The organism is Vibrio penaeicida (genome assembly GCF_019977755.1).
Lineage (GTDB): Bacteria > Pseudomonadota > Gammaproteobacteria > Enterobacterales > Vibrionaceae > Vibrio > Vibrio penaeicida.
In genome coordinates this window covers 288,357-401,492 of sequence record NZ_AP025144.1, presented here as the reverse complement: position 1 = coordinate 401,492, position 113,136 = coordinate 288,357, and the positions used below count along the sequence as shown (strand labels likewise).

Sequence of the window (113,136 nt, the reverse complement as noted above, 5' to 3'; positions counted from 1 at the left end):
AATGGCGATTGTGATTGACTTCATCAACACCCCACCCTTCGCGCGAGTAAAATAAGAACGAGAAAAGTTACGTTCCGAGCCTTCAATATCCTTCAACATTTTTAACGCAAGATCGGTAATGGGTGAGCCAACCTGGCGACCAGTATTTTCACCATTTGCGATTTTAATGGCAGACGTATTTAGATCTTCGAGTGAGTGCAATACGATTTCACAGTGTGCACCAATTAAACTGGCAAGCCCATCGACCACCGCTTCGTATGAGCGAAGGATAATTTTATCGTGCTCAGAAAATGGCTTCACATCTATGGATTCCATCTCAAGCAGCGAATCTGCATAAATCGCATCTGATGTATTCACGTTTACCTTACCTAGTGCATATTTATTTCAATTATTTGCTAGAAGTTTATCAGAAAATTTTAATCGGGCACGGATAACCATACTATCTAGTGACTTAGAGCAAACATTGCATTGATTTCCTAGATACAGACGAAAAAAAGAGCTCCGGAGAGCTCTTTTGGAATATGTAGACCAATGCTTACTGAGTTGCAGTTTCTGCTTTGTCGCCACCGTCGATTTCAAGCAATTCGACTTCAAATACCAGTGTCGAGTTCGCCGGAATAGTAGGAGTGTCTTGCTCACCGTAGGCTAGCTCTGGTGGGATAACAAACTTGTACTTAGAACCAACTTGCATTAGCTGAACACCTTCAGTCCAGCCAGGAATTACTCGATTTAGAGGGAACGTAGCAGGTTGATCGCGATCGTATGAGCTATCAAACTTAGTACCATCAATCAGAGTACCTGAGTAATGTACAACAACAGTATCTGTTTCTTTAGGTGAGTTGCCTTCCGCTGCGCTCAATACTTGGTAAAGAAGCCCAGATTCAGTAGCTGAAACGCCTTCTTGCTTAGAAAACTCTAAGCGGAAATCGTCGCCTTCTTTCTTAGCAGCAGCAGACTTCTCAGCCGCTTGTGCTTCCATTTTCTTAGCCACACGCTGATCCAACGACTCTAGAGCTGCACGAATTTCGTCTTCATTTAGCGCCGCTTTCTCACCAAAGACATCTTCGATACCTTGAAGCACAAGCTCTTTTTTCAGCTCGATACCAATTTCTTTAGGCTTTTCGATGCTTGTGTTTAGGTAGTTTGCAAACGATACACCAATTGCGTATGCCGCTTTTTCATCTTCGTTCTGGAATGCCACAGCTGGAGCAGCTTGTTCTACTTTTGCGGTTTCTTCTACTTTCGGCTCTTCTTTTACTTCTTCTTGACAGCCTACAGCCAGAGCAACTGTTGCAGCTAGCAGTGACGCTTTAAACAAAGGTTTCATCTAATTCTCCAAATTATAAGTGTTTGGCGGAGAGCCTCTCCGACATCCTTTAAATATCTTGCACAGTTTCGTGCAAAAAAGTTGTGGTATCAATATACTGGTTTCATGTCCACTGACACAAACCGGATTTCTACAGCGATGCGAACAGTTTCTCACTCTGTGGTTCTAACCATTGTCATTCTTTTGTTAAATGGGTGCTTTTTCACACAAAAAAATGACCAACGCTGGGTTATAGAACCATCTGGTACAACGAGCTTTGGTTTGAGCCGTGATGGACGCTTCGCTTTACTTTATTCAAAAGAACACCAATTGCTTCTATGGGATCTTGAAAATAACGAAGAGCTTGCCCAATTAGGCGCTCAAGATCCACAATCCAATACCGTCTCCCATATTCGAATTGCTGACAACGGACGCTTTGCCATTACCGCTACGCAACAGAATTTTGCAGTATGGGACCTCGGCTGGACACAAGCTCAAGGGCTTTGGTCTATCTCTGATGGCGTGATCCGCGATATCGATATTTCCAGTAATGGTGAACAAGTTCTACTGGGCTTATCAAATGGGAAGGCCATTTATGTGGACTTAGTCACTGGACGACGCCTTGAGTTCCTTGCTCATCGGGAAAAAGTTAATTCTGTGGCTCTCTCCCCAAATGGTCGGTTTGCACTATCTGGCGGAAACGACTACAACGCCTATCTATGGGACACCCAAACTGGGCTAGCACTTCATAAATTTGAGCACGATGCCCGAATCAACCGAGTTGCTCTTCAGCGCGACGGTAAACTTGCTTTTACGTCTGACGGGTCTAACGACGCGTTTGTCTGGGATTTATCTAACGGTGAGAGAGTATCCGAATTAAAAGCGTTCCAACGTCAACTGATATTCACATCGGCACGCTTTTCGAACGATGGTAAGCAGCTTGTTACTGGCACACCTGGAGGCCGAGTCATGCTGTGGGATACGCAAAGTGGCAAACGTCTTGATTATTGGGAAGTCGAACCACAAAAAGATGCTCGCCCTCCTCGCGCTGTCGTGTATGATGCGTCCTTCGATGAACAGCAACGAATTATTTCTGGCACGTCAGCAGGCATTGCTCAAGCGTGGCAGATTGAAACTGAGTAAACACCATGCCAAACGAGAAAGAACTGCAAAAACGTATTGAAGACTTAGAATGCCAACTTGCTTTTCAAGAGCAAACCATTGATGAGTTGAACGACGCGTTAAGTCAGCAGCAACTGCTGATTACAAAGATGCAGGATCAAATGAAATATGTGGTCGGCAAGGTAAAAAATATGGATTCATCCAACTTGGCGGACGCTTCTGAGGAAACGCCCCCACCGCATTACTGATCCTTTTGACACTGGAGCCTGGAAACTATACCTGGTTTACTCATCGGCAAAAATCTTAACGAGCAGCTCACCGTTAGTGTTAATACTAGCGCGGTACATACCGGAACTATTCATGCCGAAATGGATATCGCCATGCGAGTCCAACGCGATTAACCCTCCTTCCCCACCCATGGATTTCAGTTCGCCTTGAATGATCGTTTCGCACGCGACATGAACATCTTCTTTTAGGTATTTCATTCGGGCAGCAACGTCTGCCGCCACTGTTTTACGGATAAAGTATTCGCCCATCCCCGTTGTAGATACTGCAACATTGCCGTTCTCAGCAATAGTTCCACACCCTATCAACGCAGAGTCTCCCACTCGACCATACTTTTTATTTGTTACCCCGCCAGTACTGGTCGCTGCTGCTAAATTTCCTTGGCAATCCAACGCCACAGCGCCCACCGTGCCATATTTTTTATCGTCGGGATATTTCGATTCTGATAAAGCAAACAAACCTTTTTCTTTCATGGTTTTCAGTTGCTCGTAACGACGCTCAGTATAGAAATAGTCTTGCTCGGTATACTCATACCCATGCTCGAACGCGAATTCTTCTGCACCTTCCCCAATCAATAAGACATGATTGCTTTTTTTCATCACGTCACGAGCAAGAGCTATCGGGTTCTGGATATGACGTACTCCAGCAATCGCACCAGCTTCACTCTCTGCTCCATGCATCAAGGATGCATCCATTTCAACCATTTCACTGTTGGTGAGTACTGAGCCTCTTCCTGCGTTAAATAGTGGGCAGTCTTCCATAACTTTTACCGCTTCGACCACAGCATCAAGCGCGTCTCCTCCTTCAGACAGCACTTTGTGACCCGCCTTTACAGAGAGAGTCAATGCTTGCTGGAATTCAGCTCGCATTTCTGCCGTCATTTTGTCTCTTAAAATTGTTCCTGCACCACCATGTATTGCGATGGAAAAAGGCTTAGTCATTGTGCTTTCCTAAAATCAGATTTACAGCTTACCTAATTTCTCACAGCCCATAAAAAAACGCCAACTGAGTCATCAGTCGGCGCTCTCAATTTTGGCTACTTAAGGTTACTTAAAAACAAACCTTAAGAATTAGTGGGAACTACAGCTTCCGCCGCCACAGCAACCATCTTTCTCTTCGCCATGGTCGTGATCGTGGTCACCACCACAACATCCTTCTTCTTGATGGATATGTCCATGTTCGATTTCATCCGCTGTTGCTTCACGCGTTGCAATGACTTCGACTTCAAAAGTCAGAGACTGACCCGCCAACATGTGGTTACCATCAACAACGACTTCATCACCATCCACTTCAGTTACTTCAACAGGGATAGGACCTTGATCAGTATCTGCTAGAAAACGCATACCCACTTCAATCTCATCGACGCCTTGGAATACGTTTGCTGGTACGCGCTGTACCAGTGCATCATTGTGCTCACCGTAAGCATCTTCTGGAGAAACGTTCGCGGTAAACTTATCGCCTGCCACTTTGCCATCCAGCTCTTTCTCAAGACCTGTGATTAGGTTGTTGTGACCGTGAAGGTAGTCCAATGGCGCTTCGCTAGTTGACTCATCGACAACGACACCGTCTTCCGTTTTCACCTGGTATGCCAGACTAACAACCACGTTTTTTTCAATTTTCATGATGACTCCAAGGAGGTTTGAAATCCTGGGAGAAAGTCGATACCCAGGAAAAATATTGATTACCCCGCTATTATGGGGACGAAATATCAAAACACAATAAAAGCGCGGTTTTCTTTATTCGTACAGGCTCAATCTGGCTTAAAGATGCCAATCATGTCTTGTGCGGCGTGCTCGCTTTTTTCCACAGCTTCCGTGGTTCTTTGTTCAACATAGTCGCAGTCAACACATTCAACCACTTCCACACTGTTTTCTTCCCACCAGCGTAAGGTATCTTTTTCTTTACACTGCGGACATGCCGCACCAGCGATAAATCTTTTCTTCAGTTTCACGTTCACCTCTATTCCCAATTTTGGCGGGAATCATTTTCCATTTCACGTCCAAATATTTCTTCCAGTTCCTTACGAGCTTCTTTGGCTCGCATAGCCAACTCTTTATCTTCACTGTGCTCTGGAAGTAACTCTTCTAGCATCTTCATATCGAGCTTTTTGAAGTGCGATGTTGCGCGTTTCGCTTGATACGGGTGCATTCCAAGTTGAGTCAGTGTTTGACGACCTAAATCCAATGCCCCTAAGAAGGTCTCACGAGAAAACGCATCTACACCATGGTTCAACAGTTGATAAGCCTCCACTCGGCTACGAGCTCGTGCCAATACCTTCAAGTTAGGGAAATGGTGACGACACAAATCCACTATTTTCATCACTTCATCAGGTGAATCGGTACATACTACTATTGCTTCAGCCTTGGCAGCACCTGCCGCTCTCAATAACTCGAGTTGGGTCGCGTCACCATAGAACACCTTATACCCAAACTTTCTGAGAAGCTGAATCTGGCTTGCATCACTTTCTAATACGGTAATGCGGATCTTATTCGCATACATTAATCGTCCGACGACCTGACCAAAACGCCCGAACCCAGCGATGATTACCCTTGGCCTGCGATCAATCACATCCGACTTCATCCCATCACCGTCATTGATAGTACGTGCAAACCAACGCTTTTGAATCAGAAGTAATAAAGGCGTCGTTACCATCGAAATACTCACGACCACCAGCAAAAACGCAGCCAGCTCTGGGTCTAACAGGTTTTCTGCCTGCGCCGCGGTAAAAATAACAAAAGCAAATTCGCCGCCTTGGCTGAGTATCACAGCCATTGAACTTCGCGCTTTCGCACTGGTACCAAACAGTCGGCCTAACATGTAAAGCACACTGGCTTTAATTGAAATAAGTAAGACGACAGCAACCAGAACTTCAATCGGTTCAATAACCAGTAATCCAAGGTTTACGGCCATGCCCACAGCAATAAAAAACAATCCGAGTAGCAAGCCTTTAAATGGCTCAATAGCGATTTCTAATTCATGTCGGTACTCACTTTCAGCAAGTAGAACGCCCGCAAGGAAAGTACCAAGGGCCATCGATAAACCGAGTTGCTGCATGATTAAGGCAATACCCACAACCAAGAGCAGCGCTGTGGCAGTGAAAAGTTCACGTACACCCGTTAATACGATGTATCGAAAAGCCGGTCTCAATAGATAGTGACCTATCACTAACAGACCGACAATGCCGCCCAAAGTTTTCAGCGCATCCAACCAATCACCACCAGAGCCACCAGCCAAAATAGGGATGACGGCTAACATAGGAATAACGGCAATATCCTGAAACAGCAATACGGCAAAGCCAGACTGCCCGGTTTCGGTTCCTGTCCAACCTTGTTCTTCAATAACTCGCAGCGCTATCGCGGTTGAAGACAATGCCAGCCCCATCCCTATCACCAAACTACTCTGCCAAGACACGCCACCGTAATAGACTATCGATGAAATAACGGTTGTAGTAATAAGAACCTGTGCTCCCCCTAACCCTAAAATAGGTCGTCGCATTTGCCAGAGTTTGCTTGGGTTAAGTTCTAATCCAATCAGGAATAAAAGCAGCACCACCCCAAATTCAGCAAAGTGCAAAATAGCTTCTACATCACTGATAAGCCCCATTCCCCAAGGACCAATCGCAATTCCCGCGAGTAAATAGCCTAATACTGAACCGAGCCCCATGCGTTGTGCCAACGGAACAGCCACCACCGCGGCAGACAGGAAAATTGCGGTACTGGTGAGAATCTCATTCGTCGCAGCCATTCGTACTCCCATTCTCTAGAGGGTTTAACAGCCAGTGCCGGTATTGCTCAGCGTGTTGGTAACGCTCTCCATCCGTAGCGTTTCTCGCCCAGTAAAGCGTCAAAGGATCTATCCAATGCATTCTGCACAGTAATGCCGTTAGCTCGAACGGCTGCAAAATCTCTTCAAGTGGGTACTTGTTGTAACCACTCGCAGCAAACGCATTCTCTGCACCACCTGTTGTGATCACGCTTCGCCAGTATTTTCCGGCTAATGCGCAACCTTCACCAAACGCAAACCCTTTTCCAAGTACTCTGTCCATCCACTCTTTTAACAGTGCTGGGCAGGAATACATATAAAGAGGGTGCTGGAAAACAATGACATCATGATCGAGTAACAACTGGTGTTCGTGAGCAACATCTATAAAGAAGTCAGGGTAATGCGCATAGAGATCATGAATAGTCACGTGGTCTAACCCACGGATCTGTTTGATCATCACTTGGTTTGCGACAGAGTTATCTGGATCGGGGTGAACGTAAATCACCAAAATCTTAGGCAGCGATTGAGTTTTTTCTTGAATAACGGTCATGCTTTCTGACGTCTTCCCTTACGGCATGTTGTTGTTTTTCCGTAGTTCCATCATAACGTAAATAGTATAATGATCGACATTTATCATGAATCCCCATAGTATTCGAACCGTTAAATTCTCTTATTCGACACGAGCACTATGATTACCTTTTCTGACATCCAACTCCTTCGAGGTGGCAAACCTCTGCTAGATCAAGCCAGCGCGACCATTCACCCCGGAGACAAAGTCGGTTTGGTCGGAAAAAATGGCTGTGGTAAATCCACCTTATTTGCACTACTAAAAGACGAACTGTCTATTGATGCCGGCACCTTTCATAAGCCTAGTCAATGGGAGCTTGCTTGGGTAGCACAGGAAACACCTGCTCTTGAAAGAGAAGCTTTGGATTATGTCATTGATGGTGACAGAGAATTTCGAGATCTCGAAGCAAAACTGGACATCGCCGAGCAACAAGACAACGGAAATCTGGTTGCAGAACTTCACGGAAAAATTGAAGTTATAGGTGGATACGCCATTAAAGCACGTGCCGCTGAATTACTGGACGGCTTGGGTTTCAGCCAAGAACAAATGAGCTGGAGTCTTACGCAATTCTCCGGTGGGTGGCGAATGCGACTTAACCTTGCACAAGCGCTATTGTGCCGCTCTGATTTGTTGTTACTTGATGAACCGACCAACCACCTAGACTTAGATGCGGTAATGTGGCTTGAACGTTGGCTGCAAAATTACCCTGGTACCTTAATTTTAATCTCACACGATAGGGACTTTCTTGATCCTATTGTTGGTCGAATCATACACGTAGAAAATCAGCTTCTTAATGAGTACACCGGTAACTACTCATCGTTTGAAAATCAACGTGCGCAAAAGCTTATTTTGCAACAAGCCATGTTCCAGAAACAGCAAAAGCAAATGGCGCATATGCAGAGCTACATTGACCGGTTCCGTTACAAAGCTTCCAAAGCACGTCAGGCACAAAGCCGAATAAAAGCATTGGAGAAAATGGAAAAGGTATTACCTGCTCAGTTTGATAATCCATTCAATTTTGAATTTAGAGAGCCCGCTGCGTTACCTAATCCGATTTTAATGATGGACCAGGTCTCCGCCGGATACGATGACAACTTAATCCTCGAGAAAATTCGGCTTAATCTTGTACCGGGCAGCCGTATTGGTTTGCTTGGTCGAAATGGCGCTGGTAAATCAACGCTGATAAAACTGCTTTCAGGCGAACTGCAATCGCAATCGGGTGACTTTACTTATTCTCAAGGCGTAAAGATTGGTTACTTTGCGCAGCACCAACTTGAAACTCTGCACCCTGAAGAAACACCGCTTCAACACATGATGCAGATTGCACCTGACAAAAATGAACAGCAACTCCGAGATTACTTAGGCAGCTTTGGCTTCCAAGGAGATAAGGCTCTGGAAAAAGTCGCCCCGTTCTCCGGTGGTGAAAAAGCCCGTTTGGTATTGGCGTTAGTTGTGTGGCAAAAACCCAACCTTTTGTTACTTGATGAACCGACCAACCACCTTGATTTAGATATGCGCCAAGCACTCACCATGGCACTACAAACCTTTGAAGGCGCCATGGTAATAGTAAGCCACGATAGGTACTTACTGCGCGCAACCACCGATGATTTGTATTTGGTTCACGATCGCCAAGTTGCCCCTTTCGACGGTGACTTGAGCGACTACTACAAATGGCTGACAGAACAGCAAAAAGCAGAACGTAAAGAACTGCAAGCAGCCGCTCCAGAAAAAAGCACGGATAACAGTGCAGCAGCGCGTAAAGAGCAAAAGCGAAAAGAAGCGGAGTTTCGTAAACTGACTGCGCCAATTCGCAAAAACCTGACAAAGCTGGAACAAAAGATGGATAAACTCGGTCAAATTTTGTCAGATACCGAAACACAGCTTGGCGATACCGATCTGTATCAAGCGGAAAATAAAGCTAAGCTTAATGAAGTACTGGCGCAACAAGCCTCTGCAAAATCCGAGCTCGAAGACATAGAAATGGAGTGGATGGCAGAGCAGGAAGCCCTTGAGCAGATGGAACTGGAGATGAACTAGAATGCCCAAAGACACGCAATCAATGTCGCTCACTTTAGAACGTTTGTGGCAATTTAGCCTACAGTACTACAGTGTGCGTCAGGTTAAAGAAGCGTGTCTTACTCTTCAAAACCAGTACCAAGGAAATGTAAACCTTCTTTTATTGCTGAAATGGCTGGACGAGCAGAAGTTGGCTTTTGATAAAGAAGACTGGCACCTAGTACAAGATTGCCTGATTCGATCCGAGAACTTATTGGTAAATTACCGAGAACTGCGGCGTAAATCCAAGTCTCACCTGCCCGATACACTCTACCGAGAAACCTTGCAATTTGAATTGCTGCTGGAAAAACAGCAGCAATCTGATTTAGTTGATTGCCTCAATAACCTCAAACTGTCAGCAAACCATGGCGACTCTATGGTGAGTACATATTGCCAATACCTACAAGCCGATCACTTAATTTCATTTTTTGAAGATTCATCTTCTACGGGCTGAACCCCATAAGACGCCATCGCGTCGGCTACTTTCTCTTCCACACTTTGCTCTGGTTTTACCCAATAACTTGGTGCAATTACGGAAGAAATACTGGATATTTCAATGGTAATAATCCCTTTCAATGGGAAATTACCCGCCTTTTGAACCAGTGTTCGTTCGCTCTCCAAGACAGATTCCCCCCGCCAACGTGCGTATTTTCCTTTTCCAGTTAATTTAACGCCGCGCTGGCGAAAAATATCCAACATACAAACGCACACATTAGCGTTTTCCCTCAAATTCGTTACGGACTGAGGAGACGCAATATCTGCGATCAATAACGTATTTGAATCCACTAAATGGAAAATTTCTTTTGGTGAGACATTAGGTTGCCCTGATAAATCAGACGTTGATAGCCAGCAAAGAACGCTGTTTTTAGCAATATCATTCAAATCAAATTGCATAGGCTTCACCAAATAAACACAACACAACTAGCGGTAAGCAAACCCATAGTGACATTAAAACACTTCCACGCAGTGACACTCGACAGCCATCGTCGAATCAAAGTACCGAAACCCACCCACACTGATGACGTATGCAGCTGTACAAGCCAAAAAATCATTCCCATAGCCACTACAGACCACCAGAATTGATCACCCGAAAATGAAAAGGTCCCTACAGCGGTAAGTGACATGACCCAAGCTTTGGGGTTTAGATACTGGAACAGTGCTGCTTCAAACAGAGTCATTGGTCTTGAACTATCATCATCGCGACCTGTTGGTGGCGCTGCTGTGCCAATTCGCCATGCCAATAGCAGTAAATAAGCACTGGATGCCACTCTCAGTATTTGCTGTACTTCTGGGTAACGTTCGAATACGACACCAAGCCCTGCCGCGATCAAGATCATTTGAGTCAAAAGCCCAAAGCCAATTCCAACAAAGTGTGGCACCGTTCGGCGGTACCCAAAGTTAGCTCCCGAAGCCGTCAACATAACGTTATTAGGTCCCGGGGTTCCAGTCATCACGGTTGCAAACAATGCGACCGAGGTAAAAAACTGCCAATCCATAAATTTGCTCCTCTTCACATTGTATCGATACAATTTGGTATTTAAGTTGAATAATTAAAATTGTGTGCACATATTGACCATAACAATGGAATAATCTCAGTGCAAAAGGTTTATTGTCACCATGACAATTGAAACAATCATCGTCGATAAAACGCTATCCTCCCCTTTGTATCATCAAGTGGCGGATGCCATTGCTCTGCAAATAGAAGAAGGCATCATCCGTGCTAACGATAAACTGCCAACCCATAGGGCATTAGCGGATAAGTTAGGGGTTACAGTCGGTACCATTACGCGTGCCTATGCAGAAGCCGAAAGGCGCGGGTTGGTCGAAGCGCGCGTGGGTGCTGGTACCTATATTCAAGATAATTCGAAAGCCAGTTGGGTATTTGAAGAGAGTGTGGAAGAAGCCGAAGAGTGTAATTTTGGCTACAACATTCCCCCTTTACTGGATAGAGCCGGTATTTTGTCGGAAGCAATGAATTCTCTGTCTCGCAATAACGCAGCGTTGAATCAATTTATGCTGTACCAAAAACCTACAGGTATCGATTCACATCGCAAGATCGTAGCCAACTGGCTGAAAACCCAAGGGGTTCATGTGCAAGCTCAAAAGCTGTTGTTTAGTAGCGGAGCACAACACGCGATTCAGATGGTACTAAGCGCATTTACGCGAGCGGGAGATACCATTTTATGTGAGAAACTCACCTACCCAGGACTACTGAGTTTGGCGCGGCAAAACCAGTTGTCCTTAAAAGGCGTAGAAATGGATGAAGAAGGCATTACGCCTATCGCTTTAAAATCTGCATGCAAACAGAACCAGTCAGCGCGCTTTATCTACCTTACACCCACTCTGCAAAACCCAACCACCGCGACAATGAGTGTGGAGAGACGTAAAGCCATTCTTGACGTCTGTAAACAATACCAAGTCATTGCTATTGAAGACGACGTTAACGGTCTATTACCAAAACAAGCGCCCCCTCCTTTGGTTAACTCTATGCCAGAACAAGTTATCCATATTGGTGCTTTTTCTAAGTGTTTAGCACCGGGGCTGCGTGTAGGTTTCGTGCAGGCACCTGATCATTTGTATCAGCAATTGAGTATGACATTGCAAAACCATAGCTGGATGATCAGCCCACTGTTAACCGCATTAACATGCCAAATGATACAAACCAACCAAGCCGAACATGTCATAGACACCATACGTAAAGAAATGGATGTTAGGCTCGCGCTGGCAAAGCAATACCTTGGTTCGTTCGATATTAGCTACCAGAAAGATTGTTTCCATTTGTGGTTAACGCTTCCAGAGCAATGGCGATTAAGTGATTTCGTTCAACAAGCGGCTTCAAGGAAAGTCATTATCAAATCAGGGGAGCTTTTTGTCCCTCCAGGTGGTGCCGTTCCTCCAGCTATTCGTTTATCACTCAGTTCACCAGTTACTCATCAACAATTGGAACAAGGGCTTAACGTTCTGGCAGAATTACTTCACAGCAACCCTATTTCGGACTTTTCATTATGACCCCATTTAAACCTGCATTTGGGTTAGGCAATGCGCACGTTCAAACGTTAGTCTCACGCTTTATCCGACGTAAGCCGTTGTTTGAACCAATAAGAGAAAGGCTTGAACTACCCGATGGTGATTTTGTTGATCTGGCGTGGAGTGAAGTCCCTACATCCAACACCTCCAAACCCATATTTATTTTATTTCATGGTTTAGAAGGCAGTTTTGATAGCCCTTATGCCAATGGATTGATGCACGCATTTGCGAAAGAAGGGTGGTTAGCTGTAATGATGCATTTTCGTGGTTGCAGTGGTGAACCTAACCGACTTCCTCGAGCCTACCATTCGGGTGAAACAGAGGACGCTCGCTTTTTCATCGAACACCTAACGCAACGTTTTCCTCGGCAAGTAAAAGTAGCAGTAGGTGTCTCCTTAGGGGGGAATATGCTGGTCAACTACCTTGCAAAGTACACGGAAAACACCCTGCTTAATGCGGCATCGGTTGTGTCCGCTCCACTGGATTTATTGGCATGTTCTCAGCGCATTAATCGAGGCTTTTCCAAAGTGTATCAAAGCTACCTGCTTTCATCACTCAAAGAGAATGCCGTCGCTAAGCTGCCCTTAGTTCAGAAAGTCTTGCCCCTGACAGAAAGAGAAGTCAACGAGATTGATTCCATGTTTGATTTCGATGACGTCATTACCTCTCGCTTACATGGGTTTGAGGATGCACACCATTATTATCAAACCTGTTCTGGGCTTCCGATGCTCAAAAGAATTCGGATTCCAACGGACATCATTCATGCACAAGACGATCCTTTCATGACAGAAGCGGTGATTCCAACTACGCCTCTTCCCAAACACGTAAAGTACCACTTGCTCCCTAAAGGCGGGCATGTAGGATTTGTTAGTGGTCACCTCTTTAAGCCAACATTTTGGTTAGAAGAAGCATTACCAGAACGTTTTTCTCATTACTTAAAAGAGGAAGCCTGTAACGCGCAGAGTGCGATTAATGGTAAGATTGCGACGACATAAAATTTTGAGGTATTTATGATCGTCCCTTGGGAACAAATTGAGACTGATACACTCACGAATTTAATTAAAGAGTTCGTACTAAGAGAAGGTACTGATTACGGTGCCAGTGAAATCAGCCTAAATGAAAAAGTGGACCATGTGCGTGCTCAACTGCAAAGTGGTCAAGCGGTTGTCGTGTTTTCTGAGCTTCATGAAACGGTTGATATACAAGTACATCCCAGTCGCTGAAATCAAGCGTTGATTCAAGCTCCGATTCATTGAGTTCAAGTAAAAGTGCCCCCTAATGGGTGTTTCATTCGATTACGTGATTAGGGCAGTGTTTATTATTTATACCGCTTCCCCTACACTGATTCCCTATAACGATAACTAGAGACAAGGACAGTCATGTCAGCAAAACACCCTATCATTGCCGTTACAGGCTCGTCAGGCGCGGGAACCACCACCACTTCTGAAGCGTTTCGCAAGATGTTCAATATGATGAATGTCAAATCAGCGTTAGTCGAAGGAGATAGCTTTCACCGATTTACGCGCCCAGAGATGGACGTGGAAATTCGCAAAGCAAAAGAGCAAGGTCGACATATAAGCTATTTTGGTCCTCAAGCAAACGACTTCCCCGCATTGGAGCAGTTTTTCCGAACTTACGGTGAAAAAGGTTCGGGACAAGTTAGGCGTTATTTACACTCATTTGATGAAGCGGTACCTTACAACCAAATGCCCGGTACATTTACTCCGTGGCAACAACTGCCTGAAAACTCGGATGTTCTATTCTACGAGGGGTTACATGGCGGCGTAATGGATGGCGATGTCAATGTATCCCAACATGTTGATCTACTGATTGGCATGGTACCGATTGTAAACCTCGAATGGATCCAGAAGTTTGTGCGAGACACACGCGACAGAGGGCACTCTAAAGAAGCGGTTACAGACTCTATAGTGCGTTCGATGGACGACTATTTAAACTACATTACGCCACAATTTTCGCGTACACACATAAACTTTCAGCGTGTCCCTACTGTAGATACTTCTAATCCTCTTGCCGCAAAAGGCATCCCTAGTTTAGATGAAAGTTTTGTTGTCATCCGACTTCGCGGCATTAAAAACGTCGACTATCCATACCTACTGTCTATGATTCAAGGGTCATTCATGTCGCGTCATAACACGCTTGTTGTACCCGGCGGGAAGATGAGTTTTGCCATGGAACTGATCGTCCAACCGATACTTCAACAACTCATCGAAACCGGTAAAATCGGCTAGTGATAAAAAGAAAAGTATGCAAAGTTGCCATAGCGTGATCATGTGCACATTTTTGCTTAGATAAACCCAGCCGTGTACCGATCAAAGTCAAGAAATCGTTTCAGAAAAAGGATACTATTTCTAACCGAAACATATGATAGCTTGCAGCATCAACTATAACACCCTATTCTAAATGACCAGTTCAATCTGGCTCAGTCGATACGGAAAGCTGCTGAGCAAACCCTGCAGAGGAAGAAAGATATTATGGTTCTAGGTAAACCTCAAACCGATCCAACATTAGAGTGGTTCCTTTCACACTGTCATATTCACAAGTACCCTTCTAAGAGTACTCTGATTCATGCGGGTGAAAAGGCAGAGACCCTGTACTACATCGTGAAAGGTTCTGTTGCCGTGCTTATCAAGGATGAAGAAGGCAAAGAGATGATCTTGTCTTACCTCAACCAAGGCGATTTCATTGGTGAACTTGGTCTATTTGAAGAAGACCAAGAACGTACCGCTTGGGTACGTGCAAAAACACCATGTGAAGTAGCAGAAATTTCGTTTAAGAAGTTCCGTCAGTTAATTCAAGTTAACCCTGATATTCTGATGCGCCTTTCTTCTCAAATGGCTAACCGTCTTCAAACTACTAGCCAAAAAGTAGGCGATCTTGCTTTCCTAGACGTTACTGGCCGTATCGCTCAGACACTTCTGAACTTAGCGAAACAACCAGATGCGATGACGCACCCAGATGGCATGCAAATCAAGATTACACGCCAGGAAATTGGTCAGATTGTTGGCTGTTCACGTGAAACCGTTGGTCGTATCTTGAAGATGCTGGAAGAGCAAAACCTGATTTCAGCACACGGTAAAACTATCGTGGTATACGGAACGCGTTAATAAAGAAAGCGTTTCGATTAAGAATAAAAAAAACCACCAACATCGTTGGTGGTTTTTTATTTCTTTTGCTTATCTCTGATGAAGAGGGCAACAAGCTCTAAAGAGAGCGTTGCCTTACCGCTTCAAACAAGCAAATTCCAGAAGCTACTGAAACATTCAGGCTAGACACACTTCCAGCCATCGGGATCTTAATCAAGTCATCACACGTTTCACGCGTCAAACGTCGCATACCATCACCTTCTGCCCCCATAACAACCGCCAATGGACCAGAAAGCTTCGCTTGATAAATGTCGTGAGTGGCTTCACCTGCCGTCCCCACAAACCAAACACCTTGTTCTTGCAACGCGCGCATGGTTCGAGCGAGATTGGTGACTCGCACTAACGGTACCGTCTCTGCTGCGCCACATGCGACCTTACTTACCGTTGCCGTTAAAGGAGATGAACGATCCTTAGGAACGATAACAGCGGCAACACCAGCCGCATCGGCATTCCTTAAACAAGCACCCAGGTTATGTGGGTCTGTTACGCCATCTAATACCAATAAAAGCGGCTGTTCGTGTTGAGCTAAGATTCCATCTAAGTCATTTTCATTCCATTGCTTAGCGGGTTTAACACGTGCAATGATACCTTGATGGCTTGCACCACTGGCTTTGTCATCCAACGCTTTTCTGCCCATTTGCTGAATGGATACTCCAACATTTTGCAATTCATTCAGCAACGGCAGCAGTCGCTCGTCTTGACGACCTTTTAAAACGTATGCCTCAATAAAGCGCACCGGATCTTTTTCCAGCACCGCTTTTACGGCATGAATGCCATAAATAAATTCGTTACTCATTACCTGACCTGTTCAGATTATTTCTGTTTTCCCTGAGACTTTCGATTTTTCGCTCGGGACTTCTTCTTGCGCGCTTTTTCAGATTTACTCTTCTTTTTCGCAGAGGAAGGCTCTTTCGAACCATCGGGACGCTTAGTTGGTTCAACCATCGCTTTCGCTTTTGCACCCGGCTTTCTCGATTTTACTGTTGCCTTCTTTTTACTGTGCGCTTTTTTATCAGACTGCGCCGCACGCTTCTTGGCTGTTTTGCCTTTTCCGCGTAGCTTACGGCTTGTTTCGACCAATTCAAAGTCAATTTGACGATCGTCTAAATTCACCGACAACACTTTTACTTTTACAGCATCGCCTAAACGATAGATATTACCGAAGCTTTCACCAATAAGCCTTTGACCAATCGGATCAAATTGATAGTAATCATTTGCAAGGGAAGAGATATGCACAAGACCATCAATGTGAAGCTCAGTTAGACGTACAAAAAAACCAAAGCCCGTAACATTGGCAATCACGCCATCCAACTCTTCACCGACATGATCTTGCATGTATTCACATTTCAGCCAATCTGACACGTCACGCGTGGCATCATCAGCACGACGTTCGGTCATGGAGCACTGCTCACCATACACATCCATATCATCAAAGGAGTAATGGAAACCACCAGTTGGGGTCCAGCGATCGGTATTGCGACCTTCTTCCTTGGCAATCAGGTACTTAATAGCACGATGCAGTAACAGATCGGGGTAGCGACGAATAGGCGATGTAAAGTGCGCGTATCGTTTTAGTGCCAGTCCAAAGTGACCCGCATTGTCAGCATTGTAAACCGCTTGCTTCATTGAACGGAGCAGCATGGTTTGAATAAGCTCTTTATCCTGACGCTCACCGATTTGTTTCATCAGGCTGGCGTAATCTGTAGGAGAAGGTTCTAAGCCACCCGTTAGGTTAAGCCCAAGCTCACCAAGGAAATCTCGAAAACCTTGCAGGCGCTCTTCTCCAGGAGTTTCGTGGATACGATACAGCGAAGGCTCTTTTGCTTTTTCAACCAAAGATGCCGAGGCAATATTGGCTAAAATCATGCATTCTTCGATGATCTTATGCGCGTCATTCCGAACCACTGGCTCAATGCGATCAATCTTACGGTCCGGGTTGAAGATAAACTTAGCTTCTACTGTTTCAAATTCAATGGCGCCACGACTATCACGAGCTTGCTTCAGAACGCCATACATTTTATGAAGCTCTTCTAGATGCGAAACCAGTGGTTGGTAACGTTCGCGGAGTTCTTCATCTCCATCCAAGATAGCACCAACTTTGTTGTACGTTAGGCGAGCATGAGAATTCATGACGGCTTCGTAGTGCTTGTATCCAGATAACTTCCCTGAAGCAGAAATCGTCATTTCGCATACCATGCACAAACGATCAACTTGCGGGTTTAAGGAGCACAGCCCGTTAGACAGCACCTCAGGGAGCATAGGAACAACCTGCGACGGAAAATAAACGGAGTTACCTCGATTGATGGCTTCTTTATCCAGAGCTGTATTCGGTCGAACATAATAGCTCACATCTGCAATCGCCACCCAAAGACGCCAACCGCCGCTTCGCTTCGCTTCGCAGTAAACAGCATCATCGAAATCTCGAGCGTCCTCTCCATCTATAGTGACCAATGGCAATTCACGTAAATCGACTCGCCCTTTCTTTGCTTCTTCTGGGACGTGTTCCGTTAGGTCGGCAATTTGTTTGTCGACCTCTTCCGGCCAAACATCAGGAATTTGATGGGTCCGAATGGCAATTTGAGTTTCCATACCTGGTGCCATATTTTCACCAAGCACTTCCAATATTTTTCCTGTCATACCTCGAGAGCGGCTTGCACGGCTTGTAATTTCGATAACGACAACATTTCCCATCCGAGCTCTACAACGGTGCTCTTTAGGAATAAGGATATCTTGGCTGATTCGGGAATCATCAGGCACCACATACGAGTACTCGTGCTCCATAAAGTAACGCCCAACAATTTGGGTCTTGCGCTCTTCCAATATCCGAACAAGGCGCCCTTCTTTACGACCGCGCTTATCTGTCCCCGTCGGCTGTACCAATACGTAATCACCATGGATGATGGTTTTCATCTGATGATGAGGCAGCAAAATATCATTATCTCTTCCTTTGCTACCTTCTGGTCTTACCCATCCAAATCCGTCTTTGTGTCCAATCACATGCCCTTTAGCCAGCTCAAGTTTTTCTGGCAATACGTAACATTGACGGCGAGTAAATACCAACTGCCCATCACGCTCCATCGCACGTAAACGTCGACGAAGCCCTTCATACTGCTCTTCCCCTTTCAGCTCCAGTGCATCAAATAAATCGTTTCGATTCATCGGCACATTTGCCTGAGTCAGGAATTCAATAATGAACTCCCGGCTAGGAATCGGGTTTTCATATTTACCGGATTCGCGCTCAGCAAAAGGATCAATAGGAGTGTTTTGAGACATAAGCAGGCCTGCTATAGATTGGATAGATCTTAAGTATATCTAAATCTGACGGTTACCGACAGCGCACACCGCTTTCTCAGGAAATATATCGCCACGTACGAGCAATCCACTACAAGTCAGTTATCCGTCATATTGGTCAATTTGTGACAATTCAGCGGCACATATATTCAGCTAAACAAAAGTTAGGCAATATATAAACAAAGCAAATACCTGCTTGAAACTTTGTATGGTTCTTTTGTAAGATGCGCGACTCTCTTTGTTCGTCCAATAATATTTATGTCATTTTCTAAACTTCGCGAGAATCTTCGCTTTAACTCGCGGTGGATTTTTTGCCTCTTAATATTGAACGCTGTTTTATTATCAGCGATAGGCATCCCTTATGTAAGCTGGATGGATATTCCAGAAGGTAGCTGGCTATCCTACCCTTACATTTTTTCTACCCAAATTGGGCTGTTTGGCCTGATGGCGTTGCTGTGCTCGCTTCCTTCTCTAATACTAATCTGGCTGCCAACACGGCTCTTTAGATGCATAGCCGTGTTACCTTTCATCGTCACTGCAATACTGGTTGCTGTCGATACCCAGGTGTATAACCAATATCGCTTTCATCTAAATGGCTTTGTTTTTGAGTTGCTGATTCAAGGTGGAGACCAAATCATTGATGTGTCATGGTTTACTTTACTCGTTGGTGGGGTGGTCTCTTTTGGCCTGATCAACGCTATTATCATGACTATTGTCTTAGCAAACCGTTGGATCGAAACAAAGAAACGCTACTTGTTACTTGGAATTTCGGTTTGGTTTAGTTGCTTGGTATTCAGCCAATTTACTCATGCTTGGAAATACGCCAATTTCGATCAAGTGATACCGAGTTACAGCCATCACTGGCCGCTTTATTTACCATTAACCGCAAATGATTACCTTGAGGATAACGGCTGGGTAGAGCAACAAGCAGGACGCGATGCTCATACTAAAATTTCTCACCAGAAAGTAACAAACTTGAACTACCCGTTGAAACCCATTCGGCAAGCTGAAAACGCAAAAACACCCAATATCTTGATGATTGTATTGGATGCATGGCGTTTTGATGATGCCAATGTGCAGGTAACTCCAAATATTGAAAAGTTTGGCCAGCGAAGCTTAGTGTTTAAAGAACACCTTAGTGGTGGCAACTCGACCCAAATGGGGATATTCAGTTTATTCTATGGCATCCCCTCCACCTATTGGGATGCGGTTCGATCCAGCCAGCAGCAACCCGTGTTAATGGAGACCTTGCACTCACAGAATTACGAAATGTCCATCCACGGATCTGCGCCTTTACATAGCCCACCATTCGATCGCACGGTATTTGCTGGCGTTAAAGATTTAACCGTTACAACTCCAGGCAATACACCAGCAGAGCGCGATCGTAAAATCACGGACGACTTCTTACAGTTCTTGGAAAAACGCAATCCAAACAAGCCTTACTTTGGATTCATGTTTTACGATGCCGCACACGGGACTTCTTTTCCAGCAGAGATGGAGACCCCTTTTACGCCTTATTGGGATCGCGTCGATCACGTTAAATTAAACAATGACTTCGACCCAACAGAGTACCGTAACCGCTATAGAAACTCGCTGTACTACATCGACAAATTGGTCGGTGAAATATTGGACGAGTTGGAAGCATCAGGTGAATTGGAAAATACCATCATCGTTATTACGTCTGATCACGGTGAAGAATTTAACGATTACAAAAAGAACTATTGGGGACACGGCAGCAACTACGCTCCCGCTCAGGTTCATGTTCCGTTCTACTTATATCACCCTGAAAAAGAAGCCGATATTATTCACACCAGAACCAGTCACCTAGATGTAGCCCCAACATTAATGAAGCAGCCATTAAGCGTGTCGAACGATGTTCGTGATTATAGTGTTGGGGAAGATTTGTTCACCACGAACAGACAAGAAAACTGGGTTATTGTCGGCAGTTACATGGATTATGGAATTGTGGGTGGAAATGAAATTATCGTCAATCGACCGGGTGGCTATACGGAAATCACAGACCTAAAGCTCAACAAAAAATCTGAACGTACTATGCCAAACCGTGAATTGACAAAATTGCTTCAACAAATGTCTGTATATGCAAAGTAATTGCTAACGAAAACATCAGAAGCTAAAACGATAAAAAAAGCATAAGCGCACTGAGCCGTGCGCTTATCTTTTTAATAAAATGAGAAGCTCTGCGTTGTCACTCAACATATCGGCGATCGTACAATGGTCCAGTTCTGCTAAAAAAGCCAACTTTGCACGTGCCAGATGCGCTTTCAGTTTACACGCTGGCGTAATATGGCAAAAATCCGGTGCGCAGTTCACCACATCCAAAGGCTCAATGTCCCTTACCACATTTCCTATTACAATGGTTTCCGCTGGGCGACCTAAGCATATCCCACCATTTTTACCGCGAACCGTTTTCACGTAACCAAGCTGACCTAGCTTATTAATAATCTTAACCATATGATTTTTAGACACATCAAAAGTGTCACTGACCTTTTGGATGCTCGTCAATTCACCCGCAGGCAAAGAAGCCAGATATATCAAGGCGCGAATACCAAAATCGGTAAAGTTCGTAAGTTGCAAATCAATTTCCTCTTGTCTGAGTAAATTGTAAATCTTCCATTGACTAAAAGATATATTTTAGATACAACCTTAAACATGCATTATAAATACATGTTTAAACAGGAAGCCCAAATGCTCAAGCAATCAACCATAGATATCGTAAAATCCACAGCACCACTTTTAGCCCAAACGGGTCCAGCTTTAACCGCACATTTCTACAATAGAATGTTTACCCACAACCCTGAATTAAATGACATATTTAACTTAACTCACCAAGAAAATGGAGCGCAAAGAGAGGCGTTATTCAATGCTGTATATGGGTACGCGGCAAACATTGACAATATTGAAGTGCTTCTTCCTGTCGTTGAAAAAATAGCCCAGAAACACACAAGTTTTAATATCACTGAAGAGCAATACCAAATCGTTGGTAGCCACCTTCTGGCAACCATAGATGAGTTGTTCACACCTGGTCAGGAAGTTTTAGACGCTTGGGGAGAAGCTTACGGATTCTTAGCACAAGTATTTATCGATCGGGAGGAAACAATCTACTCTGAGACGGAAGCAAAAACAGGGGGATGGCGAGGTACCCGAGAGTTTGTACTAAAAGAGAAGCACAAAGAAAGTGCCGTCATAACCAGCTTTGTTTTTGAACCCGCAGATCAGCAACCAGTCGTTGATTTTATACCTGGGCAGTATGTAGGCATTTATTTAACACCAGAGCAATTTGAATACCAAGAAATCAGACAATACAGTTTGTCAGATGCACCAAATGGCAACAGCTATAGGATTTCGGTAAAGCGCGAATCAGAAGGTGTTGTTTCAAACTTTTTACACGATCACTTGAATGTTGGCGACACAGTTAAGCTGGCACCACCGTGTGGAGACTTTTTTTTCACCAGTGATCAGTTTACACCCGTCGCTCTCATTTCTGCGGGCGTTGGAGTCACTCCATTGCTATCAATGTTAGAAACGATAAAAAGTACTCATAAAGCCCCTATTCACTGGCTACATGCAGCAGAAAACCAAGTTCATCATGCATTCTCTAAACGTGTAAACGAGCTAGAAAAGTCCTATGAATTCGTTAACCAATTCAATTGGTATCGAGAACATAAAGGGGAAGAGGGAGTGAGATCGGGGTTAATGGCGCTGGAGCAAATCAAGGAACGTATTAACTGGCAAGAAACAGATTTCTATTTCTGTGGTCCTGTAGCCTTTATGCAGTTCGCGGCTAGCCAATTATTGGAGCTAGGCGTGTCAAAAGAGCGTATTCACTATGAGTGCTTCGGCCCTCATAAGGTACTGTAAGCCTTACTTGCAAAATCAACATGCCCGACACGTTGGGCATGTTGAGTCTACCAAAATGTGGAGCGTCGCTTAGCTCTCGCGATAATGTTTTCAGGCATACGTTGCTCTAGCCCTTGCCGCAACATCGAAATCCTTCTGTGCTGCCGTTTGTCTGGTGTCACCGAGTTATACAACCAACGATAGGCGTCTTCATAATCCAGAGGGCTGCCATAGTCTCGAAGCAAAAGCTCAGCCAAATGAATTCGAGCGTTAATGTTCCCCATGGATGCTGCTTCTCGAAGGTAAGGAATAGCACGCTCTTTATCTTGCTGAACCAAAGTCCCTCTAGAATAATACCGCCCTATTTGCTCTAGAGCCGCAGGTAAACCTTGGTGTGCAGCATTTTCCATATAGTAGAGACCTAACTCCACATCTTGATCAACACATACTCCCCAAGCCAGCATATCGCCATATAGAAATTCATAAGCCGGCAGGCTTATTCGAGTCGCACGAGCAACGATATCCTCTACAAGCTGGCAACTGTCGGCCTTCACTCGCTCGAGATGTTTGTTCTTTTCAATAAGATTGATCAGTTCAGCTTCGGAGTAAACTGGCACTGGTCCCCCAATGTGGCTATCTGCACTTGCAATGCCAACTCGGGAACACAATGCGAGTAACAACGAAGCCGTCACAGCTCGTAGTTTCATAATCGCACTCTTTATTCATACCGTGCTTTTGTATCGGCAATAACTGCTAACTCTTTAGACAAGTATTGCCGATCTTTGGCAATATTTTGCCAGAGAGCGAATAAAAAGTAATCGGAAAAGATATAAAAAATGCCAGCTTAAGTAAGCTGGCATTCTAAATTATCTAAAGTTCAGTTGGTTACGAGTTGAATGGGTGAACTTTGATGATAGTTTCATTGCGGTCAGGACCTGTAGAAACGATATCTACTGGTACACCTGTCAACTCTTCAATGCGCTTAATGTAGTCAAGAGCAGCTTGAGGAAGCGCATCGATTGACTTAGCACCGAAAGTGGTCTCAGACCAACCAGGCATAGTTTCGTAAATTGGCGTCGCTTCTTCAAATGATTCAGCAGCCATTGGTGAAACCTCTAGGATAGAGCCATCTTTCATCTTGTAACCAGTACAGATTTTCAGCTCTTCTAGACCGTCCAGTACGTCTAGCTTCGTTAAACAGAAACCAGAAATAGAGTTTATCTGAATTGCACGGCGCATAGCCACTGCATCAAACCAACCAGTACGGCGCAGGCGACCCGTTGTCGCACCAAACTCGTGACCTACATCACCTAGGTGTTTACCAACAGGGTCTTGCTTATCAAGACCATCATACAGTTCGGTAGGGAAAGGACCTGAACCTACACGCGTACAATATGCCTTAGTAATACCAAGGATATAACCGATGTGACGAGGACCAAAACCAGAACCTGCTGCAACACCACCTGCTGTCGTGTTAGACGACGTCACAAAAGGATAAGTACCGTGGTCAATATCCAGTAGCGTACCTTGAGCACCTTCAAACATGATCTTATCACCACGCTTACGAGCGGCATCAAGCTCATCAGTCACGTCGATAACCATAGACGTTAGAAGGTCAGCATAGCTCATCGCTTGCTCAAGCACTTCTTCGTAGCTTACTGGCTCAACTTTATAGAAGTTCGCTAACTGGAAATTATGGTATTCCATAACTTCTTTCAATTTCTCTGCAAATGCTTCTTTATCGAATAAATCACCCACGCGAAGACCGCGACGAGCGACTTTATCTTCGTAGGCAGGACCAATACCACGACCTGTTGTACCAATTGCTTTTTTACCAAGAGCGATTTCACGCGCTTGATCAAGAGCAATGTGGTAAGGAAGAATTAAAGGACAAGCTTCAGAAATGAAAAGACGCTCGCTCACTGGGATGCCACGCTCTTCAAGAGGTTTCATTTCTTTTAGAAGTGCTTCAGGTGATAGAACAACACCATTACCGATAACACATTTTACGTTATCGCGAAGAATACCTGATGGAATTAAATGAAGAACGGTTTTTTCACCGTCGATGACTAGAGTGTGACCTGCATTGTGACCGCCTTGGTAGCGAACCACGTATTTTGCATCTTCAGTTAAAAGGTCTACGATTTTACCTTTACCTTCGTCACCCCACTGGGTGCCTAGAACGACTACGTTATTTCCCATCTTTCCAAGTCTGATTGCTAGTTAAAAATGGATTCTAGCACCTTAAAATAAAAGATGCAGTCATTTTTTAGGCATAAAAGTGAAACACTTGCTTAACCTTATGTCCCAGAAGGAATAATAATCGAGCATTAGAATAATAATGGGCAAAAGCCCTTATATTTATAGAGAAAATCGTTGTATACCGAGCTCTGAAAGGCACCTAAGTAAATACGTAAGCGATGACCGCTCCAGCCACAACTAAACAACCGCCAATTCTTCTCAGCTGGTTATCTTCTTGATCGCTAAGCTGCTTGATCATATTACGCCACCCGTTAGGGGCAAGTAACGGACCAAGACCTTCAACAACGAGAACCAATCCAAGTGCAAGCCATAGGGAGTCTGACATAACGTATCTTCTTGATGTTGGGTTAATGGGTACAAAAAAGCCCCTTTCGGGGCTTTCTACATTTTATGTCCTAGCGCTACTTAGCTACTTGGCCTCTAGCGTCATTCATGTACTTGAAGAACTCACTGTTCGGGTCAAGCACAAGAATATCACTCTTACTGCTGAATGATTTCTCATACGCATTTAGAGAGCGAAGGAAACTAAAGAACTCAGGATCTTTACTGTATGAATCAGAGTAAATCTTAGCAGCTCTCGCATCAGCCTCACCTCGTGTGACTCGCGCAGTTCTGTCTGCTTCAGCCAGCACGGTCGCCACTTCAAGTTCCGCTTGAGCACGAATAACTTCGGCTTTTTCACGACCTTGAGAACGGTGTTTACGCGCTACAGATTCACGCTCAGCACGCATACGACGATAGATTGATTCACTGATCTCATCTGGTAAGTTGATTTTCTTCATACGGAAGTCAACCACTTCAATACCTAAATCGTTACTTGCGCTTACGCGAGTATCGTTAAGTACATCAGCCATGATCTTGTCACGCTCACCGTCAATCTCTAGAGCTTGTTTAGCCGCTTCAGATGCTAACTCTTCAGTGTTCAAATCTTCTGGGAGTACATCGACATTTCGAGGACCAGATACAATCTGCTTGATCTCACGAGCACCGATTTCAGAACGAAGAACATCCGTCACTTTACGCTCAAGTAGTGCTTGAGCCGTCAGTGAATCACCACCACCTGTTGCCAAGTAGTACTGACCAAAGTCGTCAATTCTCCACTTAACGTAAGAATCGATGATTACGTCTTTTTTCTCAGATGTTACAAAACGGTCAGCACGCCCATCCATCGTTTGAATACGTGCGTCAAGACGCTTTACGCGATCAAACAAAGGTAGTTTGAAGTGCAGACCAGGGTTGTAGATCTTAGAGATAATAACGGGTTCGCCGTTTTCATCTAGAACGTCTACGACTGTTTCTGTGCCGTTTTCTACAACAGTTTCTGTTTTCGTGTCTTTTTGTACTTCACCGAACCGGATAACAATACCCTTTTCGCCTTCAGGGATAACAAATACAGACATTAGGAACAGCGCAAGCGCTACAACGAGTACAGGGATCATTAATTTACGCATAATTAGTATCTCCCTTGACGTGAGCCGTTAGAGCGAGACTGCGTAGATGATGAGGTATCAGTACGCTCTGATTCCAATTCAATCTGATCATATGCAGATGTCGATTTCGCCTTACGTTTAGTATTTGAAGCCTCTGCTGCCTGACCTGTAATCTTATCGATTGGCAAGTACAGTAGGTTACCGCTAGACTCAGAATCAATCAGAACTTTAGATGTACTGGTGTACACCTCTTCCATTGTATCTAAGTACAAACGATCACGAGTTACATCAGGAGCCGCTTGGTATTCAGGTAATAACTTCTCAAATTGAGCGACCTGACCAAGTGCTTCGTTGATTGTACGTTCAGAATAACCCAAAGCTTCTTTCTTCAAACGTTCTGAACGACCAGTCGCTTTAGGTAAGATTTCATTCTTATAAGCTTCTGCTTCACGAACAAAACGCTCTTCATCTTCTCGAGCCGCAATCGCGTCATCAAACGCATCTTTTACCTGCTCAGGTGGACGCGCTGATTGGAAGTTCACATCCACAACCACAATACCCATATCGTAACCATCGATAATGCGATTTAATGTTTCTTGCGTGCTTTGACGAATTTGCTGACGGCCACTCGTAAGAATGCTATCCATCAGGGAATCACCAATTACCGCACGAAGCGCAGAATCAGTAGCCTGACGCAAGCTGTCATCGGCATTAGTTACTGTATATAGGTATTTGTATGGGTCAGAAACACGGTACTGAACACCCATTTCAACGGTTACAACGTTTTCATCTTTTGTAAGCATCAAGCCAGAAGCTCTTAGTGAGCGAATCGCTTGTACGTTAACCAGTTCATAAGAATCGATAAATTTAGGGTGCCACTTAAGACCAGGACCTTCAATACGGTCTTCTTTACCTAGGCGTAAAACAACAGAACGCTCTGCTTCGCCGACAGTGTAGAAACCAGACACTACCCAAATTACGATGGCAACAACTGCAATCAAACCTAAACCGATAGCACCACCGCCACCGATAGAAGCTCCGTTGCCTCCGCGCTTACCAAATTTTCCACCCAGTTTCTGACTCAGCTTATTAAACACTTCATCTAAATCTGGTGGACCTTGATCACGACCACGATTTTTATTACCCCAAGGGTCTTTATCGCGGCCATTATCGCCGTTGTTATTTCCAGGCTCATTCCACGCCATTAGAAAGCTCCATCATTTGATATGACGTTATACTGTAGCAGTCCTTTAAGTAACTATAAAGTCACCTAAAACTGCCCCTTCTCTTTTTTCTAGTCTAGACCAATCTACTTGTTGCATTCGGACGTCGATCAGTAAGTTACCTTCCTTATCATACGCCTCTTGTTGAATACTTTTCAATTGGAAGAATGTACTTCGAAATTTCCCCTGATATTGGGGCGGAATTCGGAGGTGATACTGCACCATTTGACTCGCCAACCGTTTGGTTAGAGCATCAAACAACAGTTTCAAGCCTTCGCCTTCCATTGCCGAAACCCAAACACGTTGAGGTATACCCTCTTCGTCATATTCAATTCTGGGTTTCTGACCTTCCATATTGTCAATCTTGTTCATGACGACAAGCATTGGCACCTCATGGGCATCAATCTCTTCTAGTACTTCATGAACAGCATGGATATTCTCACGAAAACGCTCGTCACTGGCATCGACAACATGTAACAAAATGTCAGCTTCTTGCGTTTCTTGTAATGTGGCTTTAAATGCAGCGACTAAGTCATGGGGAAGATGTCGGATAAATCCAACGGTATCCGCCAAAATAGCAACTCCCACATCGTCTAATTCAATCTTACGTAAAGTTGGGTCTAACGTAGCAAATAATTGATCCGCTGCGTAAACACCTGCTTCGGTGATCCGATTAAATAATGTCGATTTACCCGCATTGGTGTAACCGACCAAAGATAAGGTTGGGATTTCTGCACGATTACGAGCTCGGCGACCTTGCTCCCTTTGCTTCGCTACCTTATCAAGGCGTCGAAGAATGGCTTTTATACGATCACGCAATAAACGTCGGTCAGTTTCTAGCTGAGTTTCACCTGGTCCTCGAAGACCTATCCCACCTTTTTGTCGCTCCAAATGCGTCCAACCACGAATTAGGCGCGTCGAGAGATGGCGTAATTGAGCCAGTTCTACTTGCAGCTTACCTTCATGGGTTCGAGCGCGTTGAGCAAAGATATCTAAGATCAGACCGGTTCGGTCCAATACACGACACTTAAAGAGTTGTTCGAGGTTTCTTTCTTGGGCAGGAGAAAGGGAGTGGTTAAAGATCACGATTTCTGCTCCAGCGCTTAGCACTGCTTGAGCAATTTCCTGAGCTTTACCCTCCCCGACATAGTATTTAGGGTGTGGGGACTGACGACTGCCTGTGACAACTTGCAGAACTTCAACCCCTGCGGACTTCACTAGCATTTCACATTCTGCTAGATCATCCCATTCACCTTCTTGCGTGAAGTTGATATGAACAAGTACAGCCTGTTCACCGGCTTCATAACGGTCAAACAAGCACTCAACTCCTTACTAAAGTACTATTAATCTTCAGATTTCTCTTGTGGACGCTCAGAAGAACGTTCTGTGTTGCTGTGGTGCGTTACCGCACGAGCAGGTACCACAGTAGAGATCGCATGCTTGTAAACCATTTGGTTAACAGTGTTTTTCAACAAGATCACAAACTGATCAAAAGATTCGATCTGACCTTGAAGTTTAATACCGTTAACGAGGTAGATAGATACGGGTACACGCTCACGACGTAGCGCATTTAGAAATGGGTCTTGTAAAGACTGCCCCTTAGCCATTTTATTTTCCTTATTTGATTGTATTTTTAATTTTATTTAGCTATTCCGAGAGCTGTTTTTGCATTCGAGCTAAATGAAAAAGTGCGCAAAAACGATCACATTATACACAGTGAAGTCAATCAGATGCTATGGCATTTGACATAGTTTCTTGTGCATCTTCAATGTTTTCGCTATCTAACCAAGTTAAATCATTCCAGCTGCGCAGCCAGGTGATCTGTCGCTTGGCCAATTGACGGGTTGCACAGATTCCGCGAAAAACCGCCTCATCCAACGTACAATTCCCATCCAAATAGTCCCACATTTGCCTGTAACCAACACATCGAATCGAAGGTAGATCCGGATGAAGATCTTTTCTAGCGTATAACGCTTGAACTTCTTCTTCAAATCCAGCACTGATCATTTTTTCGAATCGAAGCTCGATACGGCGGTGGAGCTCTGCCCTTTCCTTGGGGGCTATCGCAAATTGCTTTACCCTAAATGGCAAGGGTTTACCTTGCTTTTTGGTCAGTTCAGTAAGAGTTTTACCTGAAATTTTGTAAACTTCCAATGCCCGTGACAATCTTTGTGGATCATTCGGGTGAATTCTCTTCGCTGATACAGGATCAATTTCTTTCAGTTTATCGTGCAACGCTGACCAACCTAAAGTCAACGCATCTTGCTCTATTTCTTGACGAATTGCAGGATCTGCCGCAGGCAAAGGCGATAGTCCTTCTAATAGAGCCTTGTAATACAGCATAGTTCCACCAACCAGCAGCGGAATTTTTCCTTTCGAAGCGATATCATGCATTTGTTCCAGTGCGTCTCGACGAAAATCCGCTGCGGAATACGATTCGCTAGGATCGAGAATATCGATCAGGCGGTGCGGTGCAAGCTCTTGCTCTCGCTCATCGGGTTTTGCCGTTCCAATATCCATGCCTCTATAGATCAAAGCGGAATCAACGCTAATGATCTCAACAGGGTATTTTTGTCTTAATCGTATTGCTACTTCGGTTTTACCCGACGCTGTCGGTCCCATCAAAAACAGGGCCAATGGAAGTTTATCTGTCATCACGAATTCATTGCTGCAATGGTTGATGCGAAGTCAATCGGCTGACAAAACACTGGATCATCGACAGGCAGTCGCCCGTCATTCAGGTTTTCAATATCCGAAATTAATTGTATGGCTTCCGATGTTGAGTAGGTTGCTTTAACCTGAGTGACTTCAGTCGCCAACCAATTAGAAACTAACTTCGCTTCAATCTCTTGGGTTTGGTTCTGCAGATACGATAACAGATCTGGTATCAAGAGTTGTAAGTTTTGCTGCCTGATAGGCTGTGGTACCGCCATTACCATGATACTGCGTGCATTTTTTTCGCGCAGCTGAATTCCAAGCCGTTGCAGCAAAGTATCAAATTGTGAAACCTGCTCTACCAAGTTCTTATCCAGTTTGATCGAAAGTGGCACAAGAAGAGGCTGAGCTTTTAAAGGCGCTTCACTCGCCGACAGTTGGCATTGAGTTCGGTGCCACTCTGCTCTCGGTAAGTTAACCAGCACACATTCCGGCTTCGCTTCCATCAACAAATATTGCTCACGAACAACCGTAAATGCTTTACCCAATACAAAGTGATCACGTTTCGTTTCTAGAGCATCTTGAGGTTTTGATGTACTTGCCTCTGTGTGCTCAATGGGCTTTGTATCTTCAGGAGTATTAAGTAGCTCTTTGTATGCTTTGACTTCCTGCCAACTTGGCGCTTCTTCTTTAAACTGCGGTTTGTTTTTACTGCCAACAGACCCGGAACTGTTTGGCGTTTTTGTTTGCTGCCATTCATTGTTTGTGGCTGATGAGCGGTTTGTAGGTGATGAGAAGCTTGTTGATGGCGAGACGTTTTTTTGATGATACTCGTTAATATCACTTGGTACAGCATCGGTAATTCGCTGAGTGGAAAGCGCTTCGTTGTAGGAAGCTGGCTCAGCTTTTCTTGGGTATGCCGGTGAACTCGCAATAGCTTCCATTACACGGTGTTGTTCTTCATTCGTCGTCGGTTGATGATATGCAGACGCACGTGCTTCTACAGGAGCAATAACTTCGCTTTGCGATAATGCATCACTCAATGCTTGGTAAATAAAGTCATGTACCAGCCTTGCTTGATGGAAACGTACTTCGTGTTTCGCAGGATGCACGTTCACATCAACTTGGTGTGGATCGAGTTCAATGAACAATACGTAGGTGGCATACTGATCGGGGCTTAAGCTGTTTTCATAGCTCTGGCGAATGGCATGATTGATCAGTTTATCTCTCATCATTCGTCCATTCACATAACAATATTGTAAGTCGCTTTGCTGACGAGCCCCTTCTGGAGTCGTGATCCAGCCATGCAATTTCAGCCCTTGGTGCTCCAACTCAATCTTCAACATGTGTCTGACAAATGCACCGCCACAAACCGCTGCGATACGCGCCTCTTCCTGCCGTTCGGTTTTTGCTGCGCGATACTGTCGAATCATTTTTCCGTTATGACGTAAATTGATGGTCACATCAAAACGGCTTAAGGCAATGCGCTTTAGCAATTCATCAATATGTGAGAATTCTGTTTTCTCAGTACGTAAGAATTTTCGGCGAGCAGGCGTGTTAAAAAACAAATCCAACACTTCAACGGAAGTACCAATCGGGTGTGCGGTTGGCTGGAGTTTTACCTCCATATCTCGACCTTCACTGTATGCAGACCATGCCTGATCTTGAGTTGCAGGTCGTGATGTCATCGTCAATCGAGCAACGGAGCTAATACTGGCCAGCGCCTCACCTCGAAACCCTAAGCTCATAATGGCTTCGAGGTCATCCAATGTATGGATCTTCGATGTAGCATGACGACTCAGCGCAAGTCCAAGCTCATCTTTAATGATGCCTTTGCCGTTATCTCGAACACGAATCAGCTTAGCGCCACCTTTATCAATATCGATATCTATACGAGTTGCGCCTGAATCTAAGCTATTTTCAACCAGTTCTTTTACAACAGACGCGGGTCTTTCGACCACTTCACCTGCGGCAATTTGGTTCGCTAATCGTGCAGGCAGTATCTTTATCGTCATTATTTGCTCGGGATGATCAAAATCTGTCCTACCGATAAGGTGTCAGATTTAAGGTTGTTCACTTTTTTGATTGCGGAAGTCGTTACGCCATATTGGGAAGCAATTTTGCCAAGATATTCACCTTTTCTCACTTTGTGTTTCACCACTGGCTTATCTTTCAATTTAACTTGAATTTTTAACTTCTGCCCTACTCTTAGCGTATTCGATTTCAACTTATTTTGCTGTTTAATACTCGCAACAGACACCTTATATTTACTCGCAATCTTACCTAGATACTCGCCCGGTTTGACTACATGCGTAATGACCTGTGTTTTCACAGACGGTGTAGTTGGGGCGTCACCTGAGATGAGCAATACTTGCCCAACAGAAATATTGGTGCTTTTTAGCTTATTCGTCGCGACAATGGCTTTTGTTGTCGTTCCGTATTTTTGTGCAATTCGCGACAGCGACTCTCCGCGTACCACTTTGTGTTTAATGGTTGCCCCTTTGTTCGCCAACCAAGTACCTTCCGGTGGGTTTGCTTCAAAGTAACTCACAATCGCTTTCGATAATGCTTTTGCCAGTTTGTTTTGATGCGAACGCTGGAACAACAGCTTTTCTTCTACCGGGTTAGACATAAAACCCGTTTCAACCAATACCGATGGGATATCCGGAGACTTCAAGACCGCTAGGCTTGCATGAACTGGCTCTTTCTTATGAAGGCGAGTTACTTTGCCCATTTCTTTCAGAATTTTGGTCGCGACCTTGTACCCTTCTTTTTGTGAGTGACTGAATTTGAGATCCAGCAAGGTCTGGCTGACGTTTCTGTCGTTATTAACCTTGGATAACACTTCACCCGCGCCACCTAAAAGTTCTGATTGTTCCTCGTGTTTTTCGACCCAACGAGCAATTTCACTATTGGCGCGACGAACATTGAGCACAAAAACAGAACCACCGCGTGGCTGTGGTGAACGGAAACTGTCGGCATGCACTGACACAAGAAGATGTGCTTTATTCTTCCGAGCGATCGAAGAGCGCTTGTTCAGGTTAACAAAGTAATCCCCTGTTCGAGTAAGAACGGCTCGTACTCCGCGGACTTGGTTTAATTCGCTGGCTAATTTCTTTGAAATGATGAGCGTGGCATGCTTTTCATATTTTTTTGTGGGACCAATAGAACCTGGATCTTCACCACCATGCCCTGGATCAATGGCAATAATCACGTCAGCATTGCCTAAAAATTGGGAAGCATCCTTACTCGGGGAAGGTTTAGAAGGAACAATTGGATTTGATGGCTGAGCTTTGACTGGTTTACTGACTTTACCGTGAGGCAAGTCAATCACAAGACGATGACCATACTGACCACCAGGTGTCGGTCTTAACTTGAATAAATTCGGGGTAGTTTTCTTCTTCAGTTCGAAGACTAAGCGATAAGTCCCTTTAGTCGGTGGGGTACTTTTTCGAATTTTCTTCAATACGGCTGAATCTTTCACATTGATGGGAAGTTTAGCCTTCACATTCGTCTGTTTAAGATCGACAACCAATCGCACTGGATTCGTTAGTGTAAAGTAGCTGTAATTGGCTTCACTGCTCAAATCAATGACGATACGAGTTTCTTCAGGTGAGGGCCAAACCCTCACTCCCTCAAGCGTATTCGCCGATACTTTGGCAGCAACCCCGAACAGAAAAAAGAAAGCAAACAGTAAAAACGCTCGAAATTGCTTATAAATCAACACGACTCCAAGTTCTTAAGCAAAGCATGACCATAATCCGTATTCGCTGTGACCGTAGCAACACGTTGAGTCTGGTCATATTTCAATTCAATATCCAAGTCAGGAGAAGGCAGAAGCCCTTCACCTTTTTCGGGCCACTCTACAAGGCAGATCGCATCAGGAGTAAAATAGTCACGAATACCCATAAATTCCAATTCTTCTGGGTCTGCCAGTCGATACAAGTCAAAATGATAAACTTGCCAATCTTTTAACTGGTAGGGCTCCACTAATGTATAAGTTGGGCTTTTAACATTACCAATATGCCCTAAAAACCGTATAAAGCCGCGGCTGAATGTCGTCTTGCCAGCACCCAGATCGCCATGCAAGTAAATAGTTGTTTGCTGGGTACATGCCTTCGCTATTCGCTGTCCAAATTCGACCGTCGCGTTTTCATCAATGAGGGAATATTGTTTCATGTTCATTTGTTGCATGTTCCAGTGCCGATCAACGACTATATAAAATTCAAAAGAAACGGAATAGTAAACCGTGTTGGTTTTGAGAGACAAGATCTTATCTGTTAAGAAACGATAAAAAATGCTCCATATGGCACCTCCTATCCTAGACTAGCCCTATTTATCTAAGCTCTGCTCTGGAAAGGTGTTCTTTTTACTTATAGGATCAGTTAGAATCGTCGCCCATTTTTCACGCTATTAGCATCATGGATTACTCCGAACTCGCCGTCAAAATTAAACAGTGGGCTATAGAACTTGGCTTCCAGAAAGTTGGCATTTGCGATGTCGACTTAAAAGAGCACGAGAAACCACTGCAAGACTGGCTGGATGCAGGATACCACGGAGAAATGGACTGGATGGCTCGACACGGTATGATGCGAGCTAGACCCGATGAGTTATTGCCTGGAACCGTTCGGGTGATCAGCGCTCGTATGAACTACCTTCCTCCAGATGCTCAATTTGCAAGTAACCTTAACGACACCACCCAAGGTTACATTAGCCGATACGCCCTTGGGCGGGATTATCACAAGTTAGTGCGCAATCAGCTTAAAAAGCTTGGACAACGTATAGAGCAAGAGGCGGGAAAATTTGGATACCGTCCATTTGTTGATTCGGCACCACTCTTAGAGCGCCCATTAGCTCAGAAAGCTGGATTAGGCTGGACAGGAAAACACTCACTTATATTAGATGAAGGCTCCGGTTCTTGGTTCTTTCTAGGTGAACTGTTGATTGATTTGCCTTTGCCTATTGATGAGCCATCTACCGATCAATGCGGAAGCTGCAAGGCATGCATAACCTCATGCCCAACGGGTGCCATCATAAGTGAAGGCGTAATCGACTCTCGACTTTGCATTTCGTATTTAACTATTGAGTTGAGTGGAAAAATCCCAGTAGAGCTTCGCGCTAAAATGGGTAACAGGATATACGGTTGTGACGATTGCCAATTGGTATGTCCATGGAACCGCGAAGCAGACATCACGGATCAATCCGACTTTTATCGACGCGATGCCTTTGGGTCTTCCGATCTGATTACTTTGATATCTTGGTCTGAACAAGAATTTTTGAAAAAGATGGAAGGCTCTGCGATTCGACGCATTGGTCACATTCAATGGATGAGAAATATTGCGGTCGCGATGGGAAATGCGCCCTTTTCTCAGGGTATCGTCTATGCTCTTCGTGAGCGAATTGGAATAGATGACAATTTAGATGAACACATCCAATGGGCAATCGACAGTCAAATGGCAAAAACACCCATCAAGGACAGGAAAAAAGAGCGCTTAATTAGGATAATCCAAAAGGGTCTACCCAGAGATGCATAGTAGCCTATGTAACTAACCACTTATAAAACGCCACCAAATTTATTTCCTGTAATTAAAAGTTCAAAATCTGAGACGGTATTTGTACCTATAATTTGATGTAATTCTCAAAAAGTGCTCTATGTGGAAAAAAGTGAATTTGGTAGCACAGATAGCTGGATAACGAAAAGTTAAACACAGACACAATAAATGACGAGGATCAAAAAAATATGAGTTAATGATCTTAACTCTTACATGTACTAAAAAACAAAAACACCCCTCATCGCTTGATATACAAAGGCTTACATGAGTTTCATCTTTAGCTGTGACGCCGAAAGTAAAAGAAAGATCCTTGCAAATCCTTTCAAAACTTCTTAATAAAACAATTTATCAACCAAGTTATCCACAGAATATAGATTGTGGATAAGTCTGTTAGCTAAATTGTAAACATGCGGCACGTTCCCCTATATACTTATCAAAAGCAGTGGAAAACTGAGCACCATTTATGGCGTTGACTAGCTGTAAATTGAAAACGAAAAAAAACACCCGACTGGGTGATTGTTTTGTTTCTTTCTGGGGTAATGCTTCACAGCATTGATAAAGAGCGGTTGATGCGTCTTCACATCATTCCCTTTCGGGAGAATCGTCACTAACAGTTTTAGTGAGAATTTTTACTTTCTAAACGCTTTTAGTTTCTAAACAAGTTAGTTTCCAAGCGGAAATTTGGAGCGATACACGAGGTTCTTGATCTTCAAGGAACTAGGCGTGACCTCAACCTTAGTAAGGTTGTATTTTTTCTTTGAAAAAATTGGAGCGACACACGAGGTTCGAACTCGTGACCTCAACCTTGGCAAGGTTGCGCTCTACCAGCTGAGCTAGTGTCGCATGATTCATCGCAGTAGCAATCAATCTGAATGTGGTTGCGGGGGCCGGATTTGAACCGACGACCTTCGGGTTATGAGCCCGACGAGCTACCAAGCTGCTCCACCCCGCGTCCGTATTGTAATCATCATTTAAAGCATGATGAGCGCTTATATTTCCCATAAGGGAAAGAATCTGGAGCGACACACGAGGTTCGAACTCGTGACCTCAACCTTGGCAAGGTTGCGCTCTACCAGCTGAGCTAGTGTCGCAGATCATCGTTAAGCACGATAAAAGCTTTTGTACTTTCTTGCTAGAAAGTGGAGCGACACACGAGGTTCGAACTCGTGACCTCAACCTTGGCAAGGTTGCGCTCTACCAGCTGAGCTAGTGTCGCATGATTCATCGCGTTAGCAATCAATCTAAATTTGGTTGCGGGGGCCGGATTTGAACCGACGACCTTCGGGTTATGAGCCCGACGAGCTACCAAGCTGCTCCACCCCGCGTCCGTATTGTAGTCATCATTCAAAGCATGATGAGCGCTTATATTTCCCAAAATGGGAAGGAATTTGGAGCGACACACGAGGTTCGAACTCGTGACCTCAACCTTGGCAAGGTTGCGCTCTACCAGCTGAGCTAGTGTCGCATGATTCATCGCAATAGCAATCAATCTAAATTTGGTTGCGGGGGCCGGATTTGAACCGACGACCTTCGGGTTATGAGCCCGACGAGCTACCAAGCTGCTCCACCCCGCGTCCGTATTGTAATCATCATTTAAAGCATGATGAAAGCTTTTCATTTCCAAACTAAGTGGAAATTGGAGCGACACACGAGGTTCGAACTCGTGACCTCAACCTTGGCAAGGTTGCGCTCTACCAGCTGAGCTAGTGTCGCATTCACAACGTTTCCGTCGTTTAGGGCTGCGAATTATAAGAGCATTTTCTTTTGATGCAAGCCCTTCATTCAAAAAAATCAAAAAAATTGTCAGTTTGATTGAAAAAGAAACAAAAGCCACTGTATTCGTTCATCCCTTAATCAATTCAATCATTAAGGTTGATCCTAAAAGACTCGAAATTCACAGATCCCCGTATTCTCCAACACCTCAGAAAGACAATACGGGAAGAATTGAGAAGTACTTAGATGCTAAATACTTGCTTGCGATAAAACTGAAGTTCAGCAATGGACTCACGAATATCATCCAAAGCAAGGTGGCTACCTGTTTTAGAAAATTGTGTTAGCACCTCTGGCTGCCAGCGACGTGTCAGTTCTTTAATGGTACTGACATCGATATATCGGTAGTGGAAGTATGCTTCAAGCTCTGGCATGAACTCATAAAGAAAACGGCGATCCTGCCCAACACTGTTGCCGCAGATTGGCGACTTACCTGCAGGTACCCATTTTTTTAAGAATTCTATGGTTTGATCGATGGCTTGCTGCTCTGTCACTGTACTTTGTTTAACACGAGCCACTAAGCCACTGCCCGTATGAGTGGTTGTGCACCATTCATCCATTTTCGCAAGCTCTTCTTCAGGTTGATGAATAGCGAGAACGGGTCCTTCAGCGAGAATATTGAGCTCACTATCGGTAACAATGGTAGCGATTTCAATGATCTTATGGGTTTCAGGGTCTAACCCTGTCATCTCGAGATCGATCCAAATTAAGTTTTGATCGCTGAACGACATAGATGAATTGCCTATTTTGTTGATAAAAGAGGTATCATACCCACCTATTTTGGAATTCCAACCAAAGAAGTTGATAATCCGTGGCAAAAAAGAAAAAGCTCACAAAAGGTCAAGTACGACGCGTTCGTCATAACCAAAAAAAGCGATTAACCCAAGAAGAAACCATCCAATGGGAAGAGTCTATGTTGGGATCAGCCAAGTCAGGGCTGGTCATCACTCGTTTTGGTCAACACGCCGACATTGAAGACAGTGAATCTGGAAGCGTTCATCGCTGCAATCTCAGACGTGGTATTGAAAGTTTAGTCTCTGGTGACAAAGTTATCTGGCGATCTGGTCATGAATCTATGGCAGGCATCGCGGGGGTGGTTGAAGCCGTCGAGCCGAGAACCTCCATTTTGACCCGTCCTGACTACTACGACGGCTTAAAACCTGTCGCTGCGAACATTGACCAAATGGTGATCGTATCCTCTGTATTACCTGAACTTTCTCTGAATATTATTGACCGCTACCTTGTTGCTTCCGAGACATTGAATATTGAACCTTTAATCGTCTTGAATAAAATTGACTTGCTTGACAGCGCGCAGCGCGAAACCTACAGCGAATGGTTAACGGCATACGAGAAAATTGGCTACAAAGTTCTGTTGGTCAGTAAGGAATCCGGAGAAGGGATCGAAGAACTGCAAGTCGAGCTTAAAGATAGAATTAACATCTTTGTGGGACAATCTGGTGTCGGAAAATCCAGCTTAGTCAACGCATTAATGCCAGAAGTTGATGCTGAAGAAGGCGCCGTATCGGAAAACTCGGGATTGGGGCAACACACAACGACCACCGCGAGACTGTACCATTTCCCTAAAGGGGGCGACCTTATCGATTCTCCGGGAGTTCGTGAATTCGGTCTTTGGCACTTAGAAGCAGAAGAAGTTACGGAAGCTTTTGTCGAATTTCGACCGTTCTTAGGCGGCTGCAAATTTCGCGATTGTAAACACAATGATGACCCTGGCTGTATTATTCGTGAAGCGGTCGAACGCGGAGAGATCAGCAGTGTTCGTTTTGAAAACTACCACCGCATTATTGAGAGCATGGGCGAGAACAAAGCCAACAGGCAGTACTCACGCAATAAAAAAGCTGATTTGTAATCATAAGACTCCCACTTGGCGATATTTGCCACAAATTTGTGGCAAATCGTAAACCCTTTTTGTAAAGAAGCTGACAACAGAAGTGAGATTCAGTAACATCTCGCGCCGACTTGTAGAACAAATTGGAATCAATTGTGTTAGATAAAATTAAAGTGAGTCTCCAGTACTGGATTCCACAACATGGATTAACGCGCCTTGTCGGTAAACTGGCGAGCGCAAAAGCAGGCAGCCTAACCACAGCCGTAATTCGTTGGTTTATCAAGCAATACAACGTCAACATGGACGAAGCTTTGCATTCGGATCCTGCTTATTTCAAAACTTTCAACGAGTTTTTCGTACGTGAGCTAAAAGAAGGGGCTCGCCCTCTTGCTGAAGGTGATTCCGTCATTTCGCACCCAGCCGATGCCTGTGTAAGCCAATTCGGTCCAATTGAAGACGGTCAGCTTATTCAAGCAAAAGGTCACAACTATTCGGCGCAAGAGTTGCTAGGTGGCAGTGAAGCCTTGGCTAGAGAGTTTGTTGATGGCGAATTTGCAACGCTTTATCTATCTCCACGTGACTACCACAGGGTACATATGCCTTGTGACGGCACACTGCGTAAAATGATTTATGTGCCAGGCGATTTGTTTTCAGTAAACCCATTAACAGCGGAAAACGTTCCTAACTTATTCGCTCGCAACGAACGTGTTGTTTGTATCTTCGATACTGAACTTGGTCCGATGGCACAAGTGCTGGTTGGCGCAACCATTGTTGGCAGCATCGAGCTAGTATGGTCAGGCACTGTCACTCCACCTCGTGGCAACACTGTTTATACTTGGGATTACCCAGCAGAAGGCAACAAATCTGTTGTACTGAAAAAAGGTGAGGAAATGGGTCGCTTTAAGCTTGGCTCAACCGTTATCAACCTATTCGCGAAAGACAGCATCAAGTTCGATGACAGTATGCAGCTAAACGCTCCGACGATGATGGGTACACCTTACGCGCATCAATCGAAAGACTAACTGCGCAGTATACTCAAATAAAGATACCCCGATGAAGGCAGGTGAAAACCTGCCTTTTTTGATAAAAAACAAACTTCTATTCAATAGCCACAAGCACCTTTCCAAATTACCGACACGATCTAAGTACACCACCGAATCTTAATTTATTCTGCCTCTAGATTAAGGCTTCAACGAGATAGATTATGGTAAAGAGCAACTCCTCGGTTTGGTTTAAACTCGCTTTCAGTTTCGCTATTCCCGTTATTGTCCTTCTTATTCCTACCGATTCCATTCCTATCGATAACCTGACGTTGGTACAACATCGTTTACTCACGATATTCTTGCTTGCAGCATTGCTTTGGGTTTTGGAGCCAGTCCCTGTTTTCGCAACTTCAATCCTCATCATTGCACTTCAACTCGTGATGATTTCGGATAAAGGGCTATATCCATTTCGAATCGCCCCCGAACATCATGAGTTAGGAGAACTTCTCACATATACCGATATTTTTAGTGCGTTCTCTTCACCCATTATCATTTTGTTTATGGGTGGATTTGCGCTCGCGATTGCCGCTGCCAAATACGATCTAGACAATAATTTAGCCCGAGTCCTCCTGAAACCTTTCGGCCACCAGCCTAGATTCATCATGTTAGGTCTTATGCTGATAACCGCTGTGTTTTCCATGTTTATGTCGAATACCGCAACGACAGTCATGATGCTCGCCCTACTTGGTCCGATTGTGGCTTCAGCGCCAAAAGGAGATACAGGCATCAAAGCCCTGGTGCTTTGCATTCCCATAGCTGCAAATACGGGAGGTATTGCCACACCGATAGGGACACCACCCAACGCTATCGCTTTACAGTATCTAACTGGTGAGCACAGTATTGATTTTCTATCTTGGATGATGATGGGGCTGCCTTTTGTCTTTATTCAACTGACCATCGCTTGGCTGCTTCTGCAAAAGCTTTTTCCTGCCTCGCAAAAAAGCATGACACTCAAACTCAGCGGTACTTTTAAGCGAGGTTGGCGAGCCATTACGGTTTACATCACCTTTGCACTCACCATTGTGTTGTGGATGACGACGAAACTTCATGGCATGAATACGTATGTGGTTTCCATCATTCCGCTCACGGTATTCACCCTCACAGGAATAATGGGAAAAGCAGAGCTCAAGCAAATCAATTGGGATGTGTTATGGCTGGTTGCAGGTGGCATAGCGATTGGTATCGGCTTGGATAAAACGGGGTTAGCTAGCGCTCTGGCTCATGCTATCGATTATGAATCGTTATCGCCAATTGCCGTCGTACTCACATTGTCTGTTGTGTGCTGGCTGATGGCCAACTTTATGTCGAATACCGCGACCGCTAACCTTTTGATGCCCATTGCTGCTGCGATTGGGGCATCGATGCCCTCACTAGCCAGCATAGGGGGTTTGCAATCACTGCTCGTCGTTGTGGCTTTTTCTGCATCCTTAGGCATGATTCTGCCAGTTTCTACACCACCGAATTCTCTTGCGTACTCCACAGGGCTAATAGACAGCAAAGATATGGCAAAAACTGGCGTTATCATGGGCGTAATTGGTCTTGGAATCGTATACTCTGCGATGTGGATATTTTACTGATCTGACGGAGCCCAAACATGATCATCATTGCCCATCGAGGTGCGCGAGCGACCCACCCTGAAAACACCTTGTCTGCTTTTCAAGCGGCCGTAGATAGTGGCGCACCTGCAATAGAACTGGATATCCACGAACACGATGGTGAACTTTGGGTCATCCACGACAAATGGCTTAATCGAACCACAAATGGCATAGGATTACTTAAGTGGTTTGACCGCGATTCATTAAGCAAACTAGATGCGGGCAATGGCGAGGAGATCCCAACATTAAAGCAGGTGCTCGCTCTTGTAAAAGGTCAATGTGCTTTGAATATTGAGCTTAAAGGTATCTCGGATCTCTCTTTACTCTATCATCATCTTGATCTCGCAACGGAGCAGTTCCAATTCTCGAATCACCAGTTAATCGTTTCTTCTTTTAACCATGACTGGCTTGCCGAAATACAGCGAACTAAGCCAAGCGTGCTCATTGGCGCTTTAACTAGCTCAAAGGGTCTCGATAAAGCTGAGTTTGCTGAAAACCTGAACGCAGTATCGATAAACATTAGCCTTGATGTGATGGATGAGGACTATGTCAAAGACGCGAAACAACGTGGGCTTTCTGTTTATGTTTATACCGTTAATCAACTTGAAGACTGGCAATGGCTGAATGAAATCGGAGTGGATGGCGTATTCTGTGATTGCCCAAATAAAGCAATAGAACACTTCCCACAACCCAAAGAATTTCACTGGAAATAAAGCTAGTTGTTGCCCAGTAATTCAGGCATAGTGAGTTTTTTATAACCACCTGTTCTTCAAACGCGATGTCATACGAATGGCTTGCTTTAGCGGCCGCTTTTCTCTGGGCAATTTCCAGCATTATCTCTGTTACACCCGCGAGACATTTAGGTTCCTTTTCCTACAGCCGGTGGCGGATGGGTTGTACTTCCATCATTCTCATTATTATGGCGCTATTTACCGGTGGTTGGGCAACCATAACCAGTGAACATATATTACCTATGGCATTGTCTGGGTTAGTGGGAATCTTCATTGGGGATACCGCTCTATTCGCGTGTATGAACCGCATGGGGCCAAGACAAGCAGGCTTACTTTTTTCTTGCCATGCCGTGTTTTCAGCCATTCTGGGGTACTGGATATTCAGCGAAACATTAAGCGGAACTGAACTATTCGGATCGGTACTGGTTTTTTCAGGTGTAATGGCCGCCATTTTCTTTGGAAAGAAAAAACAAGGTCAACACGAGTGGGAAGTGATACAAGGCAGCGTCGCCATTGGGCTCGCGTTAGGTTTGCTCGCGGCGATTTGTCAGGCTTTAGGTGGGGTCATTGCAAAACCCGTCATGCAGGGCAACATCGATCCCGTTGCTGCGTCAGCCATTCGAATGATTACCGCATTTCTTGCGCATTGTGCTTTTAGAATGACCGGAGCCAAACTGTCTCGCCCGATTAAACCCATCAATTTACGCGTCCTTTGGATATGCGCCATTAATGGTTTTTTGGCAATGGCGGTCGGCATGACACTGATTCTTTATGCCCTGCGAGACGGCAATGTCGGCATGGTCGCATTACTCTCTTCAACCACACCCATCATGGTATTGCCTTTACTGTGGGTTTACACGCGACAACGCCCAAACCCCTATGCTTGGATAGGCGCAATCTTAGCGGTAATAGGGACGGGGATTCTTATTACTTAACGGGTCCTTTAGCTAAAAACAAAACGCTATTGAGAACCATTTGCATTAAAAATATTTTAGGGATATATTGTCAAAGTCTGTGGAACGAGAGTACGACTCAATCCCGACCTTGAATCCTAAATACCTTTGGTAATGAGGTATCGAAGCTTCCTACTTCGAGAAACATTACTGCATCAACAAGTTAAGATACTTGTTTCAACGTAAGTGCTGCTTATCGAATTGTTGATGCCAAATACATTGTGATAAACAAAAACCACCGCTTAGGTGGTTTTTGTTTATTTGCACTCGCCCAGCCGCAATTATTGTTTTCTCTAGCCTGTACTCAAGCTCTTGGAAACGAGAAGGCAGTGACGCGATCAATATGCTCTTCTCCCAGTGCTAACATAACCAAACGGTCGATCCCCAGCGCAACACCAGCACACTGTGGCAACCCTGCTTTTAAGGCCTCGATTAGATGATAATCAATGGGCTGCTCGCTCAAACCCATGCCGATTCGCTGTTTATTGTCTTGTTCAAATCGCGATAACTGCTCGGAAGGATTATCCAGTTCATGGAACCCATTCGCGAGTTCAATCCCCTTGAAATAGACTTCAAATCGATCCGCTACTCTCGGGTCTTGCTGATTGATTTTTGCTAGCGCTGCTTGGGAGGCAGGAAAATCATACACAAACACTGGGGCATCCTGCCCTATCTTGTTTTCGACGCCAACGCTAAACAGAAGCTGTAATAACGTGTCTCTGTCTTCTTCTGATTGCGCAATATCGCTTAAGCCCAATTCGCCTGCTGCTCGCTTTAAGATGTCCATGGAATCTTCCAGTGGGCACACCCCTAACACCGACAAAAAAGCATTTTGATAGGTCATGCGAACCGCTTTCTCGCAAGCAAGGGTAAGTTGAAGTAGCTCATCCATTTCATCCATCAAATCATGATGATTAAATCCAATTCGATACCACTCCAACATAGTAAATTCGGGATTGTGAAATCGCCCGTTTTCTTCATTTCGAAACGACTTACAAATCTGATAGATCGAGCCACTGCCTGCGGCAAGCAGACGTTTCATGTGAAACTCAGGGCTGGTCATTAAATAGAGAGAACGCCCGTCAGCATAGTCTGGTCCCACAAATTGGGTTTGGAAGGTATGTAGGTGAATATCCGTTACCGTAGCGTGGCTCATCGCGGGAGTATCGACTTCCAATACATCGTTGCGTTGAAAAAACGTACGTATCTTTCCAATCAATTCCGCGCGTTGCTTCAACTGCGCAATATCAGCGGTCGGTTGCCAGTTCATGGTGGACATACAATCTCTCTTTGGGTGTTTAAGCGCCTTATTTTAGCCGTGCTCCTCTTTCTCTTCCAGCGGCGATTCTTCTTCCACCGCCATTAATGTTCACATTGGACGTCAGTGACTAAAATCACACATTTCAGAAATTTTATGCTCTTGTTTGCATTACCGAAGCAAAAACCTAAATGAATCAATTTTTCCGTATTGGAGCTCTTTTAATATACCTACAGGAATCAAGGTTTTTTAGGATTAATGGGTTCAACAGAATCCGGCAGGGACGGCTCGCTACACGTGCGCTGTCGTTTTTGCATTTGTCGTTACTAACCGGAGGTAACTGTGCAGACTATAACCACAGATATCGCAGTCATCGGCGCTGGCGGCGCTGGTCTTCGCACTGCAATCGCTGCTGCTGAAGCAAACCCAGAATTAGACATCGCTCTTATTTCTAAAGTCTACCCCATGCGCTCTCATACCGTTGCTGCTGAAGGGGGATCCGCAGCCGTTATCAAAGACGAAGACAGCCTCGACAACCACTTCAACGATACCGTTGGCGGTGGAGACTGGTTGTGTGAACAAGATGTGGTGGAATACTTCGTAGAAAACGCCACTCGCGAAATGATTCAAATGGAGCAATGGGGTTGCCCTTGGAGCCGCAAAGAAAACGGTGAAGTGAACGTTCGCCGATTTGGTGGCATGAAAGTGGAGCGCACTTGGTTTGCGGCAGATAAAACGGGCTTTCACATGCTCCACACTCTGTTCCAAACCTCGATGAAGTACTCCAACATTCATCGGTTTGATGAGTATTTTGTGGTCGACTTACTGGTCAACGATGGCGAAATTCAGGGTGTGATTGCCATTCATATGTCAGAGGGTGAACTCGTTGTCATCAAAGCCAAATCGGTGGTTTTAGCAACGGGGGGAGCTGGGCGCGTTTATCACTGTAATACCAATGGCGGCATTGTGACTGGCGATGGAATGGCGATGGCATACCGCCACGGTGTACCACTCCGTGATATGGAATTTGTGCAATACCATCCAACGGGGTTACCGGGAACCGGCATTTTGATGACCGAAGGTTGCCGTGGTGAAGGCGGTATTATCATCAATAAAAACGGCTACCGATATTTGCAAGATTACGGCATGGGGCCGGAAACGCCTGTTGGTCAGCCCAAAAACAAATACATGGAGCTAGGTCCAAGAGATAAAGTCTCCCAAGCTTTCTGGCACGAGCAACAAAAAGGCAACACCATTAAGCATCCTTTGGGAGATGTGGTTCACCTCGATCTTCGCCACCTTGGAGAAGCCTACCTGCAAGAGCGCTTGCCTTTCATTTGCGAACTGGCCAAAGCGTACGTGAATGTCGACCCAGCCAAAGAACCCATTCCAATAAGACCAACAGTGCATTACACCATGGGTGGTATAGAAACAGATAAAGGCTGTGAAACTCGCATTAAAGGTTTGTTTGCCGTCGGTGAATGCGCTTCAGTTGGGTTGCACGGCGCGAACAGGCTGGGTTCTAACTCTCTGGCTGAATTTGTGGTCTTCGGTCGAGTCGCAGGTGAAAACGCCGCGAAGCATACCGATGAATTCACTGGGTGGAACGACGACGCTATCGCTTCTCAAATCCAGGATGTAGAAGCTCGAATTCAAGCATTGATGAATCAGGAAGGGGATGAAAACTGGGCAGATATTCGCACAGAAATGGGTCATACCATGGAAGCGGGCTGCGGTATTTATCGTCAAGAAGATCTGATGCAAGCCACCATTGAAAAAATCACCGAGCTCAAAGCGCGATATAAGCGCATCAGCATTAAAGATAAAGGAAAGGTATTCAATACGGATTTGTTGTATGCCATTGAGGTCGGCTATGGGTTAGAAGTTGCGGAAGCCATGGTGCATTCAGCCATATTGCGCAAAGAATCCCGTGGGGCTCATCAACGTTTAGATGATGGCTATACCGATAGAGATGACAAGCAGTTCTTGAAGCATTCACTTGCTTTTTATCAGCCAGATTCTGCGCCCACCATCGATTACAGCGAAGTAAAAATCACCAAGTCACAGCCTAAGGCACGTTTATACGGAGAAGCCGCAGAAAAAGCCGCTGCCGCTGAAGCCGCCAAATCCGCAGAGGAGAAAGCATGATGTCAGCCACTCGTATTCAAAAAGTCGACATTCTGCGTTACGACCCTGAAAAAGACGTAGAGCCTCACTTCCAGACATTTGACGTCCCATTCGATGAAACCATGTCGGTACTCGATGCTTTAGGCTACGTGAAAGATCATTTGGACAAAGAGTTGTCTTACCGTTGGTCGTGTCGAATGGCGATTTGTGGCTCATGTGGGATCATGGTCAATGGGGTGCCCAAACTGGCTTGTAAAAGCTTCCTACGAGATTACCCCGACGGTGTGAAAATCGAGCCTTTGGCGAATTTCCCTATCGAAAAAGATCTGATAGTGGATATGACCCCATTCATCGAGCGTCTCGAAGCCATTAAACCCTACATTATCGGCAACGATCGTAAACCGGAAGATGGAACAAACATCCAAACTCCAGAGCAAATGGCGAAGTATAAGCAGTTTGCTGGCTGCATCAATTGCGGGCTCTGCTACGCGGCCTGCCCTCAATTTGGTCTTAACCCAGAATTCATGGGCCCTGCAGCATTAACACTGGCGCATCGCTACAACCTCGACAGTCGTGATCACGGTAAAGCAGAGCGTATGGGTTTGATAAACGGTCAGAATGGCGCGTGGGGCTGCACTTTTGTGGGCTACTGTTCCGATGTTTGCCCTAAAAATGTCGACCCAGCAGCAGCGGTAAACCAAGGCAAAGTAGCATCGTCTATGGATTTTGTTATCGCCATGCTGAAGCCACAAGATGAACAGGTAAAGGAGGCATAACCATGAGTAACCGCAAACCTTACGTTCGTGAAATCAAGCGTACGTGGTGGAAAGACCATCCCTTCTACCGATTCTATATGCTTCGTGAGGCAACAGTACTTCCGTTGGTGCTTTTTACTTTATTCCTCACTTTTGGTTTGGGTGCTTTAGTAAAAGGACCAGAAGCTTGGCAAAGCTGGCTAGCCTTCATGGCAAACCCGATTGTTGTTGCCATAAACGTCGTTGCGCTGGCAGGTAGCCTGCTCCATGCCCAGACGTTTTTCAGCATGATGCCGCAAGTGATGCCAATTCGCTTGAAAGGAAAACCCGTCGAGAAGAAGCTCATTGTAATAAGCCAATGGGCAGCAGTGGCTGTAATTTCTCTGGTTGTACTCATCGTGGTGTAAGGAGCATAAAATGAAACCTAATTATTCGGTAAACAAAACGCCTCAACGCTCCGACGAACCAATTTGGTGGGGGTTGTTTGGTGCAGGGGGAACGTGGTTTGCCATGATTACCCCTATTACTATCTTAATCCTCGGTGTGTTGGTTCCATTAGGGGTTATTGATGTACAAGCTCTCAGTTACGAGCGTGTTTCTGAGTTTGCGACCTCACTCATTGGTGCTCTATTCATCATTGGTACGCTTTCTTTACCTATGTGGCATGCGATGCATCGAATTCACCACGGAATGCACGATTTGAAATTCCATACTGGTGTTGTTGGGAAAATTGCGTGCTATGCATTTTCTGGTCTTATAACGGCATTTTCTATTGTATTTATCTTTATGATTTAAGCTGAAAAAGAAAGGGAGGTTAGCTCCCTTTCTTCTCCTACAGTAGAAGCTTCAATCACCTTGCTTACAAATATGTACAATTTTCACTCTGTAAATATGGCTGTTAACTCACTATAATCCCGCCGCTTGTCGCTTAAGACCCTCTATTGCTCATTTGTTCGAGGTCGAGACAACTCGTTCTCATTAGCAACACATTGAGCCAAATAAGAAATCATGGAAGAGCATAAATAAAGACTGGTTATTGCCAGAGCTTTGACACATTAACCATGACCGAAACAACCCTAACTTGGGATAAAAGGTTCTGGTTCTCATTGGAACCGAAGCACAACTCGCTTCATTTTAAATAGTAAGTGTAATGTTCAAACCATCTGTTTTTCTGACTGTAATATGTACTTGGTTGCTCTCTGGCTGCCAAATTGATCCTAATACCGTTAATCATGAATTGGGTCAGCCAGCGCTCACCAAAACTACCGTTCATGTTTACTCTGAGATTGATCACTGCCAAACAGTCGCTGATATCCCTAACTGCGATTTTAAGAAGGGTATTTATGTATTAGCTATCGACCCAACGGTTACGAAAGAGCAGCATCAACGCGTCGTTGATCAAGCTGAAAATTTTGTCCATTGGTCGAACCAAGATGTTCATAACCAATTCAATAATAAGACGATTGTTATCGGCATTTTGGCAAGCAATCCTACAAACACATCCGATCAAGATTCGTTTGCCGTCGCATTGGCATCCGCTACCCAGCAAGTGCACGCGATAGAGTGGATTTATACCCAGAATGGTGAAGATGAAACGTTGCGGCTTACGGCTTACCAAAAGCTCATGCAGATGTTTGACTATTATGTAGATGGAAATAGCCATACTTTGGTGGGCAGTGACCTCAACGATGCCTACCAAGATTTTAAAAACAAGTTGAACATCTACAAACAAACAGCAAAACAACAAAGCTTCGAGGCACTCCACCTCAATGAATGCCTGCATGGGAACGGACAACTCAACGCTGATCGTGCTCTTGGTACTCCAACGCCTTGCAAGAAAGACGGAACCATCCACGCTGGAGGCATCGTCAATCCATTGCATGAAAAAACACACAGCAACTTAAATGCCGGTGTTTTACTCGGGCTATTGTACGAATACAAAGTAGACTCAACTCGAAATGCAGGTGGTGGGGAGCTTATTGGCAGCCAAGGCTCCCCTTTTATCAATAAAGGCGACATCGCATCTGGGCTCTATCCGTCAGATGGTCCAAATATGTACTTAACATGGGCGAACCCAGCATTTAAACCCTTGAACGATTACTTAAATACGTACTTCTTCGTAAAAAAATAACGAGCATAGAATGTTTTTTTATTTAGTTACAAATAGTTACGTGTTTCTATTTCATTATCCATTAAATTGATATTAAATACTGTGAATATATAGATTAGAGCATTTCACCACGTGAATATTGGTATTAGTTTGAGTTACATAAAGTTCATTTTCCTCGTAGCTCTACTACTTCCATTTTCGTCTTGGTCGAAAACTACCTATGTATCTTCCGATACTATCCAGAGAACAGTAGAGCAAGCATTACTTCAAAATCTTCATCACTCAGACATGTGGCACTTATTACTTCATTCAAATGGGGAAAGTAGTGCCATAAACACTGAATCATTCTTTCTAGCACCCAATGGAAAGTATTCCCCACAAGAAGAATTAGAAGCAACAATTAGATTGTTTCACACAGATCCGACTTCTCAATGCAAGTTTCCCGCAAGAAAGCTGTACTTAATGTCTAACCTGGGACTGAAATCATTACCTGAAGTAGAATGCATTCATTATTCTAACTATTTAATGGAATTCAAAGCTGATTCAGTCAGTCTTGTGTACGCCTCTGGTTACCTCGGAAACCCAGCATCCATGTTTGGTCACGTAATGATCAAATTTAACAAACTGAAAAACAACAAGCTTTTAGATCATACTTTTAGTTATGGCGCTATAGTGCCTGATTCTGACAATAAACTTGAGTACATCTATAAAGGAATAACGGGTGGATACGATGGTCACTATGCCAATCAAATGTACCACCATCAGAATTTGCTTTATAACGAATCTGAGCTTCGTGACCTATGGGAATATGAGCTTAAACTTCCTAAGCAAGATGTTAACTTTCTACTAGCACATTTTTGGGAGTTGGAAGCAACAAAGAAAACATATTATTTCTTTACAGAAAATTGCGCTTACCAATTGGCAAAGCTGCTTGAAATGTTAATGGGTAGACCTTTACACAAAACCAATAAATTATGGGTTATGCCTTATGATGTGGTGAGCTTGCTTAACGATGATGATATAGAATCCATTACCTATCATGGTTCAAGGCAACAAGATCTTTACAATAAATACTTTCAACTAAACCAAAACCAAAAACAAACCGTTGAAATCATTATCGATGCTCAGCCAAACACAATTCCAGATCATCTAAAGCAATATGAAGATTATGCTGCTAAACAGATCATTGATACGTTGTTTGATTATTATGCTTTTATAGAGAGTAAAAATTCTGGTCTAACTCAACTACAAGAAGAGTCGAGAAAGCAGCTTTTAAGACAAAGATTTACCTTGAGTTCAGGTAACACAGATTGGGAAGAAGAAAATCCCTCGCCACCACACTCATCACAAGATACAGCACTTCTCCAAGTAAGTAGCGTATACACCCCCCCTCTTGGTTTTGCATCTGAGTTTAGGTTCAGAGCTAACTACTACGACTTTTTGAACGTCAATACAGCAAGGATCCCTTTCTCAGAGTTAGAAGTTTTCGATGTTCGGGTACGTTATTTACACTCAGAAAGTACATGGTCCATTAGGGAGCTCATTCTATTTAACATTACTAACCTTAATACTTCGAAAACAGGTTTACCGCTCGATAGCGGTATAGCATGGAGACTTTCCTCCGGATACAAAACGAATAGCTTAACTTGCCAGAGCTGCTCATCTTTTTATGTAGATGGATTTATAGGTAAGGCGAGGAGTCTGAATAATTATTTTGCTGCTTATACTGCTATTTCTGCAGATATAAGAAGCACAGACAAATTTGGGGGCTACATAAAAAGTGGTCCTGAAATCGGTGGGGTTTTCAATGTAACTCCCAACTGGGCGATGTCTTTAAAAGTAGGACATCACATATCCCTAAGCTCTATGGGCTCTTATGGCAATTACTTGGATTGGGAACATAGGTTCTTCAGTCACAAAAACTTTGATTTCCGAGCTCAAGTTAAGTATCAAGACTCATATGAGTACTCAGGGTCTCTTTCATTTTATTGGTAGATAAGTAACAACATGAAAAAAATCACAGTAACAGCATTAACTATTGCATCACTTTTCACTGGCAACGCAATGGCGGAAGACAGTATCAACCCTTGGACACATTGTGGTATTGGGGCGATGATCTTTAATGATAATGGTACAGCAGCCGCGATCTCAAACATAATCTGGGATCTAGGTACTACTGCGGTTTCATCTAAGATATCTTCGCAAGAGAGTTGCGAAGGCAAACGAGTAGAAGCGGCTATGTTTATTCAAGATAACTATGATCACATCATGGAAGAAACAAGCCAAGGTGAAGGTGAACACCTGAATGCAATGTTGGATATCCTAGAAGTAGAGAAAAACGCTCAAGCAAGCGTAATCTCGAAAGTGCGTGCTGAGATGGCAACTCAACTCGATGCTGCACCACAAGCTTACTACAATACAGTTGTAGCAAACATCTAAGACACCCTCTGATGTATTAATAAAAGGTCAGCAAACCGCTGATCTTTTATTATTCTATAAACGTCGATATCTCAGACAACGGCTTCTTATAGGTAGCGTGTTGAGGAATGGTAGCGCCTTCCTCAGGGTAGCCAGTTACGATCAGCATGTATGGGCGGTCGTTGCTATTATCTCGTCCGCATATTTTACTCAGGAAACTCATGGGTTTTGGGGTATGAGTAAGCGTACCCAACCCTGCGTTGTGCAAAGCTTGCAGTAAAAAACCTGTCGCAATACCAACCGACTCATGCACATAGTAGTTGGTTTGGTTTTCGTCGTTTTCCATTCCTCCGCGCTTTTGAGAAAAAACAGCAATTAGCCACGGTGCTTTTTCTAGGTAAGGCTTACTGGCGTTAGTCCCTAGTGGCTTAAGCGCATCAAGCCATTCTTGTCCCGCCCTTCCTTGATAAAAAGACTGTTCGAGCTCTTCTGCCGCTTGACGAATTTGAGCTTTCACGTCTGCGCTATTGATCGCCACAAAGTGCCAAGGTTGATGATTCGCTCCACTTGGCGCTGTTCCCGCCGCTTTAATGCAGCTTTCAATAATGGACTTGGGGACTGAACGGTCGGAGAACTGACGAATAGAGTGGCGTCGCTTGATGAGATTGTAGTTTTGATTCGCGCGTTTCGACATTTCTTCCACTGGGTATTCAATAAAATCATCCAGTGGCAATTGAGATTCTTCAGACATACGGCTTCCTTGCTTTTTTATTTATCGGGTTACTATAGCGACAAATAAAAGGCAGGAGCGTGCTCTGTATTTATGAGGGTGCGAGACTGAGAGCGTTATTCAATTTTTGCCACAATGAAACAAGAACGTACTCTAGGAGTTGAGACAAAAAATGCGCCACTAAGGCGCATTTTGGGGAATGATATTCAAATCGTCTTTTTAGCTTTTTGGGCATTCAAATGGACCAACATAACGCCATTCTTTGCTGCGGTTATGCTGAGAAACATTTGCAGGTGGTAATTTGCCTTTGCTCCAATGGTTCGCTTCGTATACATGCCCCATGAACACGACATTCTCACCACTATTGTAGTGATGGTTTTGGTTCCAGGTCTTAGCCAAGGTTTTCTTCACATCCAGTGCCCACGCACTTGAATTACTTGGTGTACCTGAATTTGTCCACCATTTCGCGCGGTATACTTTGTTATTGAACAGTACCTTATTGCCGCCAACGTAAGTACGCCCTTTTTTCCACGCAGGGTATTTCGCTTGTTCTGCTTTTGATGCGTTCAAACATTTATGAGCACTTTGAGATTCGAAAAATACCCAACCTTGAGTACTGCAAGCCCAAAGCTTTCCAGTGTTTGCATCAAATGCATTCTTTCCCGCATCAGATAAGTAGCGACATTCTTGCGCGTCAGGTTGACCTGCGGTGCTATCAAATGTCTGAAAAGCACTAGCTTGGCTAGAAAAGCCAAGAGTAAGCGTAAATAGGGTTGCGACTGCCTTGGTAGGTAAGTTCATCAGAGATCTCCTTTAAGTGTGACCTTGGTTCCAACTAAGCGCCGAGAATCATAAAGGATGATGATGCTGGTTCATATAAACTTAAGTTTATTTAATAAATATATTACTTAAATTATAAAAAAACCGCTCACATAGGAGCGGTTTCGTAACGGTTTGTATCAGGTTATCGTTATTTTACACGACCAACGTACTCGCCGTTACGCGTATCAACCTTAATAACTTCGCCGATAGCAATGAACAGAGGTACACGAACAACCGCACCTGTTACCAGTGTTGCTGGCTTACCACCTGTACCTTGAGTATCACCTTTCAGACCAGGATCTGTTTCAGTGACTTCAAGCTCTACAAAGTTTGGTGGTGTTACTGCAATTGGGTTACCGTTCCAAAGCGTAATCATACAAGTGTCGTTTTCTACCAACCACTTAGCGTTGTCACCCACCGCTTTCAGATCCGCTGCGATTTGCTCAAATGACTCGCTGTTCATGAAGTGGTAAAACTCACCGTCGTTGTATAGGTAGTCTAGATCGATGTCCATTACGTCTGCAACTTCAACTGTGTCACCAGACTTGAACGTCTTTTCCAAAACTTTACCGGAAAGCAGCTTACGGATTTTTACGCGGTTGAATGCTTGACCTTTACCCGGCTTAACATACTCGTTTTCGAGAATGACACACGGCTCATTATCAAGTATAATTTTAAGACCGCCTTTAAATTCATTCGTGCTAACAGTAGCCATTTTTTCCTCTTACCATCTTCGAGTTCAATTTAATGCCGCACATCATAACCCGAAAAGCTGTTTCTGTTGAGCAAAACTGGCTCAAACAATTAGCGAATGCGATCTCCGATCCCTACAAGTTGTTGCAAGCGGTTGAAATAGACCCTACCCCTTGGCAAAAAGGGTTAGCCGCACGCGAACTGTTTGCGATGCGCGTGCCACAAAGCTTTGTCAATCGAATGGAAAAGGGCAACCCTAACGATCCTTTACTCAAGCAAGTTCTGCCCTTAATGGAAGAATTTGAGGTTCATAAAGGCTATTCGGCCGACCCTCTGGAAGAGCAAGATAACGACCAACCGGGGTTGCTGCATAAATACAAATCTCGCGTATTGATGATCGTTAAGGGTGGCTGCGCCATCAACTGCCGTTACTGTTTTCGCCGTCATTTCCCTTATCAAGACAACAAAGGCTCTAAATCCGTTTGGGAGCAGAACTTGGCGTACATTGCCAAGCGCCCAGAGATCAATGAAGTCATTCTTTCTGGTGGCGACCCTCTTATGGCGAAGGACAGCGAGTTGGAATGGCTGGTCTCACGTATCGAAGCAATAGAGCACGTGAGAACACTCCGAATTCACTCTCGGCTCCCTGTCGTCATTCCTTCTCGTATTACCGATGAGCTATGTTACTTACTTAGGGGAAGTCGTTTGAATGTCGTGATGGTGACACACATTAATCACGCCAATGAGATCGATGCTGAGCTTTCAGCTTACCTTGCCAAGCTCAAACAAGCTGGCGTGACGTTATTGAACCAGAGTGTGTTGCTGCGTGGGGTTAACGATTCTTCAGAGGCACTTATAAAACTCAGTGAAGATCTGTTTGCATCCGGTGTCTTGCCTTACTACATCCATGTTCTGGATAAAGTTCAGGGCGCGGCGCACTTCTATGTTTCAGATAAACAAGCAAAAGCACTAATGGCCGAAGTCATTGAAGAAGTATCAGGGTATTTAGTACCCAAATTAACACGCGAGATCGGCGGTAGAAAAAGCAAAACGCCACTGGATTTACACTTGGAATAAAGCTCCTGACTAATCAGGAGCTTCAAATTCAAGTTTTAAATTGAGAAGTTCACAAACGGGAAACAAGGCAAAAACCCGTTGTCTGCGCAGTTTAGCAAGCCAATCTGTACACCTTCAATTTGCTTGGTTTTGTTGAACACACCAAGCTGTACGTTCGACTTCTCAGACAAGCTAACCAAGCCAACATCAGCCATGGTAAATCCTTCTGAGTAGTTAACAGCACTGAAGTTGACGCCTTTTACATCGTGAGTCACATTCACTACGCCTAAGTTGGCGCCTTTCGTCGTGCCCATATTCCAGTTAAACATCCCAAGAGACACCCCTTTCATCTCTTGGTTTACTTTTGATGCGCCAAAGAACATACCTAAATTTAAACCAGTCATCGTATCGGTCTCAGACATGCCTAACACTGACACATCAACACCTTTAACAGCACTCACTTTTCCGTGTAAAACAGACAAACGAACACCGCCAACTGCATCACTAGCTGGTGCATTAAAGCCATCCAGTGTAGAGAACATAGCTGCCGAATCTTGCGCCAAGGCATAAGGGGATACCATAGCCATCGATACAGCAATTACTGACATTTGTTTTTTCATTGATCACGTCTCCAAAGACTCAAAGGAACAGGAGCGCGAAATATAAGCGACTTATGCCTACCTTGCAATCTATTGATTACGACCTATTTAAACGTCAAATATAGCCATTTTCACGATCAATATTTGTTGTTTGTATAGAGACTAAAGAAATGAACAATAGTGTGTTATAGGGTGTTAACGTAGGTTATGTGCGGTTACGGGTAGATGGAATAAGGGGTTCGGCATGATTTGGCTGAACCCTTTTTAGTTTGAGAAGAAAATCTAGAAATGAGCAATAAATCTGAATCGTGGCTTTTTACCCTATCAAAGTGAGCACTGGTTGTTTTTGTTTGTTCGCTGTTTAAATCGAGTTTAAACATTTAAATCTAATCGCCTAAGTCCTTTGCAATGTGAACAACTTGCCCTACTACTTCAAATTGATATTGTTCTTCTTTAGGTATGTCTAAATCGCTGTAGAAGCTGTTGTCGCTAATCAGACGCCAAGTGCCTAACATGCTTTGGTAGCGCTTCACAAACAACTCATCGCCGTTTCTAAAGATGTATATGTGCCCATCTGATGGTTTCTTCCTTTCCATGTTTACTACAAGCGTATCGTTGTTGTGAATCGTTGGTTCCATGCTGTCGCCTTTTGCCCACACGATCGCTAAATCCTTTTCTTTAAAGCCCCTGTACTTCAACCACTTACGCCTAAATGCTAAATGCCTGGTTGGCTCTAGTTGGTCTGGGTTTAAAGAGCCGTGCCCTGCTGATACCTGAATTCTATAACCAGGTATTAATGCAAATTCTTCTGTGAAATCCTTATACAGCGATAGGTCGCTATAGCTTGGCTTTGGTTCCTGTGTGCCTTCGAGCGCTTCAGTACCAAGGCTTTGCTGTGTTTCTAATGGAAGAATGCTTATGTGGTATTCGTAACCTTTAGTGCCAACTCTTTTCCTTTTCAAATGGTCTCTATTTTTTAAAAGCCGCTCTAGTTCGTCTCTAGCTCTTCTCGTTGATGTTGGCATTTGAGGTAGTCCTGCTAACTCAGAAGCTATAAACCAAACTGTCCTTTGACTCTCATCACAAACGGACACTTTTTCCGATTCTATGCTTTTGGTGTCCGTTTCATCTAAGTCTATGTTTTCATTGTTCTTATTCATTTTAAATGCGTCCTTCGTAATTTAATCAAAAGGACACTATTAAAAAAATACTGTCCTTTGTGTTGACTCTTGGTGTCTCTTGGATCAATACTTGTGTTACTAAGTTAAGCAACGTACTGGAGTAACTAACATGAGTAACGAAACAGTCTCTCAAAAAAACATTCAAGAAGGAAGTGATTGGCACAGAGCTGACATTGTTGCTGCTCTTAAAAAGCGTGGGCTTTCTGTTCGTCAACTTTCTCGTGAAGCTGGCCTTGGTGAAAACACGCTGGCTAATGCACTTCGCTCACCATGGCCAAAGGGCGAAAGAATTATTGCTGAAGCTATAGGTATGACACCTGATCAACTTTGGCCTAGCCGTTACCGCTCACTTCGAGCTGCAAGCTAGGAGGTTTCATTATGTGGTTTATAGCAAGTGAACTAGCAGGTGTAGTTGGTTTTCCATCCACAGGTAGAAGAGCAAGAGATCTATTGAAGAAGCTTGCTATGTCTAATCCTGAGTTAGAAAGAAAAAGACAAGGGACAAAGGCGACTGAATACCACGTCAGCTTATTACCTGTCCCAACGCAAACAGCATTACTAAAGCAACAAGGCAAAGTTCAAATTGGCGATCAGGTTCTTGAGTTACCGAAAAAGAAAAGCGAGCAGTCGTATTGCCGTGAAGCGCTTTGGGCTCGTTGGAGTAAGAACAACAACGCTGCCAAAGAGAAAGCACAGCAAGCATTGCGCACCGTTCAAGCTGTCTTTGCACTTAAGAATAACGGCATCAAGTTGATGGACGCTTATCAATCGGTCTCTGAAGAATATGGCGTGGCACTTTCTACTTTGCGCCGTAGTTGCGCGAAGGTGAAAGGGATAGACGAATGTGATTGGGCTCCAGCTCTGCTGCCTAAAAACTTTGAATCATCCCAAACTCAAAAGCCGAATCAGTTTGCCTACATCACACCTGAAGCGTGGGAGTTTTTCAAAGCCGACTACTTGAGCCTAGAGCAACCTGCTATGTCGGTTTGTTATGAGCGCCTTATTGATACAGCCCCTTCGAAGGGTTGGAAAGTTCCAAGCCTAAAAAGCTTAGGACGCCGCCTTGAACATGAAGTGCCAGTACAACAACGCATCATGCTTCGTGAAGGTGAACACGCACTGCACCAAATGTTCCCACCGCAAGAACGTACCGTTGAAGGGCTTCACGCTCTGGAATGGATCAACGGAGATGGCTATCAACACAACGTGTTTGTGAAGTGGTTTAACGGTGAAATTCTTCGTCCTAAAACGTGGTTTTGGCAAGACATCTACAGCCGCAAAATTGTTGGTTGGCGTTGCGATATTAGTGAAAACACAGACAGCATTCGCCTTTCATTAATGGACGTTTGTGAAAAGTTCGGTGTGCCTAAAGAACTGACTTTGGATAACACCAGAGCAGCTGCAAACAAATGGATGACGGGCGGCGTTCCTAACCGTTACCGCTTCAAAGTAAAAGCAGACGATCCACTTGGCATCATCCCAATGATGAATATCAAGTTGCACTGGTCGAGCGTGATATTAGGCAAAGGTCACGGCCAAGCGAAACCGATTGAGCGTGCGTTTGGTGTGGGCGGCCTTGAAGAGTACATCGATAAACATCCACTTTGTCGTGGCGCTTATACAGGCCCGAACCCAATGGCAAAACCAGATAACTACGGAAGCAAAGCGATCGACGCGGAAGACTTTCTACAAGCCATTGCTAAAGGAGTGGAAATGTACAACGCGAAAGAGAACCGAAACACCGAAGTGTGCAAAGGGTTTATGAGCTTTAACCAAGCGTTCAATGCCAGCTATGAAACGGCAGCAATACGCAAAGCAACTACCGACCAATTGCAAATGATGATGCTTCAAGCCGAGGCAGTAAGAGTGTCTAAACACGGCACCATTTCACTGGACGCTGGCGGCAGTTTGAAAGGCCGTAAGAACCGCTATTACAGCGAGTCGATGATGAACCATGTTGGCCAAAAACTGGTTGCACGTTTCGACCCATTAAAGCTGCATGAATCTATCGAAGTTTACACCTTGAATGGGGTTCGAATTTGTACCGCTGAATGTCTTGATAAGACCGGATTTGGCGATACGCAAGCGGCAAGAGAGCACAAACGCAAACGCACACAATTTACCAAAGCGAACAAGATTGCTGCGCAAGCTCAAACAGAAATGGATGCACTGGAAGTGGCTGCAATGATGAAGCCGCTTGAAGAAGAAGTGCTACCTGAAAGCAAAGTGGTTGAACCATTCAGACCCGTATCGATTGGCAACACGGCGGCTAAGGCCATAGCGCTAGAAGATGAAGACGAAGACTACGAACAGAACTTCAGCCAAAGCGTTTCAAACCTGTTTGAACAGAAATTCAAAAACAAGCTTTAAACCCTATTTAAACCTTCCATAAATGGAGATTGATATGAGTACAAACGTAGTTGAACTAGGCAATGCAGAAGCGAAGCAAACCGACATATTAATGCGCATTCGTGCATTAACAGAATCGAAGGCTGTTTCAGCGTCTCAGATTGCAAAAGAGATCAGCGTATCACCTGCCACGCTAAGCCAAATCTTGAACGGTTCATACAAAGCCGACCCAACCAAGATGATTGAAAAACTGAACCAGTGGTTACGTATGAGAGAACAGCGTAATGCCACGCCAAGTAAAGACCCTGGCTTTGTGATGACACCAACGGCTAAGCAGCTGACCGACGACATGATGTATGCCCAAGTTACCGAATCTATCGTGGTTATTTTTGGGGCGTCTGGTGTGGGTAAATCAGAAGCGCTGCGCGAATACAAACGAAGCAACAACAACGTATGGATGATCACTTCAAGCCCAAGCCGTTCAAGCCTTACTGAGTGCCTATATGAACTGGCTATGGAACTAGGCATGGACGATGCGCCACGCCGTAAAGGCCCACTGTCTCGCGTTATCCGAAACCGCCTGATTGGTAGTGAAGGTTTGGTGGTGATTGATGAAGCGGATCACCTTGACTACCCAACACTGGAAGAGCTGCGAATTCTGCAAGAAGAAACGGGGGTTGGCATGGTGCTAGTGGGTAATAACAAGGTTTACACGCAGCTTACAGGTGGTCGCCGTAATGAAGATTTTGCGCGCTTGTTCTCTCGCATTGCGAAGAAGCGTGGCATCCACAAAACCAAGCAAGCAGACGTTCGTACCATTGCTGATGCATGGAACGTAAACGGCGAGTCTGAACGCGGGTTAATGCTGCAAATCAGTGAGCGCCCAGGTGGTCTTAGATTGCTAAGCAAAACACTCAAACTGGCGGCGATGTTTGCCAAAGGTCAAACCATTAGTGAGCAAGTGCTGCGCAAAGCGTTTGCTGAATTAGACACCAACGATTGAGGTGCCCGATGGAATCGTTACCACTTAACCAAGAGTACAGAGCAGCGTTCGAGAATGTGATTGTGCTGCTAAGAGCGGAAAGCGAGCGCGGGCTTTCACAGGAAGAACTCAAACAATTGGATGCGCATATTTCAGCGTGTCGTCTTTATGAAAATCAACGAGGAGCTAACCAATGATGCATCTAAATGAAAAGCGTCGCGCTGTGGCTAATGCCCTGTCTCGATTAGAAACGGCAGGAAGCTTGATCGTGAATGTAAGCACTGGCATTGCCATCCCTGTTATTACCATCGAGTTTCCACCTGTATGGCTTGTTAGTAAATCAAATGAAGTGCGTGAGCTGGCTTGCAAGAGGCTTCAAGTTTCACGCATCGCAAAGCTGAGTGGCTGCTTGATTCGATGGGTGGAAAGTGAGACCGACAACATTAACGCAGAGCAAATTACCCAGTACTTAAACCCATACGCACCAGAGCTTATTGCGGTGCAGCCTAAGAATTTTTAATAAGTGAGAAAAACAATGACTAATCAAACCCAACCACAAGACGGTTTCCGCTTTAACGGCCAAGGTCACCAAGTACCAGTAAGCCAAATCAAAGACGTTGATTTACTGCGTGATGATGTTGTTGCTGACATCGTACAAAAAGCGATTGCGACACAAGAAACCCTTGCGCTGTTTAAGAAAGAAGCCATGCAGAACGTCGCGGATTTTGTAGACCTAAGCTCTGCTGAATTTGATGTGAAATACGGCGGCACCAAAGGCAACGTTACGCTGCTTTCGTTTGATGGCAAATACAAGGTGCAACGCTCAATTGGAGAGCACCGCGTGTTCGATGAACGCATCCAAGCGGCTAAAGCAAAAATTGACGAATGCATTAACCGTTGGAATGAAAATTCAAGCGATGAAATTAAAGCCTTGGTTGATTTGTCTTTCCGAGTAAACAAGCAAGGTCACATCGATGTTAACCAAGTGCTTAGCCTTCGCCAGTTAAACATTACCGACCCTGATTGGTTAGAAGCGATGGACGCCATTGCAGACTCAATCAAGGTTATCGGTAAAACGCCTTACCTACGTATTTATGAACGCCAAGGTGATGGTCAGTACAAACAAATCGCCCTTGATATCGCCAAGCTATAGCGAGGTGTGCATGTTACTGGTCATCACACGATATGGAGAGATAAGCGTAAGTCGCCATGCTGTTGAGCGATGGCGACAACGTACGGGGCGCAGCCTGCCGCAACTTGTCGTAGCGTTATCGGAAGCTAAGCGCCCAACCAAGAACAGGCTACGAAGAATAATGAAGTGCGAATCAGGTTGGCAGCCAAAGCGAATTTTAGAAAGTGACTGCGCCTACTTCCTAATTCGAGACAACAACATTGTGACGGTTTATGAAAAACGACATGGAGGATATCAACATGGATACCACTAACCCACTGCAACGTTCTTTTACTACCGCGCACACTCGCAGCGCGATTGACCTAGAAATTGAAATGGCGGAAGCCTTAATTGAAAACGACGGCACTGCATTTCCAGATAGCACGTTTGAAGAAGGCTATATCGCAGCACTGAAGTTCATTTTAAATCAGTCAAGTTCGAACGTTCGTGAAGAGTACGAAGACATGATGGATGAACTCAATGGAAAAGACGAAAGCGAAGCGGCCTAACCAGTTAATCAAATACATCATGAAGTTTCGCCGCTGCTCTCAAATCGAAGCGAATTAAATCTATATCAAGCAATGAGAAGGAATATGAAGAATGAGTAAACCAATTACAAAAGAGATGTGGGAAAAGATTGAGGCGGAAATGGCCGGCGGTTGGGTTGATATTGCTTTTAGTTACAAAGGGCACGAAGTGAAGGTAACGCGTGTTCGTGAGTCTGAATCGAAAACGTGTTTACAAGTTTACATTGATGGGTTCATCAAAGGCGAGTGGGCAAGCTTTAGTGCAGGTAAAAACGGTATTAGCGACAAAGCCCCTAAAATATTGGCTGATGTTTGGTGCCAAAAAACCAAATCCATATACAGCACAAAAGAAAAAGCGGCACTAACCAAAATATATGGAAAGCGCAGAGTTAAAAAGGAATGTCAAGATTTGCATGATAAGTGGATTTTTTACGTTCCTCACTTCTCAAAAGCTTCTGTGCTGTGTCGTCAGTTTAAAAAGCTCGAAGGGTTGGAGCTTACCGAAGGCATGTGCCTTAAGGCATAAGCGAAACAAGCAAGGTTCGCCTTGCTTGTCTGCCTAGCGTGGTTGTTAGGCACTGATGAGCAGCCAGTACAACACAAAGCTATAGGAGGTTTTTATTATGTTTGGTGAATACACGCCACTAATGAAAGCAGGTTTATTACAACGCCGCTTAGCGAATGGTAAAGCCATACTCGATGCTGAACTAGGCTTGCAGAAATGGTGCCCGCACTGCCAAGAGTATTGGCCGCAAGACACCTTGTTCTGGTCGCCATGCAGAAGAAACCCCGATGGGTTGCAGAGTTGGTGCAAAGCTTGTCAGTTGGAATTCAAGAACGCCAAGCGCAAAGCGGCTTAGGAGAGAAAATGAAGTTTTCATTACCAGATTTAAACAGAAGTCATGATGTAGTTTTAGCTGCAAGGTTAATGCAGGACCTTTACAGTAGCCATTATTCCGCAAATGAACCATGCCGCCTCGTCCTTGCACGCTTCCCTGAGTTAACACCAGAGCAAGTAATGTGTTTATGGGTTGGTGTTAATATGGCTGAGTGCTCTATTCAAGAACGCGAAGGTATTAATTTGGTTGAGGTCGTAAATGTCTAACTTACTAGCTTAGGAGGAAATATGTGTGATTATCAAGGCTATGATTTTGGGGCTCATTATCTAGATTCAACTTGCATTGATGGATACCTATGGGATCTAGATAGTGGTGGTCGAGACGATAATGGAGATTCTTATTTAGACAATGGCGGTGACATGCCTTGCCCTGCTTGTAACCCTAAGTCATGGGTTAAGTATCAGGCAGATGAATATGAGGTGGATGGATACGAGTCATTTAATCATCCACTGACCACGAAGATGGTAAAGAATGTGATGGCAAAATTACCATCAAACAAAAGACGAATGGCTATGCGGTATTGGAGAGCTGGTCGAACATGTGCAATCAACGAAGCTAAAAAACAGGGGTAAGTCAAAATGTCTAACTTACTCAAACTTGTCCAAATCGCTAAACGTGATCTTGCCATGGAAGATGATTCTTATCGTGACGTTCTTGAGCAATGCACAGGCAAGCGAAGTGCCAAAGGCTTGAACGACATTCAACTAACCAAAGTGTTAGACAGAATGAAGGCGCTAGGCTTTAAACCAAAGCGCAAGCCACAAGAAAGAGCGCCAGAAGTGGCAAAGATTCGTGCGATTTGGCGCACCATGCACAAGCAAGGGTTTATTCGTAATGCGAACGACGTTGCCATTGATGCTTATGTTAAGCGCATGACTACTGCATCAAATGGACGTGGCATTGAAAAGGCGGTTTGGCTTAAGTCAGCTCAAGCGGCTGAAGTGTTGGAAGCTTTAAAGAAATGGCACTATCGATTAATGGCCGAGGTGATCACTAAAAGTGGTGGTCGCATTCCATCGAACAACGATTGCACAGGCCCAGCTGGTTACGAACTATTAGCTGAACATTATGCGAGTAACTACTACAAAACTGGTTAACGTGTCCCACCAGTAAACACTGCCATATACTACAAACACCTCGCCAAGCGGGGTGTTTTTATATTCATATTATGTGAAGGTATGCCATGTGGATGGGAGGCAGTGATGAGCATCGATAACCAAGATTTGTTTGGCTACAAGAATGTAAGCCTAGAAGAAGTTGAAAAATTAGCAGACGATGAAGAGCACCAACGATGGCCAGAAGCCATGCGCCAAATCTACTGCATATTTAAAGATGAACTCGTTAAGAACGAAACCGATCCAAAACTTGCGGTGGTTTTACTGCACCGTATTTGCAAAGAGTTTGGTGGTGTTCAGCTTTACCTTCCACGCGGCAGGCAGCTTGAATCTGAAATCATGAACCTGTCTATCTGGCGCGAGTTCAATGGTGCGAATGTTGAAGAGCTGTCGCGTAAATACGACAAAAGTATGCAGCATATCTATCGCGTAGTGGCTAAAATGCGCAAAATAGAAGTTAAGAGCCGTCAACCGGATTTGTTTTAAGGAATTGAAAATGAAAGCCATTACTTTATTACTATCATCATTGTTCTGTCTGCCCGTTTTGGCAAAAGATTTACCACCAGTTAATGAAATGACCCATCGCTTAGATGTTGCTGGTTATAGCAATGCCGATAAGTGGGAAGATCTCGAAGATACAAAAAAGCAAAATTTAGAAACTGGGATATTGTTTGTTAGTCAATCCAGTGTTTCATCTATGATTCCGGTCAGTAGTAGCAACGACAATGAGTTAGTGGTTGCATTCACATTAGCCGGAATACATTGTGTGAATACGTCATTGGAAGCGATTGATATGGCGCACCATACAAGCTTGCCAAAGAGCATGCTTAATAGTATTAATGACGCGTTAAAATCGCCTAGTCACAAAGCATCAACTTTAGTTTGGGGCTATAATTTTGAAACGGAAATTACACCAGTTAAACAGGGGATGATTGTTAACTGCACATTGAAATAATCAACAATCCGCGTTACTTCCACAGGCTATAAAATAGAAAGCACAATCAGTTAAACGTAACCCCATTACTAAACTGGTTGTGCTATGAAAACCCTCACTCTCCATCGCAATTATTTTCCTCATGGTGTTTTTTCTTATCTGTGCGATGAGAATGGAAACGCTATTCTCAAGACCATTGAACGTCCTTGGAAAAATAACCAAGCTGGCATTTCATGTATTCCAGAAGGCACCTATGACCTGCTGCCACACGACAGCCCGAAGTTTGGCAAATGCTACGCACTAGAGGCTCCAACCCTTGGTGTGACTCGATTCGGCCCTTCTCAACGAACACATATTCTTATCCACAAAGCAAACCGAGCAGCACAGCTTGAAGGCTGTATTGCACCAGGCATGGACTTTGGTGTAGTGGATGATGAGTGGGCCGTTATCCATTCAGGCACAGCCTTCGATTACTTTATGGCTCACCTTGGTGGTGAAAAAGCCAAGCTTGTTATTCGCCGAGCGTAACCATGGGCCGCAATTGGGACTACGCCAAACAACGAGGGCGTGAACAGCGCCTTGAAGCTGAGTCGAAGGCGATTGAAACAGGCGTTAAAGCCCCGTTAACCCCACCTCTATTTAGCCACGATGCCACCCTGCAAAGTTACTTTTCAAAAGCGTGGCACCGTACCTCTCAACAGGAAATTAACCGACACCTTGGTTTGGTGGAAACGCCGCAAGGGAACGACTTGATTTCAAAAATCAGGAGCTTAAAAGAATGTCACTTTCAATCATCGCGGGGGTAGCCTCGCTTGCCATGGAATATGGTCCTGCGGCTATTCGCGGCATATCCAGTTTGTTTGGTGGTAGCGAAACGGCAGACAAGGTCGCCGAGGCTGTGGAAAAAGCTGATTCCATGTTTGGTGCTAACAAGGCACAGAAAGAGTTGGCCGTTACTCGCGCCCTGCAAAACTTGCCACCTGAATCTTTGGTTGAACTTGAGAAGATTAAGGTCGAGTTAGAAAAGGAAAAGACTCGCCGCCAAGAGCTCACGCTTGGTGATAAACAAGCCGAACATCACGAAACCCAAGTTACGATTCGTGAAGGTGATAAGGCTGAAGATGAATACGTTCGTCACACTCGCCCTTGGGGCTGTCGTTTGAGTTTGTATTCTGCAATCGGTTACATCTTTTTGTTTGAATCCCTTGAGGCGTTTAGTAAAGGCACCGGCGCGAACTGGGAAATTGCGGCGGGGTTAATGGCGCCCTTTTTGACTTACCTTGGTTGGCGTTCGGCTGATAAGCGTGGCTTAACCAAAGGGACAGGCTCAATGGTCGGTGATGCACTTAAGGCGGTGAAAGCAAAATGACCGACTCGTTTGATAAAGCTCAAGCGCTTGAGCAAACCTTCAGGGAAAAAGCCATTGCCCATCAACGTACACGCTGCATAGAACAGCCCGATGAAGATGAACACGGTAATCGCTATTGCTTAAGTTGTGGTGTTGTTATCTCAACCGAGCGATTAAAGGCGATGCCAAATGCCGTGCGCTGCGTCAGTTGTCAGTCTAGAAAGGAGCCCTGATGGAATACGAATGGGTAAAGACTTGGTGGCCTATCGTGTGGGCTGGCGTTTTAACATTGGTTCAAGTGATTCAGATCTTGCTATCCAAAACCTATGCCAGACGCGAAGAGGTGCAGGATGTGAGGCGAGAAATGGACGAGCTAAAAGCGCAAGTAGATGCGATGCCAACCAGAGATGAGATCACGAAACTCACTCTTGAACTTTCTGAATCGCGCGGAGAGATGAAAGAACTTCGCGCCCAAATGCGACCAGTCGAGCACCTCGCTCAACTGCTATTAGAACAACGTTTAAACGATGATAAATAGGATGTGTTATGGGCTTTAAAGAGTTATTAAAAGAAGACCAGCGCCTTGTGATTTTACGGTCGCTGCATGACATGACAGGGTATGAAGCGAATGAATCCATTCTTGATTCTTGTCTTGATACTTACGGTCACAACATTAGCCGCGATGCGGTTCGTACTCATCTCGCTTGGCTTGAAGAGCAAGGGTTTATCGAAATTCGCAGTGTGCTGGATTGCCAAGTGGCAAAGCTGACTGGGCGCGGTGAAGATGTGGCGACAGGTCAAGCGGTTGTGCCAGGCGTAAAACGCCCACGCGCTTAGTGAGGGAATACCATGACCAAGAAGAAACGGATCCGCTCAAAGATAGAGCTATTGCCTCAAGGAATCCGAGAGTCACTTAACCTCTGGCTTCGCAATGGCGATATGACTCAGCAAGACGTGCTTGGGGCTATCCATGAAATGATTGATGAGGCGGGTTTGCCTAAAGAGGCAAAGCCAAGCTACACGTCACTCAATCGTTATGCTCGTCGTATGGAAGACATGGGCGCTCGTCTTCGTCAGTCTCGCGAAGTGGCGGAAGTGTGGACCACCAAACTGGGTGACGCGCCCACCTCTGATGTGGGTAAGCTGCTGCAAGAGTTTGTGCGTACCATGGCATTTGAAACGTCTATGACCATGATGGAAAGTGCCGCTGAAGACGGTGAAGTGATCCCACCCAAAGCACTCGCTCAACTCGCTTTGGTTATTCAACGTATCGAGCAAGCCTCAATGGTGAGTCATAAGGTTGAAAAAGAAATCCGCGCTGCATTTGCGGCGGAAGTGGCCGATGCAACTGAAGCCATTGTGAAGCAGGCTGGCGTAACCGCTGAAACCATTCAAGACATTAAGAAAGGCATATTGGGGATTGCATAATGACAGAAAGAAGTGCAGCCCAAAAAAATCTACAGCGGCAAAGTGAAACGCTTGTCTTATCTGGTGAATTTGATAAGAACGAAGTGTTGCTGCCTTATCAAAAGCGCTGGATAGCGGATGACTCTCAATTAAAGATTGCAGAGAAAAGCCGACGAACAGGCGTGACATGGGCAGAAGCGGCAGACTCAGCATTGAGTGCTGCCGCCTCTGTTAGTGCAGGCGGTGAAGATGTCTTTTATGTTGGTTCAACCAAAGACATGGCGCGAGAGTTTATTGATGCTGTCTCGATGTGGGCCAAAGCTTACAGCTGCGCGTGTGATGATGTCAGTGAAGAAGTCTTCGAGAATGAAGATAAAGACATTCTGACTTACGTGATCAACTTTGCGTCTGGTTTCAAAGTCAAAGCCTTATCAAGTAACCCTTCTAACCTGCGTGGTATGCAAGGCACGGTTATCATCGATGAAGCGGCCTTTCATGAACGCTTAGCCGAAGTGCTAAAAGCGGCCCTTGCCTTAACCATGTGGGGTTCAAAGGTTCGCTTAATCAGTACCCATAACGGCATCGAGAATTTATTCAACACTCTAATTCAAGACAGTCGTGCAGGTAAAAAACGTTACTCGATCCACACCATCACCTTAGATGACGCTTGCGAACAAGGGCTATATAAACGTATATGCCAGGTTAAGAAGACACCGTGGACGCAAGAACTCGAAGATGAATGGAAAGCAAACTTGCTTCGTGACACGGCAACCGAAGAAGATGCACTTGAAGAGTACCAGTGTGTTCCGAAGAATGGCGGTGGTGCTTATATTAGTCGTGGCTTGCGTGAACGTGCTGCGCGGTTAGATGGGCCAGTATTAAGCTTCACTGGCTCTAACGCGTTTAACGAAGCGAAAGAGCACGTCCGTGAAGCGGAAATGAAAGAGTGGTTAGACGAACACGTTCAGCCAGAGCTCGATAAACTCGATCCTAAACTGCGTCATTGCTTGGGTGAGGATTTCGCCCGCTCTGGCGACCTAACCGTGTATGCACCCATGGCGGTTCAAAATGATGTGAAGCGCACCGTTCCTTTCTTGTTAGAACTTGGCAACGTGCCATTCAAGCAGCAAGAGCAAGCGCTTTACTTTATCTGTGACCAACTCCCAAGGCGTGATGGTATTTATCTTGATGCGCGGGGTAATGGCCAGTACCTAGCCGAACAGGCCAGGTACAAGTACGGCGAAGAAGTGGTTGAGGTGATGCTCTCTGTGGGGTACTACCGCGAGAACATGCCTTCGTTTAAAGCCGCGTTTGAAGATGATGAAATCCTGCTTCCAAAACATGAAGACGTGATCACCGATTTGGGGCAAATCCAAATTAAAGCAGGCGTTCCTAGCATCGATTCAACCCGAACCAAGGGCGAGAACGGAAACAAACGACACGGCGATAGTGCCATTGCTATTTGGTTTGCTTACTTAGCCTCTAAGGCGGATTTAACGCGTTACGGCTTGCACACCATAAAAGCCAGCATGGATGAAAACCAACGCCGCTTTCATGGCTCTGCTGAAGAAAATAACCGATTCGATGACATGCCGAATCAAGACCTACGCGGCAAAGGAATTAGACTATGACCTCAATTGTTGATGTACACGGTAAGCCATTAAAAGCCGATAAAACGGTGTTGTCTGAAGACATTGCCAAAGCGTACACCACCAGTGTGCGAAACCCTCGACCTGCCAGTGTCGCCTCTTCGTTAAACCCGCTTCGATTGGCGGGCTTACTTCGCAGTGTGGTGGATGGCAACAACCCACAAGATTACATGACGCTTGCTGAAGAAATGGAAGAGCGCGATTTGCACTACGCGGCGCAGCTGCGTACCCGTAAGCTCGCGGTGGCGGCGATTGAACCTACCGTTGAGCCTGCCAGTGATGAGCAAGTTGATGTCGAGTTGGCGGAGCGCGTTCGTGACATTATGTCCAACGACCAAATACCCGAGCTGTTTTTTGATTTGCTCGATGGCTTGGGGAAAGGGGTCTCGGTGGTGCAGGTGCTATGGGATACCCAGCAAACGCCATGGAAACCACAAAATTATAAATGGGTAGATCCGCGCTACCTTCGCGCCGACCAAGACACGCTTGAAGACATTCTATTGATTAGTGATTCTGCGCCAAGTGGCGAGCTGTTAGCGCCGTATAAGTTTATGGTGCATACGCCTCGATCTAAATCAGGCATTGTTTGGCGTAACGGTTTGGCGCGGTTGGTTGCCGTGATGTACATGCTCAAATCGTTCACGGTGCGTGATTGGTGGGCGTTTGCCGAAGTGTTTGGCATTCCCGTTCGGGTGGGTAAGTACGGTCCGAACGCCAGTACCGAGGATATCAACACGCTTGTGAATGCCATTGGTCGCATTGCCAGTGATGCTGGGGCGGTGATTCCTGAATCCATGAAGCTGGAGCTTATCGAAACCGCCAAAGGCAATGGCGGTAACACGCTGTTTGAAAACATGGCGCGTTGGTGCGATGAGCAAACCAGCAAGGCAGTACTTGGTCAAACCATGACGGCGGATAATGGCAGCTCGCAATCTCAAGCCAACGTTCATAACGAAGTGCGGATGGATATTGCCAAATGGGATGCGCGCCAACTGGAAGCGTGTGTGAATGAATACTTGGTTAAGCCTTATGTGATCCTAAATTGGGGCGTGCAAGAGCGCTACCCTAAAGTTCGCATTCGCGTGCCAGAGCCAGAAGACTTGAAGATGTTGGTCGATAGCTTGAAACCAATGATTGAAAGTGGCATGCGCGTATCGGCAAGTGAAGTACGTGAAAAGTTTGGTCTGCGTGAGCCAAATGACGATGAAGACGTGCTGATGCCTGCCTCGGCTATGTTAGCGCAAACCCCGCCCCCCGCTATGAACAGGCAAGCCCAACGTCTCGCCATTAACCGCGTTGGCAAAACGGCGGAAGAGGAAGTGAGCGAGCTTACCGATGACGCCATGAACGAATGGGTTGAAGTTGCAGAAGACTTTATGAACCCCATTATCGAATTGGCGAACAAGTCAGACAGCTATGCCGCGTTCTTAGACAAACTGCCGGAGCTTCAAGAGACGTTAGGCGCTGACGTGTTCATTGAACAGATGGCGCAATACCTATTCCAGATGCGTGGCTATGGGGACGCTAAAGATGCCTAGCCCTAATGAACCAGGTATCGTCCCAAAAGAATCCCTTGAATGGTTCAAACGCAAAGGGATAGAGCCAGGCTTTGACTATCGGGACGTTTGGAAAGAAGAGCACGGCAACGCCTTCACGGTGGCTAAGATGCTCAATGCCGATCTTCTTGTTGAGGTGAAAGCCATGGTTATCGATGCCATCGCGCAGGGGCAAACGTTCGAACAGTTTCGAGATGTCTTAAAGCCGCTATTGGTTAAGTCGGGTTGGTGGGGCGTTCAAAACATGGTCGACCCACTGAACGGCGATTCAAAGCCTGTTCAATTGGGCAGTGAAGGTCGTATCAAGACCATTTACAAAACCAACATGCGAACGGCACGTTCAGCCGGGCAATGGGAGCGTATCGAGCGAACTAGGCGCGTAATGCCCTATTTGTTGTATCAGAACGGTCCTTCATTGGAGCACCGAATGGAGCATGTTAAGTGGAAAGGCACGCTGCTTCCTGTTGGCGATCCTTGGTGGGATAACCACATGCCACCGAATGGTTGGGGCTGCAAATGTTGGATACGCCAGGTCTCGAAGTTTGAAGCTGAAAAGCTCATTGCTGACGACGCCGTTTCTACGGTGTCGCCAGAAGGTGGCACTAAGCAATGGCTGAACAAGCGAACGGGCGAAGTGGAAGTGCTGCCCGAAGGGATTGAGCCAGGATGGAATTACAACCCGGGTAAAGATAGGCAGGCATCGTATAGCGAAGCGCTGTCTCAAAAAGAACAGATGTTAAAACAGACATTCAAATAAAGGATAAACACATGGATACGCAACCCGTCGAGCTCTCTACACACGAATACCGTCAAATCAGTATCGGACTGGTTGGGTCGTTCGTTAATCGCACTCTCTACCATGTTGAGGTGGTCGAAGCCGCCACACAGCCAAGCGTTAACGTAGAGGGCGACCCCATTGTGTCGAAGCGGCGTTATCACTATGACCTGACGAGCGGTCAGGCGATTTGGGGTAAGGCGCTATCGGGCGTCCCTACATTAGGAGTGACCCCGCAATGATTTATGAGTTTGATGAAAGTGGGCGAACGCAGGGTTATGGACAGCCTGCCCAGCTTGGCGCTACTTCTCAAGGTGTCCGCCGCTATTACACGTACTTTGATGGCAATAGCTACATAGCGCTTCCTGCCGCGTCTTATTCGGCGGGGCAGCAATTGGTCATTTCGTTCAATACGAACCGGATAGTCAATGGTCCATACAAGCGGTTTCTTGGGGCAAGCGACTACAGTGTGTCAGTGGATACCGGGAATAATGGTCGGGTGTTTAAGCTGGCTGGCGTCACAGCGGAGTTTGACGGTGTGCCCGTTGTGAGCGGGGTGACCGCCCTTCCAGAAGACAACCAATGGCATGAGCTGGTCGTCAGGCTAAGTGCCTCTTTTCATGGGGTGTTGGAGCTGGGAGGGCTGAGCGTGAGTGCTGGAAAGCGCGTGAATGCTTATTTTCGAGAGTGCCAGATTGTGGGGGTGGCGAAATACAGGATGGACACCAATGCCTACCCATCGTTAGTGTTCGAGGATTCGCTGGGCAACAATGACGCCCAAGGATACAACTTTCAACCCTCCTCTTTTGTACAGGAACTGCCCTAATGCTCAGATACCAATTTGTGACCGCCGAAGAATTCCACGTTAAGTGGGCTGCTCACCACCCACATGCACCGTGTAATCATGACAAAACCGAATATCTTATTTGCGGAGAGGGGACCATGACAGAGCAAGAGATGAATGCGCATAAGGAAGTGCACTGGATACAGGAAGAAGAGGGAGAGTGAGGATTTTGTTTTTTGCTGCTGTATTGCGCTCTAAGAGATTTTAAGGTTGTGCAGGTGGAAAGTTTTAATTAAAAAAGTTCTAACAAATCTGGTGCGATTTAAACGGTGTTTAAACATGGTTTGGTGAACTATTTTAGCTAACAATGCGCCAGTCGACTTGATAAGCGGATTTTTTCGGGTAATCTTTAACACCTTCGAGGAAGCATTTCATTTCCTCCCCCCTCTCAAATAGAGCAATCGACGTTATTCCACGTCGGTTGCTTTTTTTTTGCATTCTTAACTCCACGAAACGAGTACATGTCAACTAATCCAATAAGGAGGTTGTTATGTAAGTTTTGATTTATGGAGTCAGTAATGAAGAAAACCCACTTAGCGGTGTGCTTTAACCTTTCCCAAACTGTTATCGATGGTTTGGGGAAGAAGCAAGAAGACGACCCGGAAAAAAACATTACGGTCTGGATACCGATGATCCCCAAAGGTGAAGCCAAAGGACGCGATGGGCGTATGTGGCTAAACAGTGACCCCGACGGAGTCGTAAGCGCTTTCGACACTAAGCTTCCCTTTGATTTGGAGCACGCAACAGAAATCAAAGCGCCTGAAGGTGAGCAGGCAGAAGCCTATGGTTGGATATTGGCGCTAGAGAACCGAGACGGTGAGATTTGGGCAGAGGTGGATTGGAATTACCAAGGTCGCTGGCTCATTGAAGATAAGCGTTACCTCTATTACTCCCCTGCTTTTCATTACGACTCTGATGGTGTCATTACTGCCATGAGCAGCGCTGGCTTAACCAACAAACCTAACTTTTATGTACCTGCCCTTAATCGACAAGAGGAAACCGACATGAAGCTTCCACAGCTGATTGCAGCCGCGCTTGGCTTAGCCGAAGACGCGACCGAAGAGCAAGGTGTTGTCGCAATTAATTCACTCAAGTCTGAGAAAGACATTGCGCTAAACCGTGCCACCACTCCGGACTTAACTAAGTTCATCCCAATTGAAACGCACACGGTTGCACTTAACCGCGCCACCACGGCTGAAGCTAAGTTGAAAGAGATTGACGATCAGAAAGTCGATGGCTTGGTTCAGGCGGCGATTGATGAAGGCAAGATTGCGCCTGCGAACAAAGACATGTTCGTTGGTATGTGTCGCGCTGAAGGCGGTGTTGAGCAGTTCGAAGCGTTTGTAAAGACGGCCCCATCCATTGCCACCAACGCTCAGGTAGCGAAGCCAAAAGTTGAAGGTGGAAGCCAGTTAGATAAAGACGAGCTTGCGATGTGTCGCAAGATGAATTTGACCGAAAAAGAGTTCCTAGCATCAAAGCACTCTATCGCGTCTAACCAAGAACTGAATAAGGACGCGTAATCATGGCGACTGAAGCTCAAATTATTGAAGCGTTGTTTGTATCAATGAACGCCTCGTTCGTGAAAGGGGTTTCACGAGCAAACCCACAATGGGACAAGATTGCGACTGAAGTGCCCTCTTCTGGTGCTTCTAACTTCTACGGGTGGTTGAAAGACCTGCCAGAGATTAAAGAGTGGGTGGGTGACCGCCAGCTGGCTGATGTGGGTAAGCATGGTTACGCCATTACCAACAAGACGTTTGAAAGCTCCATCTCTATCAGCCGTGAAAATGTTGAAGATGACCAAATCGGTCAGTACTCCGTATTGGCAGAGCGTTTTGGTGATCAGGTCACCATGTTCCCAGACAAGCTTTCCTACCCATTACTGGCGGCAGGCTTTAACACGCTTTGTTATGACGGGCAGAACTACTTTGATACCGACCACCCATTAGATACCACACCTGCTTCAACGTTCTCGAACGTGGTGGGCGATCCTGCAACCGATACAGGTTCGCCTTGGTTCTTACTTGATAACTCACAAACACTGAAACCTATCGTGTATCAGAACCGTCGTCCGTTCACGTTTAAAAACATGAACCCGACCGAAGAATACACCTGGTTCAACAACAAGTTTGCAGCGGGTACAGATGGGCGTTGTGAAGTGGGCTTCTCTTTCCCTCAGTTAGCCATTGGCTCTAAAGCGGCGCTGACGGAAGCGAACTATGAAGCGGCGGTGAAATTGCTTGGCGGAATGAAACGTGCCGATGGTGTGCCTCTTGGCGTTCGCCCTACCACGCTTGTGGTTGGCTATGCAAACCGAGCGGCAGCGAAGAAGCTGATTGAGCGAATGCTGATTGAAGGCGGTGATACCAATGTGTATTACCAAGATGTAGAAGTGATCGTGTCTCCCTTCATCGCCTAACCCATAAAACAGATTGGCGGTAGTCATACCGCCATTCAAACTTCGTTTAAAGGAGTTCGCAGTGAGTGGAACTAAAAAACCAACAACTAGAAAGGCTGGAAAAGTGGAAGGAAATACCGCCACCACTAAAGAGAAAGCCGAACAGGAAGCATTAGCAAAGGCTAAGGTAGAAACCGAAAAAAAAGGTAATCAAATTGAACAATTGGTGGAAAAGAAAGGTGATGGGGTGGGCTCTGGGGATGGCTCTGGGGATGGCGTTGGTGCTGTCTGTATTCTTGGCGCTTTCAAAGTATGCGCTAAATCAGATGCGGGGTTTTGGCGCTCAGGCGTTCAGTTCCATCGTCTCCAAGAAAAGCTGGTGCTTGTGGTGGACAAAGAGCCGGATGCGTCTGACCGAGTTTCTGCGCCGAATTATGAGCCAGAGTACGTGGTGTTCCTCTCTCCTGAAAAGGCGAAGCGAGTACACGACGAGCCGAACCTGACGGTCGAAGTGGTTGAGCCTGAAGACGTACTCGATCTTCAAGACATGCAGCAATAACGTTTTTAAAAGGTAGTAAATACGATGGCAACTTACGCAACCAAGCAAGACCTACTTGATCGTGATGAGCAGATGCTGTGGAACGTTGCGGTGGACCGCGCCACAGGCGAGCTCAACGATGTTTGGATTAACCAGGCATTAGACCAAGCCGATGAAGAGATTAACTCTTTCTTAGGTCGTCGTTATGTTCTGCCACTCCCGACTGTGCCAGGCATGTTGAATAAGGTTGCCATCACTATTGCGTTCTACTGGTTAGCCGACCGTGACCAACAAGCCACGAACCTACTAGAAGAGCGCTACAAGATGCAGCTTGAAACCCTGCGTGAAATTGCCAATGGCAAGCGCGAACTCGGCTTGCCAACCATTGAAACGCCAACCGAAAGCAGTGTGGGCAAGGTTGAACTGATCCAAGAGAACGAGCGCCAGTTCACCCGCAAAAGTTTGAGAGGCGTCTTGTAATGTCGATTGGTGTTCAAGTAACGGGAACGCAAGAGCTTGAGCGCTATCAACAGCTGCTTGAAACCCTAAGCGACCCAAAGCACAAAGTTGAATTGCTTGATTCGTTAGGTGGAATTGTAGAGAGCCAAACCAGAAGAAGAATCGCCGATGAGAAAACGTCACCTGATGGTCAGCGTTGGGATGATTGGTCTAGCAGTTATGCGAAGACTCGACATGGAAACCAATCTCTGTTGCAAGCCGATGGAGACTTGTTGGACTCCATCCAGTACCAGGTGCAACGCAACCAAGTTCGAATTGGATCGCCATTGGCTTACGCTGGCGTTCATCAAGATGGCTTTTCTGGTCCGGTTCAAGTCTCTGCTCATACGCGCCTTATCACACAAGCCTTTGGTAAAGCGTTGGCGTTTCCGGTCTATCAGTCTGTAGGGGCATTCACTCGCATGATGAACATTCCACAGCGCGAATACTTAGGGCTAAGTACCGACAACCAATCTGAAGTGTATGCGGTTATCGGTGACTTCTGGAAGGAGTTAATGAATGTCTAGACCCGACTTTACCACCAGTGGTTCGACCGTTTGGGCGGTGAATGAAATCGTTCAGTACCTTAAGCCAAAGCTTGAAGGTGGTGTACGTGAAATAGAAAAGATCCAAACCGTTGAGCGCCACATTGGGCGCTTTGATAAAGCGGATGATATTAAGCGTTGGATGGCTAACCGTGATGGTGGTGTTCGCATTGCTGCCCTGCGTGTTCCGCAATATGAAACCGTGGGTAATCGCTTAATTGGTCACGTAAACCTTGTGGCCTATGTGTTTACCACTGACCAGTTTGGTTACGAAAAAGACCTACGTGCTGAAGTGGTCGCTGGAAAGTTGGTGCGTGAACTGGTGGATAGAAGCGCACTACCAACATCCTATGGTCGCGTTGAAAACGTACGCAGTGACAATTTATACAGCGGTGAAATTGACAAGCTTGGTATTGCTATCTGGTCTGTCACTTGGTCGCAGCAATGGTACTTAGATGAAGAGATTGATCTCAGTACGTTAGATGACTTCATTACCTTTGGCTTGAAAGGTGAAATCGCAGATGGCGCACCCACCATTGATGGTGAAGTGAAGCTGCCTCAATAAAGCAAGGGCATAACGATGATTTTAAAACCGAACAATAAAGACATTCCCGTTCGTAACCCTGAAGGGGGCTTCCTTTCAGATGAAGGCGAAAAGGTTAAACGAAATTCATATTGGCTGCGACGCATTGCAGATGGTGATGTGGTTGAAGTGAACGCGACTGCTGACGCACCGGCTAAAACGAAATCCACTAACGCATCGGCTAAGCAAGCCATTAAAGGAGAATAAGCATGTCATTGGGCTCTATTCCTAACGATATTCGAGTGCCGCTCGTTTATATCGAGATCGACAACAGCGAAGCGAATTCAGGCACACCCGCTTTGGCTCAGAAAGTATTAGTCCTTGGTCAACAGTTGGCAACCGGCACTGCTGATGCACTTACGCTGAATCGCATTACCACAAGTGAAAGCCAAATGGACGACCTTTACGGCAAGGGTTCCATGCTCTCTCTTACGCTTAAGAAGTTCCGCAAAACCAACGAATATACAGACGTGTATGCATTGGGTGTGGCTGACTTGGCTGCAAGTGCGGCTAAGGGTGAGATTGCCGTGACCACAACCACGGTTAAAGCAGGTGTGATCGCGTTATTGATTGCAGGCGTTAGCGTGCAGGTAACAGTGAAAGACACAGACGATGCCGATTCTATTGCGACGGCCATCATCGCTAAGGTGAACGCTGATACCAACCTACCTGTTACTGCTGCTTTGAAAGCGGCGTCTACCGATATTGTAGAGCTTACGTGTAAATGGACGGGTATGACGGGCGACGATATCGATATCCGCTACAACTACTACGACGGTGAGTTCTTGCCTGGTGGTGTGACTATTGCGATTACCGACATGACAGGCGGCGCAGGAACGCCAGACATGAGCGCGGTTATCGCGGCTATTCCGAACGAATGGTACAACCACATCGTGATGCCGTTTAACGATACCCAATCAATGAATGACCTACGTGACGAGCTGGTGAATCGTTGGGGTCCACTCAAGATGATTGAAGGCATTGCTTACACTGCGTTCCGTGGCACCTTTGCTGAGACGGGTGCGGTTGGCTCTGCGCGTAATGACTTCTTGTTTACGTGTATGGGTACGAACAGCTCGCCAAACTCGCCTTGGGAATTTGCTGCCGCTTACGCAGGTCGAGCGTCTTATTCATTGGGTATTGACCCTGCTCGCCCTCTTCAAACGTTAGTGCTGACCAGTTTATTGCCACCGGCTAAAACCGCTCAGTGGGATATGACAGAGCGTAACCTGCTTCTGCATGATGGCATTGCAACGTACATGGTGACGCCCGGCAATGAAGTAGCGATTGAGCGTGAAGTGTCGATGTATCGCCAGAACGCCTATGGCGACCCAGACCCAAGCTATCTTGATATCACGACGCCAGCGACATTGGGTTACTTGCGTTACTCACTTCGAACCATGGTGACCAACCGATTCCCTCGCCATAAGTTGGCCGGTGACGATGTGCTTGATCGCCTTGACCCTGGTCAGCCAGTGGTGACACCCAAGATTATGCGCAATGCCGTGTTAGAGCTTGCCAATAATGATTGGGTGCCCAAGGGGTTAATGGAAGACTTCGACGGCTTCAAAGAGACATTAGAAGTGTATCGAGATACCAGCGACCAGAACCGTTTGAACTGCGTGTTCAAGCCAGACATCGTGAATCAGTTCCGTATCTTCGCCGCACTCATGCAGTTCAAACTTTAATAGGGAGTACGCACCATGGGACATATCCTTGGTCAAGTCGTTGTTCGCGCCAACAGCAAGCAACTCAAAACAAAGAAGGGTTCGACTTTGAACCCAGGTGGGTTTACCCATACCTCTCACGCGGGTCCAAACCGCATTTGGGGTAAGTCGAAAGAGTTCACGCCTTCCACGGTTTCCGTGGTGATTGCGGCGGATGAAGACGTCGATGTAGTGGACATCAATAACATCACCGACGCCACGCTAACGTGGGAAGGCGACAACGGGGTGGACTACATGATTACAGGTGCCTCACCGCAAGCGCCGTTCCAGCTCAGTGATTCTGGCGACATCACGGGCACGTTCGAAGGCAACCCTGCGGAGCGCGTGTAATGGCTATCATGACCTTTGGACTGGATCATGGTTTCAAGGTGGGCGATGTCGCCCACCATGAAGTTGGTCTAAGAGAGTTAAGCTCGGGTGATTACATCGATGCGCAGTTAGCGGCAGAGAAAGTGATCGTGAGTGACGGGGTGGCTATGTCTTACACCTCTGATGTGCTTTACGGATTAGAGCTTCTTGTTCGTCAGGTGGAATACATCGGCAGTGTGAAAGGACCTATCTCAATCAAGGAGATAAGAAAACTGCACCAGGACGATTTCAAATTGCTGCAAGAAAAGGCAAGCGAACTCGATGAACTGATTGCCAAGGAGCTTGAAAGCAGGGGGCGATCTTAAGGCGCTGCCGGAGATTTGCGAAAACTTGCAATTGGCAATGTGTTCAAAAGTTCCGTTAAGCGTCACATCAACTATGCCCTTGCGGCGATTGCTCAGAACCTATCGAAAACTAAGAGACCTAACCCATGGCACAGAAGCTTGAAACCGATATTGTCTTAAACCTTGCGGGCAACCTCGCGGCGAAGGCGCGCCAGTATGGTAATTCGATGGGTGAGTTCGCCAAGAAAAACCAAAAAGCCATGACACTGGTTAAAACCTCGACCGCCGCCGCTGGTCGGGGTATCGACGCTTTAGGTAATCGATACGTGGGTTTGGGAGTCGCGCTGGTGACAGGCGCGACCGTGCGCAACGTTGCCGCATTTGATGCTCAGATGGTTCGTATTGGTACTAACGCCAAGCTGTCTAGCGAACAGGTTGCAGTGTTAACCAAGTCGGTAGAAGACCTTTCAACGCAATCAGATGTTCGAATAGACACTACCGTTCTGGCTTCAGGTGTTGATACCTTGCTTGGTAAAACAGGTGATCTTGAGTTTGTTATGGACAACTTGGAAAATATGGGTGTCTTCATGCAAGCCTTTGGCGCTGATGCTGAATCGACAGGTGCATTGTTTGCTCAGTTCCGAGAGAAAGGCATTCGTGATTCAGAAGCGGTCATGCAAACCATTGACGAACTGTACGGTCAGTTCGCTATTGGTAGTGTGAGCGTTAAGGATTTAGCGGGGATATCAGAGCAGCTTTTTGCAACCTACCAAGCCAAAGGACCTGAAGCTATTACACAAATGTCTGCCCTTGTTCAGTTGTTTGCAAAGGCAAAAGGTAACGCCAACGAATCGCTAACGTCTATTCAAGCCGTGTTTGCCACTTTCTCAGACAAAAAGAAAGTGGAGTTCTTAGATAAGCAAGGAATCGCTGTATTTAAAGAAGGCACCAGAGAACTAAGAGAGCCAGTGGAGCTGCTACTTGAAGTGTTAGATGCCGCAAAGAATGACCCGTTAAAGTTAGGCGATGTATTCGACCAGACTTCATTACAAGGTCTGTCTTCAATTTATTCTCAAGAGAACAAAGATCTTCTTAAACAAATGACATCTGGCACTGGTGAGTTAGGTGCCACTCAAGAAGCGGCTGCTAAGAACGCCGCCACATTAAACAGCGCAATGACCTCTCTGAATAACTCATTCAATAAATTCGCCAACCAAAGACTGGCTGAACCCATTCAAGAGCTTGCGGATGCCATCAACAGCGTTGATGACGACACCATTCAAAACTGGTTGAAGTGGGGTGAAACTGCATTATGGGTTGTCGGTGGTTTGGTTGCGGCTAAAAAGGGATTAGACATTGCCGCCTCGGTTAAGACCGTATTTGGTAAAGGTGGCGTTCCTGGTGCAGGCGGCAAAGGTGGGTTTCAAGACTTAGGCGCTATGCCTGTCTTTGTGGTAAACATGCCAGCTGGTGGTATGGCGGGGGCTGGAGGTGGCTCTAGCACTTCAAATCCTTCAAGAGGTAGGTCTGGGGTCAAAGCAGGGGCTGCGGTGGCTGCGGCTAAAATGGCGGTTCCGGCTTATGTCGCCTATGAGGCAAGTAGCCTAGGGGCAAGTATTATCGACACGACATTAGACTCAATGTTTGATGGTTACCGAAATGCGGATAGGAAGTTTACCACTAAGTTAAAAGCCTACCTTGGGGATAAAGAGGCTCAACAACAAGCTGTTCAGTATTACGGAGTTGATCCTAAGAGCTATGAGCGTTCACCCGTTGAGCCTTCTTCATACCTGACTGGTAATTACGCTCAACCTAGCAGTCAATCTAACTATCCTATCGGTGGGCAAGTGAATGTAAAAGTTGATTTGTCAGGCGACAAACCAAAAGTAACCGCCACTTCCTCTTCACCAACTATTCAAATCGACCCAGATACGGGTACAAATTAAAGGGGCTTTAAATGGCATTTGAAGATCGTTTAACCGCCTCTATTCGTGGTGTTGAATTTTTCCTAGATGATGCAAGTGGTGACTTTGGTCGCCGTGCTATTCCTCATGCTTACCCTAAGCGTGAACAAGGCTATACCGAAGACAACGGTAAAGTACTTCAGCAAGAAATGATTAATGGCCGCACGGTAGGTGATGGCTATTTTGAAAAGCTAAAACAAATCATTGAAGCGCTTAACGCACCAGGGCCTTGTGAAATGATTCACCCTTGGTTTGGTATTCGTAAGGTTCAAGTTGGCAAGGGTAGCTTTAAGTTAGTCAATAAAACGGATGGCTTAGCGACCTTTAGCTTTGAAGTTTTCGAAGTGGGTGAAAACCTATTCCCTAACGCTAAAAGCGATACCGTCAATCAAGTAAAAGCCGAATCTGAAAAGTCACAAGACGCGGCGAACGCGGCTTTTGAAGAGGACTTCGATGAAACAGCCACAGAAGGTGTAGGCGATATGGTTGACCAGTTCTTAGATGACTTAGATGAATTTACTCGAGGCTTACCATCACTGCCTAGTGAGTTGCGTGAATGGACTGATCGCCTTATGCGCGCCAAAGATTCTATTGGCAACCTGCTAGCCTACCCTGGTGAGTTAGCGCGTGAAACTATGGGGCTAATGGAAGATGTGAAAGGCGTGGTGACTGACCCTATTCGCGCCCTCGATGTTTATCAGAACGTGCAGAACCGTTGGGATGGTATGCGAGCTGAACTGGCTGTTACAGGTGGTTTAAGTCGTAACATCGATAGTGCCAATGGCTTTGCTAGTTCAGTGTCTATGGTGGCGAACCCTGCCAAGCAGCAAGCCATTCTTGACAATGCGAATGCCTATAAGCGCCTAATTTTAAATTCATCGTCTGTATCAAAAGCTGCTGCAATGGGTAATGCCAATGTTAGCTTTGAACTTAACGACCAGGTGGACGTGGTTGAAAGCCTTTCAGGTGTTGAGCGTAATACCGTTATGACAGGTCAGCGCTTAAAGCAGATTGGTTACGGCATTGCTGATGAGCTTGCTGCCCTTTCTGCTGATGCGGTTGAGGTTGGCGATTCTAGCGTGTGGCGTCAGCTGCGTGTGCTACGCCAGGCTGTGTTAGAAGACACTCGATCTCGTGCTGAGTTATTGCCTCAGTTAAGTATCTACAAGCCGATAAGCACGGTGCCTGTGTCTTTGGTGGCATGGCAAGAAACAGGTAACACCGAGATGCGTCAAAGCATTGTTCGTCGTAATGGGTTTTCTAACCCTTCGTTTATTCTTCCTTCTGATTTGGTCGAGGTGATCAATGAGTGATGTTGTGCTTAAGGCTGGCGGCAATGTTTACGGTGGGTGGACAAAAATTAGCGTGACGCGCTCAATTGAATCGATGTCTGGTTCGTTTGACTTAGAGCTCACTTGGAAGTGGCAAGGCTCTGAAGATAAGTATAAAGCCTTCATGGACCCGATTAAGCAAGGACAACCGTGTGTGGTTGAAATTGGCGGTGAGCGTGTGATTACGGGCTATGTGGATGATTGGGTGCCGAGCTACGATGCAACTCAAGTGGTTATTTCAGTCAGTGGTCGAGACAAGACCGCAGACTTGGTGGATTGCTCTATTGATTACCCTTCAGGCCAGTTCAACAACCAAACGCTAACGCAGATTGCTAATGTGATTTGCAAGCCCTTTGGCATTAAAGTGATCGTGAATACGGATGTAGGCGCGGCGTTCCCTCGCATTCAAATCGAACAAGGCGAAACACCGCATGAACTGCTTTCTCGTCTGGCTCGTCAGCGTGGCGTGTTGCTTACCAGCGACACCTACGGGAATTTAGTTATCACTCGATCAAGTAAAGAGCGTGCAGGTGTGTCTTTGATTCTTGGTGAGAACGTTAAGGCTGCGCGTGGCCGTTTTAGTTGGCGTAATCGTTATAGCATTTTCACAGTTAAAGCCGATGGTGCTTCGTTTGGCCGTTGGGATGATGCGCCACTTTCAGCGGTTGGCGGTATCAAGGCGGAAGTGAAAGACGAAGAGATTAGCCGTTACCGTCCAATGATTATCATCAATGAAGAAATTACCACGGCAGAAGGTGCAGCCAAGCGCGGACAATGGGAACGCCAGCGAAGCTTAGCCAAATCGAATGGTGCTGAATACACGGTGACAGGGTGGCGAATTCCGCAAACGGGCAAGCTTTGGAACTTCAACACATTGGTGCCTGTTCTCGATGAGATATTAGGTATTGATGAAGAGATGATGATTTCCTCGATCATGTTTAGCGAAGATGACAGTGGACGTTTGGCGGTGGTTAGCGTGGTGAAATCGGATGCATTCGATATTCCTGCTGAAGCAGAAAAGCAAACGAAGCTAGGTGGTGGCCAATGGTAACAGAGCGATTTGTACAAAAGTTACTGGCACCTATTCGTCGTCGTATTAATGGTGCAATTACGAGAGCGGTAGTTTCTGGTGTGGTCGAAGGTTTACAGCGCCAAAACTTACAGCTTAAGATGCACGCGGATGAATCTGTTGATGACATCGAGCGCTTTCAAAACTACGGTTGCAGTTCGTTCCCACCTGTTGGCTCTGAAGCCATTCTTGCGGCTATCGGTGGTAATCTAGGTAACTTGGTTGCTGTAGCTGTTGAAGATAAAAAAGTTCGTCCAAAGGGTGAAGCTGGCGATGTTTTCCTCTATCATTTGGAAGGTCACAAAGTACGCCTCACCAAAGACGGCAAGATAATCGTTACAGCAACCGACGTTATTTTTGAAGCCGCTTCTTCCCTCACTATTATTTCACCTGAAACATTGATTCAAGGTCCTTTGCATGTGACAGGTGGAATCTCAACAGATTTAGGTATCTTCGCCACTGGTGGCATTACTTCTTCCAGTGTTGTTAGCGGTTCAGATTTAACCGCTGGCGGATTCAGTTATCTAGGTCACTTCCACAAAGATGCAGAGAATAGGGATACATCAGCACCAGTGGGTTAGATATGAGCGTGAGCATCGTGTTCGACATGATGAAAAACAGCGGAGTTATTATCGAGGGCGGAAGTGTCGATGACACAATTTCTGCCCTCGTTTTGATCTCCCTTTTTACGGATGCTCGCGCTGACGAATCCGATACTCTTCCAGACCAATCGAGTGATTTGCGTGGTTGGCCAGGTGACACTTTTTATGATGCGCCATGGGGTTCTAAACTTTGGCTTTTATATCGTGAAAAGCTTACCACTGATGTTCGTAACCGTGCAGTTAAATACGCAGAAGATGCATTGTCTTGGATGCTTCAAGACCAAGGGGAAGGACCTCTTGCGTCAAGCATTACTGTGACAGGCTCTATTCCTCAATTTCAAACCCTCGCCTTGAATATCATCATTGCTAAACCTGACGGTGAAGTGCTTTCTCTGTCGGTTTCTAAGTTATGGGAGGCGCAACGTGCCGTTTAACGTTCCTACGCTAAGACAGCTTATTGAAAGCGGTTTAATCGACATTGAAGCCTCTTTAGATGCGGTTTTACCCAAGTTTGGTATCGAGCAAGCGCTAAATGCTGCCGTCAGCGGAAGCATGCGTGATATCTACGATTATCAGACTTGGATTGTTCGTCAAATCATCCCGTCAACAGAATCTGAAGACCAAACAATCATAGACACAGCTCGTTACGAAGGCGTGATACAAAAGCTTGCATCTAATGCTTCTGGACCTGTTACGTTTGTTGGCAGCGTTCCTATTCCCATTGACACTGTGATGACGCATTCAGATGGTCGCTTATATCGAGTGGCTGCATCTAATGCGCCATCCGGTGGCAGTGTGACGGTGGATGTTGAAGCAGAAGAAAGTGGCTCTGCTGGCAACCTTGCTCAAGGCGAAACGCTTACGCTGGTTTCTACGGTTCCTGGTGTGCAGCCAAATGGTATTTGTGACGGCATCACAGGTGGTGCAGATACTGAGTCTGTTGCTTCTGTATTAGAACGTTTGCTATTTCGCAAGCGCAATCCACCGATGGGCGGCGCTGTTCATGATTATGTTGCTTGGTGTCGTGAAGTTGCAGGTGTGACACGCGCTTGGGCTGAAGATTTATATCAAGGTCCTGCAACGGTTGGCTATGCATTTGTATTCGATGACCGCTCCGATATTTTGCCAACCTATCAAGACCAAGTGGCGATGGCTAATTACATTTATCGTCATAGTGACCCTGCAACGGGAACGGATGTAGGTCGTCCAGGTGGCATTGAAGCGGTTTATATTCCGTTGCAACTTAAGACAACCGATCTGAGCATCAATATTTCACCAGACAACACAGAGCTTAGACAAAGCGTGCAATCTAGCATCGAAGGTTATTTTAAAACGCTTAGCCCTGGTTCAACGTTGCGATTGAGCTCCGTTCGAACGGCTATTGGTTCTGTTTCTGGTATTGAAGATTACACATTAGATCTTAACGCTGATGTGCCTGCTCTTTCTAATGAGCTTCATGCATTAGGAGTAATCACATGGGGCACACCGTAGAGCAATGGACTAACTCGATAATGTCACAGATGCCAAGAGGTATTTTGTGGCAAAGAGCAACGTCGTTAGACCTGTATAAATACGCTCAGGGATACGCTCCACGCTTAGAACAAGTCGAAGCGAGTGCAGACAGTCTTCTGTTTGAAATGCGCCCTGAAACGACGTATGAGCTTCTTCCAGAATGGGAAGAGTATTTAGGGCTTCCTGAATGTAACGCTGCGCCAAGTTCAAATATTGAATATCGCCGCTTTGCCGTTGTTGAAAAATATCACCGTAAGGGCGGTTTGCAAGCTTGGAACATTCAAAAGCTTGCCGAAGATTTGGGTTTTACCGTCAAGGTTGAAGAGGTGTTTCCTCACCACTGCTTACGCTCTTGTGTTTATCCGTTATGGGAACAGAAATATCGATACATTTTGCGCATTACAGTATTTGGCATTCCTGGTGCGCACATGACATGTCTTGATGATGTTTTAACGCCGCTGCTAACAAGTGATGCAGGCGTTCTTGAATGTACTCTTAACCGCTACAAGTTAGCTGGAATGTATTACGAGTACTACTACGCAAATGAATAGTAAAAGCGCTTAGAAAGGCGTTTAAATCGTTTTTGAATTGGGAGATTCGCAATGCATCCTTTACAAAATGGCTCTCAAGTTACTGAGCGCCCTGCTAACAAGCCTGTATCTGGCTTGCCTGGTTACTTTACTGAATCCGGTGAAAACAACGTTCCTAGTTATCCAGGTGCGGATTGGTTTAACCATGTTATTGACGAGTTTTTGAATGTTCTTTCTTTAATGGGTATTCAATATGACCCAGATACAGATTTAAATTTGACAAACGCCCTAAAAAAAGTTTTTGAAAACTATTTTTATATTGATAGTCAATCATTTGGTAATGATTCAGATGCTTTTGACTTATTTCTTGCCGAGCTTTCAACCTCAGGAAAGATGGGAGTAGTCACGACCCCTCTGCAACTTACTCGTCCCGTAACTCTTAAAGGCAATATTACCTTTTTTAAGGACAGTCCTTTGATTCTTTCGGCTGAGTTGTCTGGTAATGATTTTGTTACTTTTGGTGAGGGATTTAACGCCAAGGGGCATCTTAAGATTGATTGCTCATCCTCTTCCGTTTCTTGTAATAATCCGGCTAAATTTTCCGGGGCTTTACAGTATGAGTCAAATACCGCGCCAAATATTGAAACTCTTGAGATCATAGGAGGTAGTTATTTAAAAATTGCCGGTGGTCTAATTTATGATGCTACAGAAGATGGTGGCGATGGTCGTTCTTATATTCACTTTACTCGGATTGGTAAGTTTATTGGTAGATTTATCCGTGGTATTCGTCATGTGGCAGATGAGTCGGTTTTAAGTGATAGTTGGGTTACTGCTAACACAATAGAACATGTTACGCTTGCTAGTTGTGATGAGTATCTGGTCGATGATGCTTTGAATGGTGCAGAAGTTTCTAATAACACTATTGAAGGTACTTTTCAGTATGGTGCTGGACGCGGAAGAAGCCCAACAAAAGGCATAGAGATCAACGCTGGTGCATACAATCATTATCATATTTTTATTTACGATTGGAACTCTCAAGCGTCTCCAGGACCTCAGGTTAAGTTTGATAACCAGTCTCATGACAATACCGTTCATTCTTCTCCACTTTCGACTCAGAAGCAGGATAATGGATATAGAAATCGCTATATATCCTATCAGGATAGCTCAATATCTAATGTTTGGATTTCTGCGTGGGAGCGTTCATATCTTGGTCATCAAGATAATGTATTGGCTCATTGGTCTACAAAAGCGGGCTCTTTAGTTTCTACATCCGAGACTGTTTCCGGAGATAGGACTATTGTTCAGTCCGGAGATCTTCAAAGCATAGAGCAAGAAAATGAATCTTTTCTTTCCTTAACTTCTACTGGCACTACAGGTTTGGCAGTTTATACGATCGAATTTAGGTCATTGACTGAATTTCCTCTTACTTCGAACATGGTTTCATTTAAGTTCGAAGAAGGGTTTTTACCTGATTCTATTACCATTCAAGTTGATGATGGTGGTGGTTATGAGAATGTTGCCTCTAGCGAGCCATCTGACAGCGAAGCATTCTTTCGTTTTGATGAGAACAATGGGACAGACATTAGAACTAACATCCGCGGTTATAAGCTTCTTCTTTCCTTTTCTGATAATCGAAAAGTTCGCATTAGACATGTTGCTGCTAATGGCACATTCATGACTTGCTTTCCTTCTCGTGGCGGTGATTTTGTTGGCGGTGATTTTGTGTGGAAGAATGGGGTTGGTCCTATTTTGACTAATCCCAATGGAGGAGAGTTCCGTCTTCAAGTTGATAATAGTGGTAACCTCGTTTTGACTCCCAATCCGGTAAAGAAAACCACATTCCTCTAGACTATCAAAATGAGCACTCCCCGCAGTGCTCATTTTTGTAGTATTCGCTGCTCACTTTTCGCGGCGCGCTACATTGTTATTTCCATAAAAATAATTCATTAAAAAGCCTAGTGAAATAAAGAAATTTTAACCCCATATTTGCACTTTATTCTGGAGTGCATTACATGATTGAAATTTCAAATTGGTTAGACTTGGGACCATTTTCTTGGTGGGACCTACTTTGCTGCACCGTATGTGGCTCTCTTATTGGAATTGAACGCCAAACACGTGGAAAGCCAGTTGGAATACGTACGTCTATTCTGATCATTTCTGGAACCTATTTTTTCATGTCGCTGGCGGTACACCTTTCCCCCAACAGTTTGGATCACGCTCGTGTACTTGGGCAGATTATTACTGGGGTAGGATTTTTAGGGGCTGGGGTTATGATGACACTGGATGGGAAGATCCACGGCGTCACCTCCGCGTCCATTATATGGGTACTAGCGGCACTTGGACTCATGACTGGGTTAGGGTTTGGTCAACAAGCAATACTTGTCACGATCCTAATGCTTTCCATTTTGCTCGGTGTCGATAAGCTGGAAAGCAGTTTTAGGAGCTTGCGCCGAGGTGTCCATCAAACAATGGGGAAACGGAGTAAGAAATAAAGCAGCCATTCATACATCACTGACGTTCTAATGGCTGACAGCTTGAATGATCTCTTTAGGCTCAGCGTCTTGTGCGATAAACCGAGTTCTTACGCTGCGCCAAAGGTGAAGATACCCATCATATTTGTGAACAGGTATTAATTCAAAATGCCCTTCGAGCAAACAGTCTTGGGTTACACCTTCAGGTAATCGATAAGGTGTTAAACGCACTTCGGTTTCTAGTTGATTGATAAGCTGTGAACCTAATTCTATCGATTCACAAGGCAAAATCAGAACCCAATCTCCATCTCCTGATGAAGCGAAAATATCGAACGAACGAAGCCTCTCCTTAAGAACGACTTGTACATGCGATTTAACTTGTTCTTTTGCTAGTTCAGACAGGTATTCTGTATCTTTTACGGAGTACGCCGCAATGCAAAGGAAAGGACGCTCCTTAAGCCCAGAAAGTTTTGCCTCTAACCCTTTGAGATTCAATAACCCGGTTTCATCATCAAGGTGCATCAGTTTATCTTCATAAGATTGAATCAAAGACCAATTCTTATTAATCAATAACGTAACGACAAACAGATAAGAAACAAACCATGTTACCAACCAATAATGTTTGTACTTCCACAACTGATACAAATGCTGTTGCCAATGTTGGTCGATACTCAAATGCAAACGCGTATTTTGAGAAGCATCGCTGATCTCACCCGACTTTTTGTAAGTAAACAGACCCGTTTGGTTATCGCCTGGATAGGGAAGGATAAGGTACTCCTTCCCTAAATTACGCTTAATCTGGCTCGCCAGAACATCCATTGCCAACACGCCCGCCAGCTCTCCATCTCGATACACTGCCGCACTTAAAGTAACTACCGACTTTCCGGTAAAGAGATCGCGGTATTCTCCTGTAAAAGTGATATCACGACGGTTATTGGCAAGCCCGTACTGCAAAGTGTTTCGCCAAAAAGGTCGATGTTTAAGGACATCATCAAAAGTACTGCTCGTGATGTTTCGCGCCAGCTTAGAAGGCGATGAAATAATGTATTTATCTTTAGAAATAAAGTAGATGGAAGAAATTGTTTCGCGGGTGTTCACTAGATAAGACATGACGTGAGCGCTAGGCACCCAAAAATGCGCATCTTGGTATAGTGAGGTACGCACATCACACATATCGACAACACCAGTGATGATGAAGTCCGAGTGAATGGTAGAACGCCCCTCACCTAGCCCTTCGAAAGAGCACGTTTTGCCTTCCACAACGGTATGTAAATGAGGGGGAGAATCAGAGACGTTAAACTGCGATAGCACCGTCATCTCATGCTCCACCGCTCTTAATGTGTTCGACATATCTTTTAACGCCACAGCCACATGCTTTTTTTCTGCTGTAAATTCTTCCGACGCTTCATTGAGCGCGTCCACAACAAGAAGAAGCAGAAATAGACCGTACAAAGCCGTTACGCCCAGCAAAGAACGTTTAATTGGAAAATTGTGATTATGGCTCAAAGGATTAACCTAGCTACTTATTTTTATGCCTCTAACATACCAGAACAATATGCGACATAAAGTGAATTTTCAGCTTAGATCAACGAAACCTACTCCACCTATAGAGCGTTTATCTAAATTATATAAAATCGATAAAATAATTGAATGTTTAAGATATAAAAAAGCCCCGCATAACTGCGAGGCTCTTATCATCCGAGAGGAGGAGGCTTACATCATGCCGCCCATGCCGCCCATTCCACCCATGCCGCCCATATCAGGCATTGCTGGTGCATCTTTCTGAGGTAAGTCAGTCACCATCGCTTCTGTTGTGATCATAAGACCCGCAACCGATGCTGCAAATTGCAGTGCTGAACGCGTAACTTTCGTTGGGTCAAGAATACCCATTGCGATCATGTCGCCGTATTCACCCGTCGCAGCGTTGTAACCGTAGTTATCTTCACCAGCACGTACATTGTTTGCAACTACAGACTCTTCGTCACCTGCGTTGCTTGTGATTTGACGAATTGGCGCTTCCATTGCACGTAGTGCAACGCGGATACCTACGTTTTGCTCTTCGTTGTCACCTTCAAGCTCAGTCAGCTTAGAAGCTGCGCGGATTAGTGCAACACCACCGCCCGCTACTACGCCTTCTTCAACCGCTGCGCGAGTCGCATGAAGTGCATCTTCAACGCGGTCTTTCTTCTCTTTCATTTCAACTTCAGTCGCTGCGCCGACTTTGATTACTGCAACACCGCCTGCTAGCTTAGCAACGCGCTCTTGTAGTTTTTCTTTGTCGTAGTCTGAAGTTGCTTCTTCGATTTGCTGACGGATTTGAGCAACACGACCTTCAATAGCAGCTTGCTCACCCGCACCATCGATGATGGTAGAGTTTTCTTTCGTGATGGTTACACGCTTCGCTTGACCTAGGTCTTCTAGCGTTACTTTTTCAAGTTCTAGACCAATCTCTTCAGAAATCACAGTACCGCCAGTTAGAATAGCGATATCTTGTAGCATTGCTTTACGACGGTCACCAAAACCAGGCGCTTTAACTGCTGCTACTTTCACGATGCCACGCATGTTGTTCACAACAAGTGTTGCTAACGCTTCGCCTTCTACATCTTCAGCGATGATAAGAAGAGGACGAGATGCTTTCGCTACTGCTTCTAGAGTAGGAAGCAATTCGCGGATATTAGATACTTTCTTGTCAACAAGAAGGATGAATGGGTTTTCTAGGTCAACCGCACCAGCTTCTTGATTGTTGATGAAGTAAGGAGACAGGTAACCGCGGTCAAACTGCATGCCTTCAACAACGTCTAGCTCATCTTGTAGTGCCTGACCTTCTTCAACAGTGATTACACCGTCAAGACCAACACGCTCCATTGCTTCTGCAATGATTTCACCTACGCTGTTGTCAGAATTGGCTGAAATCGTACCAACTTGCTCGATTTCTTTCTTGCCTTTACATTCAACTGAAATGTTGCCCAGCTCAATAACAGCAGCCGCAACTGCTTTATCGATACCACGCTTAAGATCCATTGGGTTCATACCAGCAGCAACCGCTTTCAAACCTTCGTTAACGATAGATTGAGCCAGTACAGTAGCAGTGGTTGTTCCGTCACCTGCCGCGTCATTCGCTTGAGACGCTACTTCTTTAACCATTTGTGCGCCCATGTTCTGGAACTTGTCTTCCAGTTCAATTTCGCGCGCAACAGAAACACCATCTTTAGTAATGGTTGGAGCACCGAACGATTTGTCTAGGACAACGTTACGGCCTTTAGGACCTAGCGTTACTTTTACAGCGTCAGCCAGAACGTTAACACCTTCTAGCATTTTGATTCGTGCGTCGTTACCAAATTTAACGTCTTTAGCAGCCATCTTTAATTTCCCTTTCTTAATTCGTTTTTAGTCTGTCGTTTTTTGAATCAGAGTAAAAATTACTCAATGATTGCTTTTACTCAACGATTGCCATGATGTCATTTTCAGACATGATCAGAACTTCTTTGCCGTCAATCTTTTCAGATTTCGTGCCGTAGCCTTCAGCAAAAATAACGCTATCACCAACTTTAACGTCCAGCGGTTGCACAGTACCGTTTTCTAGGATGCGGCCCTTGCCTACAGCCAAAACCGTACCACGTGTCGATTTTTCCGCAGCAGAACCAGTTAGAACGATGCCGCCGGCAGATTTGGATTCAACTTCTTGGCGTTCAACGATAACTCGGTCGTGTAAAGGACGGATATTCATCGGTCGTCTCTCCTGATTAGATGATTCTATTTGATGTAAGAAATGCCGTTAAAACGGCTTGTGGATCATATATAGGGCGTACATAGAGATAACCCAAGGGGGGCAATGCGTTTTTTTGTGACGAGTGTTGAAAAATCAAACAGCTTTTCGAGAAATTTCACGTTTGTGGCTCGAAGTAACTGTTTCCACCTCAACTTTCGAGCCCTCCGTCGCATTGTGGCTCCAATGTGTATTCTTCTGTATCCTACGCGTTCTTCAAGATAAATTAAGTTGTCACTGTCAATGCAAGATAAACATGGATTACTCACTGCACCTATCCCCGCAGTGCTCCGAAACATGACCCTACCGATGATTGTGGGCCTGATTTCGATCCTTATGTTTAATCTTGTGGACACTTTTTTCATTTCTTTGCTTGGTACTCAGGCTCTGGCTGCGATCAGCTTTACTTTTCCCGTCACCTTTGCCGTCAATTGCATCACGATGGGTATTGGCATGGGGCTTTCGACCAACGTCGGTCGGCTGCTTGGGCAAGGCAACAATCAAGATGCGGCAAGGTTTTCTTCCCACGGTTTAATCCTAGCGGTCATTCTCGTCAGTATCGCATCAACAATAGGATTGCTGACCATCACCCCGCTGTTTTCTCTTCTCGGGGCGACCCCAGATCTTATCCCACTCATCAAAGAGTACATGGTGGTATGGTATCTAACGATCCCAATGTTAGTCATTCCCATGGCGGGAAACAGTGCGATTCGTGCAACTGGTGATACCAAAACTCCAGCAAAAATCATGATGCTGGCTGGTGTCATTAACGGCGTACTCGACCCACTGCTTATCTTTGGTTACGGTCCGTTTCCTGAATTGGGAATAAAAGGGGCTGCTATAGCCAGTGCACTCAGCTACATGGGCGCTTTGTGTGGATCTTTGTACGTACTCATAAAAAGAGAAAAGCTGCTGGCACTCCCGTATTTTTCGTCACTCATACAAGATTGGCGTGCCATCTTAAAAATTGGCACACCCGCCGCCTTGTCTAATGCGATGTCACCTATTTCAGGTGCAATACTGATGATGATATTAGCGAGCCACGGTACAGAAGCCGTTGCCGCTTATGGCGCCGCGCAACGTGTCGAATCTATCTTGATTTTGGTGCTAATGGCACTGACCTCCGCTTTGACGCCCTTTATGGCGCAAAATTTAGGTGCAAATAATCCAACACGCAGTTTTAACGCTTTATTTGTGTGCATGCGATTTTCGATTCTTTTTCAGCTTCTCATCTTTATTATGATGGTCCCATTGAGTATGCCTATTGCTTCACTTTTCTCACAAGAGCAAAGTGTGAGAGATTTGCTTTGGCATTACTTGCTGGTGGTCCCGTTCAGTTATGGGTTTCAAGGCATATTAATGGTACTGGCTAGTGGGCTCAATGCACTACACAAACCCATGCATGCCTTTAGTTGGAGTGCGATGCGTTTGTTTATATTCACATTGCCTTTTGCCTACATTGGTAGTGAGTGGTATCAGGTTGAAGGGCTTTTTATCGGTATTGCAGCAGGTAATATCGTTGGCGGAACACTGGGGTACTTGTACGCACTTAAAATACGCAACGAAGTGATTGAAGCTCACGAGCTGGAAACAAGTCGATAGCTAAAAACCAGAGAAAGTCTATTTCAAACAAAAAAACCGCTGAAAAGTCAGCGGTTTTTATTAAGTAAGTTAGGGTCTGTTGACCTTTCGTGGTTAAATTTTGTTCGAGTTCTATGCCTTTTACTCGCGGCGCAAGGTGTGTAGCCTAGTTATTCTAGGCAAATACCTTGCAACAAAGAGTCAAAGGCATAGAAACGAACCCTTCGGGCAGCATTTGTGGCTTATTTCTACTGCGTTATCGCTCATTGATGTAGAGCGACTACACCGAATAAGCTCTGCCTTGTATAAATCACCCACAAATTGCTGCAAAAATCATCTCGAAAGGTCAACAGACCCTAGTCTTGAATGCTCAATATTAGAACAACTCTTTCGCAACTTTGAACAAGTCATCGCGTACTGGACGCTTCATGTTCTCTATGCAGTCAATAATGTCGTGGTGAACAAGCTGTTCTTTCTGAATACCCACACAACGACCGCCATGACCTTCTTGTAGAAGGTGAACAGCGTAGTTACCCATGCGAGATGCAAGAACACGGTCAAATGCTGTTGGACGACCGCCACGTTGGATATGCCCCAATACTGTCGCACGAGTTTCACGTCCAGTGGCAGATTCAATCTCTTTAGCAAGCTCGTTAGCATCCATCATCAGCTCAGTTAAAGCGATGATTGCGTGTTTCTTACCTTTCTTGATGCCGTCTTGAATATTGGCAATCAACTCATCATTACTCAAGCCTGTTTCTGGCGTGATGATGTATTCACAACCACCAGCAATCGCAGACATCAACGTCAAATCACCACAGTGGCGACCCATGATTTCTACAATCGAAATACGCTGGTGAGAAGATGATGTATCACGCAGACGGTCAATGGCGTCGATAACAGTATTCAATGCGGTTAAGTAACCAATTGTGTAATCTGTACCAGCGATATCGTTATCAATCGTGCCCGGTAAACCAATACATGGGTAACCCATTTCGGTCAGCTTTTTCGCACCCATGTAAGAGCCGTCACCGCCAACAACAACTAGGGCTTCAATACCGTGCTCTTTCAGGTTTTCGATCGCTTTCTCGCGAACTTCTACTTCTTTAAATTCTGGGAAACGAGCTGAACCAAGGAAGGTACCGCCTTTATTGATCACATCAGATACACTGCAGCGATCTAATTTCTCGATACGGTTTTCGTATAGACCTAAGTAACCGTCATAAATACCGTACACTTCTAGCCCTTCTGAAAGTGCCGTACGAACAACACCACGAACTGCTGCATTCATGCCTGGTGCGTCACCGCCACTTGTCAAAACACCGATCTTCTTAATCATGCTCACCCTCTGATATCTGGGAATCTAATCTCTAATTCTAAATGCCATTCTCGGCGAAATCTTATCTTATTCACGTTATGTTACATTTCCGCTCCACACGGCGCACATAACGGATTATTGAAACTTTTCTACTTATGAAAGAGTATTACAATTATGCTATTAAACTTTGTTGATTCACATCACGTTCAATAGTGGTTTGTGTGGTTTGAACAAAAGATAGCTAATTATCTTCCATTTGTCTTCTTTCTTTCACGGTTCGTAATAATTAACTTAACAGCAGCCAATCCTCAGTGATTTAAACCTGAGAATTTCCTGACCCATGCTCGTTTTGTTTATTTTTTGCCCATGGCACAACAGAAATTGGATCTTGATGGATCAGAATGTCACCTTCTGGGAATCTTTCGATCAGTTTTTGTTCAACTTCATCAGAAATGCGATGCGCTTCAATCAGCGGCATGTGATCATCCAACTCTAAATGAAGCTGGATAAAACGAACAGGACCAGACATTCGAGTCCGGATTTGATGGGCACCCAACACCCCTTTGACTGAGCATGTGATTAAATGAATGTCTTCAATTTCATCATCTGGAAGCTGCCTGTCTAGCAGAGATTGTACTGCGGTATAAACCATGCGAATGGCGCTAGAAAGAATGAAGACACCTATTCCAACCGCAAATACAGCATCGGCTTGCCCGATTCCATACCAACTTAATCCAAGTGCCACGATAATAGCGGCATTCATGTAAAGGTCGGATTGATAGTGAAGAGAATCAGCAGCAATAGCTTGGCTACCTGTCCTTTTGACTACATGCTTTTGAAATGCCACTAACCCACCAGTCACCAGTATGGCGAACATACTGACATACACACCTAGCTCAGGAGAATGCAGCTCATGAGGACGGAAGAACCTATCCACGCCATTCAAAATTAGAAAGCAAGCAGAGCCCGAAATAAACATAGCCTGCGCCAATGCAGCGAGTGATTCAGCTTTTCCATGACCGAAAGAATGTTCTTTATCCGCAGGTTGAAGGGAGTAACGCACTACGATGAGATTCACGACAGAAGCCGCAATATCCAACAATGAATCGATCAATGAAGCCAGCAAACTCACTGAGCCCGTTATCCACCAAGCCGCGACTTTAACAATCAATAGTATGGTCGCAACCCCTGCCGCTAACCAAGCAGCTGTGGTAACAAGTTTGGAATAATCAGATTTTTGCATCTAGATAGGTGGTATTAAGGAAAAAGAATAGATTACTAAAGTTAACTCAGTCGCACGAGTGACAAATTGAAATTCACGACCCAAGTACAATTCTTACATTAAGGATTACCAAGCGTGCCTTCCCATTTGCGTAAAATTTTCGCATGCTCACCTGATTCCCTGATCGCGTTTAACCCTTCTTGAAACCTTCGTATTACCTCATCAGAGGTATCGATATGAAAAGCCATAAACGCATCCTTACTCATCTCTGGAATATTTGTAATCTTTTCTATTTTTTCAAAGTTGTAGTTTAGCTGCTTAACGTCATAGAACAATCGCCCAGATTGATAAGCAATGATATCAATGCGCCCAATAAACAGTTTCTGAATATTTTGATGCTCAACACTAACTTGATTAACCTCTATACCTTTTGACAGTAGAAACCGAGTTTTTTGGTCGTTTCGGCCACTGCCTACGTTATAGTTGTTCAGATCTATTAAGTTATTGACCCAAATATCTTGTCGGTTTTTCAACTTATAAAGGTTGACCTCATTTTCAAAAATTGGTCCTACCCATTTAAACTTTGATTCTCTTTCACTTGTCCTAGATGTTGGAAATAACGCCACGTTAGGGATATTTTCTAGGTTCCAATACCCTCTAGCCCATGGCATCACTTCAATGTCATTTGAAGGCATATCTATCGCAGCTAATATTGCTTGGACTATTTCAACAGACTTTCCTGTTGGTTGCCCATTCACAGTGAATGAGTTTGGGGGGGCATTTTCTGCAATGAGCCTGAGTTCCGCTGCACAGCAAATACCAACGCTTGCATAAATCGAGAAAATGCACATGAAAAATTTGTTCATCCATCTCCCCCTTCTTTTGCCATCAAAATAACGTTAAGGTTTTCTGACCGACGCGTTCACTGTTTATTTATAATAGTGCTCATACAACGCTTGCGTTTCTCCGCTAACCTTCATTCTCCTAAGTACTTGTGAGAATTCATACGCTTTACTCTCGACAGACATGAGAACCGGGTAATTATCCGCACTGATCGGCTCATCTTCTTTATATTTAGGGTTTGTCGTTCCTTTAAACCATTTCGACTTTAAAGAAAATCCGAGATACAGCGGCAACACACCACCACAACAGTCTGGGTGTAGTTTCAACCCTTCCAATGGATGTTGCTTCAATAAGTATTCCAGCGTGGATTTGTTGTAGATATAGAAGTCGCCTTTCCTTTGTAAAAGAAACGTCATAGCTTGCATAGATGTCATCTCAGGCGGCTCTTTAATGTAAATGTCAGTAATGCCTTTTGTGATATCAGCCGCCCCTTTCGCGCGAAGCAGTACTTTACCTTTTAGTTGTTCAAGCTGGGTAACCTCTTCCATATCATCACGAGAAATACCGGCATCACCTCCCGGTAAACCATTTTCGATGAAGTAAGCGAATGAAGACCGCTTTTTGGTTAGATTGAAACCGGGATAGAAATCGACTTCACCTCGTTTTAATAAACTGACCACTTTGTTTTTTGGAAGACGAGTGACCTGTAGCTCACAGCCCACTTTCTTTGCTGCTTTTTGGTACAAATCTAGATATAGACCCGAGTTATCTGGCGCTCTTGCAATATTGGGTAAGCGTTCATTGGTGCGATACCCCATTTTCAACACACATGTTGATTCAGTGGCACCAACGGTTTGAGAAATCATAAAATACAAGCAAACAATTATTGGTAGGGCTACTTTCCGCACTGTCTTATATTCCCTCTAACTATCGAGCTACTTTGAGCATAGTCAAGGGCGGTTTTATATACAAAAAGAAAGCAGCCATGAAGGCTGCTATCGTCGCGTATGTAAGCTTTATTTACTTAGGATCTGTTGACCTTTCGTGGTTAAATTTCGTTCGAGTTCTATGCCTTTTAATCGCGGCGCAAGGTGTGTAGCCTAGTCATTCTAAGCAAATACCTTGCAACAAAGAGTAAAAGGTATAGAACGGGGACGCCTAGTCGAACCCTTCGGGCAGCATTTGTGGCTTATTTCTACTGCGTTATCGCTCATTGATGTAGAGCGACTACACCGAATAAGCTCTGCCTTGTATAAATCACCCACAAATTGCTGCAAAAATCATCTCGAAAGGTCAGCAGACCCTAGTCATCTTGATGACGCTCTGCAAATTTTTCAGCACACTTAGCGGCTTTTTCTTGTTGTAATTCTTGAAGTTTGACCTTCTGTTCTGCCGTTAAGATGCTCATGGCTTTATGCTGTTGTTCCAGCATTTTTACACGCTTTTCCGTTTGGGCATCTACCATTCTTGCGGCCAACTCTTGCGCTGTATTTTCATCGAATGTATCAGCCAAAATCAATTGCTGGATCTCTTGTCGGTGCGATTGCATCTTGGCGAACATTTCTTCTGATTTGCCTTTTCGATTATTTCTGGCGTCTTCTCGCAATTGCTTAAACTGCGACTTCTGCTCGTCGGTTAAATCAAGCTGGCGAAGCACACGTTTGTCCATGCCCATACCGCACTTTCCGCCGAAGTCGTGACCACCTTTATGATGCCCCTTACCACCAAAAGCCCATGCACTCGCGCTGCCTAAAACTAAAGGAAGTGCCGCTGCCATTAGAACCATTTTTTTAGCTAGTTTCATAATTGTATCCTCGATCGTCATTGGAATTCGTTTTGTGTGCTGTGCTGCTTTTGCAGCGCTTGAGGATAGAATACGAACTGGGTTGTAAAGCAACGTGAAGAAAGCGTAAATCAACGTAAAGAGTTCTGGTTACCCAGTAAATGTGAGTATCATGAAGATAGAAAAACCGTAAGTGAGGCAACAATGGCACATATACTATTAGTGGATGACGATACAGAATTGACTAGCCTACTCAGTGATATTCTGACCTTCGAAGGCTTTCAAATAAGCCAAGCCTGCGACGGTTTAGTCGGGCTTGAATTAGTGGATGAAAGTGTCGATTTAATTCTTCTGGATATCATGATGCCTAGGCTCAATGGCATGGAGATGCTTAAGAAATTGCGTGAAAACTGGCAAACTCCTGTACTGATGCTCACAGCCAAAGGCGAAGAGATAGACAGAGTCATTGGGCTTGAGTTAGGTGCCGACGACTACCTACCTAAGCCATTCTCTGATCGTGAATTGATGGCACGTATTCGCGCTATATTAAGGCGTACTCAACACTCCGATACCAATAGCCATAAAGATCCAGAATGCATTGCTTATCAAGATTTGAAAGTCTTCCCGGGAAAGCAAGAAGCGTACTGTGAAGATACCCTACTTGACCTCACCACCACTGAATTTGCGTTGCTTAGCCACTTTATTACGTACCCAGGTGAAACCCTAACGAAAGAGATGCTCAGCTTAGACGTGCTGGGTAAGCGCTTAGCACCGTTTGATCGCGCGATTGATATGCATGTATCAAACCTTCGCAAAAAAATTCCATTGCTTAGCGACAACAAACCTCGAATTAAAACGCTACGTGGTCGTGGGTACATGCTGGTGGAGGCCGGATAATGCGATTGCATCTTTTTTCTAGCTTATATGGGCGAATTTTTGCCATTTTCTGGCTTACGATGTTACTGGTATTGATCGCTGTTTTAATTTTACCTTTTCTTGATCCGCGCCAGCCTCATGATATTCCAAAAGATCATCTTAACCGTATTGCGCAATCCGTCAGCAAGTTAGAAGAAAGGTACGCTAATCACCCAAATATACAGGACGTCGCAAGAAAGCTAGCAGATAGAGGGGGGAAACATCATGGAAAGCGCCCTTTGATTTATCTGACCGACTTAGAGGGAAATTTGATTACCCGAGAACGAGGTCCGATTCGCAAAGCAATGCAAAACTACATCACCGAATTGGATTTAACCCGAACTCAGCCCCAGCAAAAATTGTATGGCCGCATGATGGTGGCGGGTCCATTCCCAGCAAAAATAGCAAACCAAGACGTCTTGCTATTCAACGCCATGAAATGGACTCAGACACCGCCCTTTTTACTTCAACTGTTCGACAAACCCTTACAGTTACTTTTTGCTGTTATGGTTGCTAGCACCCCTCTTTTGCTTTGGCTTGCTTGGGCGCTTAGCCAGCCTGCTCGCCGTTTGGAAAAAGCCGCTAAACGAGTCGCTAAAGGAGAATTTGTAGCCGATCCTGATTTAGAAAAAGGCACCCGAGAATTTCAACAAGCGGGAGCCAGTTTTAACCAAATGGTTTTAGCCGTTGATCAAATGATCACAGGCCAACAAAGATTGTTATCGGACATTTCCCACGAACTTCGCTCCCCCCTTACTCGGCTGAGAATGGCGAATGCACTCGCAACCAGAAAACAGGGAGAGAGTGACGAGCTTAAGCGCATTGATACCGAAGCCGAACGTTTAGAGCAGATGATCAGCGAACTCTTGGAACTGTCACGTATGCAAGTGCACAGCCACGAAAATAGAGAACGTCTTTCTGTTGTTGATCTGTGGGAAGAGATATTAAAAGACGCGCAATTTGAAGCAGAACAAAAAGGCAAAGTGCTGCGTTATGGTTCTTTCCATGATGAATCCGAGCGCGATAGCCCCTTACCTCACACCTACATTTACGGTAATCCAAACTTGTTAATGAGTGCGGTGGAAAACATCGTTCGAAACGCCATTCATTATGGCAACCAGAACATACAAGTATCGATTGTGCTTAATGGCAGTGAGCTACAAATTGACGTCGATGATGATGGTAACGGCGTGCCGAAAGAAGAACTGGAAGACATTTTCCGACCTTTCTACCGAGTTTCGACCGCAAGAGATCGACACTCTGGTGGCGCGGGCTTGGGCTTGGCGATCACAGAGAGCGCGATTCGGCAGCATAATGGAACCATCAAAGCGCAACCCAGCTCTCTTGGGGGGCTAAAAATGTCTATCCGATTACCCATTAGCGAACATTCATAATCTCAAAAAGTTGAATTTATATGCCTTTTGGGTATATATCCCTACTATTCACAAGTTGATAACGATAACAATTATCATTACATTATTACGTAACAATAAGGAGAGTAATAATGTCACACACATTCCCAGAACTACCGTACGCATACGACGCACTGGAACCGTACATCGATGCAAAAACAATGGAAGTACACTACAGCAAGCACCACCGTACGTACTTTGACAAATTCACGGCAGCAATCAAAGATTCTGACCTAGAGAACCAATCTCTAGAGACCATTTTTGATTCCATCTCAAGCCAAGCGCCAGCCGTTCGCAATAACGGTGGCGGTTTCTACAACCACGTTGTGTACTGGAATTGCATGGCACCTAACGCTGGTGGTGAACCACAAGGCGATCTAGGCAAAGCGATCACAGAAACATTCGGCAGCTTTGATGCGTTCAAAGAGCAATTTGCTCAAGCTGCAATCAACACATTTGGTTCTGGCTTTGCTTGGTTGATCGTAAAAGATGGTAAGTTGGTAATTACTTCAACCAGCAATCAAGACAACCCTCTAATGGACGTAGCGGCTGATCGCGGCGAACCTGTTCTAGCACTAGACGTATGGGAGCACGCTTACTACATCAGCTACCAAAACCGTCGCCCTGAGTACATTGATGCTTGGTGGAATGTTGTGAGCTGGGATGCCGTTGCACAAAACTACGCAGCAGCACTAGCTAAGTAATATTGCGCGTCAGGCGACATAACGCCTTACAGTATGAAAGAGTAAGCGCCTTGCTTGCTCTTTTTTCTTCCTCCATAATGCCCTTCACTCAACTCATTCATAAGATTTGTCATGCTGGATATCGTTTTATTTGAGCCTGAAATTGCCCCTAATACAGGCAACATCATTCGCTTGTCCGCCAACTGTGGTTCAAACCTCCATTTGATCGAACCATTAGGTTTTGATTTTGAAGAGAAGAAAGTAAGACGTGCTGGTTTAGATTACCACGATCTTGCCCGTGTAAAGCGCCATGAAAACATGGAAGCATTCATCGAATACATGGAAGAGCGCGGTGAAGATTACCGCTTGTTTGCGTGTACCACAAAAACCACAGGTCACCACGTAGACGCGAAATTCAAAGATGGCGATGTACTGATTTTTGGCCCCGAGTCACGCGGGCTCCCAGCGGACTTCATTGAAAGCCTTCCGATGGAACAACGCATCCGAATTCCTATGATGCCAGACAGCCGCAGTTTAAACTTGTCTAACGCGGTAGCCATTATTGCGTTTGAAGCATGGCGCCAACTTGGATTTGAAGGCGCGTTATAGCTGTATTCCATCTAACAACTGTATTCTATCTAACAACAGATACAAAAAAAGATGAAGGCAATCACCTTCATCTTTCTTGTTTCTCGTCATCAATGAGCTTTAAACCATAAGGTGAGCCCTTAATTTAAGCGATTACGGTCGTCGTCATCCTTACGCTGGTACTCCCCTTCAAACGTATTTCCCTGAGAAGAATCACCGCGCTGGAAAGGATCTTGCTCAAATGGGTTCTGCTGATGAAAACCGCCTTGCGCATGAAAGCCACCACCATTTCCGAAGTTTTGAACCTTTACTTTGCTCATCAACTGCTTGGCAATAATTGCTCGCGGTGCAGGTAATAACACAAGCATACCTAGCGCATCGGTCATAAACCCTGGAGTAAGAAGAAGCACACCAGCCACAGCCAGCATGACACCTTCAACAATTTGCTGAGCAGGTAACTCACCTTGCTGAAGCCGATTTTGAACAGACATCAGTGTTTGAAGCCCTTGGCTGCGAACCAATGTCGCACCGACAAACGCCGTCAGTAAAACTAAGCCGATGGTCGTCCAAAAACCTAAAAAACCGCCTACTTGAATAAATAAGGCAATCTCGATGATTGGAACGGCAATAAAAAGCAGTAAAAGTATCGGAAACACAAGTCCTCCTGTTGCAATTACAGTCAGTGTATTGCTTTGCTAAACAAACAACAATTGCTTACCTCAAACTTATGTTGTGATCCCAGTTAACTTCTGTAAGAAATGTTGACAACTCAATGACTCAAAAGGTGATCGGGCTACTATTTTTATGCCACCAATTCGATACTATGGACACAACATCAGGACCGATTTACAGCCGTATACTCTGATGAATGGATTCTTAAAAACAGATGTGGCTAATTCAACATCAATACTTACAATAAAAGTCTAAGGATCCTGTTATGACTAAGACGTTCGATCTTAATCACACCTCAACTCATGCTGCGACGCGTATCGAAGAAGATCTCCTCGGTCAACGTCACGTTCCTTCTGATGCCTACTACGGTATTCACACGCTAAGAGCCATCGAAAACTTCAACATTTCCAGTGCCACTATCTCTGATGTCCCAGAATTTGTGCGCGGTATGGTGATGACAAAGAAAGCCGCCGCATTGGCAAATAAAGAGCTCGGTGTCATTCCGTCTGAAGTCGCCAATCCTATTATTCAAGCTTGTGATGCCATTTTGGAAACGGGCAAGTGCATGGATCAATTTCCATCAGACGTCTTTCAAGGCGGTGCTGGCACCTCCGTAAACATGAACACCAATGAGGTGATCGCTAACCTCGCGCTGGAATTGATGGGCAGAGAAAAAGGGCAATACGAATTCATTAACCCGAACGATCATGTCAATAAAAGCCAGTCGACCAACTGCGCGTACCCAACGGGCTTTCGTATCGCCGTGTACAACAGTGTCAGCAAATTAGTGGACGCCATTGAGTACCTTAAGGGAGCGTTTGAACTGAAAAGCCAAGAGTTCAATGATGTCCTTAAAATGGGTCGAACTCAGCTGCAAGATGCAGTGCCAATGACGGTTGGACAAGAATTTCACGCTTGGGCGGTGACCTTAAATGAAGAAATCCGCAACCTTCAGTACACCTCTAAATTGCTATTAGAAGTCAACATTGGGGCAACGGCAATCGGCACAGGGTTAAACGCTGCGGAAGGCTACCAAGCGTCTGCGATCAAACATTTAGCGCAAGTAACTGGGCTCGACTGTGTTCCAGCGGAAGATTTAATTGAAGCCACCTCAGACTGTGGCGCGTACGTGATGATACACGGTGCTTTGAAACGACTCGCCGTGAAGCTGTCTAAGATCTGTAATGACTTACGCCTGCTGTCTTCAGGACCTCGCGCCGGTCTCAACGAGCTCAATCTACCTGAACTGCAAGCAGGCTCATCCATTATGCCTGCCAAAGTAAACCCTGTTGTACCTGAAGTGGTTAACCAAGTGTGCTTCAAGGTTTTGGGTAACGACAACACCGTCTCTTTTGCAGCTGAAGGCGGACAGTTACAGCTCAACGTGATGGAGCCTGTTATCGCCCAAAGTATGTTTGAATCTTTGGAAATTCTAACCAACGCCTGCGTTAACTTGCGCGATAAGTGTATCGATGGCATTACCGTCAATAAAGACGTTTGCGAAAGCTATGTTTATAACTCTATTGGCATTGTCACTTACCTCAATCCATACATTGGTCACCATGAAGGCGATATCGTAGGGAAAATCTGTGCAGAAACAGGTAAAAGCGTAAGAGATGTGGTGCTAGAAAGAGGCTTACTAACAGAAGAAGAATTGGATGATATCTTCTCAGTGGAAAACCTCATGCACCCTAAGTACAAAGCCAAACGATTTAACTAAATGAATGGGACCAGTGGTCCCATTTTATTTTCTGCCTAATGAGTTTTGCTGACAATGTTTGCTGACAATAGCGCCAATTAGCACAAGTTTGTTTTATATCAGTCCTATTACACCTAGCCACCTGCTATAGTCTGCGCCGTTTTCAGCATTCTATAAATTTTTATGCTGATTGTTTATCCTTCTTTTTCCAATAAAAGGGGGATTTTCCACTTGGAATTTAAGATAAGGTACGACGTATGATTATGGTCGAGTTGTTAGTAGTCCTGCTCTTTATTTATTTAGGAGCAAGAATCGGAGGCATCGGCATTGGCTTCGCTGGTGGTGCAGGTGTCGTTGCGTTAACTATGGTAATGGGTGTCCCAGCTGGCAATATTCCTGTCGATGTCATCTTGATCATTGCATCGGTCATTACTGCGATTGCTGCAATGCAAGTAGCTGGCGGTATGGATTGGTTGGTTGATCTGGCTGAACAGTTTCTTAGAAAGAACCCGAAACACATTACCTTTTATGCCCCAGTGGTTACCTACCTAATGACGCTGTTAGCCGGAACGGGGCACACAGCATTTTCCACATTACCGGTGATTGCTGAAGTGGCAAAAGAGCAAGGCGTTCGCCCATCGCGCCCACTTTCTATTGCCGTGGTAGCTTCTCAAATCGCCATTACCGCTTCACCCATTTCAGCGGCAGTGGTGTTTTTCTCTGGCATTCTGGAACCACTAGGAGTGGGTTACCTAACGTTGTTGGCAGTGTGTATTCCAACTACGTTCGTAGCGTGTATGGTCGGTGCATTTGTGTCTAACTTCCTCGGCAGCGAGCTAAAAGATGATCCTATTTATCAGGATCGTCTGGCGAAAGGGCTGATCAAAATGAAAGGCACGCAAAAGCGTGAAATCTTACCGACAGCAAAAACCTCCATTTATATTTTCTTTGCGGCCATTGTTGCGGTTGTCGCGTACGCCACGATGATTTCAAACGCTGTGGGTTTAATTGAAAACCCCGCGATAGGTCGAAACCAAGCCATTATGGCGTTAATGCTGACCGCTGCCACCGCTATTGTGATGATCACCAAAATCGATGCTTCAAACATCGCTAACGCCGCAACGTTCAAATCTGGCATGAGCGCATGTGTGTGTGTACTTGGTGTTGCTTGGCTTGGTGATACCTTCGTTTCAAGCCATATCGACCAAATCAAAGACCTGTCGGCACACATTCTTGAGCAATACCCATGGATGCTTGCCATTACCTTGTTCTTCGCATCAATGTTGCTTTACTCGCAAGGTGCGACCACCACAGCTTTGATGCCAGCGGCATTAGCGATTGGCGTTGCACCATTAACAGCCGTGGCGTCTTTTGCGGCAGTAAGCGCTTTATTTGTTCTGCCAACTTACCCAACATTATTGGCCGCCGTCGAAATGGATGACACTGGCTCAACTCGAATTGGGCAGTGGGTATTCAATCACCCATTCTTCATCCCAGGGGTCGTTACCATTACAACCGCTGTTGCCTTAGGCTTTGCCTTTGGCGGTATGATGATTTAATCATTACAAAAGTTTGGAAAGGAGCGCACTGCGCTCCTTTTTTTCTTCTGCTAAACACAATGATACCCTAGTGACCTCAAGATGCAGGATTCAGAGCTCTATCGCCAACCTCAGTCCTAGCCTCTCTATTTAAACCCATCCTATCAAAGCTTTTTGACGATGAAAGTAGACAAAAGATAGGCTCCCAAGGGCGAGATTGCTTGGTTCTTATGCTGCGTTATCGATTTTTGATTTAGAACCACTAAATCGACAAATCAATGCCTTGCCTAAAAACCAAGCAATACTCGCTGAACCTAGCATATTGAGGTTACTTGGGTATATGATGAAACTTATTGCGCCTCTATCAGGTCTGATAAGGTATTCATTTTTTGACAAGTAATGTAATGAAAACTCTGCGATCATTTTTATATTGGCTGGTATTGAGTGTGTGGCTTACTGCACCAGCATCTGCTGAATTGTTTTCGAACAATGCTCAAGGGTTCACGCCCAGCTTCGATAACTCACCGAATCAATTTGTCCCAGTAGACGAAGCCTTCCCATTTAACTTTTTCCAAGACAATGATCGCATTCGCCTTGAATGGCAGGTCAAAGATGAATACTACCTTTATCAAGAACGTATTTCGGTCTCTGCAAATGGTGCCGAAATTGGTTCAATTGAAATGCGAGATGGTCAACCGTACAAAGACGAGTTTTTTGGCGATGTTCGAATCTACACTTCTCCGCTCACCGTTACCGTGCCGCTGCTGTCAGCTACAAGTAACGCAGAGCTGGAAGTCCGCTATCAAGGCTGTGCAAAAGCAGGGTTTTGCTACCCACCAGAAATTCGCACTGTGCCGATTTCAGCATTTACTTCCACAGGGGGTAATGACTCATCAAGTTCAGTGAATACAGCGCCTAGCAACTCAAAATTAAATAGCTCGGAATCCAAAAGTTCGCCTGTTTCATCAACCATTTCACAATCACAAGAATCTGGGTTTGCGGACAAACTGGCCAACAGTTGGTGGACGCCTTTACTGTTCTTTGCTTTGGGTGTGGGTCTAGCTTTCACCCCTTGCGTTCTGCCGATGTACCCAATCCTCACCAGTATCGTATTGGGCGGTGGCCAAATCTCGCAGAAACGTGCGCTTGGCTTGTCGTTTGTGTACGTTCAAGGGATGGCGCTCACCTACACTATTCTTGGGCTAGTCGTTGCATCGGCTGGGCTTCAATTCCAAGCCGCCATGCAGCACCACTATGTGTTGATTGGCTTAAGTGTGCTGTTTATTGCCCTTTCCGCTTCCATGTTTGGGGCTTACACTCTTCAATTACCAAGCGGCATTCAAACTTGGCTTAATAACCTTAGCAATAAACAACAAGGTGGCAGCAATGCTGGCGTGTTTGCTATGGGTGCGATTTCAGGTTTAGTGTGCTCACCTTGTACCACAGCTCCGCTGTCTGGCGCACTTTTGTATGTTGCTCAAAGCGGCGATATGCTCACGGGTGGCGTTGCATTGTATGCCTTAGCGCTCGGTATGGGCATTCCACTCATTGCAGTAGCTGTATTTGGTAATAAGCTTCTGCCAAGAGCGGGAGGTTGGATGGATCGCGTTAAAGTGATGTTCGGGTTCATTTTACTTGCCGCACCGATTTTCCTACTCGAGCGAATTCTTCCAGAGCTCTGGACCCAAATTATGTGGTCGCTACTTGGCTTAGCTGCATTTGGCTGGCTTTACCACGCGAAGAACAGCTTGCCATTTGGTGGTTGGAAGCAAAGCTTAGTCGGTATTATTGCCATGCTCGGAATTGTCGCATCTGCACAACCTATTCTTTCTCAGTGGTGGAACCCTTCTGCGGTTGCCCAAGCTGAGCCAACCGTGGCGTTCAAACGAGTCAAAAACCTTGCAGCGCTAGAAGCTGAACTGCAGGCTGCCAAGCAGGCAGGGAAGCCCGTCATGCTCGATTTCTACGCCGATTGGTGTGTCGCGTGTAAAGAATTTGAAAAATACACCTTCCACGCCCCTGAAGTGGAAGCAAAACTGCAGGGCTATGTATTGCTTCAAGCCGATGTCACGAGAAGCATGCCAGAAGACATTGAATTACTGCAAAAACTCGAAGTATTGGGGTTGCCCACTATAGAGTTTTGGGACGCAAATGGGGAATATTTGCCGAATGCGCGCCTCACTGGCTTTATGCCAGCCGAACCATTTCTTGCGCACTTAAATGCACTGTAACCGTTCTAGCAAAGCAAACACCTCTATATGAGCCCGATTTTTCGGGCTCACATTTTTTTGTTTCATTTCTGTTAAAAGCTCAAATTTTCAACATAATAATCTCAGTGACGTAACTGAGTTTTTTTATCATGAAACGGATTATCTGCACATTGTGTGTGAGTTTGGGGTGGCTATTTTCCACACTGGTAATACCCCAGAATATGGCCGTTGCCAGTAATATCCAATCGAACGACATTGTAGTGCTCACTTCATTCCCTGAAAGCTTTTACTCGCCTATTCGAGAGGCGTTTCAGGATAAATACCCCAATACTCACCTTCGCTTCATCAATAAAAAAACACCCGCTTTAATGGCGCACTTAGAACAGCGCCGAAGCCCAAATGCCGACCTCATTTGGCTCAGCTCATCCGATGCCATGGCTCAGCTTGCCATTGCAGGTTTCATCCAGCAGAGTCATACCTTTGCATGGTCACAATTTGGCTTCTTTTGGAATACCGAGAGACTTGAACAGATCAATCTACCCACACCCACCAGCTGGGAAGTGATCACCTCTGAAAGTTTTCAAAATCAAATAGCCATGAGCGCGCCTTCTCGCTCCGGCACTAACCATCTGGTGATCGAACTCGTATTGCAGCAATACGGCTGGGAAGAAGGCTGGAAACTATTGTTAAAACTCGGGGGAAATCTAAGCACCATTACCGCTCGCAGCTTTGGCGTACGGGAAGGCATTTTAAGGCAGCGCTTTACGGTTGCCCCTGTTGTCGACTTTTTCTATCGCAGCGCGTTAGCCAATCAAGCTCCAGTTGGGTTTCATCCGTTTCCCAATTCGCCACTTATTCCGGCACAAATCGGCATCACCAAGCAGTCTCCTTCTAATGCTATTCGCCATACCTTTGTTGATTTCATATTGTCTGATGAGGGGCAAGCTTTGCTCAACCAACCCAACATCAATCGAATTCCTTTTAAAGTGGGCGTTGAGATGGCAGAAAAAAGTGGTACGTCAGATTTCAATAGCGAGCTTTCCGCCAGCCGATATCACACCGTCAACGCTTTGTTCGACCAATGGATCACACATCGACTGGATGCTTTACATCGGTTTTGGATCGCATGGCATCACATCCACCAGCAACCACTCTCATCGCCCCAAAAACAAAAATTAGACGACATATGGGCGTCAATTAGCCAAATTCCTGTCGAAGAAGACGTCGCCTCCGACCCTACTCTCAACCAAAAACTCAGTAGCGTGCACCGCTATGAGGATTTTTATCAGCGAATAACGGGGCTATGGCAATCGCAAATGAATGCTGATCTAGAGTCCGCCATATCCGAGCTAGAGCAGCTTTCTCGTGAGGTTTCCCCATGAAAAAACGCCACAGTATCGCGCTTAGAATCTTTGCACTTTTTATGGCGCTAGGCTGTCTTGCCATCGGCATGGTGGTATCTAACGTCGTCACACTCCAACACCTCGCCTCCTCTTCAGAAACTTGGGGGCAAAAACAGCTTCCGGTTATGGTCGCCGCTGCCAAGTTTGCGGAGTTGGGCGGTCAGATAACGACAGACGCTACTCACTTGGCATTAGCCAAGTCCGCCAGTGCGCTTCAGGAGGCCAATCAAAGTTTACAAAATACGCTTCCCAAGCTGAGCAGTTTAGATCCACAAAAGCTGTCTCCCAAACATCATCAAGAAATGCAACGGCTCGCTTCGGAACTCAAAGAAAACATTCGTAAAATCTATGCCAATACCGAGCAGAAACTGCTGATTCAAGAACGCCAGCAACAACTTAGGCAACAGCTCTATTGGACACAAATCGATTTTGTAGATGAAGTCATTCCGCTTACGGAAGAAAGCCAGTTCAACCTCGGACTGTTAATGGACAAGCTCGAAAAGAGTCAGGTGCTGTCTAAATCTGAATTTGCCTCTCTTCAATTTGAGAGCAACAGCCAGAGCCAGCTTTTAAAGCTTGAAGCCGATGTAAACCTAGTGCTGGATCTACTCCAGCGTGTCTCTCTGTTTTCAAGCCAAACCGACATTTTGGCAGCGCAAAGCATGATCGATGAAACCATGGTCACCATTTATCAGCAAATCAGCGCACTCAAGCCACTTCCTAGCACGGTTACCATTCGTCAAATTGCGTCGCAGCTCAACGACCATGTTACTGGGAGTAATACCCCCATTCAGCGAGCACTCAGAGTATTATCTCTCGATGAAGGGAACCAAGAATTGCTTGCTCAAAACCGAGCACTCATTCAAAGCATTCGCCAATTCATTTCAGAAGCCGTTCGCGAAGCCGAAGCACAGGCAACCAATACCGCAAGCAGTATTACCGATATCGTGAACACCAGCCGAACTCAACTCAACGTCACCATCGGCACTATTGCCATACTGACAATATTTGTTGCTTTGTACCTTAAAAACCAGCTCCTCAGCCGATTAGCCACCGTACTTCGAAGCATGCGACATTTGGCACAAGGCGAGTTGCAAACACCGTTAAAAATAGCGGGGCAAGATGAAGTGGCCTCGTTGGCGCACGCCACCAATGTATTTAACCAAACCGCAAGGCAATTGAGGCAACGTACCAGTGCTCTAGAAGAAAAAAACCACCAGCTTTTAGATGAAATTGAGCAGCGCCAGCAAGCAGAAAACAATTTAAAAGAAACCCAAGAAGAATTGGTTCAAGCCGCCAAACTGGCCGTGCTCGGGCAACTAACCTCAGGCATCGTGCATGAATTTAGCCAGCCATTAGCCGCCATTCGTTCGAACAGCTATCTCGCCTCTCAATACTTAAGTAAACAGCAACCAGAGCAAGCGCTAGAAAAATTGGACCGAATAGATCGCATCACCGACAGAGCGACTAAACTCTGCCAACACCTTAAATCCTTTGCTCGCAAAACAGACGACGTAACCCAAAGAACCTACGTATACAAAGCGGTGATCAACGCCATAGATTTATTCACAGAAAGCTTGCCTGAGGATTGGGTCACCATCGATATTGCAACCGATTTATGCGTTCGTGCCAACGAAATACGGCTAGAGCAGGTTTTGGTCAACGCCATCAGCAATAGCTTAGACGCCATTCAACAGAGACTAGGAGACGATGAATTTCATCCTTCTATTTCCATTTCAGCCAATCAATCGACCGACTGGATCAACCTGTGCATCACCGATAATGGGTGTGGTATGAATCAAGAACAAATCGACCAAATCTTTGAACCTTTCTTCACCACAAAAGAGGTGGGCAGCGGCTTAGGGCTCGGTATGTCGATAACACATAACATAATTCAAGATTTCGGCGGCACGATCTTTGTGCAGTCTGAAATGAACAAGGGAACGGAGGTCATGGTATGTCTCAAACCCATGTAGTACTGGTGGAAGACGATAAAGAACTCAGAGAAAGCCTGAGCGAGATCTTAGAACTGAATGACATGATCGTCACGGCATTTGCTTCTGCCGACAAGGCGCTTCCTTGCATTCAATATAACGCCAATAGCATTGTCATTTCAGACATCAGAATGCCCAACATGGATGGTATGACGTTCTTACAACACCTACAGCAACTCGACGCGGAGCTGCCCGTGATTCTGATTTCAGGTCATGCGGACATCGAAACCGCGTTGCAATGCATTAAACAAGGTGCCTTTGATTTTGTCGAAAAACCGCTGA

General features: G+C 45.3%; 123 protein-coding genes, 8 tRNA genes, 1 other RNA gene and 1 pseudogene (2 of these 133 running past the window's edge). 85 read left to right on the top strand and 48 right to left on the bottom strand.

The features are described from left to right. Together LDO37_RS01955 and fkpA are read right to left on the bottom strand one after the other, a co-directional pair. Positions 1 to 315, bottom strand: partial view of a helix-turn-helix transcriptional regulator gene (locus LDO37_RS01955; RefSeq protein WP_371410790.1) — the 5' end (the start) only. 366 nt of this gene lie to the left of the window's left edge; the window shows 315 of its 681 coding nt (coding positions 1-315); its start codon is at positions 313 to 315; the stop codon falls past the left edge of the window. A 220-nt stretch (positions 316 to 535) separates the two neighbouring features. Continuing rightward, complete coding sequence (gene fkpA / locus LDO37_RS01950) at positions 536 to 1,327, bottom strand: FKBP-type peptidyl-prolyl cis-trans isomerase (protein ID WP_101111196.1); 792 nt, start codon at positions 1,325 to 1,327, stop codon at positions 536 to 538. Positions 1,328 to 1,465: 138 nt separating this feature from the next. On the opposite strand from fkpA, the gene LDO37_RS01945 reads away from it, so the two are divergent. Together LDO37_RS01945 and LDO37_RS01940 are read left to right on the top strand one after the other, a co-directional pair. Then, positions 1,466 to 2,449, top strand: coding sequence for a WD40 repeat domain-containing protein (locus LDO37_RS01945; protein ID WP_126605777.1), 984 nt, complete (start codon positions 1,466 to 1,468; stop codon positions 2,447 to 2,449). A 5-nt stretch (positions 2,450 to 2,454) separates the two neighbouring features. Then, on the top strand, positions 2,455 to 2,676 hold the full coding sequence (locus LDO37_RS01940) for a SlyX family protein (protein ID WP_101111198.1): 222 nt from the start codon (positions 2,455 to 2,457) through the stop codon (positions 2,674 to 2,676). Between the two features lie 36 nt (positions 2,677 to 2,712). Here the strand turns inward: LDO37_RS01940 and LDO37_RS01935 are convergent, their stop codons facing one another. The 5 genes from LDO37_RS01935 to kefG form a co-directional block, all read right to left on the bottom strand. Beyond that, positions 2,713 to 3,654, bottom strand: coding sequence for an isoaspartyl peptidase/L-asparaginase family protein (locus LDO37_RS01935; protein ID WP_126605776.1), 942 nt, complete (start codon positions 3,652 to 3,654; stop codon positions 2,713 to 2,715). Positions 3,655 to 3,783: 129 nt separating this feature from the next. Next, positions 3,784 to 4,335, bottom strand: a complete 552-nt coding sequence (gene slyD / locus LDO37_RS01930; RefSeq protein WP_101111200.1) for a peptidylprolyl isomerase — start codon at positions 4,333 to 4,335, stop codon at positions 3,784 to 3,786. A gap of 128 nt (positions 4,336 to 4,463) precedes the next feature. Then, complete coding sequence (locus LDO37_RS01925) at positions 4,464 to 4,664, bottom strand: YheV family putative zinc ribbon protein (protein ID WP_101111263.1); 201 nt, start codon at positions 4,662 to 4,664, stop codon at positions 4,464 to 4,466. A gap of 8 nt (positions 4,665 to 4,672) precedes the next feature. Continuing rightward, positions 4,673 to 6,457, bottom strand: a complete 1,785-nt coding sequence (gene kefB / locus LDO37_RS01920; RefSeq protein WP_126605775.1) for a glutathione-regulated potassium-efflux system protein KefB — start codon at positions 6,455 to 6,457, stop codon at positions 4,673 to 4,675. After that, positions 6,441 to 7,025, bottom strand: coding sequence for a glutathione-regulated potassium-efflux system ancillary protein KefG (gene kefG / locus LDO37_RS01915; protein WP_126605774.1), 585 nt, complete (start codon positions 7,023 to 7,025; stop codon positions 6,441 to 6,443). The genes kefB and kefG overlap by 17 nt, the downstream gene beginning before the upstream one ends. A gap of 138 nt (positions 7,026 to 7,163) precedes the next feature. Here kefG and LDO37_RS01910 point away from each other — a divergent pair, with 138 nt between their 5' ends. Continuing rightward, entirely contained in the window at positions 7,164 to 9,080 is a 1,917-nt protein-coding gene (locus LDO37_RS01910; RefSeq protein WP_126605773.1) for an ABC transporter ATP-binding protein, read from the top strand. A gap of 1 nt (position 9,081) precedes the next feature. After that, positions 9,082 to 9,552: a TIGR02444 family protein gene (locus LDO37_RS01905; RefSeq protein WP_126605772.1), complete on the top strand. Its 471-nt coding sequence runs from the start codon at positions 9,082 to 9,084 to the stop codon at positions 9,550 to 9,552. On the opposite strand, the gene LDO37_RS01900 is transcribed toward LDO37_RS01905, so the two are convergent. Then, a complete protein-coding gene (locus LDO37_RS01900; protein ID WP_126605771.1) occupies positions 9,510 to 9,992 on the bottom strand; it encodes a pyridoxamine 5'-phosphate oxidase family protein in 483 nt (160 codons plus the stop codon). The genes LDO37_RS01905 and LDO37_RS01900 overlap by 43 nt on opposite strands. A 5-nt stretch (positions 9,993 to 9,997) precedes the next feature. Next, complete coding sequence (locus LDO37_RS01895; protein WP_126605770.1) at positions 9,998 to 10,594, bottom strand: LysE family translocator; 597 nt, start codon at positions 10,592 to 10,594, stop codon at positions 9,998 to 10,000. A 121-nt stretch (positions 10,595 to 10,715) separates the two neighbouring features. On the opposite strand from LDO37_RS01895, the gene LDO37_RS01890 reads away from it, so the two are divergent. From LDO37_RS01890 to crp, 5 genes are all read left to right on the top strand, one after another. Then, the gene (locus LDO37_RS01890) at positions 10,716 to 12,107 is read left to right on the top strand and encodes an aminotransferase-like domain-containing protein (protein ID WP_126605769.1); all 1,392 of its coding nucleotides are present in this window, start codon (positions 10,716 to 10,718) and stop codon (positions 12,105 to 12,107) included. After that, complete coding sequence (locus tag LDO37_RS01885) at positions 12,104 to 13,120, top strand: hydrolase (protein ID WP_126605768.1); 1,017 nt, start codon at positions 12,104 to 12,106, stop codon at positions 13,118 to 13,120. The genes LDO37_RS01890 and LDO37_RS01885 overlap by 4 nt, the downstream gene beginning before the upstream one ends. A 15-nt stretch (positions 13,121 to 13,135) precedes the next feature. Beyond that, the gene (locus tag LDO37_RS01880) at positions 13,136 to 13,348 is read left to right on the top strand and encodes a YheU family protein (protein ID WP_101111208.1); all 213 of its coding nucleotides are present in this window, start codon (positions 13,136 to 13,138) and stop codon (positions 13,346 to 13,348) included. A 156-nt stretch (positions 13,349 to 13,504) separates the two neighbouring features. Beyond that, a complete protein-coding gene (locus LDO37_RS01875) occupies positions 13,505 to 14,374 on the top strand; it encodes a phosphoribulokinase (RefSeq protein WP_101111209.1) in 870 nt (289 codons plus the stop codon). A 243-nt stretch (positions 14,375 to 14,617) separates the two neighbouring features. Then, a complete protein-coding gene (gene crp, locus LDO37_RS01870) occupies positions 14,618 to 15,250 on the top strand; it encodes a cAMP-activated global transcriptional regulator CRP (RefSeq protein ID WP_101111210.1) in 633 nt (210 codons plus the stop codon). 97 nt (positions 15,251 to 15,347) lie between these two features. On the opposite strand, the gene rlmB is transcribed toward crp, so the two are convergent. Further along, positions 15,348 to 16,085 carry a 23S rRNA (guanosine(2251)-2'-O)-methyltransferase RlmB gene (gene rlmB, locus LDO37_RS01865; protein WP_126605767.1) on the bottom strand — a complete coding sequence of 246 codons (738 nt, stop codon included), beginning with the start codon at positions 16,083 to 16,085 and terminating at the stop codon, positions 15,348 to 15,350. Between the two features lie 17 nt (positions 16,086 to 16,102). Next, positions 16,103 to 18,562, bottom strand: coding sequence for a ribonuclease R (rnr, locus tag LDO37_RS01860; protein ID WP_126605766.1), 2,460 nt, complete (start codon positions 18,560 to 18,562; stop codon positions 16,103 to 16,105). 276 nt (positions 18,563 to 18,838) lie between these two features. On the opposite strand from rnr, the gene LDO37_RS01855 reads away from it, so the two are divergent. Continuing rightward, a complete protein-coding gene (locus LDO37_RS01855; RefSeq protein ID WP_126605765.1) occupies positions 18,839 to 20,689 on the top strand; it encodes a DUF3413 domain-containing protein in 1,851 nt (616 codons plus the stop codon). Between the two features lie 63 nt (positions 20,690 to 20,752). On the opposite strand, the gene nsrR is transcribed toward LDO37_RS01855, so the two are convergent. Beyond that, a complete protein-coding gene (nsrR, locus tag LDO37_RS01850) occupies positions 20,753 to 21,175 on the bottom strand; it encodes a nitric oxide-sensing transcriptional repressor NsrR (protein ID WP_104400365.1) in 423 nt (140 codons plus the stop codon). 111 nt (positions 21,176 to 21,286) lie between these two features. Here nsrR and hmpA point away from each other — a divergent pair, with 111 nt between their 5' ends. Continuing rightward, positions 21,287 to 22,459, top strand: coding sequence for an NO-inducible flavohemoprotein (hmpA, locus tag LDO37_RS01845; protein WP_126605764.1), 1,173 nt, complete (start codon positions 21,287 to 21,289; stop codon positions 22,457 to 22,459). A gap of 47 nt (positions 22,460 to 22,506) precedes the next feature. Here hmpA and motX read toward each other — a convergent pair whose 3' ends face one another. The 11 genes from motX to tsaE form a co-directional block, all read right to left on the bottom strand. Then, entirely contained in the window at positions 22,507 to 23,145 is a 639-nt protein-coding gene (motX, locus tag LDO37_RS01840; protein ID WP_101111216.1) for a flagellar protein MotX, read from the bottom strand. Positions 23,146 to 23,323: 178 nt separating this feature from the next. Then, the gene (locus tag LDO37_RS01835) at positions 23,324 to 24,640 is read right to left on the bottom strand and encodes an adenylosuccinate synthase (protein ID WP_126605763.1); all 1,317 of its coding nucleotides are present in this window, start codon (positions 24,638 to 24,640) and stop codon (positions 23,324 to 23,326) included. Between the two features lie 199 nt (positions 24,641 to 24,839). After that, positions 24,840 to 25,025: a DUF2065 domain-containing protein gene (locus tag LDO37_RS01830; RefSeq protein WP_126605762.1), complete on the bottom strand. Its 186-nt coding sequence runs from the start codon at positions 25,023 to 25,025 to the stop codon at positions 24,840 to 24,842. A 76-nt stretch (positions 25,026 to 25,101) separates the two neighbouring features. Beyond that, positions 25,102 to 26,100 (bottom strand): protease modulator HflC, encoded by a 999-nt coding sequence (hflC, locus tag LDO37_RS01825; RefSeq protein ID WP_399481190.1) that lies wholly within the window; start codon positions 26,098 to 26,100, stop codon positions 25,102 to 25,104. A 53-nt stretch (positions 26,101 to 26,153) separates the two neighbouring features. After that, entirely contained in the window at positions 26,154 to 27,335 is a 1,182-nt protein-coding gene (gene hflK, locus LDO37_RS01820; protein ID WP_126605760.1) for an FtsH protease activity modulator HflK, read from the bottom strand. 45 nt (positions 27,336 to 27,380) lie between these two features. After that, a complete protein-coding gene (hflX, locus tag LDO37_RS01815; RefSeq protein ID WP_101111221.1) occupies positions 27,381 to 28,670 on the bottom strand; it encodes a ribosome rescue GTPase HflX in 1,290 nt (429 codons plus the stop codon). Between the two features lie 26 nt (positions 28,671 to 28,696). Next, positions 28,697 to 28,960: an RNA chaperone Hfq gene (hfq, locus tag LDO37_RS01810; protein ID WP_101111222.1), complete on the bottom strand. Its 264-nt coding sequence runs from the start codon at positions 28,958 to 28,960 to the stop codon at positions 28,697 to 28,699. Positions 28,961 to 29,075: 115 nt separating this feature from the next. Beyond that, positions 29,076 to 30,008 (bottom strand): tRNA (adenosine(37)-N6)-dimethylallyltransferase MiaA, encoded by a 933-nt coding sequence (gene miaA, locus LDO37_RS01805; protein WP_126605759.1) that lies wholly within the window; start codon positions 30,006 to 30,008, stop codon positions 29,076 to 29,078. Continuing rightward, positions 30,008 to 32,023: a DNA mismatch repair endonuclease MutL gene (mutL, locus tag LDO37_RS01800; protein ID WP_126605758.1), complete on the bottom strand. Its 2,016-nt coding sequence runs from the start codon at positions 32,021 to 32,023 to the stop codon at positions 30,008 to 30,010. Before mutL ends, miaA begins: the two co-directional genes overlap by 1 nt. Then, positions 32,023 to 33,735, bottom strand: a complete 1,713-nt coding sequence (locus tag LDO37_RS01795; RefSeq protein WP_126605757.1) for an N-acetylmuramoyl-L-alanine amidase — start codon at positions 33,733 to 33,735, stop codon at positions 32,023 to 32,025. Before LDO37_RS01795 ends, mutL begins: the two co-directional genes overlap by 1 nt. Next, positions 33,729 to 34,193: a tRNA (adenosine(37)-N6)-threonylcarbamoyltransferase complex ATPase subunit type 1 TsaE gene (gene tsaE, locus LDO37_RS01790; RefSeq protein ID WP_126605756.1), complete on the bottom strand. Its 465-nt coding sequence runs from the start codon at positions 34,191 to 34,193 to the stop codon at positions 33,729 to 33,731. Before tsaE ends, LDO37_RS01795 begins: the two co-directional genes overlap by 7 nt. Before the next feature lie 236 nt (positions 34,194 to 34,429). On the opposite strand from tsaE, the gene queG reads away from it, so the two are divergent. After that, complete coding sequence (gene queG, locus LDO37_RS01785; RefSeq protein ID WP_126605755.1) at positions 34,430 to 35,542, top strand: tRNA epoxyqueuosine(34) reductase QueG; 1,113 nt, start codon at positions 34,430 to 34,432, stop codon at positions 35,540 to 35,542. Between the two features lie 785 nt (positions 35,543 to 36,327). Here queG and LDO37_RS01780 read toward each other — a convergent pair. From LDO37_RS01780 to orn, 9 genes are all read right to left on the bottom strand, one after another. Then, a tRNA-Gly gene (locus tag LDO37_RS01780) sits at positions 36,328 to 36,403 on the bottom strand. A 32-nt stretch (positions 36,404 to 36,435) separates the two neighbouring features. Further along, positions 36,436 to 36,512 (bottom strand) — tRNA-Met (locus LDO37_RS01775). A gap of 63 nt (positions 36,513 to 36,575) precedes the next feature. After that, a tRNA-Gly gene (locus tag LDO37_RS01770) sits at positions 36,576 to 36,651 on the bottom strand. A gap of 49 nt (positions 36,652 to 36,700) precedes the next feature. Further along, positions 36,701 to 36,776, bottom strand: a tRNA-Gly gene (locus tag LDO37_RS01765). A 32-nt stretch (positions 36,777 to 36,808) separates the two neighbouring features. Beyond that, positions 36,809 to 36,885, bottom strand: a tRNA-Met gene (locus LDO37_RS01760). A 64-nt stretch (positions 36,886 to 36,949) separates the two neighbouring features. Next, positions 36,950 to 37,025 (bottom strand) — tRNA-Gly (locus LDO37_RS01755). 32 nt (positions 37,026 to 37,057) lie between these two features. Continuing rightward, positions 37,058 to 37,134: transfer RNA gene (locus tag LDO37_RS01750), tRNA-Met, on the bottom strand. Between the two features lie 63 nt (positions 37,135 to 37,197). Further along, a tRNA-Gly gene (locus LDO37_RS01745) sits at positions 37,198 to 37,273 on the bottom strand. A 242-nt stretch (positions 37,274 to 37,515) separates the two neighbouring features. Further along, positions 37,516 to 38,061 (bottom strand): oligoribonuclease, encoded by a 546-nt coding sequence (orn, locus tag LDO37_RS01740; protein WP_101111227.1) that lies wholly within the window; start codon positions 38,059 to 38,061, stop codon positions 37,516 to 37,518. A gap of 80 nt (positions 38,062 to 38,141) precedes the next feature. On the opposite strand from orn, the gene rsgA reads away from it, so the two are divergent. From rsgA to LDO37_RS01715, 5 genes are all read left to right on the top strand, one after another. Next, positions 38,142 to 39,197, top strand: a complete 1,056-nt coding sequence (gene rsgA, locus LDO37_RS01735; RefSeq protein WP_126605754.1) for a small ribosomal subunit biogenesis GTPase RsgA — start codon at positions 38,142 to 38,144, stop codon at positions 39,195 to 39,197. Between the two features lie 134 nt (positions 39,198 to 39,331). Next, positions 39,332 to 40,198, top strand: a complete 867-nt coding sequence (gene asd / locus LDO37_RS01730; protein WP_126605753.1) for an archaetidylserine decarboxylase — start codon at positions 39,332 to 39,334, stop codon at positions 40,196 to 40,198. Between the two features lie 182 nt (positions 40,199 to 40,380). Then, on the top strand, positions 40,381 to 41,796 hold the full coding sequence (locus tag LDO37_RS01725; RefSeq protein WP_126605752.1) for an SLC13 family permease: 1,416 nt from the start codon (positions 40,381 to 40,383) through the stop codon (positions 41,794 to 41,796). Positions 41,797 to 41,813: 17 nt separating this feature from the next. Beyond that, on the top strand, positions 41,814 to 42,527 hold the full coding sequence (locus LDO37_RS01720; RefSeq protein WP_126605751.1) for a glycerophosphodiester phosphodiesterase: 714 nt from the start codon (positions 41,814 to 41,816) through the stop codon (positions 42,525 to 42,527). Between the two features lie 65 nt (positions 42,528 to 42,592). Next, positions 42,593 to 43,480: a DMT family transporter gene (locus tag LDO37_RS01715; RefSeq protein ID WP_126605750.1), complete on the top strand. Its 888-nt coding sequence runs from the start codon at positions 42,593 to 42,595 to the stop codon at positions 43,478 to 43,480. Positions 43,481 to 43,802: 322 nt separating this feature from the next. On the opposite strand, the gene epmA is transcribed toward LDO37_RS01715, so the two are convergent. Beyond that, a complete protein-coding gene (epmA, locus tag LDO37_RS01710) occupies positions 43,803 to 44,777 on the bottom strand; it encodes an elongation factor P--(R)-beta-lysine ligase (protein WP_126605749.1) in 975 nt (324 codons plus the stop codon). A 321-nt stretch (positions 44,778 to 45,098) separates the two neighbouring features. Here epmA and frdA point away from each other — a divergent pair, with 321 nt between their 5' ends. The 8 genes and pseudogenes from frdA (at position 45,099) to LDO37_RS01675 (ending at position 52,187) form a co-directional block, all read left to right on the top strand. Beyond that, complete coding sequence (gene frdA / locus LDO37_RS01705; RefSeq protein WP_126605748.1) at positions 45,099 to 46,904, top strand: fumarate reductase (quinol) flavoprotein subunit; 1,806 nt, start codon at positions 45,099 to 45,101, stop codon at positions 46,902 to 46,904. Continuing rightward, positions 46,904 to 47,659: a succinate dehydrogenase/fumarate reductase iron-sulfur subunit gene (locus tag LDO37_RS01700; RefSeq protein ID WP_126605799.1), complete on the top strand. Its 756-nt coding sequence runs from the start codon at positions 46,904 to 46,906 to the stop codon at positions 47,657 to 47,659. Before frdA ends, LDO37_RS01700 begins: the two co-directional genes overlap by 1 nt. Before the next feature lie 2 nt (positions 47,660 to 47,661). Then, a complete protein-coding gene (frdC, locus tag LDO37_RS01695) occupies positions 47,662 to 48,045 on the top strand; it encodes a fumarate reductase subunit FrdC (protein WP_126605747.1) in 384 nt (127 codons plus the stop codon). 10 nt (positions 48,046 to 48,055) lie between these two features. Further along, on the top strand, positions 48,056 to 48,433 hold the full coding sequence (gene frdD, locus LDO37_RS01690; RefSeq protein WP_126605746.1) for a fumarate reductase subunit FrdD: 378 nt from the start codon (positions 48,056 to 48,058) through the stop codon (positions 48,431 to 48,433). A gap of 355 nt (positions 48,434 to 48,788) precedes the next feature. After that, positions 48,789 to 49,769 carry a hypothetical protein gene (locus tag LDO37_RS01685; protein WP_126605745.1) on the top strand — a complete coding sequence of 327 codons (981 nt, stop codon included), beginning with the start codon at positions 48,789 to 48,791 and terminating at the stop codon, positions 49,767 to 49,769. Positions 49,770 to 49,880: 111 nt separating this feature from the next. Beyond that, positions 49,881 to 50,204 (top strand): annotated as a pseudogene (locus LDO37_RS30390) (DUF7843 domain-containing protein); the annotation flags it as partial. Positions 50,205 to 50,210: 6 nt separating this feature from the next. Then, on the top strand, positions 50,211 to 51,743 hold the full coding sequence (locus LDO37_RS01680; protein ID WP_224055308.1) for an Lnb N-terminal periplasmic domain-containing protein: 1,533 nt from the start codon (positions 50,211 to 50,213) through the stop codon (positions 51,741 to 51,743). Between the two features lie 12 nt (positions 51,744 to 51,755). Next, positions 51,756 to 52,187, top strand: a complete 432-nt coding sequence (locus LDO37_RS01675) for a DUF3015 family protein (RefSeq protein WP_126608058.1) — start codon at positions 51,756 to 51,758, stop codon at positions 52,185 to 52,187. Positions 52,188 to 52,236: 49 nt separating this feature from the next. Here LDO37_RS01675 and LDO37_RS01670 read toward each other — a convergent pair whose 3' ends face one another. From LDO37_RS01670 to efp, 3 genes are all read right to left on the bottom strand, one after another. Beyond that, on the bottom strand, positions 52,237 to 52,917 hold the full coding sequence (locus LDO37_RS01670; protein WP_126608057.1) for a nitroreductase family protein: 681 nt from the start codon (positions 52,915 to 52,917) through the stop codon (positions 52,237 to 52,239). 198 nt (positions 52,918 to 53,115) lie between these two features. Beyond that, positions 53,116 to 53,697, bottom strand: coding sequence for a carbohydrate-binding protein (locus LDO37_RS01665; RefSeq protein ID WP_126608056.1), 582 nt, complete (start codon positions 53,695 to 53,697; stop codon positions 53,116 to 53,118). A gap of 169 nt (positions 53,698 to 53,866) precedes the next feature. Continuing rightward, on the bottom strand, positions 53,867 to 54,433 hold the full coding sequence (gene efp, locus LDO37_RS01660; protein ID WP_126608055.1) for an elongation factor P: 567 nt from the start codon (positions 54,431 to 54,433) through the stop codon (positions 53,867 to 53,869). A gap of 32 nt (positions 54,434 to 54,465) precedes the next feature. Between efp and epmB the strand changes: the two genes are divergently transcribed. Next, positions 54,466 to 55,488, top strand: a complete 1,023-nt coding sequence (epmB, locus tag LDO37_RS01655; RefSeq protein ID WP_126608054.1) for an EF-P beta-lysylation protein EpmB — start codon at positions 54,466 to 54,468, stop codon at positions 55,486 to 55,488. A gap of 35 nt (positions 55,489 to 55,523) precedes the next feature. On the opposite strand, the gene LDO37_RS01650 is transcribed toward epmB, so the two are convergent. Together LDO37_RS01650 and LDO37_RS01645 are read right to left on the bottom strand one after the other, a co-directional pair. Then, the gene (locus LDO37_RS01650; RefSeq protein WP_126608053.1) at positions 55,524 to 56,087 is read right to left on the bottom strand and encodes a VC2662 family protein; all 564 of its coding nucleotides are present in this window, start codon (positions 56,085 to 56,087) and stop codon (positions 55,524 to 55,526) included. Between the two features lie 365 nt (positions 56,088 to 56,452). Then, positions 56,453 to 57,226, bottom strand: coding sequence for a helix-turn-helix domain-containing protein (locus LDO37_RS01645; protein ID WP_126608052.1), 774 nt, complete (start codon positions 57,224 to 57,226; stop codon positions 56,453 to 56,455). A gap of 130 nt (positions 57,227 to 57,356) precedes the next feature. On the opposite strand from LDO37_RS01645, the gene LDO37_RS01640 reads away from it, so the two are divergent. From LDO37_RS01640 to LDO37_RS01500, 29 genes are all read left to right on the top strand, one after another. Beyond that, complete coding sequence (locus LDO37_RS01640; protein ID WP_126608051.1) at positions 57,357 to 57,614, top strand: helix-turn-helix domain-containing protein; 258 nt, start codon at positions 57,357 to 57,359, stop codon at positions 57,612 to 57,614. Positions 57,615 to 57,625: 11 nt separating this feature from the next. Beyond that, positions 57,626 to 59,617: a transposase domain-containing protein gene (locus tag LDO37_RS01635; protein WP_126608050.1), complete on the top strand. Its 1,992-nt coding sequence runs from the start codon at positions 57,626 to 57,628 to the stop codon at positions 59,615 to 59,617. Positions 59,618 to 59,651: 34 nt separating this feature from the next. Then, on the top strand, positions 59,652 to 60,599 hold the full coding sequence (locus tag LDO37_RS01630) for an AAA family ATPase (protein ID WP_126608049.1): 948 nt from the start codon (positions 59,652 to 59,654) through the stop codon (positions 60,597 to 60,599). A gap of 8 nt (positions 60,600 to 60,607) precedes the next feature. Beyond that, positions 60,608 to 60,775, top strand: a complete 168-nt coding sequence (locus tag LDO37_RS01625) for a hypothetical protein (RefSeq protein WP_185829820.1) — start codon at positions 60,608 to 60,610, stop codon at positions 60,773 to 60,775. After that, a complete protein-coding gene (locus LDO37_RS01620; RefSeq protein WP_126608048.1) occupies positions 60,772 to 61,098 on the top strand; it encodes a hypothetical protein in 327 nt (108 codons plus the stop codon). Before LDO37_RS01625 ends, LDO37_RS01620 begins: the two co-directional genes overlap by 4 nt. Positions 61,099 to 61,113: 15 nt before the next feature. After that, entirely contained in the window at positions 61,114 to 61,731 is a 618-nt protein-coding gene (locus tag LDO37_RS01615) for a DUF3164 family protein (protein ID WP_126608047.1), read from the top strand. A gap of 10 nt (positions 61,732 to 61,741) precedes the next feature. Then, positions 61,742 to 62,023 carry a hypothetical protein gene (locus tag LDO37_RS01610; protein WP_126608046.1) on the top strand — a complete coding sequence of 94 codons (282 nt, stop codon included), beginning with the start codon at positions 61,742 to 61,744 and terminating at the stop codon, positions 62,021 to 62,023. After that, the gene (locus LDO37_RS01605; RefSeq protein ID WP_126608045.1) at positions 62,010 to 62,258 is read left to right on the top strand and encodes a hypothetical protein; all 249 of its coding nucleotides are present in this window, start codon (positions 62,010 to 62,012) and stop codon (positions 62,256 to 62,258) included. The genes LDO37_RS01610 and LDO37_RS01605 overlap by 14 nt, the downstream gene beginning before the upstream one ends. A gap of 91 nt (positions 62,259 to 62,349) precedes the next feature. After that, positions 62,350 to 62,802: a hypothetical protein gene (locus tag LDO37_RS01600; RefSeq protein ID WP_126608044.1), complete on the top strand. Its 453-nt coding sequence runs from the start codon at positions 62,350 to 62,352 to the stop codon at positions 62,800 to 62,802. Further along, positions 62,801 to 62,871, top strand: an RNA gene (locus LDO37_RS01595) — hammerhead ribozyme type II. The genes LDO37_RS01600 and LDO37_RS01595 overlap by 2 nt, the downstream gene beginning before the upstream one ends. Before the next feature lie 28 nt (positions 62,872 to 62,899). Beyond that, complete coding sequence (locus tag LDO37_RS01590; RefSeq protein WP_126608043.1) at positions 62,900 to 63,136, top strand: hypothetical protein; 237 nt, start codon at positions 62,900 to 62,902, stop codon at positions 63,134 to 63,136. A gap of 8 nt (positions 63,137 to 63,144) precedes the next feature. Continuing rightward, on the top strand, positions 63,145 to 63,381 hold the full coding sequence (locus LDO37_RS01585; RefSeq protein ID WP_126608042.1) for a hypothetical protein: 237 nt from the start codon (positions 63,145 to 63,147) through the stop codon (positions 63,379 to 63,381). A 21-nt stretch (positions 63,382 to 63,402) separates the two neighbouring features. Beyond that, positions 63,403 to 63,747, top strand: a complete 345-nt coding sequence (locus tag LDO37_RS01580) for a hypothetical protein (protein ID WP_126608041.1) — start codon at positions 63,403 to 63,405, stop codon at positions 63,745 to 63,747. A gap of 6 nt (positions 63,748 to 63,753) precedes the next feature. Next, entirely contained in the window at positions 63,754 to 64,272 is a 519-nt protein-coding gene (locus LDO37_RS01575; RefSeq protein WP_126608040.1) for a gp16 family protein, read from the top strand. A gap of 105 nt (positions 64,273 to 64,377) precedes the next feature. Further along, the gene (locus LDO37_RS01570; RefSeq protein ID WP_224055307.1) at positions 64,378 to 64,776 is read left to right on the top strand and encodes a Mor transcription activator family protein; all 399 of its coding nucleotides are present in this window, start codon (positions 64,378 to 64,380) and stop codon (positions 64,774 to 64,776) included. Between the two features lie 10 nt (positions 64,777 to 64,786). Further along, positions 64,787 to 65,245 (top strand): hypothetical protein, encoded by a 459-nt coding sequence (locus LDO37_RS01565; protein ID WP_126608038.1) that lies wholly within the window; start codon positions 64,787 to 64,789, stop codon positions 65,243 to 65,245. Between the two features lie 84 nt (positions 65,246 to 65,329). After that, the gene (locus LDO37_RS01560; RefSeq protein WP_126608037.1) at positions 65,330 to 65,752 is read left to right on the top strand and encodes a DUF5675 family protein; all 423 of its coding nucleotides are present in this window, start codon (positions 65,330 to 65,332) and stop codon (positions 65,750 to 65,752) included. A gap of 2 nt (positions 65,753 to 65,754) precedes the next feature. Further along, positions 65,755 to 66,030 carry a hypothetical protein gene (locus LDO37_RS01555; protein ID WP_126608036.1) on the top strand — a complete coding sequence of 92 codons (276 nt, stop codon included), beginning with the start codon at positions 65,755 to 65,757 and terminating at the stop codon, positions 66,028 to 66,030. Beyond that, positions 66,003 to 66,593, top strand: a complete 591-nt coding sequence (locus tag LDO37_RS01550; RefSeq protein WP_126608035.1) for a hypothetical protein — start codon at positions 66,003 to 66,005, stop codon at positions 66,591 to 66,593. Before LDO37_RS01555 ends, LDO37_RS01550 begins: the two co-directional genes overlap by 28 nt. After that, positions 66,590 to 66,805, top strand: coding sequence for a TraR/DksA C4-type zinc finger protein (locus tag LDO37_RS01545; protein WP_126608034.1), 216 nt, complete (start codon positions 66,590 to 66,592; stop codon positions 66,803 to 66,805). The genes LDO37_RS01550 and LDO37_RS01545 overlap by 4 nt, the downstream gene beginning before the upstream one ends. Continuing rightward, the gene (locus tag LDO37_RS01540) at positions 66,805 to 67,110 is read left to right on the top strand and encodes a DUF2730 family protein (protein WP_126608033.1); all 306 of its coding nucleotides are present in this window, start codon (positions 66,805 to 66,807) and stop codon (positions 67,108 to 67,110) included. The genes LDO37_RS01545 and LDO37_RS01540 overlap by 1 nt, the downstream gene beginning before the upstream one ends. Positions 67,111 to 67,118: 8 nt before the next feature. Continuing rightward, the gene (locus LDO37_RS01535) at positions 67,119 to 67,409 is read left to right on the top strand and encodes a VpaChn25_0724 family phage protein (protein ID WP_126608032.1); all 291 of its coding nucleotides are present in this window, start codon (positions 67,119 to 67,121) and stop codon (positions 67,407 to 67,409) included. 12 nt (positions 67,410 to 67,421) lie between these two features. Next, positions 67,422 to 68,000 carry a DUF3486 family protein gene (locus tag LDO37_RS01530; RefSeq protein WP_126608031.1) on the top strand — a complete coding sequence of 193 codons (579 nt, stop codon included), beginning with the start codon at positions 67,422 to 67,424 and terminating at the stop codon, positions 67,998 to 68,000. Continuing rightward, a complete protein-coding gene (locus tag LDO37_RS01525; protein ID WP_126608030.1) occupies positions 68,000 to 69,610 on the top strand; it encodes a terminase large subunit domain-containing protein in 1,611 nt (536 codons plus the stop codon). The genes LDO37_RS01530 and LDO37_RS01525 overlap by 1 nt, the downstream gene beginning before the upstream one ends. Then, complete coding sequence (locus tag LDO37_RS01520) at positions 69,607 to 71,166, top strand: DUF935 domain-containing protein (protein ID WP_126608029.1); 1,560 nt, start codon at positions 69,607 to 69,609, stop codon at positions 71,164 to 71,166. Before LDO37_RS01525 ends, LDO37_RS01520 begins: the two co-directional genes overlap by 4 nt. Continuing rightward, positions 71,159 to 71,941 (top strand): phage head morphogenesis protein, encoded by a 783-nt coding sequence (locus tag LDO37_RS01515; protein WP_126608028.1) that lies wholly within the window; start codon positions 71,159 to 71,161, stop codon positions 71,939 to 71,941. The genes LDO37_RS01520 and LDO37_RS01515 overlap by 8 nt, the downstream gene beginning before the upstream one ends. Before the next feature lie 11 nt (positions 71,942 to 71,952). Further along, the gene (locus LDO37_RS01510) at positions 71,953 to 72,201 is read left to right on the top strand and encodes a hypothetical protein (RefSeq protein ID WP_126608027.1); all 249 of its coding nucleotides are present in this window, start codon (positions 71,953 to 71,955) and stop codon (positions 72,199 to 72,201) included. Further along, positions 72,198 to 72,785 carry a hypothetical protein gene (locus LDO37_RS01505; RefSeq protein ID WP_126608026.1) on the top strand — a complete coding sequence of 196 codons (588 nt, stop codon included), beginning with the start codon at positions 72,198 to 72,200 and terminating at the stop codon, positions 72,783 to 72,785. Before LDO37_RS01510 ends, LDO37_RS01505 begins: the two co-directional genes overlap by 4 nt. Then, positions 72,785 to 72,967, top strand: coding sequence for a hypothetical protein (locus LDO37_RS01500; RefSeq protein WP_126608025.1), 183 nt, complete (start codon positions 72,785 to 72,787; stop codon positions 72,965 to 72,967). The genes LDO37_RS01505 and LDO37_RS01500 overlap by 1 nt, the downstream gene beginning before the upstream one ends. Before the next feature lie 133 nt (positions 72,968 to 73,100). Here the strand turns inward: LDO37_RS01500 and LDO37_RS01495 are convergent, their stop codons facing one another. Beyond that, positions 73,101 to 73,241, bottom strand: a complete 141-nt coding sequence (locus LDO37_RS01495) for a hypothetical protein (protein ID WP_185829819.1) — start codon at positions 73,239 to 73,241, stop codon at positions 73,101 to 73,103. A gap of 80 nt (positions 73,242 to 73,321) precedes the next feature. On the opposite strand from LDO37_RS01495, the gene LDO37_RS01490 reads away from it, so the two are divergent. From LDO37_RS01490 to LDO37_RS01400, 19 genes are all read left to right on the top strand, one after another. Next, the gene (locus tag LDO37_RS01490) at positions 73,322 to 74,326 is read left to right on the top strand and encodes a phage protease (protein WP_126608024.1); all 1,005 of its coding nucleotides are present in this window, start codon (positions 73,322 to 73,324) and stop codon (positions 74,324 to 74,326) included. Positions 74,327 to 74,328: 2 nt separating this feature from the next. After that, complete coding sequence (locus LDO37_RS01485) at positions 74,329 to 75,225, top strand: Mu-like prophage major head subunit gpT family protein (RefSeq protein ID WP_126608023.1); 897 nt, start codon at positions 74,329 to 74,331, stop codon at positions 75,223 to 75,225. A 61-nt stretch (positions 75,226 to 75,286) separates the two neighbouring features. Then, positions 75,287 to 75,763 (top strand): hypothetical protein, encoded by a 477-nt coding sequence (locus LDO37_RS01480; RefSeq protein WP_224055306.1) that lies wholly within the window; start codon positions 75,287 to 75,289, stop codon positions 75,761 to 75,763. 24 nt (positions 75,764 to 75,787) lie between these two features. Beyond that, complete coding sequence (locus LDO37_RS01475) at positions 75,788 to 76,222, top strand: gp436 family protein (protein WP_126609499.1); 435 nt, start codon at positions 75,788 to 75,790, stop codon at positions 76,220 to 76,222. Beyond that, positions 76,222 to 76,767, top strand: coding sequence for a phage virion morphogenesis protein (locus LDO37_RS01470; RefSeq protein ID WP_126609500.1), 546 nt, complete (start codon positions 76,222 to 76,224; stop codon positions 76,765 to 76,767). Before LDO37_RS01475 ends, LDO37_RS01470 begins: the two co-directional genes overlap by 1 nt. Next, the gene (locus LDO37_RS01465) at positions 76,760 to 77,350 is read left to right on the top strand and encodes a hypothetical protein (RefSeq protein WP_126609501.1); all 591 of its coding nucleotides are present in this window, start codon (positions 76,760 to 76,762) and stop codon (positions 77,348 to 77,350) included. Before LDO37_RS01470 ends, LDO37_RS01465 begins: the two co-directional genes overlap by 8 nt. Before the next feature lie 15 nt (positions 77,351 to 77,365). Then, positions 77,366 to 77,575: a DUF2635 domain-containing protein gene (locus LDO37_RS01460; protein ID WP_126609502.1), complete on the top strand. Its 210-nt coding sequence runs from the start codon at positions 77,366 to 77,368 to the stop codon at positions 77,573 to 77,575. A gap of 2 nt (positions 77,576 to 77,577) precedes the next feature. Further along, entirely contained in the window at positions 77,578 to 79,056 is a 1,479-nt protein-coding gene (locus tag LDO37_RS01455; protein WP_126609503.1) for a phage tail sheath subtilisin-like domain-containing protein, read from the top strand. A 15-nt stretch (positions 79,057 to 79,071) separates the two neighbouring features. After that, a complete protein-coding gene (locus LDO37_RS01450; RefSeq protein ID WP_126609504.1) occupies positions 79,072 to 79,425 on the top strand; it encodes a phage tail tube protein in 354 nt (117 codons plus the stop codon). After that, complete coding sequence (locus LDO37_RS01445; RefSeq protein WP_126609505.1) at positions 79,425 to 79,769, top strand: phage tail assembly protein; 345 nt, start codon at positions 79,425 to 79,427, stop codon at positions 79,767 to 79,769. Before LDO37_RS01450 ends, LDO37_RS01445 begins: the two co-directional genes overlap by 1 nt. 125 nt (positions 79,770 to 79,894) lie before the next feature. After that, complete coding sequence (locus LDO37_RS01440) at positions 79,895 to 81,694, top strand: phage tail tape measure protein (RefSeq protein ID WP_126609506.1); 1,800 nt, start codon at positions 79,895 to 79,897, stop codon at positions 81,692 to 81,694. Between the two features lie 11 nt (positions 81,695 to 81,705). Beyond that, positions 81,706 to 83,025 carry a DNA circularization protein gene (locus tag LDO37_RS01435; protein ID WP_126609507.1) on the top strand — a complete coding sequence of 440 codons (1,320 nt, stop codon included), beginning with the start codon at positions 81,706 to 81,708 and terminating at the stop codon, positions 83,023 to 83,025. Beyond that, positions 83,018 to 84,094 (top strand): phage baseplate assembly protein, encoded by a 1,077-nt coding sequence (locus LDO37_RS01430; protein WP_126609508.1) that lies wholly within the window; start codon positions 83,018 to 83,020, stop codon positions 84,092 to 84,094. The genes LDO37_RS01435 and LDO37_RS01430 overlap by 8 nt, the downstream gene beginning before the upstream one ends. Beyond that, positions 84,088 to 84,693: a phage baseplate assembly protein V gene (locus tag LDO37_RS01425; protein WP_126609509.1), complete on the top strand. Its 606-nt coding sequence runs from the start codon at positions 84,088 to 84,090 to the stop codon at positions 84,691 to 84,693. The genes LDO37_RS01430 and LDO37_RS01425 overlap by 7 nt, the downstream gene beginning before the upstream one ends. A 2-nt stretch (positions 84,694 to 84,695) precedes the next feature. After that, positions 84,696 to 85,148, top strand: a complete 453-nt coding sequence (locus tag LDO37_RS01420) for a phage GP46 family protein (RefSeq protein WP_126609510.1) — start codon at positions 84,696 to 84,698, stop codon at positions 85,146 to 85,148. Further along, positions 85,138 to 86,205 carry a baseplate J/gp47 family protein gene (locus tag LDO37_RS01415; protein WP_126609511.1) on the top strand — a complete coding sequence of 356 codons (1,068 nt, stop codon included), beginning with the start codon at positions 85,138 to 85,140 and terminating at the stop codon, positions 86,203 to 86,205. Before LDO37_RS01420 ends, LDO37_RS01415 begins: the two co-directional genes overlap by 11 nt. Next, the gene (locus LDO37_RS01410; RefSeq protein WP_126609512.1) at positions 86,190 to 86,777 is read left to right on the top strand and encodes a YmfQ family protein; all 588 of its coding nucleotides are present in this window, start codon (positions 86,190 to 86,192) and stop codon (positions 86,775 to 86,777) included. The genes LDO37_RS01415 and LDO37_RS01410 overlap by 16 nt, the downstream gene beginning before the upstream one ends. Positions 86,778 to 86,828: 51 nt before the next feature. After that, positions 86,829 to 88,604, top strand: a complete 1,776-nt coding sequence (locus LDO37_RS01405) for a hypothetical protein (RefSeq protein WP_224055303.1) — start codon at positions 86,829 to 86,831, stop codon at positions 88,602 to 88,604. 164 nt (positions 88,605 to 88,768) lie between these two features. Further along, positions 88,769 to 89,248, top strand: coding sequence for an MgtC/SapB family protein (locus LDO37_RS01400; RefSeq protein ID WP_101111243.1), 480 nt, complete (start codon positions 88,769 to 88,771; stop codon positions 89,246 to 89,248). 27 nt (positions 89,249 to 89,275) lie between these two features. On the opposite strand, the gene LDO37_RS01395 is transcribed toward LDO37_RS01400, so the two are convergent. From LDO37_RS01395 to LDO37_RS01385, 3 genes are all read right to left on the bottom strand, one after another. After that, a complete protein-coding gene (locus LDO37_RS01395; RefSeq protein WP_126609752.1) occupies positions 89,276 to 90,733 on the bottom strand; it encodes a PDC sensor domain-containing protein in 1,458 nt (485 codons plus the stop codon). A gap of 207 nt (positions 90,734 to 90,940) precedes the next feature. After that, on the bottom strand, positions 90,941 to 92,587 hold the full coding sequence (groL, locus tag LDO37_RS01390) for a chaperonin GroEL (protein WP_126608888.1): 1,647 nt from the start codon (positions 92,585 to 92,587) through the stop codon (positions 90,941 to 90,943). Positions 92,588 to 92,663: 76 nt separating this feature from the next. Beyond that, positions 92,664 to 92,954 (bottom strand): co-chaperone GroES, encoded by a 291-nt coding sequence (locus LDO37_RS01385; RefSeq protein WP_005417156.1) that lies wholly within the window; start codon positions 92,952 to 92,954, stop codon positions 92,664 to 92,666. Positions 92,955 to 93,236: 282 nt separating this feature from the next. On the opposite strand from LDO37_RS01385, the gene LDO37_RS01380 reads away from it, so the two are divergent. After that, positions 93,237 to 94,595 (top strand): MATE family efflux transporter, encoded by a 1,359-nt coding sequence (locus LDO37_RS01380; RefSeq protein WP_126608887.1) that lies wholly within the window; start codon positions 93,237 to 93,239, stop codon positions 94,593 to 94,595. A 355-nt stretch (positions 94,596 to 94,950) separates the two neighbouring features. On the opposite strand, the gene pfkA is transcribed toward LDO37_RS01380, so the two are convergent. From pfkA to LDO37_RS01355, 5 genes are all read right to left on the bottom strand, one after another. Next, the gene (gene pfkA, locus LDO37_RS01375; RefSeq protein ID WP_101111247.1) at positions 94,951 to 95,913 is read right to left on the bottom strand and encodes a 6-phosphofructokinase; all 963 of its coding nucleotides are present in this window, start codon (positions 95,911 to 95,913) and stop codon (positions 94,951 to 94,953) included. A gap of 295 nt (positions 95,914 to 96,208) precedes the next feature. Continuing rightward, on the bottom strand, positions 96,209 to 97,135 hold the full coding sequence (gene fieF / locus LDO37_RS01370; protein ID WP_126608886.1) for a CDF family cation-efflux transporter FieF: 927 nt from the start codon (positions 97,133 to 97,135) through the stop codon (positions 96,209 to 96,211). Positions 97,136 to 97,233: 98 nt separating this feature from the next. Beyond that, positions 97,234 to 97,980, bottom strand: a complete 747-nt coding sequence (locus LDO37_RS01365; RefSeq protein WP_126608885.1) for a substrate-binding periplasmic protein — start codon at positions 97,978 to 97,980, stop codon at positions 97,234 to 97,236. A 63-nt stretch (positions 97,981 to 98,043) separates the two neighbouring features. Next, complete coding sequence (locus tag LDO37_RS01360) at positions 98,044 to 98,823, bottom strand: substrate-binding periplasmic protein (RefSeq protein WP_224055302.1); 780 nt, start codon at positions 98,821 to 98,823, stop codon at positions 98,044 to 98,046. Positions 98,824 to 99,260: 437 nt separating this feature from the next. Continuing rightward, the gene (locus LDO37_RS01355) at positions 99,261 to 99,761 is read right to left on the bottom strand and encodes a CpxP family protein (RefSeq protein ID WP_126609103.1); all 501 of its coding nucleotides are present in this window, start codon (positions 99,759 to 99,761) and stop codon (positions 99,261 to 99,263) included. Positions 99,762 to 99,944: 183 nt separating this feature from the next. On the opposite strand from LDO37_RS01355, the gene LDO37_RS01350 reads away from it, so the two are divergent. From LDO37_RS01350 to LDO37_RS01335, 4 genes are all read left to right on the top strand, one after another. Next, the gene (locus LDO37_RS01350; protein ID WP_126609104.1) at positions 99,945 to 100,637 is read left to right on the top strand and encodes a response regulator; all 693 of its coding nucleotides are present in this window, start codon (positions 99,945 to 99,947) and stop codon (positions 100,635 to 100,637) included. Further along, positions 100,637 to 102,049: an envelope stress sensor histidine kinase CpxA gene (gene cpxA, locus LDO37_RS01345; protein WP_126609105.1), complete on the top strand. Its 1,413-nt coding sequence runs from the start codon at positions 100,637 to 100,639 to the stop codon at positions 102,047 to 102,049. Before LDO37_RS01350 ends, cpxA begins: the two co-directional genes overlap by 1 nt. Positions 102,050 to 102,159: 110 nt before the next feature. Beyond that, positions 102,160 to 102,771 (top strand): superoxide dismutase, encoded by a 612-nt coding sequence (locus tag LDO37_RS01340; protein ID WP_126609106.1) that lies wholly within the window; start codon positions 102,160 to 102,162, stop codon positions 102,769 to 102,771. A gap of 111 nt (positions 102,772 to 102,882) precedes the next feature. Next, complete coding sequence (locus LDO37_RS01335) at positions 102,883 to 103,359, top strand: tRNA (cytidine(34)-2'-O)-methyltransferase (RefSeq protein WP_101111253.1); 477 nt, start codon at positions 102,883 to 102,885, stop codon at positions 103,357 to 103,359. Positions 103,360 to 103,478: 119 nt separating this feature from the next. Here LDO37_RS01335 and LDO37_RS01330 read toward each other — a convergent pair whose 3' ends face one another. Then, entirely contained in the window at positions 103,479 to 103,994 is a 516-nt protein-coding gene (locus tag LDO37_RS01330) for an FxsA family protein (protein ID WP_101111254.1), read from the bottom strand. A gap of 281 nt (positions 103,995 to 104,275) precedes the next feature. Here LDO37_RS01330 and aspA point away from each other — a divergent pair, with 281 nt between their 5' ends. The 6 genes from aspA to LDO37_RS01300 form a co-directional block, all read left to right on the top strand. Continuing rightward, positions 104,276 to 105,730 carry an aspartate ammonia-lyase gene (aspA, locus tag LDO37_RS01325; protein WP_126609107.1) on the top strand — a complete coding sequence of 485 codons (1,455 nt, stop codon included), beginning with the start codon at positions 104,276 to 104,278 and terminating at the stop codon, positions 105,728 to 105,730. Positions 105,731 to 105,966: 236 nt separating this feature from the next. After that, positions 105,967 to 107,268 (top strand): anaerobic C4-dicarboxylate transporter, encoded by a 1,302-nt coding sequence (locus LDO37_RS01320; protein ID WP_126609108.1) that lies wholly within the window; start codon positions 105,967 to 105,969, stop codon positions 107,266 to 107,268. A 392-nt stretch (positions 107,269 to 107,660) separates the two neighbouring features. After that, a complete protein-coding gene (locus LDO37_RS01315; RefSeq protein ID WP_399481187.1) occupies positions 107,661 to 109,478 on the top strand; it encodes a protein-disulfide reductase DsbD in 1,818 nt (605 codons plus the stop codon). A 128-nt stretch (positions 109,479 to 109,606) separates the two neighbouring features. Continuing rightward, positions 109,607 to 110,839, top strand: coding sequence for an ABC transporter substrate-binding protein (locus LDO37_RS01310; RefSeq protein ID WP_126609111.1), 1,233 nt, complete (start codon positions 109,607 to 109,609; stop codon positions 110,837 to 110,839). Then, positions 110,836 to 112,836, top strand: a complete 2,001-nt coding sequence (locus tag LDO37_RS01305) for an ATP-binding protein (protein ID WP_126609112.1) — start codon at positions 110,836 to 110,838, stop codon at positions 112,834 to 112,836. Before LDO37_RS01310 ends, LDO37_RS01305 begins: the two co-directional genes overlap by 4 nt. Next, on the top strand, positions 112,818 to 113,136 hold the 5' end (the start) of the coding sequence (locus LDO37_RS01300) for a sigma-54-dependent transcriptional regulator (RefSeq protein ID WP_126609113.1). The gene runs 1,025 nt beyond the window's last position; 319 of the gene's 1,344 nt are visible here — the first part of the coding sequence; its start codon is at positions 112,818 to 112,820; its stop codon lies off the right edge, out of view. The genes LDO37_RS01305 and LDO37_RS01300 overlap by 19 nt, the downstream gene beginning before the upstream one ends.

Bases quoted from the DNA above. Each gene is read 5' to 3' on its own strand.
- fkpA (WP_101111196.1), bottom strand. From the start codon at position 1,327: ATGAAACCTTTGTTTAAAGCGTCACTGCTAGCTGCAACAGTTGCTCTG.
- LDO37_RS01945 (WP_126605777.1), top strand. From the start codon at position 1,466: ATGCGAACAGTTTCTCACTCTGTGGTTCTAACCATTGTCATTCTTTTG.
- LDO37_RS01940 (WP_101111198.1), top strand. From the start codon at position 2,455: ATGCCAAACGAGAAAGAACTGCAAAAACGTATTGAAGACTTAGAATGC.
- LDO37_RS01935 (WP_126605776.1), bottom strand. From the start codon at position 3,654: ATGACTAAGCCTTTTTCCATCGCAATACATGGTGGTGCAGGAACAATT.
- slyD (WP_101111200.1), bottom strand. From the start codon at position 4,335: ATGAAAATTGAAAAAAACGTGGTTGTTAGTCTGGCATACCAGGTGAAA.
- kefB (WP_126605775.1), bottom strand. From the start codon at position 6,457: ATGGCTGCGACGAATGAGATTCTCACCAGTACCGCAATTTTCCTGTCT.
- kefG (WP_126605774.1), bottom strand. From the start codon at position 7,025: ATGACCGTTATTCAAGAAAAAACTCAATCGCTGCCTAAGATTTTGGTG.
- LDO37_RS01910 (WP_126605773.1), top strand. From the start codon at position 7,164: ATGATTACCTTTTCTGACATCCAACTCCTTCGAGGTGGCAAACCTCTG.
- LDO37_RS01905 (WP_126605772.1), top strand. From the start codon at position 9,082: ATGCCCAAAGACACGCAATCAATGTCGCTCACTTTAGAACGTTTGTGG.
- LDO37_RS01900 (WP_126605771.1), bottom strand. From the start codon at position 9,992: ATGCAATTTGATTTGAATGATATTGCTAAAAACAGCGTTCTTTGCTGG.
- LDO37_RS01895 (WP_126605770.1), bottom strand. From the start codon at position 10,594: ATGGATTGGCAGTTTTTTACCTCGGTCGCATTGTTTGCAACCGTGATG.
- LDO37_RS01890 (WP_126605769.1), top strand. From the start codon at position 10,716: ATGACAATTGAAACAATCATCGTCGATAAAACGCTATCCTCCCCTTTG.
- LDO37_RS01885 (WP_126605768.1), top strand. From the start codon at position 12,104: ATGACCCCATTTAAACCTGCATTTGGGTTAGGCAATGCGCACGTTCAA.
- LDO37_RS01880 (WP_101111208.1), top strand. From the start codon at position 13,136: ATGATCGTCCCTTGGGAACAAATTGAGACTGATACACTCACGAATTTA.
- LDO37_RS01875 (WP_101111209.1), top strand. From the start codon at position 13,505: ATGTCAGCAAAACACCCTATCATTGCCGTTACAGGCTCGTCAGGCGCG.
- crp (WP_101111210.1), top strand. From the start codon at position 14,618: ATGGTTCTAGGTAAACCTCAAACCGATCCAACATTAGAGTGGTTCCTT.
- rlmB (WP_126605767.1), bottom strand. From the start codon at position 16,085: ATGAGTAACGAATTTATTTATGGCATTCATGCCGTAAAAGCGGTGCTG.
- rnr (WP_126605766.1), bottom strand. From the start codon at position 18,562: ATGTCTCAAAACACTCCTATTGATCCTTTTGCTGAGCGCGAATCCGGT.
- LDO37_RS01855 (WP_126605765.1), top strand. From the start codon at position 18,839: ATGTCATTTTCTAAACTTCGCGAGAATCTTCGCTTTAACTCGCGGTGG.
- hmpA (WP_126605764.1), top strand. From the start codon at position 21,287: ATGCTCAAGCAATCAACCATAGATATCGTAAAATCCACAGCACCACTT.
- motX (WP_101111216.1), bottom strand. From the start codon at position 23,145: ATGAAACTACGAGCTGTGACGGCTTCGTTGTTACTCGCATTGTGTTCC.
- LDO37_RS01835 (WP_126605763.1), bottom strand. From the start codon at position 24,640: ATGGGAAATAACGTAGTCGTTCTAGGCACCCAGTGGGGTGACGAAGGT.
- LDO37_RS01830 (WP_126605762.1), bottom strand. From the start codon at position 25,025: ATGTCAGACTCCCTATGGCTTGCACTTGGATTGGTTCTCGTTGTTGAA.
- hflC (WP_399481190.1), bottom strand. From the start codon at position 26,100: ATGTCTGTATTTGTTATCCCTGAAGGCGAAAAGGGTATTGTTATCCGG.
- hflK (WP_126605760.1), bottom strand. From the start codon at position 27,335: ATGGCGTGGAATGAGCCTGGAAATAACAACGGCGATAATGGCCGCGAT.
- hfq (WP_101111222.1), bottom strand. From the start codon at position 28,960: ATGGCTAAGGGGCAGTCTTTACAAGACCCATTTCTAAATGCGCTACGT.
- miaA (WP_126605759.1), bottom strand. From the start codon at position 30,008: ATGACAGATAAACTTCCATTGGCCCTGTTTTTGATGGGACCGACAGCG.
- mutL (WP_126605758.1), bottom strand. From the start codon at position 32,023: ATGACGATAAAGATACTGCCTGCACGATTAGCGAACCAAATTGCCGCA.
- tsaE (WP_126605756.1), bottom strand. From the start codon at position 34,193: ATGAACATGAAACAATATTCCCTCATTGATGAAAACGCGACGGTCGAA.
- queG (WP_126605755.1), top strand. From the start codon at position 34,430: ATGGATTACTCCGAACTCGCCGTCAAAATTAAACAGTGGGCTATAGAA.
- orn (WP_101111227.1), bottom strand. From the start codon at position 38,061: ATGTCGTTCAGCGATCAAAACTTAATTTGGATCGATCTCGAGATGACA.
- LDO37_RS01725 (WP_126605752.1), top strand. From the start codon at position 40,381: ATGGTAAAGAGCAACTCCTCGGTTTGGTTTAAACTCGCTTTCAGTTTC.
- LDO37_RS01720 (WP_126605751.1), top strand. From the start codon at position 41,814: ATGATCATCATTGCCCATCGAGGTGCGCGAGCGACCCACCCTGAAAAC.
- LDO37_RS01715 (WP_126605750.1), top strand. From the start codon at position 42,593: ATGTCATACGAATGGCTTGCTTTAGCGGCCGCTTTTCTCTGGGCAATT.
- epmA (WP_126605749.1), bottom strand. From the start codon at position 44,777: ATGTCCACCATGAACTGGCAACCGACCGCTGATATTGCGCAGTTGAAG.
- LDO37_RS01700 (WP_126605799.1), top strand. From the start codon at position 46,904: ATGTCAGCCACTCGTATTCAAAAAGTCGACATTCTGCGTTACGACCCT.
- frdC (WP_126605747.1), top strand. From the start codon at position 47,662: ATGAGTAACCGCAAACCTTACGTTCGTGAAATCAAGCGTACGTGGTGG.
- frdD (WP_126605746.1), top strand. From the start codon at position 48,056: ATGAAACCTAATTATTCGGTAAACAAAACGCCTCAACGCTCCGACGAA.
- LDO37_RS01685 (WP_126605745.1), top strand. From the start codon at position 48,789: ATGTTCAAACCATCTGTTTTTCTGACTGTAATATGTACTTGGTTGCTC.
- LDO37_RS01680 (WP_224055308.1), top strand. From the start codon at position 50,211: ATGTCTAACCTGGGACTGAAATCATTACCTGAAGTAGAATGCATTCAT.
- LDO37_RS01675 (WP_126608058.1), top strand. From the start codon at position 51,756: ATGAAAAAAATCACAGTAACAGCATTAACTATTGCATCACTTTTCACT.
- LDO37_RS01670 (WP_126608057.1), bottom strand. From the start codon at position 52,917: ATGTCTGAAGAATCTCAATTGCCACTGGATGATTTTATTGAATACCCA.
- LDO37_RS01665 (WP_126608056.1), bottom strand. From the start codon at position 53,697: ATGAACTTACCTACCAAGGCAGTCGCAACCCTATTTACGCTTACTCTT.
- efp (WP_126608055.1), bottom strand. From the start codon at position 54,433: ATGGCTACTGTTAGCACGAATGAATTTAAAGGCGGTCTTAAAATTATA.
- epmB (WP_126608054.1), top strand. From the start codon at position 54,466: ATGCCGCACATCATAACCCGAAAAGCTGTTTCTGTTGAGCAAAACTGG.
- LDO37_RS01650 (WP_126608053.1), bottom strand. From the start codon at position 56,087: ATGAAAAAACAAATGTCAGTAATTGCTGTATCGATGGCTATGGTATCC.
- LDO37_RS01645 (WP_126608052.1), bottom strand. From the start codon at position 57,226: ATGAATAAGAACAATGAAAACATAGACTTAGATGAAACGGACACCAAA.
- LDO37_RS01640 (WP_126608051.1), top strand. From the start codon at position 57,357: ATGAGTAACGAAACAGTCTCTCAAAAAAACATTCAAGAAGGAAGTGAT.
- LDO37_RS01635 (WP_126608050.1), top strand. From the start codon at position 57,626: ATGTGGTTTATAGCAAGTGAACTAGCAGGTGTAGTTGGTTTTCCATCC.
- LDO37_RS01630 (WP_126608049.1), top strand. From the start codon at position 59,652: ATGAGTACAAACGTAGTTGAACTAGGCAATGCAGAAGCGAAGCAAACC.
- LDO37_RS01625 (WP_185829820.1), top strand. From the start codon at position 60,608: ATGGAATCGTTACCACTTAACCAAGAGTACAGAGCAGCGTTCGAGAAT.
- LDO37_RS01620 (WP_126608048.1), top strand. From the start codon at position 60,772: ATGATGCATCTAAATGAAAAGCGTCGCGCTGTGGCTAATGCCCTGTCT.
- LDO37_RS01615 (WP_126608047.1), top strand. From the start codon at position 61,114: ATGACTAATCAAACCCAACCACAAGACGGTTTCCGCTTTAACGGCCAA.
- LDO37_RS01610 (WP_126608046.1), top strand. From the start codon at position 61,742: ATGTTACTGGTCATCACACGATATGGAGAGATAAGCGTAAGTCGCCAT.
- LDO37_RS01605 (WP_126608045.1), top strand. From the start codon at position 62,010: ATGGATACCACTAACCCACTGCAACGTTCTTTTACTACCGCGCACACT.
- LDO37_RS01600 (WP_126608044.1), top strand. From the start codon at position 62,350: ATGAGTAAACCAATTACAAAAGAGATGTGGGAAAAGATTGAGGCGGAA.
- LDO37_RS01590 (WP_126608043.1), top strand. From the start codon at position 62,900: ATGTTTGGTGAATACACGCCACTAATGAAAGCAGGTTTATTACAACGC.
- LDO37_RS01585 (WP_126608042.1), top strand. From the start codon at position 63,145: ATGAAGTTTTCATTACCAGATTTAAACAGAAGTCATGATGTAGTTTTA.
- LDO37_RS01580 (WP_126608041.1), top strand. From the start codon at position 63,403: ATGTGTGATTATCAAGGCTATGATTTTGGGGCTCATTATCTAGATTCA.
- LDO37_RS01575 (WP_126608040.1), top strand. From the start codon at position 63,754: ATGTCTAACTTACTCAAACTTGTCCAAATCGCTAAACGTGATCTTGCC.
- LDO37_RS01570 (WP_224055307.1), top strand. From the start codon at position 64,378: ATGAGCATCGATAACCAAGATTTGTTTGGCTACAAGAATGTAAGCCTA.
- LDO37_RS01565 (WP_126608038.1), top strand. From the start codon at position 64,787: ATGAAAGCCATTACTTTATTACTATCATCATTGTTCTGTCTGCCCGTT.
- LDO37_RS01560 (WP_126608037.1), top strand. From the start codon at position 65,330: ATGAAAACCCTCACTCTCCATCGCAATTATTTTCCTCATGGTGTTTTT.
- LDO37_RS01555 (WP_126608036.1), top strand. From the start codon at position 65,755: ATGGGCCGCAATTGGGACTACGCCAAACAACGAGGGCGTGAACAGCGC.
- LDO37_RS01550 (WP_126608035.1), top strand. From the start codon at position 66,003: ATGTCACTTTCAATCATCGCGGGGGTAGCCTCGCTTGCCATGGAATAT.
- LDO37_RS01545 (WP_126608034.1), top strand. From the start codon at position 66,590: ATGACCGACTCGTTTGATAAAGCTCAAGCGCTTGAGCAAACCTTCAGG.
- LDO37_RS01540 (WP_126608033.1), top strand. From the start codon at position 66,805: ATGGAATACGAATGGGTAAAGACTTGGTGGCCTATCGTGTGGGCTGGC.
- LDO37_RS01535 (WP_126608032.1), top strand. From the start codon at position 67,119: ATGGGCTTTAAAGAGTTATTAAAAGAAGACCAGCGCCTTGTGATTTTA.
- LDO37_RS01530 (WP_126608031.1), top strand. From the start codon at position 67,422: ATGACCAAGAAGAAACGGATCCGCTCAAAGATAGAGCTATTGCCTCAA.
- LDO37_RS01525 (WP_126608030.1), top strand. From the start codon at position 68,000: ATGACAGAAAGAAGTGCAGCCCAAAAAAATCTACAGCGGCAAAGTGAA.
- LDO37_RS01520 (WP_126608029.1), top strand. From the start codon at position 69,607: ATGACCTCAATTGTTGATGTACACGGTAAGCCATTAAAAGCCGATAAA.
- LDO37_RS01515 (WP_126608028.1), top strand. From the start codon at position 71,159: ATGCCTAGCCCTAATGAACCAGGTATCGTCCCAAAAGAATCCCTTGAA.
- LDO37_RS01510 (WP_126608027.1), top strand. From the start codon at position 71,953: ATGGATACGCAACCCGTCGAGCTCTCTACACACGAATACCGTCAAATC.
- LDO37_RS01505 (WP_126608026.1), top strand. From the start codon at position 72,198: ATGATTTATGAGTTTGATGAAAGTGGGCGAACGCAGGGTTATGGACAG.
- LDO37_RS01500 (WP_126608025.1), top strand. From the start codon at position 72,785: ATGCTCAGATACCAATTTGTGACCGCCGAAGAATTCCACGTTAAGTGG.
- LDO37_RS01495 (WP_185829819.1), bottom strand. From the start codon at position 73,241: ATGCAAAAAAAAAGCAACCGACGTGGAATAACGTCGATTGCTCTATTT.
- LDO37_RS01490 (WP_126608024.1), top strand. From the start codon at position 73,322: ATGAAGAAAACCCACTTAGCGGTGTGCTTTAACCTTTCCCAAACTGTT.
- LDO37_RS01485 (WP_126608023.1), top strand. From the start codon at position 74,329: ATGGCGACTGAAGCTCAAATTATTGAAGCGTTGTTTGTATCAATGAAC.
- LDO37_RS01475 (WP_126609499.1), top strand. From the start codon at position 75,788: ATGGCAACTTACGCAACCAAGCAAGACCTACTTGATCGTGATGAGCAG.
- LDO37_RS01470 (WP_126609500.1), top strand. From the start codon at position 76,222: ATGTCGATTGGTGTTCAAGTAACGGGAACGCAAGAGCTTGAGCGCTAT.
- LDO37_RS01465 (WP_126609501.1), top strand. From the start codon at position 76,760: ATGTCTAGACCCGACTTTACCACCAGTGGTTCGACCGTTTGGGCGGTG.
- LDO37_RS01460 (WP_126609502.1), top strand. From the start codon at position 77,366: ATGATTTTAAAACCGAACAATAAAGACATTCCCGTTCGTAACCCTGAA.
- LDO37_RS01455 (WP_126609503.1), top strand. From the start codon at position 77,578: ATGTCATTGGGCTCTATTCCTAACGATATTCGAGTGCCGCTCGTTTAT.
- LDO37_RS01450 (WP_126609504.1), top strand. From the start codon at position 79,072: ATGGGACATATCCTTGGTCAAGTCGTTGTTCGCGCCAACAGCAAGCAA.
- LDO37_RS01445 (WP_126609505.1), top strand. From the start codon at position 79,425: ATGGCTATCATGACCTTTGGACTGGATCATGGTTTCAAGGTGGGCGAT.
- LDO37_RS01440 (WP_126609506.1), top strand. From the start codon at position 79,895: ATGGCACAGAAGCTTGAAACCGATATTGTCTTAAACCTTGCGGGCAAC.
- LDO37_RS01435 (WP_126609507.1), top strand. From the start codon at position 81,706: ATGGCATTTGAAGATCGTTTAACCGCCTCTATTCGTGGTGTTGAATTT.
- LDO37_RS01430 (WP_126609508.1), top strand. From the start codon at position 83,018: ATGAGTGATGTTGTGCTTAAGGCTGGCGGCAATGTTTACGGTGGGTGG.
- LDO37_RS01425 (WP_126609509.1), top strand. From the start codon at position 84,088: ATGGTAACAGAGCGATTTGTACAAAAGTTACTGGCACCTATTCGTCGT.
- LDO37_RS01420 (WP_126609510.1), top strand. From the start codon at position 84,696: ATGAGCGTGAGCATCGTGTTCGACATGATGAAAAACAGCGGAGTTATT.
- LDO37_RS01410 (WP_126609512.1), top strand. From the start codon at position 86,190: ATGGGGCACACCGTAGAGCAATGGACTAACTCGATAATGTCACAGATG.
- LDO37_RS01405 (WP_224055303.1), top strand. From the start codon at position 86,829: ATGCATCCTTTACAAAATGGCTCTCAAGTTACTGAGCGCCCTGCTAAC.
- LDO37_RS01400 (WP_101111243.1), top strand. From the start codon at position 88,769: ATGATTGAAATTTCAAATTGGTTAGACTTGGGACCATTTTCTTGGTGG.
- groL (WP_126608888.1), bottom strand. From the start codon at position 92,587: ATGGCTGCTAAAGACGTTAAATTTGGTAACGACGCACGAATCAAAATG.
- LDO37_RS01385 (WP_005417156.1), bottom strand. From the start codon at position 92,954: ATGAATATCCGTCCTTTACACGACCGAGTTATCGTTGAACGCCAAGAA.
- LDO37_RS01380 (WP_126608887.1), top strand. From the start codon at position 93,237: ATGCAAGATAAACATGGATTACTCACTGCACCTATCCCCGCAGTGCTC.
- pfkA (WP_101111247.1), bottom strand. From the start codon at position 95,913: ATGATTAAGAAGATCGGTGTTTTGACAAGTGGCGGTGACGCACCAGGC.
- fieF (WP_126608886.1), bottom strand. From the start codon at position 97,135: ATGCAAAAATCTGATTATTCCAAACTTGTTACCACAGCTGCTTGGTTA.
- LDO37_RS01365 (WP_126608885.1), bottom strand. From the start codon at position 97,980: ATGAACAAATTTTTCATGTGCATTTTCTCGATTTATGCAAGCGTTGGT.
- LDO37_RS01360 (WP_224055302.1), bottom strand. From the start codon at position 98,823: ATGATTTCTCAAACCGTTGGTGCCACTGAATCAACATGTGTGTTGAAA.
- LDO37_RS01355 (WP_126609103.1), bottom strand. From the start codon at position 99,761: ATGAAACTAGCTAAAAAAATGGTTCTAATGGCAGCGGCACTTCCTTTA.
- LDO37_RS01350 (WP_126609104.1), top strand. From the start codon at position 99,945: ATGGCACATATACTATTAGTGGATGACGATACAGAATTGACTAGCCTA.
- cpxA (WP_126609105.1), top strand. From the start codon at position 100,637: ATGCGATTGCATCTTTTTTCTAGCTTATATGGGCGAATTTTTGCCATT.
- LDO37_RS01340 (WP_126609106.1), top strand. From the start codon at position 102,160: ATGTCACACACATTCCCAGAACTACCGTACGCATACGACGCACTGGAA.
- LDO37_RS01335 (WP_101111253.1), top strand. From the start codon at position 102,883: ATGCTGGATATCGTTTTATTTGAGCCTGAAATTGCCCCTAATACAGGC.
- aspA (WP_126609107.1), top strand. From the start codon at position 104,276: ATGACTAAGACGTTCGATCTTAATCACACCTCAACTCATGCTGCGACG.
- LDO37_RS01320 (WP_126609108.1), top strand. From the start codon at position 105,967: ATGATTATGGTCGAGTTGTTAGTAGTCCTGCTCTTTATTTATTTAGGA.
- LDO37_RS01310 (WP_126609111.1), top strand. From the start codon at position 109,607: ATGAAACGGATTATCTGCACATTGTGTGTGAGTTTGGGGTGGCTATTT.
- LDO37_RS01305 (WP_126609112.1), top strand. From the start codon at position 110,836: ATGAAAAAACGCCACAGTATCGCGCTTAGAATCTTTGCACTTTTTATG.